Origin of the sequence: Actinomadura luzonensis, assembly GCF_022664455.2 — a bacterium.
GTDB lineage: Bacteria > Actinomycetota > Actinomycetes > Streptosporangiales > Streptosporangiaceae > Nonomuraea > Nonomuraea luzonensis.
In genome coordinates, this window is the sequence record NZ_JAKRKC020000001.1 from 3,505,249 (window position 1) to 3,615,839 (window position 110,591).

Genomic DNA, 110,591 nt, shown 5'->3' on the forward strand with positions numbered 1-110,591 from the left:
GACTACCGCCCCGAGCGGGCGCACCGCGCGGCGACGCTGCGGGCCCGGCGCGCCCCCGGACGTCCGCTTAAGGCCCGGCCCCAGGACCGCAAGGTCGCCGACGCCGAGGAAGAGGCCGTCGAGATGGCGATCGGGCTGGGCCTGCCGAAGATGATGGCGCGCGTGCTCATCGGCCTGTGGCTGAGCCAGGACGGCAGGCTCACCGCGGCCGAGCTGGCGCGCGGGCTGCAGGTCAGTCCCGCCTCGATCTCCATGGCCGTGGGCTACCTGGCCCAGCAGGGCCTGATCAGGCGCGAACGTGACCCGCAGCGGCGGCGCGACATCTACGTCGTCGACGACGACGCCTGGTACCACTCGACCGTCCTCAGCTCGCAGCGCACGCTCGCGGCGGCCGAGATCACCAAGGCGACGGGGCAGGCGCTCGGCCACGACACGCCCGTCGGGCGTCGCCTGGCCAGGTGCGGGGCGTTCCTGGAGCGGATCAGCCTCGACGCCCTGGCCTCGGCCGAGCGCTGGCGCGACCTGCTGTCGTGAGCGGACGGGCGGCTACGGGGGCCTCAGCCGCCCGTTTCCCGGGTGCGGCTGAAGTGGAAGGGGCAATGGGTGCCGCCGGTCCCGATGGTGGTGCGGCGCTCGAAGCGGAAGCCGTGCCTGCCGGGCGAGATGGCCTCGATCCAGTTCGCGTCGAACGCGCACATGATCGGGGTCAGCTCCGGCGCCGCGTGGGCGACCAGGACGTCGTGGTAGAAGCACCGGCGCACGTCGAGGTGGTAGCGGCTGTCGTCGTCGGCGGGCCGGGCGAAGACGAACGCCTTGCCGAACGCGTGCTCCTCGCGCGACCTGCACAGCTCCACCATGGCCCGGAAGGCGTCCGGCGCGTTGTCCAGCATCGCGCGGGTGCCCGCCTTCATGGTGTCGGCGAGCGGTTCGATGAAGGCGGCGCGCACGGCGGCGACGGCTTGCTCCCGGCCCAGCCCGGGCCGCAGGAGCTCGTAGGCGGCCACCAGGGCCAGGGTCATGCGCAGGTTGTGGCGGGCGGGCTCATCGACGACGAGGTGCCGGCCGGCCGCTTCGAGCTCGCCCTGGCGGGCCCGCATGGCGGCGATCATGGCGTCGATGGGGTCGCCGGGCAGGGCGTGCCGGAGCAGGGTCGCGGCGAGGTGGTCGTAGAACGCGTCGAGAAGCAGCGTCGTGTCGCGATCGGGGTCGGGGACGTAGTCGCCTTCGGCGAGCCCGAACGGGTCGGTGGACATGAAGGTCCTTTCGTGTACGGCTCGGCGCGTACACGACCGTGATCCCGCCGTCGATCCCGGGTGGGGGCGCGACCGGTCGTGCTCGCGGCGAGCGAGCACGCCAGCGCACTCCACCGACCGACCAGGCGCTGACAAGCATGGGCTGATGTTGTCGCCGCCAGTCTGGCACGCCGCCGGCGATCACGTCCAGCGAGCGCCGCTCAGCTGATGAGCAGGAACGAGGCCGCGCCCAGGGCGGCGGCGGCCAGGATGACCGCGGCGAGGGCGGCGATGATCAGGATCCGGCGCCACAGGCCAGGCCGCGGAGCCGGCGGTGCAGGTGGGCGGCGCTCCCCCGTCGTCATGTCACCGACGGTAACAAGGCCGTTGACCTGCACTTATACCCGGGGGTCAGGTGGGGGCGGGGGTGGTGCGGGTGGCGAGCCGGTCGAGGGAGATGCCGAGGACGTCGGCCAGCGCGGCGATGGTGAAGAAGGCGGGCGTCGCGATGCGGCCGGTCTCGATCTTGCGCAGGGTCTCGGCGGACATGCCGGCCGCGGCGGCGACCTCGACGATGCTGCGCTCGCCTCGGGCCTGGCGGATCATCGTGCCGAGCTGCTCGCCGCGGAGCCGCTCTTCGGGAGTCAGCGGAGGTCGCACCATGCGGCCCACTCTATACCGTGCGATACAAATACCGGTATTGTTATCGCCTTCGTTCGTGGTCTACGTACCGGAATGGGGATTGTCCCCGTACCCCGGCGAGGCCGGCTCCGCGCACGCTGGACGGGTACGCCCGACCGCCGAAGGAGACAACCGCCATGGAGACCACCTGCCCGGCCCCGCCGACGCTGCCGTGGACGTCCCGCCCGGCCGTCCGCCCCTACGGCCCCGAACGCACCGCCTGCTGGACGCTGGCCGCCCGCCCCACCGCCGCGCTCACCGCCGCCCGCCTCACCGAGGCCCGGCTGCGCGCCTGGCGCCTGCGCACTCCCGACACAGGCACCACCCCCGCAAGCCCCGCCCCCGCAAGCGCCGCCCGGCTGCTGGCCGCGCAGCTCGTCGCCGCCGCCCTCGCCACCGGCGCCGGAGCCGTGCGGCTCACCGTCACCGAGGAGGACGGGCTGCTGCGCCTGGAGGCCGAGCACGACGGACCGCGCCCCGCCACCCCCGACGCGCCCCTGCTGGACCGGCTGGCCTGCTGCTGGGGCGCCACAGGCCCGGCCACCTGGTGCGAACTGCCCGCCTGACTGCCCGCCTGACTGCCCGCCTGACCGGCTCACTCGCCGGTGCGGCCGCGCTCCCCCACCCAGCCGGCGATCTGCGCCCGCGAGACGAACCCCAGCTTCGTCAAGATGCGCTCGACATGCCCCTCGGCCGTCCGCTGCGCGATCACCAGCGACGCCGCGATCTCCTTGTTCGTCAGCCCCCGCGCCACCAGCCGCGCGATCTCCAGCTCCCGCCGCGTCAACGGCGAAGCGCAAGCCGCACTCCGCTCCTCCCCCTGCGGCTCCCCCTGCGGCTCCTCCAGCGCGTACGCCAGCGCCTCCCCGTACGGCAGCCGCGCCCCCCGCCGCCGCTCGGCCAGGAAACCCGCCTCCCCCAGCGCCTCACGCGTCACCCGCTCGCACCCCTCGTGATACCCGGCCAGGTGCCCGAACCCCGACAGCGGCGCCCCCACCGCGCTCCACACGCCATCCAGCACGCCCAGCAGCCGCGCCGCCCGCCGGAACCGTCCCGCCGACGCCGCCGTCCACGCCAGCAGCTCCACCGTCAGCCCCACCCCCGGCCGGTCGCCCAGCCGGCGGGTGAAGTCCAGGCCGCGCCGGCCCAGCTCACCCGCCCGCCCCAGCTCGCCCTGCCGCCACAGCTCCACCCCCAGCGCCGTCTCGGCGTAGGCGCGATGCCAGCCCTCCTCATGCTCCTCGCACACCCGCAGGCACTCCTCGGCGGCCTCCACCGCCTCCCGCGCCCGCCCCAGGAACGACCAGGCCAACGTCAGCCGCACCAGCGACAGCGCCAGCCCCGTCGCGTCCCCCGCCCGCCGGTGCCCCTGCCGCGCCCGCTCGTAGCAGGCGGCCGCCTCATCCGGCCGCCCCTCCCACATCGCGATCATCCCCGTGAACAGGTCCGCGTACGCGCACAGCGACACCTCGCCCAGCCGCTCACCCACCGCCCGGCAGCGCCCCAGCAGCGCGGCCGCGCCCGGCACGTCGGCCTGGATGAGCGCCAGCCAGGCCGCCGCCCACAACGCCCGCCCCCGCACCCGTTCAGGGACGCCGCCGGCCGCCAGCCCCCGCCGCAGCCACTCGCGCCCCTCACCCGGGTAATAACCGGTGATCCAGTGATACAGCAGATCCGTGGCCATGCTCAGGCCGTCCGCCGCACCGCCCGGCACGGCGAAGCAGCCGTGCAGGGCGGCGCGCAGGTTGGCGTGTTCCCGCTGCAGCCGCGCCGACCAGGCCACCTGATCGGGCCCGAACGCCCCCGCACGGAACCGGGCCGCCAGCTCGCGGTAATAACCGCGATGCCGCTCGCGCAGCTCCGGCTCCTCGCCGCGCTCGCGCAGCCGCTCCAGCCCGTACTGGCGCAGCGTCTCCAGCATCCGGTAGCGGACGCCGTCCGCGTGGTCCTCGCGAATCAGCACGGACTTGTCCACCAGGCCGATCACCAGGTCGAGGACGTCCTCGCGGCCGATCACGGTCCCGCAGCAGACCGACTCGGCCGCCTGCAGGTCCAGGCTTCCGGCGAACACCGAGGCGCGATGCCATAGCAGCCGTTCCTCCTCCGAACATAGGGCGTGACTCCACTCGATCAGGTTGCGCAACGTCCGGTGCCGGGGCGCCACCCCCGCAGCGCGGCTGTCCAGCACCCGCAGGCCGCCGTCCAGCCGGTCCAGCAACTGCCGCGGCGACAGGGCCCGCAGCCGCGCCGCGGCCAGCTCGATGCCCAGCGGCAGCCCGTCCAGGCGGGCGATGACCGCCGCCACCACCTCGCGGTTGGCGTCGGTGACGGCGAAGCCCGGCACCACCGAGCGGGCCCGCTCGGCGAACAACCGCACCGCGTCGGCCTCGTCGAACCCCTCGCCCGCGCCCTCGCCCGCGCCCTCAGCCGCGTCCTCGGCGCCGCCGGGCGCCGGCAGCGGCAGGACCGGCACCGCGCACTCGCCGGGAAACCCCAGCACGTGCCGGCTGGTGGCCAGGATCCGCAGCCCGGGCGCGGCCCGCAGCAGCGCCTCGGCCAGCTCCGCGCACTCGGCCGCCAGCTGCTCGCAGTTGTCCAGGATGATCAGGCACTGCCGGTCGCGCAGGTACTCGGCCAGCTGCCGCAGCGGCGGCGTCCCGCCCGCCTCGTGCAGCCGCAGCGCCTCGGCCACGACCCGGGCCAGCAGGCCGGGCGTCTCCAGCGCGGCCAGCTCCACCAGCCACACCCCGTCCCGGAAGGCTCGCCGCACCTCACGGCCGACCCGCAACGCCAGCCGGGTCTTGCCGACCCCGCCCACCCCGGTCAGCGTCACCGCCCTGGACGCGGACAGCAGCGACCTGACCTCGGCCACCTCCTGCCGACGCCCCACGAAGCTGGTCGTCTCGGCGGGCAGGCCGTCGAGCCGCCCGCCCGGGCTGCTGGTCGTCACCGTTGTCATGGCGCTCCGGGTGGCGAGGCCGGCGCCCGTTCCGTACGCGGCCGCCCCGCCGTCGCCCCCAGGTTATGTCCGGCCCCTTATCCAGGGCAGTTCACGCCAAAAACCCACAGGAAGTTTTTGCCTGGCACGGGTGCCCGCATGAACGTCGCATGACCCGCGCGCCGCCAGCTCGAACCACACCACCTTGCCGCCCCCGGCCTCTCCGGTGGTCTCGCACCCCCACGCCGCGGCCAGCGAGTCCACCAGCTCCAGGCCGCGCGAGCCCTCGTCCTGCGCGTTGGCCCGGCGCGGGCACGGCGGCCGGGGATCGGCGTCCGACACCGCGAACCGCACCCGGCCCTTCCCCGCCGAAACCGACAGCGTCACCGGTGCCTGTGCCGGCGAGGGGCGGCGGGCGTGCCGCACCGCGTTCGTGACCAGCTCGCTGACCAGCAGCTCCGCCACCTCACCGACGTCCCCCGGCACCCCCCAGGACCGCAGCAGGCCGCGCACCGCCCGCCGGGCACGCGGCACCGACACCGCCACGGCGGGAAACGTCCACGACGGCCACCCCGGCGGCACGGACGGCACGGACGGCACGACGGGCCTCACCGTGAGAACCGCCGCGCTCACGGCAACCGCCCGCCGCCCGCGCCCACCGGCGCCTTGCCGCCGGGCCGCGGTTCGGTGCCGTCGGGCAGCAGCTCACCGGCGTCGTCGAAACAGACCACCCCGTTGCACAGCAGGCCCCACCCCTGCTCCGGGTGGTAGGCCACCAGACGGGCGGCCTCGCGGGCGGCCGAACCGGCCGGCGGGCACGGAGGCTGGTGCTGGCACATGATGAAGACCCCCCGATCCTCACACTTCCCGCCCAACGCGGGTCACACCACCACCATGCCCGCACACCCCGCCCCAACAAGAGGTGAGAAACCCCCATACGGCTACCTACGTACGTCAAAGAGATTGACCCTCACGCCACGTCAGGTTGCATCGTGGAGAACATGAGCTTCTCGGTTGGACAGGTCGCCCGCCTGGCCCGCGTCACCGTCCGCACCCTGCACCACTACGACGAGATCGGCCTGCTCCACCCCACCGAGCGCACCCGCGCCGGCTACCGCCGCTACACCGACGCCGACCTCGTCCGCCTGCAGCAGATCCTCCTCTACCGCGAGCTGGACTTCCCCCTGGAGGAGATCGCCGTCATCCTCGACGAGCCCCACACCGACGAGCTCACCCACCTGCGCCGCCAGCACGCCCTGCTCACCTCCCGCGCCCGCCACCTCGGCCAGGTCATCACCGCCGTCGAGCACGCCATCGCCGCCCGCACCAACGGCGTCGCCCTCACCCCCGAGGAACGCTTCGAGGTCTTCGGCGACTTCCGCCCCGAGGACCACCAGGAGGAGGTCGAGCGCCGCTGGGGAGCCGACCCCCGCTACGCCGAGAGCCGCCGCCGCCTCGCCTCCTACACCAAAGCCGACTGGCTGGAGCTCAAGGCCGAGGCCGAGGCCATCGCCACCGGCCTGGCCGAGGCGCTCAAAGCCGGCCTGCCCGCCGACGGCGAGCACGCCGTGGACCTCGCCGAACGCCACCGCGGCCACATCGAGCGCTGGTTCTACGCCTGCGACCACGCCATGCACCTGTGCCTGGCCCGCCTGTACGTCACCGACGCCCGCTTCACCGCCGCCATCGACGCCACCGTGCCGGGCCTGGCCGCCTACCTCAGCGCCGCCATCGAGGCCAACGCCCGCCGCCACTAGTACATGCACTTGAAGGCATATAACCCGTCGGGTATATTCACGGGCATGCCCTTCGACGTCCTCGCCGAACCCGCCCGCCGCCACATCCTCGACCTCCTCCTCCAACGCCCCCGCAACGTCACCGAACTCACCCAGCACCTCGGCCTCACCCAGCCCGGCACCAGCAAACACCTGCGCGCCCTGCGCCAAGCCGGCCTCGTCACCGTCCGCAAGGACGCCCAGCGCCGCTTCTACGAACTCACCCCCGCCCCCCTCGCCGAGATCGACGCCTGGCTCACCCCCTACCGCGCCCTGTGGACCCACAGCCTCGACCGCCTCGAAGCCCACCTCGACACCATGCCCGACCAGCCCACCGAGCCCGAGCAGGAGCAGGAGCAGGAGCAGCCGCGATGAACGAGAACCTCACCCGCCACCCCGACGGCCGCACCACCCTGCGCATGCAACGCCGCCTCCCCCACCCGCCCGAGAAAGTCTGGCGCGCCATCACCCAGCCCCAGCACCTCACCGCCTGGTTCCCCGCCGACGTCACCCTCGACGGCGACCGCATCACCTACGGCTTCGGCCCCGACGGCCGCATCACCCACAACGACCCGCCCCGCCTGTACGCCCACACCTGGGGCGAAGACCACCTGCGCTGGGAACTCCAGCCCGACGACAACGGCGGCACCCTCCTCACCCTCACCCACACCTTCACCGACCACCACGGCGCCGCCAGCTTCACCGCCGGCTGGCACACCTGCCTCATCGCCCTGCTCCACCACCTCGACCAGCGCCCCCACAACCCGCCCCCCAGCATGGCCCGCCTGCACGAGGACTACATCCACATCCTCGGCCTCGACCCCGCCACCCGCGACGGCGACACCCTGCGCCTCGAACGCCAGCTCACCCGCCCCGCCGACCACGTCTGGCACCACCTCGACGGCGACCACGCCACCGTCGGCCAGCCCCCGCCCGCCCCCTTCACCGTCCCCGGCGTCCCGGCCGGCCCCGTCACCCGCGCCGAGACCGGCAAACTCCTGGAGTACGACACCCCGGGCGGCGGGGTCCGGTGGGAGCTGGCCGAGGGCACCGGCCACGGCGCCCGCCTGATCGTCACCCACACCGGCGACCCCTCAGCCCTGCCCGCCTGGCGCTCCCGCGTCGTCGCTTTGGCTGTTGAGCTGCTGAATGGTGGCAAATAAAGCCAGCAGCTTTACAAAGTAGATCAATCAGGCGGTGAGGCCCAGGGCGGCCGCCGTCAACGCCCGGGCCCGCCCCGCCGCCACCAGCACCTCCGTCGAGTCCGACAACTGATCCACGCACCCCGCCACCGGCAGCCCCCGGATCACCGGATCCGACACCGACGCCATCAGCGCCTCGGCGAACCGGTCCCCGCCGATCACCCGGAACGGCCGGTCATGAAACCCCCGCACCCCCTCGTCCAGCCGCTCGGCCAGCCCCACCCGGTTCTGCAGCGCCGCCACCCGCCCGTACGCGCCCGACAGGCCCTCCTCCCGCTCCCGCCACGACCGCGCCGCCACCGCCGCGCGCAGGCACTCCCCCAGCTCCGCCGACCCCGGCAGCCGCGCCAGCGCGCTGCCCAGCCACTTGCCGTACGGCGGGTAACGCCGGCGCAGCAACAACGCCAGCCGCATCACCTCACGCGCCAGCCGCGCCCCCACCACCGCCGACCCCAGCTCGTCACCCACCTCGCCGCACCGCCCCAGGAACGGCTCCTCCTGCGCGATCCGCCGCCACTGACAGGCCAGCACGTAACGCCACACGTCCTGCGGATACCAGCGCAACGCCGCCCGCGCCGCCTCCAGCGCGCCCAGCCCGTCGTGGAACACCTCGCCCTGCGTCACCTCCGCCAGCCGCTGCCACGGCACCGACAACCAGTCCAGCAGCGACATCCCGGCCCGCGGGTCGAAGCCGAGCTGCTCGCGCAGCCACCCGCCCGGCTCGCACACCCGCACCCCGGCCCCCACCCGGCCGTGATAGGAGAACACCGTCGCAAGACCCCGGAACCGGTCCGGCAGCCCCGCCAGCACCCGCGCCTCCACCTCGGCCACCTGCTCACCGGCCACGAACAGCAGCACCCGCGGCCCCCAGTCGTGGTCGGCCGAGCGGGCCGTGTCGAACTCCAGCACCTCAGAACCCGGCCCCACCAGCGCGGCGCTGTGCACCACCCGCGGCAGCAACGGCGCCACCACCTCGTGGTAGAACGCCCGCGACAACTCGATACCCGGTACGAAATCGCACATCACGCGCTCAACTGTGCACGAGCGCCAGGCGAACCACACCCGGTTTTCCCCAGCGCCGGGGGGCGAGGCTCAGCGGGTCACAGGATCGCGCCCGGCCGGTACGCCGCCGCCTCCGGACGCGCCGCCACGACCTCCTCCACCCGCCGCACGACCGCCTCCACCTGATCGGCCGCCGCCCCGGTGAACGACACCCGGTCGGCCAGCAACGCCTCCAGCCCCGCCCGGTCCAGCGGGAACCGCTCGTCGCCGCCCAGCAGCTCCAGCAGCTCGTTGCCCGCGCCCCGCGAACGCATCGCCAGCGCCGCCGCCACCGCGTGCTCCTTGATCAGCTCATGCGCCTGCTCCCGGCCCACCCCGGCCCGCACCGCCGCCATCAGCATCTTCGTCGTGGCCAGGAACGGCAGGTAGCGGTCCAGCTCGGCCGCGATCACCGCGGGGAACGCGCCGAACTCGTCCAGCACCGTCAGCATCGTCTCCACCAGCCCGTCGAAGGCGAAGAACGCGTCCGGCAGCGCCACCCGCCGCACCACCGAGCACGACACGTCGCCCTCGTTCCACTGGTCGCCCGCCAGCTCCCCCGCCATCGAGGCGTAGCCGCGCAGCACCACCGCCAGGCCGTTGACCCGCTCGCAGGAACGGGTGTTCATCTTGTGCGGCATCGCCGAGGAGCCCACCTGGCCCTCGGCGAACCCCTCCGTCACCAGTTCGTGGCCCGCCATCAGCCGGATCGTCTTGGCCAGCGACGACGGCGCCGCGGCGAGCTGCACCAGCGCCGTGACCACCTCGAAGTCGAGCGAGCGCGGATAGACCTGCCCGACGCTGGTGAACCGGTGCGCGAACCCCAGGTGCGCCGCCACCCGCCCCTCCAGCTCGGCCAGCTTGGCCCGGTCGCCGCCCAGCAGGTCCAGCATGTCCTGGGCGGTGCCCACCGGGCCCTTGACGCCGCGCAGCGGGTAGCGGGCGATCAGCTCCTCCAGCCGGCCGTAGCCGGTCAGCAGCTCGTCGGCCGCGCTGGCGAACCGTTTGCCCAGCGTCGTGGCCTGCGCCGCGACGTTGTGCGAGCGGCCCGCCATCACCGTGGCCGCGTGCTCGGCGGCCAGCCGCGCCAGCCGCGACAGCAGCGCCACCACCCGCTCGCGCACCAGCAGCAGGCTGTCGCGGATCTGCAGCTGCTCGACGTTCTCGGTCAGGTCGCGCGAGGTCATGCCCTTGTGCACCTGCTCGTGCCCGGCCAGCGCGTTGAACTCCTCGATGCGCGCCTTGACGTCGTGGCGCGTCACCCGCTCACGGGCCGCGATCGAGTCGAGGTCGACCTGCTCGACCACCTTCTCGTAGTCGGCGACCGCGCCCTCGGGCACCGCGATGCCCAGCTCGGCCTGCGCCCGCAGCACCGCCAGCCACAACCGCCGCTCAGCGACGATCTTGTACTCGGGCGACCACAGCCGGGTCAGCTCGGGCGAGGCGTAGCGGGCGGCCAGGACGTTGGGGATGCGCGGCTTGGAAGTCACGTTCGACAAGTGTAGGCACCGCCCGGAGCCCAGCGGGCCCCGCCCCGCGGCACGCCGCGAAGCGGGGCCCGCACCGGCCCATCGGCAGGTCAGGACGTGGTGGGCTCCAGCACCTTCTCGTGCCTGGCCGGCGCGGCCGGCTTGCGCCGCATCCGCTCCTTGGCCCGCTCGACCATCGTGTACAGCGTCGGCACCAGCACCAGTGTCAGCAGCGTCGAGGAGATCAGCCCGCCGATCACCACGATCGCCAGCGGCTGCGAGATGAACCCGCCCGACCCGGTCACGCCCAGCGCCATCGGCGTCAGCGCGCAGATCGTCGCCACCGCCGTCATCAGGATCGGCCGCAGCCGGCGCCGGCCGCCCTCGATGACCGCGTCCACCACGCTCATGCCCTGCTCGCGGTACTGGTTGATCAGGTCGATGAGCACGATCGCGTTGGTCACCACGATGCCGATCAGCATCAGCATGCCGATCAGCGCCGGCACGCCCATCGCCGTCCCCGTCGCCACCAGCAGCCCGATCGCGCCCGTCGCCGCGAACGGGATCGACACCAGCAGGATCAGCGGCTGCACGAAGCTGCGGAACGTCGCCACCATGATCAGGAACACGATCGCGATCGCGGCCAGCATCGCCATCCCGAGGTCGGAGAAGGCGTCCGCCTGGTCCGCCGACGCGCCGCCCAGCTCGTACTTCGCCGCGGCCGGCAGCTGCAGGGCGTCCAGCTTCTTCTGCAGGTCCTGCGACACCGCGCCCAGGTTGCCGGCGTCGACGGCCTTGGCCGTCACCGTCGCCGAACGCTCGCCGTCGATCCGCGTCACCTGCGTCGGGCCCGCCACCCGCTTGACGTCAGCCACCGACGACAGCTTGACCAGGCCGGCCGCGGTCGCCAGCTTCAGGTCCTCCACCGCCTTGACGTCCTCGGGCGCGTCGGCGCCGCGCAGCACCAGGTCGCTGCTGCGGCCGTCCAGCGTCGCCTGGCCGAGCGGCGCGCCGCGGAACGCCTGCGCCACCGACTGCCCGATCTGCGCCTCCGACAGGCCGCGCGCGGCCGCCTTCTCCCGGTCCACCACGACCTCGACCCGCGGCGCGGAGGCCTCCATGTTGGAGGAGACGTCACGCAGCCCCGGCACCTCGCCCATCGCCTTGACCACCTGATCGGAGGCGCCGCGCAGCGTCTCCAGGTCGGGGCCGCGCACGATGACGCTGATGCTGTCGGCGTTGAACCCGCCGCCGCCGGCCGCGCCGACCGTCACCTCGCCCACGCCCGACAGCTTGCCGATCTCGTCGCGCAGCCGCTGCTCCACCGCCGGGGTGTCGGCGCCGTCCTTCAGCGTCACCGAGTACGAGGCCCGGTCCGAGCCGCCGCCCCCGCCGAACCCGCCGCCGAGCGCGCCGCCGCCGCCCACGTTGACCTGGTACATCTCGACCTGGTCGGCGTCGGCCAGCACCTGCTCGACCTTCTTGGCCGCCCGGTCGGTGGTGGCCAGGTCGGTGCCCACCGGCATGCGCTGCGACAACGAGACCGTGTTCTGCCCGGAGGAGTCCAGGAAGTTCGTCTGCAACCCGCCGGCCACGCCCATCGTCGCGACGAACACCGCCACGCCGATCAGCACCGTCACCAGCTTGAACCGCGTGGCGAAGCGCAGCACCGGCAGGTAGGCCCGCTGCAGCGGCGAGCGCAGCTCCTTGGCCTCGGCCTCCTCACGCAGCTTGCGCGTCTCCTCCGGCGACAGCTGCGGCGCCTTCAGGAACCAGTACGCCAGCACCGGCACCACCGTCAGCGACACCACCAGCGAAGCCAGCAGCGCCACCGTCACCGTGATCGCGAACGGGCTGAACAGCTCGCCCACCATGCCGCCCACCACCGCGATCGGCGCGAACACCGCCACCGTGGTCAGCGTCGAGGCCGTCACCGCGCCCGACACCTCGCGCACCGCCGCCAGGATCGCCTGCAGCTTGGCCTCGCCGTAGCCGAGATGCCGCTTGATGTTCTCCAGCACCACGATCGAGTCGTCCACGACCCGGCCGACCGCGATCGTCAGCGCGCCCAGCGTCAGCATGTTGAGCGAGTAGTCGCCCGCCCACAACACGATCAGCGCGATCACCACCGACAGCGGGATCGACACCGCCGTCACCAGCGTCGAACGCACCGACAGCAGGAACACCAGGATGACCAGCACCGCGAACACCAGGCCCAGCAGGCCCTCGGTGGTCAGGCTCTCGATCGACCTCTCCACGTACGGCGCCTGGTCGAACACCACCGACACCGCCGTGTCCGAGCCGTCGCCCAGCGACTTGGTCAGCTCGGGCAGCAGGTCGGCGATGTCGTGCGAGATCGCCACCGCGTTGCCGTCGGGCGTCATCGTCACCGACACGCCGAGGCTGGAACGGCCGTTGGTGCGGGTGATCGTCGTCGCCTCGGCCAGGCCGCGCGTGATCGTCGCCACGTCGCCCAGCTTCACCGGCTTCAGCGCGCGCGGCTGCTGGGGGACGGCGCTCTGACGCGCCTGCGCCTGCCCCTGGGCCTGGGCCTGGGCCTGGGCTGTCTGGGACTGCGGGGTGCGGGCCTGCGGCTGGGACTGCTGCGGCTGCTGAGGCTGCTGCGGCTGGGCCGGGGTGAGGTAGAGGTCCTTCAGCTTCTCGATCGAGTCGACCCGGGTGCCCACCTGCACCGTCAGCGTCTTGCCGTCGTCGGTCAGCGTGCCCGCCGGGATGGGCGTGCCGTTGGCCTTCAGCGCCTCGGGGATCTGCGCGGGCGACACGCCCGCCAGCGCCATCTTCTTGGCGTCCGGCTCGATGGTGACGACCTCGTCGCGCACGCCGGTGACCGTCGCCTCCCGCACGCCCTCCACGCCCTGCAGCTCCGGCACCACCAGGCGGTTCAGCTTGTCGGCCATCGCCCGCTGGTCACCGCCGTCGCCGACCGCCAGCACCAGCACCGGGATGTCATCGGTGTTGCCCGCCGCCACCGTCGGGTCCACGCCCTCCGGCAGCGTCACCCGGTTCAGCGCCTGCTGCATCTTGTTCAGCGACGCCTCGACGTCCGTGCCGTACTCGAAGGCCACCTGAACCTGCGACATGCCCTCCCGCGAGGTGGAGGTCAGCTCCTCCATCCCCTCGAGCCCCTGGAAGGAGTCCTCGATCGGCTTGGTGACCTGTTCCTCCACGATCTCCGGCGACGCGCCCGGGTACGGCGCGATCACGAACGCGCCCGGGAACGACAACGACGGCAGCAACTGCTGCTTCAGCTGCGGGATCGTGAACGCGCCGAACGCGCTGAGCACGACCGCGATCAAGATCACAAGTGTGCGGTTGACCAAGCTCAATCTGGCGAAAGCGGTCATAGGCTCCCCTCCAAGAGTTCGGCCCAGACTAACACTTCGCATTGAACGAATATTTAGACCGATCAAGCATTCCTGATAACCTTCTCAGGAAGCGAGAGGTGATTGTGAACGACGAACGCGACGACCTGATCCACCGGATCACCGACACACAGCGCACCCTGGGCCGCCTCTTCGCCCAGCACCAATCACCCCTTTTCACCTCCAACCTCACCATGCGCCAGCTCAAGGTCGTCATGCTCCTGTCGGCCCGCGGCTCGGCCGGCGGCCAGGAGCTCGCCGCCGGCCTCGGCGTCGGCCTCGGCACCGTCACCGGCATCGTCGACCGGCTCGTCGCCCAGGGCCTGGTCAGCCGACACGAGGACCCCCACGACCGGCGCGTGCGCCGCGTCGAGCTCACCCCCGCCGGCGCCGCCTTCCTCGAAGAGGTCAACAGCTTCGGCAGCGAGCAGATGCGCCGGGTCATGGAGCACCTCGACACCGAGACCCTGCGCGCCCTCGAACAGGTGACCCGCGCCATTGTTGCCGCCGCCGAGAAGCTCGAGGAGACCTCGTCCTGAAAAATCGGGACGGCCTTTACGTTGTAGATTCGGTGGCCAGGCGGGACAGCACCGGCGGAAGCTCACCCTCGTAGGCCACCGTCAGCCGCCGCGTCGCCCGCGTCACCGCCACGTACAGGTCCCGCCCGCCCATCGGCGAGCGCCCCAGGATGCCCGCCGGGTCCACCACCACGACCGCGTCGAACTCCAGCCCCTTGGCCTGCGTCACCGTCAGCACCGCCACCGGCGCGTCCAGGTCGGCCGCCGGGAACAGCCGCCCCACCTCCTCGCGCGCCGCGTCCGAGGTCACCACCCCCACCCGGCCCTCCCCGAGCGCCGCCAGCTCCCCGGCGACCAGGTCCGGCAGCACCGAGAACGGCGCCGCGGCCGGCAGCCGCACCGCCCGCGGCGCCGCCTCGCCCGACCGCACCGACTCCGGCGGCTCCTGCGCCGGGTCGAAGGACCGCAGCACGTCCGCCGCCACGTCCATGATCTCCACCGGCGTGCGGTAGTTCACCTTCAGGTGCTCCACCCGCCAGCGGCCCTCCAGGTACGGGTCCAGCACCTCCCCCCACGAGCGCGCCCCGGCCGCCGAGCCCGTCTGCGCGATGTCGCCCACCACGGTCAACGACTTGGCCGGCACCCGCCGCATCACCATCCGCCACGCCATCGCCGACAGCTCCTGCGCCTCGTCCACGATCACGTGCCCGTAGGCCCAGCCCCGGTCCACGGCCGCCCGGTCGGCCGTGGTCAGCTCCGCCCCGTCGTCGGCGTGCCGCTCCGACAGCACGTCCGCCCGCGCGAAGACGCCCTCCTCGGCCACGCCCGTGCTCTGCAGCACCTCATCGGCGAACAGCAGCCGCTCGTCCTGCTCGGCGCGCGCGGCGCGGCCGGCCGCGCGGCGGGCGGAGTCGTCCTCGCCCAGCAGCTCGGCCGCCTCGTCCAGCAGCGGCACGTCGCCGACCGTCCACGGCGACCCGGCCGGGCGCACCAGGCTCGGCCAGTCCAGGCCGGGCGGCGCCACCGACCACAACGCGCCCGGATCGGCCAGCAGGTCCCCGACGAGCTGCTGCGGCGTCAGCTCCGGCCACAGCGCGTCGACCGCGCGGCGCACCGCCGGCTCGCCCCACAGCCGCTGCGAGGCCAGCTCCAGGTCCAGCTCGTCCAGGTCGGCCTCCAGGTCCAGCGGCTGGGCCAGCTCCTCCAGCTCCGGGTCGCCGTTGGCCAGGTCCTCGATGTGCAGCGACTCCTCAAGGGCCCGCGTCTCGGCCCGGGCCAGCTCCTTCAGCAGCTCGGTGACGAACAGCTTGCGCGCCATGTTGTGCGGCAGCCGCACCGCGCGGGCCCGCTCCCGCAGGCTCGCGCACACGGCGTGCGGCACCCGCAGCGCCAGCCCGTCGAGCTCCACCACCAGGTCGCCGTCCGGCACCCGCCGGCGCAGCTCCAGCGCGCCCGCCACGACCTCGGTCATCCGCACGTCGCCCTTGACCACGGCCGCCTGCGGCGGGTCGGCGGCCACCGCCCGCACCCCCGGGAACATCTCCCCCACCGTGGTCAGCACCACCTGCGTCTCGCCCAGCGACGGCAGGACCTGGCCGATGTAGCGCAGGAACATCGCGTTCGGGCCGACCACCAGCACGCCGCGCCGCTCCAGCGTGTCGCGGTGGGTGTAGAGCAGGTACGCCGCCCGGTGCAGCGCCGCCACCGTCTTGCCGGTGCCCGGGCCGCCCTGCACCACCAGCGCCCCCTGCAGGCCGGCCCTGATCACCCGGTCCTGCTCGGTCTGGATGGTGGCCACCACGTCACCCATCCGGCCGGTGCGTCCCCGCCGCAGCGCCGCCAGCAGCGCCGCCTCGCCCACCAGCGTGCGCCGCTCCCCCTCGCTCATCCGCTCCAGGTCGAACACCTCGTCGTCGATCGCGACCACGCGGCGGTCCTTCAGATGCAGGTGCCGGCGGCGCACCAGGCCGCCCGGATCGGTGGCCGTGGCGACGTAGAACGGCCGCGCCGCCGGCGCCCGCCAGTCGATCAGGACGCTCTCGTGCCGCTCGTCGCGCAGCCCGATCCGGCCGATGTAGGAGCTGACGCCGGAGCCGTCGTCGATGCGGCCGAAGCACAGGCCGCGCTCGACCGCGTTGAGCTGCGCCAGCCGCCGCGCCTGCTCCGAGGCCAGCGCCTCGCGCTCGACCATCGCCTGGCGGGTGCCGCCGCGCAGCGTGTACACCTGGCGCAGCGCCGTCTGCGCCCGTTCCCTGGCGAGGTCGAGCAGGCCGTACAGCCACGACACGGTGCGCTGCTCGGTGTCAAGGGCTTCGGAGAGACCATCTTGACGATTAGCCATCGGGTGGTATACTCCTAACGGGAGAGCTGTGAAGCTCAAGATCTGAGTGGAGCCTTTGAGCTTACCCCCGAGCGGCACGCCCGCGCAATCGGCGACCTCACCCTGCCGCCCTGCGGCGGCTCGACTCCGGGCGGCTGAGCTACGGGCAGGTCAGCTACGGGCAGGTCAGCTCCGCGGCGGCGCAGCGGTGGAATGGCGCGGCACCAGCGTCGGCGTCACCGAGAACCGCACCGACGACACCCGCCCCTCGATCCGCTCCAGCAGCAGCCGCCCCGCCGTGCGGCCCATCGCCGCGCCGCCCTGATCGACGCTCGTCAGCGAAATGCTCGACAACGCCGCCAGCCGCGTGTTGTCGTACCCGGCCAGCGACACGTCCTGCGGCACCGCCAGCCCCGCCTCGTGCAGCGCCCGCAACGCGCCCAGCGCCGCCAGGTCCGCCCCCGCGAAGATCGCCGTCGGCCGCGGCGAACGGGCCAGCAGCGCCCGCGCCCCCTCATAGCCGCCCTCCTCGCTGTAGGAGGTCAGCGCCACCGCGATCCCGTCCTCCAGCCCGTGCTCGCGCATCACCCGCTCGTACGTCGCCGCCCGGATCACGTGCAACGCCGCCGCCGCCCGCACCCGCCCGCCCGGCCGGTGCCCGATGTGCGCGATCCGCCGGTGCCCTAGCCCGATCAGGTGCCGCACCACCAGCTCCGCACCCAGCTCGTCGTCGTCGTGCACCGCGTCGTACACCGCCGACCGCTCGTGCTGCCCCAGCACCACCGTCGGGACCTGCGCCGCCACCTCCTCCAGCCGCGCCCGCCCCAGCTCCGGAGCGATCATCAAGATGCCGTCCACCTGCCGGTCCACCAGCGCGTCGATCGCCCGCGCCTCCGCCTCCGTGCCCGGGCCGCCCTGCACCATGATCGCCTGATAGTCGGTGCCGGCGAGCTGCTCGTTCAGCCCGTCCAGGATGTCGGGGAAGAACGGGTTGCGCAGGTCGGGCAGCAGCACCCCGATCGTGAACGTCCGGCCCCGCATCGCCCGCGCCGCCGCGTGCGGCCGGTACCCCAGCTCCTCGATCGCGGCCTTCACCCGGTCCCGCATCGCGGGACTGACCCCGTAGGCGTTGCGCAGCACCTTCGACACCGCCGTCGTCGACACCCCCGCGTGGCGCGCCACATCGGCAATCGTCACCCTCCGTGGCCGCTCGCGCGTGGCCATCCCCGACTCTCCTCCCGGACGCGCAACGTGCCGATTGTACGAGCGCCCCGCCCCCGCCCGCCCCACCCCGGCGGTGCTAGCTTGTGCCACCGTGTCGGACTATCTGCGGGAGCTGTTCTCCCTCCACGGCCGCCGGGCCCTGATCACCGGCGGCAGCTCCGGAATCGGCTACGCCATGGCCGAGGCCATCGGCCGCGCCGGCGCCGAGGTGGTGCTCGTCGCCCGCCGCCCCGCCGAGCTCGGCCAGGCCGCCGACCGGCTGCGGGAGCACGGCGTCACCGCCACCACCATCAGCGCCGACCTCGCCTCCCGCGACGACGTCCAGCGCGTCTGCCGCACCTGCGACGACACCATCGGCGACATCGACATCCTGGTCAACAACGCCGGCAACAACATCCGCAAGCCCATGGCCGAGCTGACCACCGGCGACTACGACCTCACCCTCGCCGTCAACCTCACCGCCCCCTACCTGCTCGGCCAGCACTTCGGGCCGAAGATGGCCGCCCGCGGCCGGGGCCGCATCATCAACGTCGGCTCGCAGCAGTCCGTCAGCGCCTTCGGCGACAGCGGTGCGTACGGCGCCGCCAAGGCCGGCCTGGCCGGCCTCACCCGCTCCCAGGCCGAAGCCTGGTCGCCCGCCGGCGTGTGCGTCAACACGATCATCCCCGGCTTCGTGCTGACCCCGCTCACCGCACCCGCCCAGGCCGTCCCCGGACGCGTCGAAGCCCTCGCCGCCCGCCACATGACCGGCCGCAACGGCCTGCCGGCCGACTTCGCCGGGGCCGCGGTGTTCCTGGCGGGGGACGCGTCGGCGTTCGTCACCGGCCAGATGCTGTTCGTCGACGGCGGCTTCTTCGTCCACTGACCGCCCGCCGCCGTGCGGCCTCCTCCCCCGACGGCCACCCGCCGCTCCACGGCCCCCCTCCCCCGGCTGAGTGCGTCTGTCACCGGCCGCCCGGGGCTCAGCGCGGCAGCACCCAGCCCGGCGTCCACGTCCCGGCCCCGCCGCGACCCGCCGCCGTGGCGGCGAGGTAGGCGCGCAGCGTGGCCAGCGCCGGGTGCGGGTCATCGCGCCGCCACAGCAGCGAATGCGGATAGACCGGCACCGGATCGGTCACCGGGACGCGCCGCAGCCCGTGCCCCGCGGGCCAGACCAGACGGGTCCGCCCGCCCATGAACGTCGCCAGGGCCGGGGTGTCGGCGATGGTGTCGAGCAGCGCGTCGGAGCCGAAGTTCGGACCGGTCGCCTCGATGGTCAGGCCGAACTCCGCGACGAGATCATCGTAGTAGGCGGCCCACTCGGTGCCAGGGACGAGACCGGGCATCCAGATCCGGTGCCCGGCGAGCTGCGCGAGAGTCACCGACCGGGCCCCGGCCAGCACGTGCGCCGGTCCGACGAGCAGCTCCAGCGGCTCGTCGAGCACCCGTACCGACTCGACGTCCCCGGGCAGCGGCCGGCCCGGCATGGCGACAGCGCGGAAGGACGCGTCGAGCGCACCCGACCGGACGGCGGCGACGGCCTCCCCGATGTCGAACACCATCACCACGTCGAGCTCGATCTCCGGGTACGCGGCGTGGAAGCCCCGCATCAGCCCCGACGCCGCGCTGCGTGAAGCGATCATGTCGACCCGCAGCGGACGGCGTCCGGCGCGCACCGACGACACCGCCCGCTCGGCGACCCGCAGCAGCTCCCGCGCGTGCGGCAGGAACGCCTGCCCGTCGATGGTGAGCTCGGCGCCGCGCGGCGTGCGGGTGAACAACCGCACGCCCACGCTCCGCTCCAGCGCGGCGATGCGCTTGGAGACCGCCTGCTGCGTGATCGCCAGCTCGGCGGCGGCCTCCTGGAACTGCCCCGCCTCGGCGGCGGCCACGAACGTCCGGACGGTGTCGAGATCCATGCGCCCACCCTAGAGACACAACCGTCCGTTGTAGCTGTACGGCCTCCCGGTTGTTTGATCTCGGGAGCCGACCCCCGCTTTGATGCTTCCGATCACCGATCGGTTGTACGAGCAAGCGGACGAGAGGCGTCGAACATGGGGACCGGGCACCGGCTGAGACCAACGAGCGGACACCGACTGGGACACCGGCTGGGACGGCGGCCGGGACGGCGGCTGGGACACCGGCTGGGGCAGCGGTTCGGATGGCTCTGGGCGGCGTACGCGACCAGCGCCCTCGGCACCTGGCTCGCCTTCGGCGCGTTCCCACTGATCGCGATCCAGGTGCTGCACGCCGGCCCGGCCGAGGTGGCGGCGCTGTCCTCCGTGGGCGCGCTGGCTGGCGCGGCCCTGGCGGTGCCGCTCGGCCCGTGGGTGGAGTTCCGGCGCAAGCCGCCGGTGCTGGTCGCGATGGACCTGGCGCGCTTCGCGGCACTGCTGACCATCCCCGCCGCCTTCGCGCTCGGCGTGCTCTCCTTCGTGCAGCTGCTGCTGGTCTCGATCGTCGCCGCGGCGGCCGACATCACCTTCCGCGCCGCCTCCGGCGCGTACCTGAAGACCCTGCTGCCCGCCCGGGACCTCCTCGCCGCCAACGCCCGCTTCGAGTCCACCTCCTGGACGACCACGATCATCGGCCCTCCACTGGGCGGCGCCGCCATCGGACTGCTCGGCCCGGTCGCGACGGTCGTCGCCGACGCCGTCAGCTACCTGATCTCCGCCCTCGCCATCACCACCTCCGGCCGCCCAGAACCCCACCCCACAAGCTCGCCGCCCCCACCCCGACGTCCCGAGGGCCCGGAGCAACATCTCCTGATCCCGGACCTGCCGCCGGAGCCACGCCCGGCAGTCCCGGAACCACCCGCCAGGGGCGGGCAGCTCTGCCTCGCCGGCCCGCAACCAAGCGCCACACGACCGAGTCCAGGCGCCGCAGGACCGACGCCAAGGGTCGCAGGCCCGGCATCCCACCCCGACCCCGCACCCCCGAAGCTCGGCCCGGCAGCCCCAAAGCCGCACGCCCTGGGCCAGGAGCCGCAGGCCGCAGACCTGGAGCCACACCGCGTAGACCCGGAGCCAGGTACCCCAAACCCTGGACCGCCCGCCGCAGAGCCGGCGCTCCGCCCAGCCGACCCGCAGCGCCCAGCCGACCCGCAGCGCCCAGCCGACCCGCAGCGCCCAGCCGACCCGGAGCCGCGCGCCGCAGAGTCGGCGGTACGCCTCGCTGGTCGCGAGATGCCCCGGCTGCGGGCCGGGGACCTGCTGGACGGCTGGCGGCACATCCTCTCCGACGCCGTCCTGCGCCCGCTGTTCCTCAACACCGCCGTGTTCAACGGCCTGGTGATGGCCATCGACGCGCTGCTGGCCGTCCTCATGCTCGGCCGGCTCGGCTTCGCGCCCTGGCAGTACGGCCTCGCCTTCGCCGCGCCCGCGATCGGCGGCCTGATCGGGTCGCGGCTGGCCCGCCCGCTCGCCGCCCGGCTCGGGCAGCACCGAGTCCTGGCCACCGCCGGGACGCTGCGCGCGCTCTGGCCCGTCGGGCTGGCCTTCGTGGGGCCGGGCACCGGCGGGCTGGCGCTGGTGATCACCGTCGAAGCCGGGCTCATCCTCTGCTGCGCGGTGTTCAACCCCCTCGCCGCCACCTACCGCCTGGAACGCACCGCGACCGACCGGGTGACCCGCACCCTGTCCGCCTGGACGGTGACGACCAGGGCCTCGACCGCGCTCCTGACCGCCGCCTGGGGCGTACTGGGCACCCTGCTCGGACCGCGCACGGCCATCGGCCTGGCCGGCGTCCTGCTGCTGGCGACCCCGCTGCTGCTCCCCCGGCGTGCCCGGACCCGCACCACGAAGGAGACCTCATGACCGTCGCGCCCCCGCCGCTGGACCCCAGGACGACCGCCCTGCTCGTCCTGGACTGCCAGCCGGCGATCCTGGCCTCCCTCCCCGACCCGGCGGACACCGAGGCGCTGCTGTCCCGGCTGGCCGGCACCATCACCGACCTGCGGGCACACGGCGCCAGCGTCGTCCACGTACGCCTGGCCTTCACCACGGACGACTGGACAGCGGTCCCGCCGGACAGCAAGCCCTTCGCGCCCCTCGCCCTCGGCCGCCTCATGCACGACGCCGACCCCGCCACCGGCTTCCACCCGCGCCTGTCCCCCGAGCCCGGCGACCGCAGAGGGTGTCTTCGAACCTTAGAAGTGATCTTGGAGGAGCGCTCGAAAGGGTCCTGGGCGGGCGGTCGGCGACCAACGCGTCGAACTCACAAAGGTGGATTCGCTTGCATCGGGCATCATGCCCGTCTGGCCGTGGAGTCGATGGAGCTCCGAGGGAGCCCTGCATGGCGAGCGATCATCCACATTCTATGATCTTCATAGCCCTCCTCCGATGATGGAAGGACATGAGAAATGCGGCTCAGCCTCCCTCGTAACGGCCTGCTGGCGGTGGCGGCCCTGGACTTGCTCGTCGCCTTATTGATGGTTGCGGGACGATTGACGCCCACCCCTGCGGGACTGGTGGCCGCGGCGGTGGTCGCGCCGCTGTCCGCCATGGGATATATGCACGCGTACCGGCTGTTCAGGGCCGCTTGTGAGGTCGGCGCCGCGCCATGGGACGCGCTGAGGACGGTCGCCGATGCTCTGGTGCCGCTGCAGGTTCGCATGCTCATACGAGCGGAGCACAGGAACCTGGCCAGCTTCGCTCTGTGGGTCAGGCGGCGTCAGGACGGGTTGCCGCCGGGTGGTATTGCCCTGGGGTATGCGAAGAGTCAGCGGCCGCTGCTGCTGATGTTGCTGTTCGCCGTGGTCGTGCAGGCTGTGGCCCTGGAGTGGATGCTGGCGGTCTCGAACGCTGCGGCCGGCCTGCGCATCATTGTCATGGTGGCCGATGTCTACCAGCTCCTGTTCGTGCTGGCCCTCGGGGCGGCGTCCGCCACCCGGCCGCATGTCGTGACCGCGGAGGAGTTGCGCATTCGCTATGGCGCGTACTTCGACCTGCGCGTCCCGCGCGAGCTCATCGCCTCGGTCAAGGTGAGCCGTAACTACGACGCGCGCGGTGTGATCGAAGTGGCGGACGGCCACCTCACGCTGGGAGTGGACGCGCAGACCAACCTGATCGTCAACCTGACCGGGCCGATCACCGTCACCAGGCCCCTCGGCCGTCGCGAGCGCATCACGACGATCCGCTTCTACGCCGACGACCCTGGCCTTGCGTTGAAAAGCCTGAAAGGGCGTTAGTGAACCAGTGCCGCGTCAGGCCACGTTTGCCTTCTTGACGATCCTGCGTAGCCGATCGTCGTTAGTGTTGCGGTTGCGCCAGGCGCCCCGTCGGCCGCCCAGAAGCACGCCGTGTGACGCACCTCCTTGAGACCGGCAGGGCTCCGGTGCTCAGTCCGCGTACTCGAGGCCTGTCTGGCGCTCGGCGGTGACCTCCAGGCAGACCACGCCCTCGCGCGCAGGTATGACCTTGAACACGATCCAGTCGCCGCCCACCTGATCCGCGGCCAGTGGTTCGACCGTGTACCCGCCCTCATGGACCACGACGCGGCGGAACTCCGCACTCAGGCCGTGCTTGCCGACCTCGGCCAGCACATCGTCGACGGTCCGGCCGCTCACCTTGACGCCGGCCAGCGGCTCTCCGGGACGGGTGGCCGACTGCCAGTTGTTCTCGTAGGGCTCCCCCGGCTTGGCCGGCCTGCCCAGCTCGAAGTGCACCACGTCGGGCGTACCCTTGACCGCCGCCGGGACGGTCACCACCATGAAGCAGCCGCTGTCGGCCAGATCGCAGTCCGCCGGCTCCTTGCGGGCTCCGATGGTCACGTTCACCGGGGCGTTGCCGCCACCCAGGCTCACGATCTCGCCGACCGCGCTGGGCGAGACCGGGATCACCCTGAGCTCGACGTTGAGGCCGAGGGAACGGAATGCCTCGGAGAACTTCCGCTGGTCCGCGTAGGGGTCCTTGATCCGGGCGACGTAGGTGTCGGCCTCCTCGTGGATCTCTACCGCGGAGTTGGCGTAGGAGGTCGCGACGCCGCTGAGCAGGCTTGGTCCGAGGACGACGCCGAGGGCGAGGACCGCGGAGGCGGCGAGCCCGAGCAGTGCGCGACGCCCGAGGCGATGCCCGCGCGGTCGTTGCAGGAGCGCCGCCGTCGTCGTGTCCCGCTCCTGAGCGAGGATGTCGGCGAACAGCGCCTGCGCGCGGGCGCCGCCAGCACGCCCGCCTGGTTCGTCCGGACTGATCCGGGCCAGCGGCCTCAGCAGCTCGTTGATCTCGTCGATGTCCCTCATAGTGATCTCCCTGTGGGAACGACCGCGTCGGTCGGCGTGAATCGGACGTCGGCTACTTCGAGTGCCCGGGACAGGCGTCTGCGCGCGCGGTGGAGCCGGATACGGACGGCGTTGCGGGAGAGCCCCAGCATCGTGGCGATCTCCCTGCGGTCCAGGCCCTCCCACGCGACCAGCGCGAGCAGCTCGCGGTCGTCCTCAGGAAGCGTCGCGAACGCCTGGGCGATCGCGTTCCGCTCGGCGCTGCGGTCGGCGAGATCACCGTAGAGGTCGGCCATCTCCGCATCGAGGTCCCGGTGCCGCGCCTGGCGGCGCAGCGCGCTGCGGCGGTGGTCGGCCAGCACGTTGCGGGCCACTCCGTAGACCCAGAGCCTCGCCTGCGCGCCCGGGGGCAGTTCCTCGATCTTGCGCCAGACGATGACGAAGGTCTCGGCGACCACGTCGGCCGCGTCCTGCGGCGAGTCGCAGCGGCGTCCGGCGTAGGCGGTGATCTGGTCGTAGGTCGCCCGGTAGACCGCTTCGAACCTGTGAGTGTCATCTGACACAGGCGGTTCCCATCGTGACGTCCTCCACTTCCGGAACGGGTACGAACGCTCTCTTCATGGGTGGAGGCGCCCCGATCATTTCGCTCGGAACCGGAGAATCTCGCGCGGCCTCACCGCTCTCCTGTCCAGAGTGGCTCGCGGAGAGCGGCGAGGCCGGCCTCCCGGGTCGTCGGGCGTGATCACTTCAGAATGCGGGCATGGCTGAGCGAGTTCGCGTACGCGAGATCGATGATGACGCAGGCAACCGGCTGCTACGAATCGTGCGGCGGAGTTCCGGCTCCGTGGTCACCTGGCGGCGGGCGCAGATGGTGCTGTGGTCGGCGCAGGGCATGACCGTCCAGAAGATCGCGGAGCGGGCCTTCACCAGCAAAGGGCGGGTTCGCATTGTGATCCACAACTTCAACGCCGACGGGTCCGACTCGTTGTATCCCAAATACAAGGGCGGGCGACAGCCGAAGTTCACCCTGCCCCAGCGGGTGGAGATCAAGAAGATCGCCAAGTCCAAGCCTGCCGAGCACGGTCTGCCGTTTTCCCGGTGGAGCCTGGTCAAGCTGGCCGACTTCCTGGTGGCAGAGGGGATGGTCGAGGACATCAGCCATGAGGGCCTGCGCGAGCTTCTACGTGCGGAAATGGTGTCTTTTCAAGCCATAAAGACGTGGAAGGGCTCTCGCGATCCGGATTACGCGGTCAAGAAGGCCCGCATCGAGCATCTGTACGCGATCGCTGACGGTCAGGTCATCGCCGACGACGGCGAAGCCTCGGTCATCTTCTGTGTGGACGAGTTCGGGCCGCTCAACCTGCAACCGCGCTCGGGCAAGCAGTGGACCGACGTCGGTGGAAAGTACAAGGCCCCCGAGCGCGGGGAGGCGCGGCGGTGTTGATGAGAGGAAGACCGGTCGCCGAGGCCGGGATTGTGCGGGCGGGAGCGCCTTCGACTTGGGGTGCGGGTGTCGGCGGCACCGGCGATTCCAGTTCGGGTTGGACGTTGTTCGTGGCGCGCGGCGTCGTTCGCTCGTCCGGGTCAGGGTGGGCGTTGCCAGCGCCAGCCGGTTGAGTCTCGTCGGAGACGGTTCAGCTGGGTGGTGGACGAGGGCGGTGCCGGGGTGTCGTGGCGGGCCGCGAGGAGGAAGGCCAGGCGCGGGTTGTACCTCATGGTCAGCCAGGCCGCGCCGCTCAGGCACAGCGCCACGCCCGCGATGGCGAGCAGGCCGAACAGGGCTTGCCGGCTGTCGCCGCTCATGGTCTCGGTGACGTGCGGGGACATGAGCTGCTGTGGGAGCTGGGCGGACAGCTCGTCGCTGGCCAGCGTCCCGCTGCCGCGCGACGGGTCGCCGGAGTAGGAGGGATCGGTCGTGGTTGTGGAGCCGATGCCATTGGGGCCGCTGCCATTGGGGCCGCTGCCGTTCGGGCCGGTGCCGTTCGGGGTGCTGTTGCTGTCGGGGCTTCGGGGAGCGGAGGAGTCGTCGGCGTCGGTGGCCGCGTCTGGGGTGCTTGCGGCTGGGGCGTCAGGGCCGGTGGTGGGCGAATCGTTCTTCGGGGTGAGGGCCATGTCCGGTGCGCCGTTGGCGGCGGTGGAGGGGGCGGTGGCTGAGGTGTCGGCGTCCTTCCGGGTGGTGCCGGTAGAGGTCGAGGGGCCGGTGGCCGGGGAGCGGCCGTTCGTCGCTGAGGGGGCGGCGGCGCCGGCTGGGCCGCCCTTCGCCAGGCCGGTGGGCGGGCCCGGGGTCGCGGGGCTCGTTGCGGACGGGCGGCTCGCGGTGGAACTGCCTGATGTGGTGGAGGCGCCGCCGGCGGCGGGGGCGTCGCACAGGGTGCCGTGGGCGACGCATGCGAGGGAACTGCTGGACGGGGTGCGGGCCGATTTGGTGGTGGGGGTGCTGCGGCGGGTGGGCTTGCTCGTGCTCGACGGCGTACGGCTCGTACGGGTGGCGCGCTGGGGCTGGTAGCGCGGAGCGGCGTCGTCATCGTCGTCATCGCCGCCGTCGTCGTCATCGGCGTGGGCGGCTGACGGAGGGAAGAAGGGCAAGGGCGGCGGTGCGTGCGGGCCCGGGTTCGCGGAGAAGACCGGGCAGCACACGAGGACGAACGCGACCGTGACGGCGGACAGCAGCCACCGCATCCATCGACCCATTTGGTGACCCCCAGGCTGCTCTGCGACGTGGGTCCACCTTCTCGGCGGGCGGTTAGACCATGGTGAGGGGTTCATTAGAGGGCTCTCATGATCAGGAGAGCCGCCTTCAAGGGAGGGAGCTGCCTCGGGTGCGGTGGTGGCAGGCGGGTGTCGGCGTCCGGGTGGATCAGTTGGGGTGCTGCCGGCGGGTTTCATAGGCGTGCATGATTTCGCGGGCTTGGATCGGTGGGGTGGATTCGGCCAGGAGGCGGAGGGTATGGAGTTGGCGCTGCATCATGAACAGGTCGCCCCAGGCCAGGGCGCGGCGGCGGATGTGGTGGAGGGGGCCGTCGCCGGGTTCGCCGAGGTTCAGTTTCACCACGAGGCGGCTTTCGGCGGCGGCGGCTGCGGGGGCGTCGCGGACGGCGTAGGTGAGGGTCAGGGGGCCGAAGGCGCGCAGGGCGGATGGGGAGGTCAGTCGTAAGGTGAGCTGCTCGTCGGGGGTGAAGGTGGCGAGTTCGAAGATGGTCATGAAGCGCTGGCCGACGGCGAGCCGGTCGAGGCCGGGGGTGAGGGTGCGGGGGCTGCGGCGGCCCAGGTTGTCGAGCAGGTCGTAGCTGTAGGGGGCTGCTCGGAGTTGGCACAGCCAGCGGAACACTATGGGGCGGGGGGCGCGGATCGTTACCGCGCGGAACCAGGATTCGGCGGGGTTCGGGACGAGGTCGTCGCAGGGGTAGGGGGTTGCTCGTTCGGAGGCGTTCGTGCCCCAGGTTGTGGCTGTCGGCATTGTTAGTCATCTCCGTGAATAGTCATGGAGATGACTGTAGTTGGGGTCGGGGGCGGTTGGTAGTGGGCCCCGCATTTCGGGCGGTTTCGAGGAGGGCGGGCGTGTCAGCTCGTGGGGACGGCGGGGAGCGGCGGAGGGGCCGCGTCTGCGGTGGGCTGGGGATCAGCGGGCGAGGCGGCCGAGGAGGGTGGCGGCTGCCGTGATGCCGAGGACGGCGGCCGCCGTCAGCACCGCGAAGTCCAGCCCGAGGTGGGACGGGACGCCCAGAAGCAGGCCGCGCAGCGCGTCCACCTCGTAGCTGAGCGGGTTGACCGCGCTGACGACGTGCAGCCAGGGCGGCATCGCGGTGGTCGGGTACAGGGCGTTGGAGGCGAAGAACAGCGGCATCGTGATCGCCTGGCCGATGCCCATGAGGCGGTCCCGCGTCCGCACGATGCCGGCGATCGTCACCGACAGGCACGAGAAGAACGCCGACCCGAGCACGACTGCGGCCAGCACCCCGGCCAGCCGCAGCGGGTTCCAGCTCAGGCCGACCCCGAGCAGCGCCGCGATGATCACCACGACCACCGCCTGCACGACGGCCTTCACCCCGGCCGCGAACGCCTTGCCCGTCACCAGCGCGGCCCGCGGCGTCGGCGTGACCAGCAGCTTGGTCAGCACCCCGGAGTCGCGTTCCCAGATGATGTGGATGCCGTAGAAGATGGCGATGAACATCGTGGACTGCGCGATGATGCCCGGCGCGAGGTAGTCGCGGTAGGGGATGCCGCCGGTCGGGATCACGTCGAGACGGGTGAAGGTCTCGCCGAAGATCAGCAGCCACAGGGCGGGCTGGACGGCCCGCGTGTACAGCTCGGTGCGGTCGTGGCGGAGCTTCTGCAGCTCCACCACGCACATCGCGGCGACCCTGGCGGGCACCAGCCGCCACCACGGCCGGTGCCGGGGCGGGACCAGCAGCAGGTCCAGGCCGGCCGGCGGGTCAGCCGACACGGGAGGCGGTGTTGCGGGTGCGGCGGACATCGCGGAACTCCCCTCCCTCTCCGGGGTCGTCGAGGCCGCTGCCGGCGACGTCGCGGAAGACGTCCTCCAGCGTCGGGGACGAGCCGTCGCCGCGGCGGGCGCGCAGGTCGTCGGTGAGCCGGGCGGGCGTGCCGAGCGCCCGCACCCGGCCCTTGTGCATGAGCGCCACCCGGTCGCAGTACTGGGCGGCCTCGTCCATGTAGTGCGTGGTGACCAGGACGGTCATGCCGCCGGCGGCGCGCACCGCCAGGATGTGCTCCCACACGCCGGTGCGGGCGATGGGGTCGAGCCCGATCGTGGGCTCGTCCAGGATGAGCAGGCGCGGCGCGCTGACCAGCGCCTGGGCCAGCTCCAGGCGGCGCACCATGCCGCCGGAGTAGGTGCCGGCCATGCGGTCGGCGGCGTCGGCGAGGCCGACCGCCTCCAGTGCCTGGCCGACGCGGGCGGCCCGCTCGCGCCTGGGGACGTCGAAGACGCGGGCGAACAGGGCGACGTTCTCGCGGCCGGTCAGGCCGGCGTCGGCCGAGAGCTGCTGGGGGACGTACCCGAGCAGGCGGCGCACGGCCATGCGCTCGCCGGCGGCGTCGTGCCCGAAGACGCGCACCATGCCGCGCGGGACCGGCAGCAGCGTGGTCACGCAGCGGATCGCGGTGGTCTTGCCCGCGCCGTTGGGGCCGAGCAGGCCGAACACCTCGCCGGCGCCGACCGTCAGGTCGAGCCCGTCCACGGCGCGGGTGCCGCCGAAGCAGTAGCGCAGGCCGGAGCAGGTCACCGCGTCCACGGCCGTCGCGGGCTCGCGCGGGGCGTCCGTGTCCGCCGCGGGTCCGTGCAGAGCGTCGGCAGGGGCGTCCGTGTCCGTCGCGGGCTCGCGCGGGGCGTCGGCAGGGGCGTCCGTCATGGTGCCGTCACCTCCTCCTGCAGGCCGTCGGCCAGCCTGCGCAGGGCCGGGAGGGCCGCGGCGAGCGCGGCCCTGTCCTGTTCGGGAAGCCGTTCCAGCTGCTCGCGCACCAGCGCGACGCGCCGCTCCTGCCAGGCGCGCAGGCGCGCCTCCGCCTCGGACGTGGTACGCAGGCTGGCCGAACGCCGGTCGTCCTGGCGGGCCTCGCGGCGCAGCAGCCCGGCCGAGGTGAGCTGGTTGACCAGCGTCGAGACCGAGTTGCCCGCCAGGTACAGCTCCCTGGCCGCGGCCGAGACGCTGATGCCCGGGTTCGCCGAGACCAGGCGCAGCAGCTCGACCTGCGCGCCGCGCAGCCGCGGGCCGGGCAGCTCCTGGCGCAGCCGGCGCCGGACGAGCCGGTGCACGCCGGTGAGGACGCCGACGAAGGCGTCCGGCAGATCCGCTCTGTCCATGGGCGAGATATTAGCTCTGCTTACGACCTATCTGGAAGGCGGGTCGACATTCCGCCGCCTTTACGTTGTAGATCAGAAGTCGGGTCGTTCTCCCGCGGGGGCGGCGGGGCAGGAAAGGGGGCGACGAGGTACGACCGGAAGGAAACGGATGGCGGTCAACGGCCAGCACGACACCCCACGGGACACCCCCCTCGACGACGTCCCCCGCACCACGCCACTCGGCGTCACCGTATGGAGCGAGAACTACCACGAGCCGCGCGAGGAGGAGGTGCGCCGCCGCTACCCCGACGGCATCCACGGCGCCATCGCCGCCGGGCTGCGCGAGGAGCTGGGCGAGCGGGTGCGGGTGCGCACCGCCGTCCTGGAGGAGCCCGAGCACGGGCTGAGCGACGAGGCCCTCGCCGCGACCGACGTGCTCACCTGGTGGGGGCACATGGCGCACGAGGAGGTGGACGACAAGGTCGTCGAGCGCGTACGCCGCCGCGTGCTCGGCGGCATGGGCCTGATCGTGCTGCACTCCGGCCACTACAGCAAGATCTTCCGCGCGCTGATGGGCACCACGTGCACCCTGAACTGGCGCGACGACGGCGACCGCGAGCTGGTGTGGACGGTCGCCCCCGGCCATCCGATCGCCCGCGGCGTCCCCCGCCCGCTGGTGATCGAGGCGCAGGAGACCTACGGCGAGCCGTTCGGCGTCCCCGAGCCCGACGAGCTGGTCTTCATCAGCGGCTTCGCCGGGGGCGAGGTGTTCCGCAGCGGCTGCTGCTACCGGCGCGGCCTGGGCCGGGTCTTCTACTTCAGCCCCGGCGACCAGGAGTACCCGGTCTACCACCACCCGGGCGTGCGGCGGGTGCTGGCCAACGCGGTGCTGTGGGCCGCCCCGCAGGACCGGCCGGGCGAGCCCCTGCAGAACGCCCACGCCCCGATCACCTGGTGAGGGGGACACGATGACGTTCGCGACAGTGGAGGAGGACCGGCCGCTGCGGGCGGTCGTGGTCGGCGCCGGGTTCATCGGCGGGCAGTGGGCTCCTGAGCTGCTCGCCCACCCCGAGGTCGAGCTGGCCGGCTGGGTCGACGTGGAGCCGGCGCGGGCGCGGGCCGCCGCTCGCGGGCTGGGGCTGCACGACCTGCCCACCGGCGCGTCCCTGACCGCGCTGCTGGACGGCGAGGAGCCCGACTTCATCGTCAACTGCACGGTGCCGCAGGCCCACCACGAGGTGACGGTGACGGCGCTGCGCCGCGGGGTGGCGGTGCTGAGCGAGAAGCCGATGGCGGTCACGCTGGAGGAGGCGCGCGCGATGGTGCGGGCGTCGGAGGAGTCGCGGCGGCTGTTCATGGTCAGCCAGAACCGCCGGCACATGCGCGGCCTGGCCGCCTTCCGGCGCACGGCCGGCGAGCTGGGGCCGCTCGGGCTGATGACGTCGGAGTTCTTCATGCCGTACCGGGGGGCGGCGTTCCTGGCGACGCTGGAGCACCCGCTGCTGCAGGACATGGCGATCCACCTGTTCGACGCCGCGCGGGCGGTGTCGGGGGCCGACCCGGTGTCGGTGTACTGCGAGTCGTTCCGGCCGCCGTGGACCTGGTACCCGGGTGCGTGCTCGGCCACGGCGATCTTCGAGATGACCGGCGGGCTGCGCTACACCTTCACCGGGAGCTGGTCGGCGCCCGGCCTGCCGACGTCGTGGACGGGCTCGTGGCGGGTGGCCGGCACGCGCGGCACCACCCGCTGGGACGGCGAGGGCGACCCGGTCGCCGAGCCGGCCAAGGGCGAGGTGGTGCGGGCGCACAAGCGCGAGGCCGACCCGCATCCGGAGCGGCCCCGCCGCTACACCGGGCTCGCCGAGGGGCTGGCGGAGTTCGTGGCGGGGCTGCGCACGGGGCGGGCGCCGCAGGGCGAGTGTCACGACAACATCCGCAGCCTGGCCATGGTGACGGCGGCGCTGGAGTCGGCCAGGACGGGAATGCGCACGCCCATCGTCATCTCTTGAAGTGGTCAAGAGTTGCCGATATAAAGAGTGAGTGAGCGACGAGACGGACGAGGACAGGTTCTTCCGCGAGCTGGGGGGCGTCTGCGCCGAGCTGCGGCAGGCGTTCCCCCGGCACGTGGGCCTGAGCCCGCAGCGGGTGCAGCTCCTCGTCCGGCTGCGGCGCGACGGCGAGACCAGCCACAGCGACCTGCGCCGGGCGCTCGGCCTCGACGGGGCGACGGTGACCCGGCTGGTCAAGGAGTTCGAGGCGGAGGGCCTGGCCGGCCGCCGCCTCGACCCCGCCGACAACCGCTACACCCTCGCCGCGCTGACCGCCGAGGGCGAACGCGCCGCGGCCGAGCTGGAGCGCGCCCACCAGGCGTACCAGGAGCGGCTGCTCGACGGCGTCACCGAGCGCGAGCGCGAGCTGGTGCTGGACGTGCTGCGGCGGCTGCGCGCGAACATGACATCACAGGAGGAACCATGACACAGGACGTGCGGGCGCTGGCCCGGCGCATGTACGCCGCGTTCAACGCCCGCGACCACGAGGCCGCCAGGGACATCTTCACCGCCGACTTCCGCAGCCACCCCCTGGGCACGACCGGCCCGGACGCCGTCGAGCGGTCCTGGCGGCGCTTCCACGAGACCTACCCCGAGGCGCGCGTCGTGGTGGAGGACATGCTAGTCGAGGACGACCGGGCCGCCGTGCGCACCAGCGTCCACGGCGTGCCCGGCGAGCACCCGCCCACCATGCTGGAGATCTTCCGGGTGCGCGACGGGCGCATCGCCGAGCTGTGGGGGCTGTCGGCGCTCAAGCGGGCCTGACGCCGCTCACAGGCCGTAGCGGCTCTTCAGGTGCCGCCACCAGTCGCGGAACATCCACGCGTCGAAGTCGGTGATCGAGGTGGCGCTGCCGGCCTTCATCAGGAAGCAGCACACCCCGGTCGGCGTCCAGTCGTAGAAGTCGTCCAGCCCGAACGAGTGGCCGATCTCGTGCAGCAGGATGTGCATGTTGCCGGTGGTGAGGTTGGACAGGTAGTACTCGCTGCCGACCCGCTGCCCCCAGTCGCCGCCCGCGCCCCCGGAGAACCCGGCGGTCAGCCACAACGACATGTCGTAGTGGCGGGACGCGCCGCCCGGGCAGCTGGGGTAGGTGCCGCTCTGGTTGAAGAAGCGGCCGCACGGCTCGGCGCACTGGGGCGCGTTCTCGCGGAGGTCGCCGACGTAGACGTCCACGGTGGTGTCGCTCCACTGGAGCTGGGCGCGGTCGCGCACGGCCCAGCCGACCACCTTGAGCGGCACGTTCGCGTACGGCCAGCCGTTGTGGCCGGCCATGACGTCCATCCACTTCTTGAACTGGCGGGCCAGCGCGGCGTGGATCTGGTCGCGCTGGGCGGCCGTGACCGTGGCGCTGGAGTCCCAGCGGACGCAGTAGTTGATCGAGCCGCGGTTGGCCATGATCTGGTCCCAGCCGTAGTTGCGGAAGCCGTACAGGTTGTTGTACGTCGACTCGACGTGCCGCCACACCTCGCCGAGCGGGGTGACGAGGCCGGCCGGCGGGTTCCAGGCGCTGGTGCCGCCGCCGCCGCCGGGGTCCGGCGCGAACGCGCGCACCTCCAGCAGGCCGGCCGAGCCCTGGCCACTCTGCAGCACGACCCGCAGCCGCGTGGTGCTGACCTGCGCGAACGCGGCGGTGTTGTAGGCGTTGACGGCCAGCGGGTAGGAGGCGGGGACGTCGGCGTAGGCGCTGCCGGTCCAGTACTGGAGCTTCCATGAGGCCGGGACGCGGACGCCGCCGCCGTCGTCGAAGAAGTACACCTCGGCGGAGCGCAGCGTCTGGGCGGCCGGCCAGGTCAGCTCGGCCCACTGCGTGCCGGTCCGCGGCCAGGTGCCCCAGCGGCGGTTGACGGTGTCGTTGGAGGACGGCGGGTCGATGCCGTCGTTGATCGCCGCGACGCTCTCCCACGGCGAGGTGTAGGACGCCGACGCCGTGGCCGAGCGGGCCACGTCGGTGTCGGCGGCGGCCCCGCGCAGCGGCAGGAGGAACGTGGTGAGCAGCAGGAGGGGCAGGATGGCCAGGCGACTCATACGGCTTCTCCCCTTGTGATAGCGCTAACAGGGCCTGGGCGCGCGGCTCCGGAGTCCGTGCAGGCTTTGATCGCACGCCCCGGGACGGGCGTCAACTCGCCCGCCGACGCGGGGACGAGCGACCTGGGGGTTTCCGCTGAAAGTTTCAGCACCCGGCGAGGGGGTTCCCGGTCGCGCGGCGTGAGGTCTGCCGCTGCCTGGCCACGACGTGGCGCTTCTTCCAGAACGGTGGAGGGTGATCACCGGCCGATCGCGGGGTCCGCTGGTCGGGGCTCGGCGAGCGGGTGCTCTGATCGGGCTCGCCGATCGGGGCTGACGGCCGCGAGGACCTCGGCGGGGAGGCCGAACAGGCGCAGGGCGTCCGGGACGGAGGGGCCCATCGTGGCGACGACGGCGGCGGCCTCGCGGCGGCGGGCCCGGGCGGCGGCGTGGTCACCGCGCGCGGCGGCCAGGCGGGCGAGCCCGGCCAGGACGCGCACCTGGGTGCCGAGACTCCTCACCCAGTGCGGGTCGTTGCGGTCGAGCGCGTCGGTGTAAAGGCGCTCGGCCTCGGCCGGGTCGCCGTCGCGCAGGGCCAGGTCGGCGAGGCCGCGCAGGGCGGCGGCCAGGACGGCCGAGCTGCCGGCGCGGCGCGCCAGGTCGGCGGCCCTGACGTAGTCGGCCCTGGCGTGATCGGCCCTGGCGCGGTCGGCCAGGGCGTGATCGGCCCTCGCGTTGTCGGCCGGGGCGTTATCGGCCCGCGTCCGGTCGGTGGAGCCGCCGGCCGGCGGGGCGGGGCGGGTGAGGAGGAGGTCGGCGCGGTTGACGAGGAGGTCCGCGTGGTCCTCCAGGGCGCCCAGCTCGTCGGTGAGGGTCAGGGCCTGGTCGGTGAGGTCGATCGCCTCGGCGTGGTCGCCGCGTCCGGCTGCGAGCCCCGCGAGGACGTCCAGCGTCAGCGAGGTCCCCCAGCGGTCGCCGAGCGCGCGGAAACCCGCGGCGGCCTCCCGGAGGTCCCGTTCGGCTGCCGCCGCGGCGCCCGTCCCCAGCGCGCCGAACCCCGTCACGTAACGGGCGACGGCCCGCGCCCACGCATCCGGGCAGTCGCGCTGCGCCGCGACGACCGCGTAGGAGTCCCCCGGATCGTGCTCGCCGGCGTTGCGCATCATCCACAGCAGCAGCGCCGCCGGGTAGCGGCCCGCCCGGTCGCCCGGCCACGCCGCGGCCAGCGCCTCCCCCGCCGCCGCCGCGTGCCGCCGCCACACCGCCCGCCCGCCGGGCGCGGACGCGGCCAGCAGCACGCAGGCCGCGTACTCCTCACCGAGGTCCGGGTCCGCCAGCACGGGCGGGCCGGCCGCGAGCAGGCCGGCCGCGAGAGGCGCCACCGACGCGGACGCGCCCGGATCCACAGGTACGTCGCCGCCGCCCCGGCCAGCCGCATGCCCGTCTCCCGCTCCCCCGCCCCGGCCGCCCACCGCAGGGCCGCCAGCAGGTTGCCGTGCTCGGCGGCCACGAGCGGCAGCCAGTCGAGCTGCGCGGCGCGGCGCAGGTGCGGCTCGGCACGCCGCAGCAGGCCCAGGACGTGCCGGGCGTGGGCGTGCCGGGTGGCCTCGCCCTCCCCCGCCTCCTCCAGCCGTTCGGCGGCGTAGGCGCGGACGGTCTCCAGCATGCGCAGGCGGCCGTCGCCCGTGAGCTCCAGCAGGGACTTGTCGGCCAGCGACTCAAGGGTCTCGCCGTCGGTCCCGCACACCTCCCGCGCGGCCGGGATGCTCGCGCCGCCCGCGAAGACGGCGAAGCGGCGCGCGGCCCGCTGCTCGCCGGCCGGCAGCAGCTCCCAGCTCCACGCCACGACCGAGCGGAGCGTGCGGTGCCGCTCGTCGGCGGTGCGGGCGCCCCGGGAGGCGACGCCGAGCAGGTCGTCCAGGCGGGCGGCCAGGTCGTGCACGTCGAGGGTGCGCAGCCGGGCCGCCGCCAGCTCGATCGCCAGCGGCAGGTCGTCGAGGGCCGCGCAGATCCGCCGTACGAGGGCGGGGTCGGCGGCGAAGCCGCGCCGCGCGGCGGCCGCCCGGTCGGCGAACAGGCGGGCCGCCGACGGGCCGTCGAGCGGGCGCACCTGCCAGGTGTGCTCGCCGATGACGGCGAGCGGTTCGCGGCTGGTGGCGAGGATGCGCAGCCGGGGGCAGGCCGCGAGCAGCCGGGACGCGACGGCCGCGGCGGCGTCGATGACGTGCTCGCAGTTGTCCAGGACGAGCAGCAGCGCCCGGTCCGACAGGGCCGCGACCAGCCGCTCCAGCGCGGCCTGCCCGCCGGGCGGGCCGTCGCCCGGCTGGGCGGGGGCGGGCGGGCCGCCGAGCTGGAGGCCGTTCCCGCGCAGGCCGAGCGCGGACAGCAGCGCCTGCGGCAGGCCCGCGCCGTCGCGCAGCGGGGCCAGCTCCGCGAAGCACACCTCACCGCGCGCCTCACCCGCGCCGGCGGCGGACACCCGGGCGGTCCCGGTGGCGGTCCCGGCGAGCTCGATCGAGAGGCGGGTCTTGCCGACGCCGCCCGGCCCCGTGAGCGTGACCAGCCGCGCCACCCGCAGCAGCGCCGCGACCTCGGCCACCTCCCGGTCCCGGCCGACGAACGACGTGAGCTGCGCGGGCGGCCTGGCGGGCGCCGGCGACGGGCCGGCGCTGAGCAGTTCGCGGTGCAGGGCCGCCAGCTCGGCCGAGGGGTCGGCGCCCAGCTCGTCGGCCAGCCGCCGCCGGGTCTCCTCGAACACCACCAGCGCCTCGGCCGCCCCGCCCCCCGCGTGCAGCGCCCGCATCAGCAGCGCGGCCGGCCGTTCCCGCAGCGGGTGCCGGGCGGCCAGCTCGCGCAGCTCGGCCACGGCCGCGGCGGTGCTCGCCCAGCCGGCCAGCTCCTCGATGCGGTCCTCCAGCGCGGCCAGCCGCAGCTCCTCCAGCCGGGCGGCGGCGGCCCGGCGCTCTCGCTGTCGGGCAGCTCCGGCAGCGCGGGCCCCCGCCACAGGGCCAGCGCCTCGCGCAGCAGCCGCACCCCTCCCTGGCCGGCGTCGCCGTCGCGCAGGGCCGCGCGGCCGTCGGCGGCCAGCCGTTCGAAGCGGACGGCGTCCACGTGCTCGGGCGGCACCACGAGCCGGTACCCCGCGCCGGTCCGCTCGACGGCCGCCGCCGGGCCGAGGGCGGCGCGCAGCCGCGAGACCTGGGAGTGCAGCGCGTGCCCCGCCCCGCCGGGGCCGCTCTCGCCGGCCAGCCGGTCGGCCGGCACCGCCTCGCCCGGACGCAGGAGCAGCAGCGCCAGCACCGCTCGCCGGCCCGGCCCGCCGAGCGGGACCTCGGTGCCGTCGTCGCGCCACGCCCGCGTCTCGCCGAGGATTCCGAACCGCATGCGGGTGATTATCCACCGGCACGCGGCCCGCGGCGGGCCGGGTCAGGCGGGCATGAGCGGCCCCAGCCAGGTGCCGCCGGAGACGTCGATGGTCTGCCCGGTCACCCAGCGGCCCTGCGGGCCGGCGAGGAAGGCGACGACGTCGGCCACGTCCTCGGGCTCCCCCAGCCGCCCGAGCGCGGTCATCGCCTCCAGCTGCGCCACGAACTCCGGGACGGAGGTGTAGCCGGCCGTCATGTCGGTGCGGACCGCGCCGGGCGCGACCGTGTTGACCGTGATGCCGCGCCGGCCCAGCTCGTTGGCCAGCGTGGGGGCCATGGCCTCCAGCGCGGCCTTGCTGATCGTGTACGCGAGCTGGGTGGTGACGGCGAAGCGGCTGGCCGTGGAGCCCATGTTGACGATGCGCCCGCCGTCGTTCAGCAGCGGCAGCGCCCGCTGGACGACGAAGAACGGCGCGGCCACGTTGACCGCCAGCACCCGTTCCAGCTCCTGCGGCGTCACCTGGCCGACCGGCGTCGTGGACGGGATGCCGGCGTTGTTGACCAGCACGTCCAGGCCACGCCCGGCGAGCCCGGCGGTCAGGCCCGCGAACAGCCGGTCCAGCGCGTCCGCGCCGCCGAAGCGGGCCCGCACGGCGAAGGCGTGGCCGCCCGCGCCCTCGATCCGCGCCACGGTCTCCCCCGCCGCCTCGGCGTCGGCGCCGTAGTGGACGGCCACCAGCGCGCCCTCGGCGGCCAGCCGCAGCGCGACCGCCCGGCCGATCCCCCGCGACGCGCCCGTCACCAGCGCCGTCTTCCCGGCCAGCATCCCCATCTTCCCGCTCCTTCGCGTCGGACGGCCGCTGCCCGCTCCGGCAGCGGCGACGGGTCAACGGTGGCGGAGCGGGCTTACCGGCCGCTCACCGTCGCCTCACCAGCCCGGCGCCTTTACAATGTAGATCAGGATATGTACTGCTGGATCGCCCGGCCGAGGTCGCGCACCAGCGTCCCGGCGTCGGCCTGGGCCACCGGCGGCAGCTCCAGCACGTAGCGGGTCAGCGCCAGGCCGAGGAGCTGGGTGCTGACCAGCCCCGCCCGATAGGCCGCGTCCTCCGCGCCCGTGGCCGTCCGCACGAACGTCACGATCTGCCGTTCGAAGACCTGCCGCATGCGCTCGGCGGCCATCGGGTTGGTGGAGGCCGAGCGCAGCAGCAGGATGAGCACGTCGTCGGCGAGCCCGCCCTCCCAGCGGTCCAGGAAGTGGCGCACCAGCGCCTCGCCGACCCGCCCGGACGCCGGCCGGGACATCTCCCCCAGCCGCAGGTCCACGTCCACGGCGGCGTCGAACAGCCCCGCCTTGCTGCCGTAGTAGCGCATGACCATGGACGGGTCGACGCCGACCTGCGCGGCGACCGCCCGGATGGTCATGCCCTCGTAGCCGCGGTCGATGAGGAGTTTCCTCGCGGCGGCGAGGATGGAGGCGCGGGTCGCGGCCGACCGCTCGGTGAAAGCCATGCCCACGAGTGTAGGCCAACAGTTGTGTCGACCGGACGGGACGAGTGACGTCGGTCACAACTCATGGCATCCGAAAATGGACGTTCCGCCATTTCACGAAAAGAAGGACCGCGCCATTCGACCGACCGCGATAAAGGCATTACGTGACGTTACGCTCCCCGCAAATCCGACATGCCCGCTTTTCCGTCGCGTCTGCGAAGATCGAACGCAGAGAAGGGAGGACGCGATGGCTCTGGCGAATGCCGGCTTACGACGTCTGCTCGTGGACACAGGTGAGCCCCGCGACTGGGTGACACCCCGCAGGGACCTCGTCACCGCGCTGCTCGGCGTGTGGTTCGGCGTCGGCCTGATGATCGACGCCTGGGCGCACACCAATCTCGGAGGTCAGCTGGAGACCTTCTTCACCCCCTGGCACGCGGTTTTCTATTCCGGATTCGCCGCCGTCTCGGGATGGATGATCTGGCAGGCGTGGCGCAACGTCCGCGCCGGCCGGCAGGGCGTGGCGGCGGTGCCCCGCGGATATCTGGCGGGGCTGGTCGCGATTCCGGCCTTCGCCGCCTTCGGCTTCGCCGACATGATGTGGCACACCTTTCTCGGCATCGAGACGACCGTGGACATCCTGTTCAGCCCGTCCCATCTGGGGCTGATCACGACGATGCTCCTCATCATCACCACGCCGCTGCGCTCGGCCTGGAACGCCCCCGACGTCGGCCGCCGGCCGGCGCTGCGGCGGCTGCTGCCGGCGCTGATCGGGCTGTCGTTCGCCACCACGCTCGTGTCGCTGTTCCTGTCCTACGGCGACGCCCTGCAGTGGCGGGCCGTGCGCATCGTCGAGGCGCTCTCCGACGTCACCCAAGGCGGCGCCGAGCGGCTGGCGACCGCCATGGTCATCAGCAACGTCATCCTGCTCGCCCCCGTGCTGCTGCTCCTGCGCCGCTGGGAGCTGCCGTTCGGCAGCGTCACGATCATGTACGCGGTCGCGGTGCTGATGCCGGGCGCCCAGACCGCCTTCCGCAACGTCCCGGTCCTGGCCGCGATCGTGGCCGGCGGGCTCGCGGCCGACCTGCTCATCCGGTGGCTGCGGCCGTCGGCGGCGCGGCGCCCGGCCTACTGGACGTTCGCCGCGCTGTCCGGGCTGGTCACCTGGTCCCTGTACGTCGGGGTGTCCTCGGTGGCGGGCGGCGGCCTGCCGTCGGTGCCGGAGCTGTGGACCGGCGCGCCGATCGTGGCCGGGCTGATCGGGCTGCTGCTCGGCGCGCTGTTCCTGCCCAACGCGATCGAGCCCGCGGACGACGCCGTTCCCGGGAAGGCATGAGGCTCGCCGGGCTGCTCGCGCTCGCCGCCGTCCTGGTGCTGGCGGCCGCCGCCCCGGCCGCGGCGCACACCGTCTCGGCCGGGGCCGACCTGCGCATCGCCCAGACGATCGCGGGGACGGAGCTGACGGTCGTGGTCAAGAGCACGTCGCGGGTGCCGGGGCCGCTGCGGATCGGGATCATCGCCTACCAGCCGGTCACCGGCCTGCCGGTCGCGCTGGAGGTGCGCTCGGCCGAGGACGGGCGCGCCGTGACCGGGCAGGCCGTCGCCGCCCCCGACCCCCGCTACGCCGAGCTGCGGGTGGAGCGGACCGGCCCGCACGTGCTCACGCTGCGCGCGGGCGGCGAGAGCTCCGCCGTGCCGTTCCGGGTGCTGGTGGAGCGGGGGTCCGGGGCGGAGCTGCTGATCTACGGCGGGTTCTTCGCGGCCGGTGTGCTGCTGGTCGGCGGGCTGCTCACCGGGGCGACGGCGCGGCCGGGCCGGGCGATGGCGCTCGCGGCCGGGGCTGCGGCCGGGGTGACGGTGGCGGTCATGGTGATCGTGTTCGAGCCGTTGGTGCCCGCGGGGCCGCCCGACGGGGCCGCGCCCGCGGTGACCGGGCCGGCCGGCGGGGGGCGGCCGTACGTGCAGGAACGCGTGGAGACGGTGCCGGCGCGGCCGGCCGCCGGAGAGGAGTTCACGTTGCGCGTCGATCTCGTGGACGGCTCGACCGGGCGGCCCGTGGACGACCTGACCGCGCACCACGAGGCGCTCGCCCACCTGATCGTCACCAGCCAGGACGGAAGCTACTTCCGCCACGTGCACCCGCTGCGCACCGCGCCGGGGCGGCTGGAGGTCCGCCTGCGCGCCGACCGGCCCGGCCGATACCTGACGCACACCGAGCTGGAACGCGAGGACTCCGGCGGGCAGCTCCTGGCGGCGGCCTTCGACGTCGGCGGCGCCGCGGCCGAACGCCCCGAGGACGCCACGGGCAAGCGCCCCGAGGACGCCACGGCCGGCCGCCCCGAGGACGAAGCGGGCACGCTGCCGGACGGCGCGCGGGGGACGCCGGTGCTGCGGCCCGCCGTCCCCGTCGCCGGCCGCCCCGCCACGATCGAGCTGGACGCCACCGGCCCCGTGCGGCCCTGGCTCGGCATGACCGGCCACCTGATCGTCCGCGACGGCGACGGCGGCTTCCTCGGCCACGTGCACGAGCTGGGCTCCGCCGGCGGCCGGCTGCGTTTCACCTTCAGCTTCCCCGCGCCCGGCCGCTACCTCGCCTGGGCCCAGTACGCGCTCGCCGACCGCATCTTGACCGTGCCGTTCACGGTGGAGGTCGCCGCGCCGGAGAGCCTGCGGTGAAGCGCGCCCTGATCGCCCTCGCGCTGGTCGCCGCCGCGGCGGTGGTGTTCGTCGTGGGCCGCGGCATGACCGCCGAGCCGCTGCGGGCGTCGGTGGCCGGCGCCCGGTACGCCGCCACCGTCGTCATCGACCGGCCCACGACCGGCCGCGTCACGGTCGAGGTCGAGGTGACCTCGGGCGAGGCGGACACGGCGGCGGTCTCGACCGTGATGACCGGCATGGGCCACGCCACGCCCGAGCTGCCCGCCCGCCGCACCGGCCCCGGCCGCTTCGCCGCCGAGGGCGAGCTGTTCCCGATGGCGGGCACGTGGGAGGTGTCGATCCGGCTGGGCGGCCCGGCGGGCGAGGAGACCCTGGTGGTCAACGCCCTCACCACCGGCTGACACGCTTCGCAATATGGCGAAACGTCTGGGAACCGCCGCGAGCCGCGGCTAACGTCGCCTTCCATGACGTACGGCCCCTACCCACCGCCTCCTCCCCCTGTCGTGATCGACGTCGGCGGCGACACCAAGGTGCGGCTGATCGCCGGCGGCGCGGTGGCGGCCGCGCTCGGGCTGGTCACGCTGGTCTCGGTGGCGGCCGGGCAGGTGACGGGCGGCGGGGGCGTCACGGTCGCCGCCGCCGTCCTCGGGCTCGGCTTCCTCGCCATCGGCCTGCTGCCGGTCCTGACCTGGCGGCGGACGGCCCGGCCGCGCCGGCTGATCCTCGACGCCCACGGGGTGCGCTGGGACGACCCGCGGGGCCGCCCGTGGGCCGTGGGCTGGGCCGAGCTGTCCGGGGTGGGCCTGTCCCGCACCCGGCAGCGGGCCGTCACGCTCGCCGACCACCTCGTGCGCCGCACCATGGTCCGGCTCGACCTGTTCCCCGCCGACCCGGGCTTCCGCGCCCGGCATCCGGAGATGGAGCACCTGTGGGAGTTCCACACGGTCAGGAACGGCTACCGGCTGCCGCTCGGCTCCCGGCCCGCCTACGTCCCGCTGATCGAGGAGGGGATGCGGCGCTTGCGTCCCGCGGCCTACCTGGGCGTCAAGGACGAGGGGTTCACCGTGGGCCTGGTGTGAGGCCGCCGCCGGCGAACTCGCGCGCGCCGCGCAGCCGGGTGCGCAGCCGCCGCTGGGTGGCCGCGCAGTCCAGCCGCAGCTCGGCCGGGCCGGGCACGCCGGAGTCCGCGCGGCGGCCGGCGGGCAGGCGGGCCGGGTCCAGGCCGTCGCGGCGGGCGATGAGGCGGCCCAGCTCGTAGCGGCTCAGCGCGTCCGCCCCGGCGACGTGGTGCACGCCGGACCGGCCGGGCGCGGCCAGCTCCAGCAGGGCCGCGGCCAGGTCGGCGACGTGCACCGGGCAGCGGACGTCGTCGGTGAACAACACGCCCCGCCGCCGGTCCGCGGCCAGCGCGTGCACCAGGGCCTCGTGCGGCGAGCCGCCGTCGCCGACGATCAGGGACGTGCGCGCGACCACCGCCGCGGGCACGAGCGCGCGCACCGCCACCTCGGCCGCCGCCTTGGCCGCCCCGTACGGGGTGACCGGGTCGGGGACGGCGTCCTCTGCGTAGCGGGCCGCCCGCCCGGAGAAGACCGCGTCGCTCGACACGTGCACCAGCCGCGCCCCCGACGCCGCCGCCGCGACGGCGACGTGGGCGGCGCCGTCGGCCGTCGTCCGCCAGTCGTCCTGCCGGTAGGCGGCGTTGACGACGACGTCCGGCCGCAGCTCGCCGATCAGGGCCGTCACCGCGGCCCGGTCGCGGACGTCGAGCGGCCGCCAGCCGGCCCCCGCCGCCCGCCCGGGACGGCCGAAGCAGGTGGCGGTGACCGTGTGCCCGGCCGCGACGGCCTGCCGGACCAGCTCGCCGCCGAGGAACCCGGCGCCGCCGACGACGGTGACCCGCACGCGGGCTCAGCCGAGCCCGGCGGCCGAGCCCGGCGGCCGGGCCAGCGCCAGCAGCGCGGCGTCGACGTCGGCGTACAGGGGCAGCCAGTCGGCCAGGCCGGTCAGCCACAACACCTGCATGCGCGACGGCGAGACGCCGGCCAGGGCCAGCCGGCCGCCCGCGGCGTCGGCGCGCTTGTAGTGGTCGACGATCAGGCCCAGCGAGCCTGAGTCCATGAACGTGACGCCGGACAGGTCGAGGACGACCCGCTCGTCGGGCCCGTTGAAGTAGGCGGTGAGGAACCGGTCGAGCTGCGCCTTGGTCACCGCGTCGAGCTCGCCGCCGACCTCGACCACCTCGACGCCCGCGTGCCGGCGGGCGGACAACCGCAGATCGATCATTGTGCCCTCCCGCCCGTTGCCCTCGCCGTCGTAGGCAGATTACTGTCTACCGGGGTGGCCGCGAGGGAGCAATACCTCGGTCAGGACAGTCCGCACGGCCCCGGCGACGGGCACAATGGGTGCTGTCCGTCTCGCCGCCCAGGGGGTTCTTGCGTGGACATCCAAGCGAGCACGGGTCTGGACGCGGTGCTGGCGGCCGGCGGCTCCATGGGCCGCCTCATGCGCGCCCGCGACTGGGCGGCGACCCCGCTGGGCCCGATGGACGGCTGGCCGCAGAGCCTGCGCAGCTCGCTCAGCATCTGCCTGGCCTCGGAGTTCCCCATGGTCATCTACTGGGGGCCGCGCCTGGCGACGCTCTACAACGACGCCTACCGGCCCACGCTGGGCGTCAAGCACCCCCGGTCGCTGGGGCAGCCCGCCGACGAGTGCTGGGCGGAGATCTGGCCGACGATCGGGCCGATGCTGGAGGGCGTGCTCACCCGGGGCGACGCCACCTACTCGCACGACCTGCTGCTCATCCTGCAGCGGGCCGGGTTCCGCGAGGAGGGGTACTTCTGCTTCTCCTTCAGCCCCATCCGCGACGAGTCCGGCGGCGTGGGCGGGGTGTTCTGCGCCGTGACCGAGACCACCGAGCGGGTCGTCGGCGCGCGCCGGCTGGCGCTCGTGCGCGAGCTGGGCGAGCGCAGCACCGCCGCCGCGTCCTCGGCCGCCGCGGCGTGCGCGTGGGCGGCCGGGGTGCTGGCGCGCAATCCGTACGACGTGCCGTTCGCGCTGCTCTACCTGCTCGACGGCGAGCACGCCGAGCTGAGCGGCGCGACCGGGCTGGTCCCGGGCGGCCCGCTCAGCCCGGCCAGGGTCGCCCTGTCCGGCGGCGGCCCGTGGTCGCTGGCCGCGGCCCGCACGGGCGTCGTGGAGGTCGCCCACCCCGGCGCGCCGCAGCTCACCGCGCTGGCCAGAGAGGGCTTCGACCCGCCCGAGCGGGCGCTGGTGCTGCCGATCGCGCGGCCCGGCGCCGAGCGGCCGGCGGGGCTGCTGGTCGCGGGCCTCAACAGCGGCCGGCCGGTCGACGGGTCCAGCCGCGACTTCGCCGTGCTGCTCGCCGACCACGTCTCGGCCGCCGTCGCCGACGCGACGGCGCTGCAGGCCGAGCGGCACCGCGCCGAGCAGCTGGCCGCGCTCGACCGGGCCAAGACGATGTTCTTCTCCAACATCAGCCACGAGTTCCGCACCCCGCTGACGCTGCTGCTCGGCCCCACCGAGGACCTCCTCGCCGAACGGGAGGCGCTGCGCGGGAGCGACCGCGAACGGGTCGAGATGATCCACCGCAACGCGCTGCGGCTGCTCAAGCTGGTCAACGCGCTGCTCGACTTCTCCCGCGCCGAGGCCGGGCGCATGACGCCGCGCCCGGAGCCGGTGGACCTGCCGGCGCTGACCGCGGAGCTGGCGAGCCTGTTCCAGGTGCCGGCCGAGCGGGGCGGGCTGCGGCTGGTGGTCGACTGCCGGCCGCTGCCCGGGCCGGTGGACGCCGACCCGGACATGTGGGAGAAGATCGTCCTCAACCTGCTGTCGAACGCCTTCAAGTTCACCCTCGACGGCGAGATCCGGGTGCGGGTGGAGGCCGCGGGCGAGCACGTGCGGCTGGTGGTGGCCGACACCGGCGTGGGCATCCCGCCGGGCGAGCTGCCGCGCCTGTTCGACCGGTTCCACCGGGTGGCCGGCACGGGGGCGCGCAGCGAGGAGGGCAGCGGCATCGGGCTGTCGCTGGTGCGGGAGCTGGTGCAGCTGCACGGCGGCACGGTCGAGGTGGACAGCACGCTGGGGGCCGGGTCCACGTTCACGGTGCTGATGCCGCGGCGGGCCGGCGCGGCGCGGGAGCCGGCGGCGGTCCCGGCGGTCCCGGGGGCGGCTCCGGCGGGGCGGGCGTCCGGCGCGTACGTGCAGGAGGCCATGAGCTGGGCGCCGCCCGCGCCCGCCGCCGCCGGGGAGCCCGGCCTCGCCCCCGAGGTGCTCGTCGTGGACGACAACGCCGACATGCGGGCCTACCTGCACCGCGTCCTGGCGCCGCACTGGCGGGTGCGCAGCGTCGCCGGCGGGCGGGAGGCGCTGGCGGCGTCCGCCGAGGCCGTGCCCGAGCTGGTGCTGAGCGACGTGATGATGCCCGGGCTGGACGGGTTCGGGCTGCTGCGGGCGTTGCGGGCGGACGAGGCGACCCGGCACGTGCCGGTCATCCTGATCTCGGCGCGGGCCGGGCAGGAGGCCGCCATCGAGGGGCTGGACGCCGGGGCCGACGACTACCTGATCAAGCCGTTCACCGCGGCCGAGCTGACCGCGCGGGTGCGTACGCACCTGGAGACCGCGCGGCAGCGGCGGCGGGCGGCCGAACGGGTCGCGGCCCTGGCCGAGGCCAGCCGGCGGCTCACCGCCGGCCTCGACCCCGACGAGATCAGCCGGGTGCTGTGCGAGGAGATCGTGCCCGCCTTCGCGGCGGGCTGCGCGGTGTGGCTGCACCACGACGACCCCGACGGCGACGGCGACAGCGGCGGCAGGCCGCGGCCCGCACCCGCTGCCACGCCCGGCTCGTCGCCGGCGACCTGCCGCCGGCGGCCCGCGCCGCGCTCCACACCCCGCCCGCCCGCACGCCACCGACGCCGCCCCGCGGACCACTCCCAGCACCCCCAGCACTCTCACCGGCCCCGTCGACCCTGCCGCCTCGCGGGCCGGCGGGGGCGCGGGCGGGGGCGCGGGCGGGGTGGGGACGCTGGGGTTGCGGCACCGTGGCCGGGAGATCGGCGCGGTGACCCTGGCCGCGCCGACGGGCGCCACGGCCGACCCCGCCGAGCGGGCGTTCCTGCGCGACCTGGTCGACCGCGCCGCCGTCGCCCTCGACAACGCCGCCCAGTACGAGCGCCAGCACCGCATCTCGGTGCAGCTCCAGCGCTCACTGCTGCCCGCCGCCCTGCCCCGCTTCCCGGGGATCGAGCTGGCCTGCCGCTACCGGCCGGGCGCGGCCGGCCAGTACGCCGGCGGCGACTGGTACGACGCGCTGGCCCTGCCCGGCGGCCGGCTGGCGCTGGTGATCGGCGACGTGATGGGGCGGGGCGTGCCGGCCGCCGCGCTGATGGGGCGGCTGCGCACCGCGATCCAGGCGTACACGCTGGAGGGGCTGCCCGCCGGGCCGCTGCTGGAACGGCTCAGCGTGTTCCTCGACACGGCCGGCCGCCGCCGGTACACCACCTTGTGCTACGCGGTCTACGACCCGGCCGGGCACCGGCTGGAGCTGGCCAACGCCGGGCACCTGCCGCCGCTGCTGTCGTCGCCGTCCGGGCGGGCGCGGCTGCTGCCGGTGCACCACGGCCTGCCGCTCGGCGTGGACGCGGCCTTCGCCTACGCCGGCCAGACCTTCAGCGTGCCGCCGGGGTCGAGCCTGCTGTTCTACACCGACGGCCTGGTGGAGGACCGCGGGCGCCCGCTGGCCGACCGGCTGGGCGCGCTGTGCGACGCGCTCAGCGGGTGCACCGACCCGGAGGAGCTGTGCGAGCGGGCGATGAGCGTGATGGCCCCGCCGGACGGCGGCGACGACGTGGCGTTGCTGGCTCTGCACCACCCCCGGGCGGCTCGCTAGCGGTTCATCCCCTTTCGGTAGATTCGGACCGATCATCGTGACGGCCGGCACCACCGGAGGAGCTTCGTGACCATTCCTGATCTGACCGACGTGCACCCGGCGTGGCTGCCGCCGGAGGCGTTCCGGCCGATCGGCTCGCGCCGGGTGGCGGTGCTCGGCGCGGGCGCCCTGGTGGACACGGTGCGCGCCGAGGTGGCCGCGGCCCAGGCCCGGTACGGCGGCCCCGCGACCGGCCCCGCGACCGGCCCCTCGACCGGCCCCGCGACCGGCCCCTCGACCGGCCCGGCCGGCTGCGTGCTGGCCCTGACCGGTGCGGACCTGGAGGGCGGCGGCCTGCCGGAGGCGGTGCGGGCGGTGGCGGGCGAGGCCGGGCCGACGGGGCCCGAGGGGTACGCCCTGGCCCGCCGCGACGGCGTCACCGTGGTCGTGGCCGACGCCCCCGCCGGGCTGCTGTACGGGCTGTTCCACCTGGTACGCCTGGGCGAGGCGGCCTTCGCGGCGGACCGGCCGGTCGAGCGGCACGCGCCCGCCGCCGCCCGCCGCATGCTCGACCACTGGGACAACGTCGCGGTGCACCCGGTGATGGGCCAGGTCGAGCGCGGCTACGCGGGCGGCTCGCTGTTCTGGCGGGACGGCGTGCTGCGCGAGGACCTGACCCGGGTGCGCGCCTACGCCCGGCTGCTGGCCGCCGCCGGGATCAACGCCGTCGCGATCAACAACGTCAACGTGCACGCCGCCGAGGCGCGCCTGCTGACCGACCGGCTCGGCGAGGTGGCGGCCATCGCCGCCGAGCTGCGGCCGTACGGGATCCGGGTGCACCTGTCGGTGAGCTTCGCCTCTCCCGTCGTGCTCGGCGGCCTGGACACCGCGGACCCGGTGCGGGAGGAGGTGCGCCGGTGGTGGGCGGCCGCGGCCGGCCGGGTGTACGCGGCGGTGCCGGACTTCGGCGGGTTCGTGGTGAAGGCCGACTCGGAGGGGCAGCCGGGGCCGTTCGCGTACGGGCGCAGCCACGCCGACGGCGCGGGCGCGCTGGCCGACGCGCTGGCCCCGCACGGCGGCGTGGTGCACTGGCGGGCCTTCGTCTACAACCACCGCCAGGACTGGCGCGACCGCTCCACCGACCGCGCCCGGGCCGCCTGCGACCACTTCGCGCCGCTGGACGGGCGGTTCGCGGACAACGTGATCCTCCAGGTCAAGCACGGCCCGATGGACTTCCAGCCGCGCGAGCCGGTCTCGCCGGTGATCGCCGCCATGCCGGCCACGAAGCTGGCGGTGGAGTTCCAGGTGACGCAGGAGTACACCGGCCAGCAGCGGCACGTGTGCTACCTGGCGCCGATGTGGAGCGAGATCCTGGGGTTCCAGCCCTGGGGGCCGGACGGGGGCGGGCGCACCGTCGCGGACGTCGCGGCGGGCGGCGGCGGGCTGGTCGCGGTGTCCAACGCGGGCGACGACCCGTACTGGACCGGGCACCCCCTGGCCCAGGCCAACCTGTACGCCTTCGGCCGGCTGGCCTGGGACCCGCGCCTGGACCCGGCCGCGATCCTCGACGAGTGGGCCGGGCTGACGTTCCCGGCGACGGCGGCGGAGCTGCGCGGCACGCTGCACGCCCTGATGGACGGCTCCTGGCGCACCTACGAACGGTACACGGCCCCGCTGGGCGTCGGCTTCATGGTCCGCCCCGGCCACCACTACGGCCCGGACGTGGACGGCTACGAGTACACGCCGTGGGGCACCTACCACTTCGCCGACCGCGACGGCGTGGGCGTGGACCGCACCAGGGCCACGGGCACCGGGTTCACCGGCCAGTACCCGCGGCCGTGGCGCGAGGTCTACGAGTCGGCCGCGCGGTGCCCGGACGAGCTGCTGCTGTTCTTCCACCACGTCCCGTACGGCCACGTGCTGCGGAGCGGCGCGACCGTCATCCAGCACATCTACGACACCCACTTCGCCGGGGTGGAGGAGGTGGCAGAGATGCGGGCGCACTGGGACAAGCTGGACGGCACGGGTCTGGTGGACCCGGCCCTGCACTCCCGCGTCACAGAGCTGCTGGAGGAGCAGCGGCGCTGCGCCGAGGAGTGGCGCGACCAGGTCAACGCCTACTTCTTCCGCAAGTCGGGGGTGCCGGACGCGCACGGCCGGCGCATCCCGTAGTCGTGGGCGCCGCCGGGGGCTCAGGCGGTGAACCGCTCCTCGACCTCGGCGATCAGGGGGCGGGCGTTCCGCAGCAACCCGGCGGCGAACACCGCGGCCAGCACCGCCGTCAGCAGTTCGGTGCCGGCCAGCGTGACGGCCGTGGCCACCACGAGCAGCGACACGTTGGCCAGCGCGGCCTTCGGGTGGCGCAGCAGGAGGTAGGAGGCCAGCCGGGCCACGTCCACCGCCCGGAACGCGAACAGCGAGGTGATCACCAGCGCGTTGCCGGCCCAGAGCAGGCCGCCGAGCGCGACCAGCACCAGCAGCGCCGCCCACCAGCGGGGCACGCCCGCGACGGCGAGGTTGGCGAGGTTCGTCCCGATGACGGCCATGCCGGCCAGCCAGGGCGCCCAGATCTTCAGCACCCCGGCGGCGTTGGCCCGGTAGCCGCGCCAGAACGCCGCCGCCGGGCGCAGGTCGGCCAGGCCGCGGCCGCGGTGGCGCAGGGCGTACAGGGCGGCCGACAGGGCGGGGCCGAGCGGCAGCGCGCACAGCGCCGCCAGCGGCAGGTTGCCGGCGTCGCCGCCGAGCAGCGTCAGCGCGGCCAGCCCCGGCGCGACGGCGAGCAGGAACATCGCCTCGACGGCCAGCAGGGTGTAGATCAGCGCGGCGGCCCGCGACAGCGGCCCCTCGCCGAAGGCCCGTCCCGCGCCCGCCGACGGGTCCGCGGCCGGTGCCGGGGTGCTCATGCGGGATTCTCCTCTCCCAGGCCCAGCAGCCGCCGGTCGTCCCACCACGGCGGCGTCTCGTCCACCAGCACCGGCGTGAGCTCGGCCAGCGTCACCTCGTGCGCGCCGAGCCGCAGGTCCAGCTCCACCCGGCCGTCCCGGACGGGCAGGGCGCGGTGCGAGCGGGCCGGCTCGGCCGCCTCGCGCAGCACGTCAAGCTCGCGCGCGGCGGGCGAGGCGGGGCGGCCCAGCTCGCGCCAGGCGGCCCAGGCGTTGCCGTGCTCCTCGCTCACCGACGAGCGCAGCAGGAACGCCGACCCCGCCGGGCCCACCGGCACCGACAGCCGGACCTGGTGCCCGGTGACCGGGTCCCCGCCGGTGACGTCGGCGGGCGCCCAGGCGAGGACGCTCACCCGGCCGTCGCCGTGCCGGGTGACCAGGTGGTCCGCGCCGCGCGCCAGCACCTCCTCGCCCATCCGCGCCATGAACGCGTACAGGTGGTAGGTGGGCTTCTTGATCTGCCGGTGGGTCAGCAGCCCGAAGCCGCCGTGGAAGATCGAGGCAGGGACGCCGATCTCCTCGAAGACGTCGCAGAACGTCCAGTAGGCGAAGGAGTCGCACACCTCTCCCCCGCCGGCCAGCACCGGCGCCAGGTACGCGGCGTGGAAGGCCGTGTCGTGCACCGGGTTGTCCGGCCGGTAGGAGGAGTTGAACTCGGTGACGTGCACCGGCGCGCCCGCCAGCGGCCCGCCCGCGAGCTGCCGGCGCGGCGTGGCGAACTGCTCCAGCAGCGCCTCGGCGGGCATCAGCGTCTGGTGCACGCCGAACGGGACGTGCTGGGCGGGGCCGGAGCTGTAGGCGTGGCGGCTGACGAAGTCGCACGGCACGTCCCGGGCGGCGACGAAGTCGGCGAAGCGCGGCAGCCACTCGTCCGCGCCGGGCGAGATCGCCGGGCCGCCGACCAGCAGCCCGGCGTCGACCTCCTTGACGGCGTGCGCGGTCACCTCGTACAGGCGGTGGTAGGCGGCCTCGTCGGCGTCCTGCCAGAACTCCTTGAGGTTGGGCTCGTTCCACACCTCGATCGGCCAGGTGCGCACCTCGTCGAGCCCGTAGCGGCCGACGAGGTGCCGCAGCGTGGCCCGGACCAGCTCCGCCCACTCCGCGTGGGAGGCGGGCGGGGTGACGTTGCCGTGCCACCAGAAGACGGTCTGCTCGCCGGAGGCGAGCCCGGAGGGCATGAAGCCGAGCTCCAGGAACGGCCGGATCCCGAGGTCGAGGTAGGCGTCGACGACCTGGTCCACGTAGGTGAAGACGTGGCGGACCCGCCGCTCGCCGGCGTGCTCGTAGGGCCGGTGCACGCCGGCGCCGTCGCTGAGCAGCCCGTGGCCCCGGATGTGCCGGAAGCCGATCTCCCGCTGGACCAGCGCCAGCGACTCCTGGTAGTCGCGCCGCAGGGCCAGGTCGAAGCGGCCGGTGCCGACGCAGTAGCGCCACGCCTCCGACAGCCGTCCCTGGCCGCGGTCCGGAACCACTGTCCTCATGCGATCAGCCGTGGTCCTTCTTGAAGCGCTCGTAGGCGGTGTTGACGAGGTTGACGTAGGAGGTCATGTTCTTGCCCTCCAGCTCCTTGACGTAGGCGTCCCACTCGGACAGGTCGCGCTCGCCGAGGATGAACTTGAGCGTCTGCTGGGTGACGTAGTCCTTCAGCGGCGTCTCCCAGAGGGTGGCCTGCTCGCGCTCCTCCTCGTTGAACGGGTGCGGCGGCTCGATCGGCCACGGCTTGCGCGCGTTCATCACCTTCTGGAACTCCAGCTCTTCCTGGGAGAAGGTGGAGTTGAGCAGCTTGGTGGTGCCGCCGTAGGCGAACACGCCGTTGGAGAAGCCGAAGTCCTTCTGCAGGTGCTTGGGGGCGCCCGGGTTGAGGCCGACGAAGTCGACGTCCTTGGCGAGGGTGTAGGTGCCGGAGGAGTCCTTGGTGTAGGTGACGCCCTCGACGCCCCACTTGGCGAACTCCTCGCCCTGGTCGGAGTACCAGAGCCAGTCGATGAACTGCATCATCGCGACGAAGTTCTTGTTCTCCAGCGCCTTCTTGGAGATCATGACGCCGTTCTCCAGGCGGGTGCCGATCTTGTAGTCGCCGACAGGGCCCATGGGGACGGGGATCTTGACGATCTTGGCGTCGGGGACGAGCTTGCTCAGCGTCGGCCGGTAGTCGTTGATGATCGACTGGGCGTTGGTGCTGATGACGAACGACTTGCCGGAGTTGAACTTCTGCTTGGCCTGCTCGTCCTGCTGGGTGAAGCTCTCGGGGTCGAGCAGCTTCTCCTTCACCAGCTTGGCCAGGTACTCGATCATCTGCTTGTACTGCGGCATCGCGCCGGTGTAGACGAACTTGCCGCTCGCGGTGTCGAACGTGGCGTGCTGGTACTCCCAGCCGCCCTTGGTGCCGTACGCCTGGGCGACGAGCTTGAGCAGGTTGCCGCCCGGCGTCGGGACGCCCCAGCGGTCGGTCATCGGGTAGAGGTCGGGGTACTCGGCCTTCATCGCCTTCAGCACCGTGTACAGCTCGTCCCAGGTCTTCGGAACCTCCAGCTTCAGCTTCTCCAGGATGTCGGACCTGACGGCGAGGGAGTAGTCGACCCAGACCTCCTCATGCAGGCCGGGCAGCAGGTAGATGCGGCCGTCGGCCTGGCGCAGGGTGTCCAGGTCCGGCTCCATGCGCCACTTGGCGACCTTGTCCTTGAAGTTCGGCATGAGGTCGAAGTAGTCGCTGACCGGCAGGATCGCGCCCGAGGAGACGAACGCCTCCTCCTGCGGGTGGTAGGTCTTGGGGATGATGAGAGGGGCCTGGCCGGAGCCGACGAGCAGGCCGCGCTTCTTCTCGTAGTCGCTGAGCGGCACCTCGACCGGCTTCAGCGTCACGTTGGTGCGCTTGGTGAGCTCCTGCCACAGCAGCCAGTCGCTCTTGTTGGGGTAGAACGAGTGGTTGTTGTACAACACGTCGAACGAGACCGGCTCGGTCGCCTTGAACTGCTGGTTGACGCCGTAGTTCGCCATCGCGGCGGCCTTGTTGCCGGACACGTCGGCGGCCTTCTTCGGGGCCTCGTCCTCGCCGCAGCCGGCGAGCACGAGCGTGAACGCGCCCAGTCCGATGATCGCCTGACGCCGTGAGATGTCGCGCATGGGGGGAGAATCCTTTGTGTTGCAGGGGGACAGGACGGCTCAGCCCTTGACGGCGCCGAGCATGACTCCGGAGACGAAGTACCTCTGGACGAAGGGGTAGACCGCGAGGATCGGCAGCACGGTGAGCATGATCGTGACCGCCTGGATGTTGGCCGCGGCGGCCGAGGCCTCCGCGATCCCGGCGCCGGCCGCCTCCGCGCCGGTCGCGCCGGCGATGAGGTTGCGCAGGTAGATGGTCACCGGGAACATGTCGCCCTCGTTCAGGTAGAGGAACGCGGTGAACCACGAGTTCCAGAACGAGACCGCGTAGAACAGGATCATCGTGGCGATGACCGCCTTCGACAGCGGCAGCACGATCCGCCACAGGACGCCGTAGGTGTTGAGGCCGTCGATCGCGGCGGCCTCCTCCAGGTCGCGCGGCAGGCCCTCGAAGAACGTCTTCATCACCAGCAGGTTGAAGACGCTGATCGCGTTCGGCAGCACGACCGACCAGATGGTGTTGGTCAGGCCGAGGCTGTTGATCAGCACGTAGTTGGGGATCAGACCGCCGGAGAAGATCATGGTGAAGACGGCCACCCAGATGAGGAACGTGCGGCCCCTCAGGTGCTTCTTCGACAGCACGTACGCGTAGCAGGTGGTCAGGACCATCGCGATCGCCGTGGCGAGGACGGTGTAGACCACCGTGTTGCGGTAGTTCGTCCAGAACATCGGGTCGGACACGACGAGCTTGTACGTCGCGACGTTGAACCCGCGCGGGATCAGGTTGACCTGGCCGCCGACGATGTAGCGCTCCTCGCTGAACGAGCGCGCGATGATGTTGACGAACGGGTACAGCGTCACGATCACCACGCCGGTCAGGATGACGGCGTTGATGCCCTGGAAGACGCGGTAACCGCGGGTCCGGTCCGTGCTCACCACAGGCTCGTCCCTACTGCGCGGCGGGAGATGAGGTTGGCCGAGACGATCAGCACCACGCCGACCAGCGCCTCGAACAGGCCGATCGCGGCGGCGTAGGACAGGTTGCTGGACTCCACGCCCATCCGGTACAGGAACGTGGTGATCACGTCGGCGGTCGGGTACGTCAGCGGGTTGTACAGCAGCAGCACCTTCTCGAACCCGATCGTCATGAACGTGCCGATGTTGAGGATCAGCAGCGTGATCGCGGTGGGCCGGATGCCGGGCAGCGTGACGTGCCAGATCTGCCGCCACCGGCCCGCGCCGTCCATCCGGGCGGCCTCGTAGAGCTGGTCGTCGATCGTGGTCAGGGCGGCCAGGTAGAGGATGGTGCCCCAGCCGACCGTCTGCCAGACCTCGGACGAGACGAAGATCGTGCGGAACCACTCGGGCTTCTGGATGAAGGCGGCCGGCTCGCCGCCGAGGGCCTTGACGATCTGGTTGACCGGCCCGTCGATGGCGAGGAGCTGCATGACCAGGCCGGCCACGATCACCACCGACAGGAAGTGCGGCAGGTACGACACCGACTGCAGGAACCGCTTGAGCTTGCGGTGGCGCACCTCGTTGAGCAGCAGCGCCAGCACGATCGGCAGCGGGAAGCAGAACAGCAGCGTCAGCCCGCCAAGGATGAGGGTGTTGGTGAAGACGTTCCAGAACGACGGGTCGTTGAGGAACATCCGCACGTAGCGAAGGCCCACCCAGGACTCGCCGAACAGGCTGCCGCCCGGCTCGTACCTGCGGAAGGCGATGACGTTGCCGAGCATCGGCACGTAGCGGAAGACGACGAAGAAGGCGAAGGGCAGCACGGCGAGGCTGTAGAGCTGCCAGTCGCGGCGCAGCGCGTACCGCCAGGTGCCGGGGCGGGCCCGGCGGGGCCGGTCCTGGCGCGGCCCGGCCTCGGCGAGCTCGGCGGTGTCGAGGGTGGCGCTCATCCGGCTCCCTCCGGGGTCACCTCGGCGGTGGCCAGCAGCCGCCGCGCGGGTCCGGTCTCGCGTTCCTGCCCGGTCAGGCGCAGCGGGACGGCCGCGGCGATGTCCTCGCTGGAACGGCCGAAGCGCAGCTCGACGTCGCCGGGCTCGACGATCCTGCGGCCCCGCAGCCCGGTGAAGGAGGCCAGGTCGGCGGGGACGGTGAAGGTCACGCGGGCGGCCCGGCCCGGCTCCAGCGGGACCCGGGCGTAGCCGATCAGGCGCACGACCGGCCTGGTGACCTGGGCGACCGGGTCGTGCAGGTAGAGCTGGACGACCTCGGTCCCGGGGCGCCGGCCGGTGTTGCGCACGGTGACGCCGACGCTGACCTCGCCGTCCACCGGCCACTCGGCGGGGCCCGCCGCCCCGCTCCAGTCGAAGGTGGTGTAGCCGAGGCCGTGCCCGAAGGGGTAGGCGGGGGTGGGGTCGACCGAGGAGATCTCGGTGCGGCGGCCGAGCGGCGGCGACAGGTACGTCGACGGCAGCGCCCCGGCGTCGCGCGGCACGCTGACCGGCAGCCGGCCGGACGGCTCCACCGCGCCGGTGAGCACCTCGGCCAGCGCGCGGCCGCCGAGCTGGCCGGGGAAGAAGCCGTACAGCACGGCGGCGGCCGCGTCGAGGTCCTGGCCCAGCGCGTACGGGCGGCCGGCCAGCAGCACGAGCACCACGGGCGTGCCGGTGGCCAGCACCGCCCGCGCCAGCTCGGCCTGCGCGCCGGGCAGTCCGAGGTCCACCGCGTCGCAGCCCTCGCCCGAGGTGCCGCGGCCGAACAGGCCCGCCCGGTCGCCGACGGCCAGCACGCACACGTCGGCGGCGGCCGCCGCGGCGACCGCGGCGGGGATGCCGGAGACGTCGTCGCCGGTGATGTCGCAGCCCGGCGCGTAGGCCAGGTCCGGCACGAGCGCGGCGAGGGCGTCGCGCAGCGACGGGATCTCGACGCCGAGCCCGTGCTCGGGGTGCGGCCCGACGTGCGCGGGGAAGGCGTAGCAGCCGAGCATCGCCATCGGGTCGTCGGCGACCGGGCCGACGAGCGCGACGCGGCGGCCGGGCCCGAGCGGGAGCACGCCGCCGGTGTTGCGGAGCAGCACGACGGCCTGGCGGGCGAGGCGGAGGGCCAGGTCACGGCCGGTCTCGTCGTCCAGGCAGACGTCCTCGGGAGCTCCGGGAAGCGCTTGCCAGCCGGGGTCGAGAAGACCGAGCTCGGCCTTCTGGACCAGCACCCGGTGCAGCGCGCGGTCGATGAGCGCCTCGTCCACCTCGCCGGCCTCGACCGCCTCGACGAGCGGGGCGCCGAAGGCGTCCACGGTGGGCAGCTCGACGTCGATGCCGGCGCTCAGCGCGAGCCGGGCGGCGTCCGCGGCGCCGGCCGCCACCTGGTGCAGCCGCTCCAGGAAGCGGACGGAGAAGTAGTCGCTGACCACCGTGCCGGTGAAGCCCCACTCCTCGCGCAGCAGGCCGGTGAGCAGGCGCTCGTCGGCGGCGGCGGGCAGGCCGTCCAGCTCGGTGTAGGCGTTCATGACCGAGCGGGCGCCGCCGAGGCGCAGCCCCATCTCGAACGGCGGGAGCACGGTGTCGGCCAGCTCGCGCGGGCCCATCGCGACGGGGGCGTGGTTGCGCCCGCCGCGGGAGGCGGCGTAGCCGGCGAAGTGCTTGAGCGTGGCGACGACGCCGCTGCTCTCCAGGCCGCGCACGTAGGCGGCGGCGATCGTGCCGACGAGGTAGGGGTCCTCGCCGATCGTCTCCTCGGTGCGGCCCCAGCGGTAGTCCCTGGTGACGTCCAGGACGGGGGCGAGGCCCTGGTGCACGCCGGCGGCGCGCAGCGAGCGGCCGATGTGCGCGGCCATCCGCTCGACCAGCGCGGGGTCGAACGCGGCGCCCCAGCTCAGCGGGGCCGGGTAGACGGTCGCCCGCCAGGCGGCGAAGCCGGTCAGGCACTCCTCGTGGACCTGCGCCGGGATGCCGAACCTGCCGGCGGCGACGATGCGCTCCTGGGAGGCGGCCAGCGAGCGGGCGCCGGCGACCGGGTCCACGGGGGCGGTGCCGTACGGGCGGGTGAGCTGGCCGAGCCCGTGGGCGATGACGTCGGCGAAGTCCACGCCGGCCATCTCCTCCTGGTGCGGGGCGACGCCTCCCCCTGAGGCGTCGGCGCCGACCCAGACGCCGACGAGCTGCGCGACCTTCTCCTCCAGCGTCATCAGCGGGACGAGCGCGGCGGCCCGCTCGGCCGGGGACAGCCGCGGGTCCCGCCAGGGCGGGCGGTCACCGGCCGCAGGACTGGTGTCGTCGATTGATACCTGGCCTGTCATGCCATCCTTCCGACCGAAACTACACGAACCGAAACTTTCTCGAAGATCCGTTAATATTGCGGCAACTTAGGGGGCCGGTTGAATCGTGTCAAGAGGTGAACGGCTGCCGGTTTGCTGGGCGAGTTGTTGGCGTTCGCGCGGGTCACAGCGCCAATCGGGATCTCCGATGACGACAAATTGCCGGAAACTTTCCGGAAACAAAGGGCGGCGCGGCCGATGACAAGTTGCCGACCGGGTAACGCGGCCGGCGAGCGCTTTCACCGGTGCGGGCGAGGGCCGGGGGAGCGTGGCGGGACCGCTTCCCCAGGGGGATCGGACGGCGCCGGAGGACGCGCGCGGCGGGCCCGCGAGCCGCGGTGAGATCCGTGAACCGTTCAGCGCGGGAGCCGGGACTTCCCCTCTGAGCAACCTGGGGCCGGGCTGTCCGAAATGCCGCTCGCGGGCTTCATCACGGTGCGTGACCACAACTTTCGGTCCCTGAGCCGATCGTTCGGAGCGGGGCGAGTAGGGTGGCCGCATGAGCCATGCCCAGCCGCCCGCCGGCCCTCTCACCATCGCGCGGCTCGCGGAGCTGGCCGGGGTGTCCGCGGCGACCGTGTCCAAGGTCGTCAACGGCCGCTCGGAGGTCGCCCCCGAGACCCGGGCCGTGGTGGAGAGCCTGATCCGCGAGCACGGCTACCGGCGGCGCAAGCGGCGCGTCAGCCCGTCCGCGCTGATCGAGCTGGTCTTCCGGGCGCTCGACGGCGACTACCCCATCGAGATCATCAAAGGCGTCGAGCAGGTGGCCCGCGAGCACGGCCTGGCCGTGGTGCTGTCGGAGCTGCAGCACCGCGACACCGGCGGCACCGGCTGGATCGAAGGCGTGCTGGGCCGCCGCCCGAGCGGCGTGATCGCGGTGTTCTCCGGCCTGAGCGGCGAGCAGCGCGACCAGCTCGCCGCCCGCGACATCCCGCTCGTGCTGCTCGACCCGAGCGGCGACCCCGGGCACCGGCTGCCGTCGGTCGGGGCGGGCAACTGGAGCGGCGGCCTGTCGGCCACCCGCCACCTGCTGGAGCTGGGGCACCGGCGCATCGGCGTCATCACCGGCCCGCGGTACGCGCTGTCCGGCCGGGCCCGCCTCGACGGCTACCGGGCGGCGCTCGACCAGGCCGGCGTCCCCGCCGACCCGGAGCTGGTGGGCGAGGGCGACTTCCACGTGACGGGCGGCCTGGCGGAGGGCCACCGGCTGCTGCGGCTGCCCGACCGGCCCACCGCGATCTTCGCCGGCAACGACGCCCAGGCCATGGGCGTCTACCGGGCCGCCTACGACCTGGGGCTGCGCATCCCCCACGAGCTCAGCGTGATCGGCTTCGACGACCTGCCGCAGATGCGGTGGGCGATCCCGCCGCTCACCACGGTCCGCCAGCCGCTCACCGAGATGGCGGCGACGGCCACCGGCATGCTGCTGACCTTGGCCAGCGGCGAGCCGCTCACGCAGAGCCGGGTGGAGCTGGGCACCGACCTGGTGGTGCGCGGGAGCACCGCGCCGCCGCCCGAACGATCGGCTTGAGGGCCGGAAGTTTCGGGCCGCCGGGCGCATGAGGACGTCCGCGGCCGTCACGCAGGGTGAGCCGGGCGCGGCCGGGCGGGAGAAAACGGACGGACAGCGTCCGTTGACGCACCAGGGCCCGCATCTTACGTTGAGGGTGCATGACGGGTGATTCACATCACTCCCGGCTAGCGCGGTGAGGTGCGTCCATGGCCCTTGACGAAGCGACGACCCAGTTCCTGCTGCAGATGGGCGAGAGCGGCGTCAAGCCGCTGCACGAGATGACCCCCGAGGAGGCGCGCCTCACTTTCAGCGCGCTCCGCGACCTGTACGGGACCGGGCCCGAGATGGTCCGCGTCGAGGAGGCCGTGGTCAAGGGCGAGGACGGCGGCTCGTTCGGCGCCCGCGTCCTGGTCCCGTCCGAGACCCCGCGCGGCGTGATCGTCTACTACCACGGCGGCGGCTGGGTGATCGGCGGCCTCGACGAGTTCGACACCCTGGCACGTCAGCTCGCCGCCCGCACCGGCTGCACGGTCGTCCTGGCCGACTACCGGCTGGCCCCCGAGCACCGCTACCCCACCGCGGCCCGCGACGCCTACGCCGCCCTGACCTGGGCCGCGACTGCGTTCCCCGGCCTGCCGATCGTGGTCGCGGGCGACAGCGCGGGCGGCAACCTGGCGGCGGTCGTGGCCCGGCGCGCCCGCGACGAGGACGGGCCGCCGATCCGGCTGCAGGTGCTGGTGTACCCGGTGACGGACTGCGACCTCGACAACGCCTCCTACACCGCCCCGGACAACCAGCTCATGCTGAACCGCGACTCGATGATCTGGTTCTGGGACCACTACGCGCCCGACCACGCCACGCGCGCCGACCCGGACGCCTCCCCGCTGCGCGCCGCCGACCTGTCGGGGCTGCCGCCCGCGCTCGTCCTGACCGCCGAGCACGACGTGCTGCGCGACGAGGGCGAGGCGTACGCCGAGCGGCTGCGCCAGGCCGGGGTGCCGGTCGAGCTGAAACGCTTCGAGGGCCAGATGCACGGCTTCTTCCAGATGGTCAACGTGCTGCCCGGCAGCGCGGCCGGCATGGGGACGGTGAGCGAGGCCGTGACCAGGAGCCTGTCGTGAGCGCGGCGGCCCGGTACGACGCGGTGGTGATCGGCGCCGGCTTCTCCGGCCTGTACATGCTGCACCGGCTGCGCGGCCTCGGCCTGACCGCCCGCGGGTACGAGACCGGCGACGACGTCGGCGGCACCTGGTACTGGAACCGCTATCCGGGGGCCCGCTGCGACGTCGAGAGCGTCCAGTACTCCTACTCCTTCGACGACGACCTCCAGCAGGAGTGGGAGTGGAGCGAGCGCTACCCGTCCCAGCCGGAGATCCTGCGCTACGCCCGCCACGTCGCCGACCGCTTCGACCTGCGCCGCGACATCACGTTCGAAACCCGGGTGACCGGGGCGGCCTGGGACGAGGCGGCCCGGGTGTGGCGGGTGGAGACCGACCGCGGCGACCGCGTCGCGTGCTCGTTCCTCATCACGGCGGTCGGCTGCCTGTCGGCCGCGCGGGTGCCCGGCTTCCCCGGCGCGGACTCCTTCCGGGGCGAGAGCCACCACACCGGCCGCTGGCCGCACGAGGGCGTGGAGCTCGCCGGCAAGCGGGTCGCGGTGATCGGCACCGGCTCCTCCGGCATCCAGGCGATCCCGGTGATCGCCGGGCAGGCCGCGCACGTGACGGTGTTCCAGCGCACCCCCAACTTCAGCCTGCCCGCCTGGAACCACCCGATCGACCCCGAGCACGCCCGCTGGGTGAAGGCCAACTACGCCGCGCTGCGCCACGACATGCGCACCTCGGCCGTGGGCCTGCTCGGCGTCTTCAACGACAAGCCGGTGCTGGGCACCGGCGAGGAGGAGCGCAACCTGGAGTTCGAGGCGCGCTGGGCCCAGGGCGGCTTCTCCTTCCTCGGCGCGTACGGCGACGTCGCGATCGACCCGGCGGCCAACGAGATCGCCGCCGAGTTCGTCCGCGGCAAGATCCGCGAGATCGTCCGCGACCCGGAGACCGCCGAACTGCTCTGCCCGCGCGACCACCCGATCGGCAGCAAGCGCATCTGCGTCGACACCGGCTACTACGCCACCTACAACCGCCCCGACGTCACGCTCGTGGACGTGCGGCGCGACCCCATCGAGGAGATCACCCCGACCGGCGTGCGCACCGCGGCCGGCCACCACGAGGTGGACGTCATCGTCTACGCCACCGGCTACGACGCGATGACCGGCCCGCTGCTCGCCCTCGGCCTCACCGGCAAGGGCGGCCTGTCGCTGCGGGACAAGTGGCGGGCCGGGCCGCGCGCGTACCTGGGGCTGATGACGGCGGGCTTCCCGAACCTGTTCACCATCACCGGGCCGGGCAGCCCGTCGGTGCTGAGCAACATGATGGTCTCGATCGAGCAGCACGTGGACTGGATCGCCCGCTGCCTGGAGCGGCTGCGGGCCGGCGGGATCGCCGTCATCGACGCCGACCCCGTGGCCGAGGACGCCTGGGTTGCGCACGTCAACGAGGTCGCGAGCTTCACCCTCTACCCGCGCGCCGACTCCTGGTACATGGGCGCGAACATCCCGGGCAAGCCGCGGGTGTTCATGCCGTACGTCGGCGGGGTCGGCGCGTACCGGGACAAGTGCGACCAGGTGGCGGCGGACGGCTACGAGGGGTTCGTGCTGTCCGCCTGACCACCCGGCCGCGGGCGGCGGGTCAGCCGCAGTGCTCGAACGGGCTGTCGTAGGCCGACGAGCCGGCCTTGCCGCCCCACTTGACGCACTTGCCGGCGGCGGCGGCCCGGACCGGGCCCGCGTAGTAGGCGAAGTTGCCGCTGTCGGTCACCCGGGTCTTGCCCTGGACCTCCAGGTAGGCGCTGGTCGCGCTGGCCGTGCCGAGCGAGGTGGCCTTGATCGTGGCGACGCAGTTGTAGCCCGTGCCGCTGTTGTAGAGCAGGTAGACGGTGCCGGACGTGCCGAGCGCCGCCTTGTCGATCACGCTGTAGCCGGAGCCGCAGACCTCCTCGGGGGTGTGCGGGTTGGTCGGGGTGGTGCTGCCGGTGACGTACTGCATGTACGTCGACCAGTTCCAGTTCGAGCCGGGGTCGGTGTGGGTGGCGCCGGGCACCTCGTTGTGGCCGATGATGTGCGAGCGGTCCTTCGGGATGCCGTAGCGGTCGGCGATGTTCCTGGTCAGCGCGGCGGAGGAGCGGTACATCGCGTCGGTGAACCAGGAGGCGTCGCTGACGTAGCCCTCGTGCTCGATGCCGACCGAGCGGCGGTTGTAGTCGCCGGCGTGCCAGGCGCGGTCCTTCTCCCGCACCATCTGGGTGATGGCGCCGTCGGAGGAGCGGACGACGTAGTGGGCCGAGACGCCCGCGCTGGGGTTCTGGAACCAGGAGATGGTGCCGGCGTAGGAGCCCTGCGTGACGTGGATGACGATGCGGTCGATGGCGTCGCTCGCCGGGCGGCTGGAGACCGCGTAGTTGGAGCTGCTGGCGGCCACCCACGTCGCGCCCGGGTAGTCGACCGCGGCGGCGGCGAGCGTGTTGGGCGCGTCGAGGTCCTTGGCCTTGGCGTACGGGCCGCGCCGCGGCTCGACGGCGCGGGCCGGCACGGTGACGGTCTCGCCGCCGGGCGTGGCGGCGCGCACCCCGGCGGCCAGGAGGTCGTAGACGTCGTCGGCGTACAGGCGGGCGACGTCGGCCGAGGCGGCGCCGCCGTACCTGGCGACCGCCTGGTACCACTGGGCCGGGTCCTTGCGGGCGGCGGCGCTCAGCCCCAGGTCGTCGGCGTGGGCGCGGAGCACGGCGGCGCCGCCGGCGATGTTGGCCGCGTCGTCCGTCCTCAGCTCGGCGGCGGGCCTGCCGGTCAGCGTGGCGGCCTTCTCCAGCGCGTGACCTGCGGGGTTGCCGACCAGGTGCATCACGCCGTAGCCGCCGCTGGCGCTGGGCTCGCCGTCGTGGCCGTCCAGGTGGGTCTCGGCGTAGGCGAGGGCCACGAGCAGGTCGCGGGGGACGTCGTACTGGGCGGCCGCCTTGGCGAAGGCGGCCGCCATCGGGCCCGCTGACGCGGTGGTGAACGCTGCCGCAAATGCTGTGGGTGCGGCCTGGGCGGCGCCCGGGTGTGTGGCGAGGGGGATCAGCGCGCCGGCCACCAGCACGGCGGCGCATCGGCGGAGTCGGGACTGCACGGGTGTGTCTCCTCAGGGGGGTCGGAGGGAAGGAGCGGCCGCCGCGGAGTGCGTGGAGGGGGCGGCGGCCGCTCCGGACCGGGGGGTTCGGCGGCGGCCGGTCAGCCGCAGTGCTCGAACGGGCTGTCGTAGGACGACGAGCCGGCCTTGCCGCCCCACTTGACGCACTTGCCGGACGCGGCGGCCCGGACCGGGCCCGCGTAGTAGGCGAAGCTGCCGCTGTCGCTCGCCCGGGCCTTGCCCTGGACCTCCAGGTAGGCGGTGGTGGCGGTGGCCTTGCCGAGCGAGGTCTTCTTCAGCGTGACCGCGCAGTTGGTGCCGTTGGCGGAGTTGTAGAGCAGGTACGCGGTGCCGGCCGTGCCGAGCGCGGCCTGGTCGATCACCTTGTAGCCGGAGCCGCAGAGGCCCGCCGCGGTGTACGGGTTGCCGCTGCCGCCCGAGCAGGAGTTCTTGCTGGTCAGCGTCTGGGTCGGGTAGCCGAAGGTCACGCCGCCGAAGGTGGCCTTGCGGATGTTGCCCGGGTAGCCGGTGCCCTGGCGGACCTCGTAGTGCAGGTGCGGGCTGATGTTGTTGCCCGGCTTGCTGGTGTTGCCCACCGTGCCAATCTTCTGGCCCTGCTTGACCTGGGCGCCGGCGGACACCGAGCGGGCGTTCAGGTGGGCGTAGTACGACGTCCAGCCGCCGCCGTGGTCGATCTTGACGAGGTTGCCGTAGCCGTTCGTGGAGCCCTGGTGGGCGGAGATCACGACGGTGCCGGCCGCGGCGGCCACGACGGTGTCGCCGAGGTCGGCGTTCGCGGTGCTGCCGCGGTTGAAGTCGATCTCGTACGACTGGTGGGCGCTGCTGTTGCTGGAGTTGCCGGTCCACTGCTGGCCGCACGGGAACGGGAGCTGGAAGGCGGGCGCGGCCAGCGTGGACACCTCCGGGACCCGCACCTGGTCCGGCGGGTCGTTCGGGTCCGGCGCCGCGGAGGCGGTGGCGGACGGGCTCGCGCTCGGCGACGGGGCCAGCGTGGCGGACGCGGCGCCCTGCCCTCCGACAAGCCCGGCAAGCAGGACAAACCCCACCGTAAGGGCCCTTGTGGGTCTCATACGGATCCTTTCTGGATCAACTGGTGCTGCGCTCTTGCTGGCGAACAAGATTGCGGGTCCGGCATACAGAGAACATCCAAAATCGGTATAAAGACCGAGCCGGCATGAACGACGACCCGACGAGCAGGCGCTCCGCGCCACCGGAGGAGCAGGTGCGTTCGTAGTGGTTGACCAGCCGAACTTCGGCGTCCTCGGGCCCCTGCTGGTCCGCACGGCCGACCGGCCGCTGCGCGTCGCGGGGCGCAAGCCGCGGCTGCTGCTGGCCTCGCTGCTGCTGGAGGCCGGCCAGGTCGTCGGCTCGGACGCGCTCATCGAGGTGTTGTGGCCGGAGCGCGCGCCGTCCTCGGCCGTGGCGAACCTGCGGACCTACGTCAGCGCGCTGCGCGGCCCGGTCGGCGCGGCCGGCGGCCGGATCGTCGCCCACCCGTCCGGCTACGCGATCGAGCTGGCCGCCGGGCAGCTCGACCTGTCGCTGTTCGAGGAGCTGGCCGGGCGGGCGCGGGCGGCCGGCGACCCCGGGGAGGCGGCCGGGCACCTGCGCGCGGCGCTGGCCCTGTGGCGCGGCGCGCCGCTGGCCGACCTGCCCGCCAGCCCCGTGTGGGACGAGCGGCTGCGCTCGCTCGTGCAGGCGCGGCTCGGCGCGGCCGAGGAGCTGGCGGAGGCCAAGCTGGCCCGCCAGGAGTACGCGGCGGCGGCCGACGACCTGCGCGCGCTGATCGGCGAGCACCCGTACCGGGAGGACCTGTGGCAGCGGCTCATCCTCGCGCTGCACCGCGGGGGACGGCGGGCGGAGGCGCTGCGCGCCTACACCGAGATCCGGCGGCAGCTCGTCGCCGACCTCGGCGTCGAGCCGGGACAGGACCTGCGGGACGCCCACGCCGCGGTGCTCGCCGACGAGCCGCCGTCCCCGCCGCCGTACCGGCCGCCCGTGCCGCACCAGCTCCCAGCCGACGTCCCCGACTTCACCGGCCGCGTCGCCGACGTCGCCGCCCTCACCCGCCTGCTGTCCCCCGGCCGTCAGGGAACCGGCGAGCCGGACACGGACGGGCCGCCGGTGATCGCGGTGGTGGCCGGGCCGCCCGGCGTCGGCAAGAGCGCGCTGGCCGTGCACTGCGCGCACGCCGTCCGCGACGCCTACCCCGAGGGCCAGCTCCACCTGTCGCTGAACGGCACCGCCGCGACCCCGGCCGCGCCCGCCGACCTGCTGGCCGAGGCGCTGCGCTCGCTCGGCGTGGCCGAGGCCGCGTTACCGGCCGCCACGCACGAGCGCGCCACCCTCTACCGCTCGCTCCTCGCCGGCCGCCCCATGCTGGTCTTCCTCGACGACGCCGCCGACGCCGCCCAGGTGCGCCCCCTGCTGCCCGGCAGCGGCTGCGCGGTGCTGGTGACCAGCCGCCGCCGCCTCACCGAGCTGCCCGGCGCGCGGCTGCTGGAGCTGGACGCGCTCACCCCGGCCGAGGGCGGCGAGCTGCTGGCCAGGATCGCCGGCGCCGCCCGGACGGCGGCCGAGCCGGAGGCGGCGCGCGCGATCGTGGCGGCCTGCGGCGGGCTGCCGCTGGCCGTCCGCGTCGCCGGCGCCCGGCTGGCCGCCCGCCCCGGCTGGCCGCTGGAGGAGCTGCGGCGGCGCCTCGCCGACGACGACACCCGCCTGGACGAGCTGCGCGCCGGCGACCTGGAGGTCCGCGCCACCTTCGAGCTCAGCTACCGCCGGCTGCCCGGCGAGGCCGCCCTGGCCCTGCGCGCGCTCGGCCTGCTCGGCCCCGGGAGCGTCCCCGGCTGGGTGGCCGACGCCGCGCTCGACCGGCACCGCAGCCACGCTGTCGTGGACGCGCTCGTGGACGTCAGCCTGCTCCGCCTGGCCGGCACCGACGCCCTCGGCCAGCCCCGCTACCGGCTGCCCGACCTGGTGCGCCGCACCGCGCGGGAGCTGGCGGGCGGCGAGGCCGGGCAGCGGGCCCTGACACGGGTGCTGGGCGGCTGGACCAGCGCCGCCGAGCACGCCGCCGCCCGCCTGCCGACCACGTTGTTCAGCGTCACGGCCGGGAGCGCGCCCCGCTGGAGCCCGGCGCCCGACACCCTGGGCCGGCTCACCGCCGACCCGCTGAGCTGGTTCGAGGCCGAACGCGAGTCGCTGGTGGAGGCCGTGCGGCTGGCGGCCCGCAGCGGCCCGGCGGAGGCGGCGTGGGGGCTGGCCGCCACCCTCGTCCCCTACTTCGACCTGCACTGCCGCCTGGACGAGTGGCGGCTGACCCACCGGGTCGCGCTGGACAGCGCCCGCGCCGCCGGCGACCGGCGCGGCGAGGCGGCCATGCTGCGCGGCCTCGCCCAGGTCAGCCTCTACCAGGACCGCTACGCCGAGGCGGCCGGCATGCTGCGCCGCGCCCGGGTGATCTTCCGCGAGCTGGGCGACGCCCGGGGCGAGGCGATCTCCATCTGCGGGCTGGGGGCGGTCGAGGAGTTCTCCGGCCGGCACCTGCGGGCGCTCGGCTGCTTCCGGCACGCCCTGGCCATGTTCCTGGCCGAGGGCGACGCGGGCGGCGAGGCGTACGCGCGGCAGGCGATCGGCCGCGTCCACCTGTCGCTGCAGGACCTCGGGCAGGCCTCCCGCTGGCTCGGCGACGCGCTGCGGCTGGCCGGCGAGCTGGGCGACGACCACCGCGAGGGCTGCGTGTCCGTGCAGCTCGGCCGCCTGCACGACCTGGCCGCCGAGCCCGACGAGGCGATCCGCTTCCAGGGGCGGGCGCTGGACATCTTCCAGACGCTGGGCGACCGGCACTGCGGCGCGTACGCGCTGCGCGGCCTCGGCGGCCTGCGGGCGGCGCGCGGCGGGCGTTCGGACGGCTCGGCCGAGCTGCGGCGCTCGCTGGAGATCTTCCAGCAGCTCGGCGACCGCAGCGGCGAGGCGGACGCCGTCCAGACGCTCGGCGAGCTGTACCGGGCGGCGGGGCGGCCGACGCTGGCCGCGCACTACCTGCACCGCGCCGCCGAGCTGCGCCGCCAGGTGCGCGCGGGCGCCGCCGAGCCGCGCCTCGAGGACGCCCTGCCCGCTTCCTGAGCCCGGCGGGCGGCCCGCTCCCGCGGTCGGCCAGACTGGAGGCATGGAGTACGTCGGCAGGGTGCCCGCCCCGCCACTCGACCGGTACATCGACGACATCTACTGCCTGACCGGGACTCCCCGCCACCGCCGGATGAACGTCCCGCCGATGCCGTCGGCGCACCTGTTCGTCAACCTCGGCGAGCCCGTCCGCCTGCTGGACCCCCATCCCGCCGTGCTCACCGACGGGTGGTTCATGGGGGTGTGGACCAGGCGGTTCCTGCTGGAGTACCCGGCGTCGGTGCGGATCGTCGGGGTGCACTTCAAGCCGTGGGGGCTGGCGCCGTTCACCGGCGTGCCGGCGGGCGGGCTGCGCGACCTCTGGGTGCCGGTGGACGCCGTCTGGCCGGGTGCGGCCGGCCGGGTCCGCGAGCGGGTGGGCGGCCTCGCCCCGGCCGGCGAGGCGCTGCGGGTGATGGAGGAGGAGCTGCTGTCGCGGCTCGCCGAGGTGCCGGCGCGCGGCCTCGGCCTGGTGGAGCACGCGGGCGGGCGGCTGGAGGCCTCCCACGGCGGGCTCGCGGTCAGCGCGCTGGCCGACGCCGCCGGGGTGAGCGGCAACCACCTGACCGCGCAGTTCAGGTCCCATGTCGGGATCACGCCGAAGCGGATGGCGCGGATCTACCGGTTCGCGCGGCTGATCGTGTCCGTGGACGCGCTGCGCCCGGCCGGCTGGGCGCACCTCGCGCAGGCGGCGGGCTACTTCGACCAGGCGCACTTCAGCAAGGAGTTCAAGGACTTCACCGGCCACACCCCGAAAGAGTGGCTGGCGCTGCGCCGCCGGTTCCCCGCCGAGCGGGATTTCCCGCCGGACAGCGGCCCGATGCCCGCCGAGTGATTTTTTACAAGCCCGGCTCCTCCCCCGGACGCGATGATCGGAGGCGAACGCACAAGGAGGAGAACCTGTGGGCACAGTGATCATGCACAGCGTGGCGTCGGTGGACAGCTTCATCGCCGACCCGAAGGACGACGTCGGGCCGCTGCACGACTGGTACTTCGCCGGGGACGACCCGATCATCGGCGGCGGCGACCGGGGCTACGACCACTCCGGGAGCGGCAGCGCCTTCCAGGTCTCCCGCGCCTCGGCGGACTACGTCCGCTCCACGTGGGCGGCGATCGGCGTCATCGTGATGGGCCGCACCCTGTTCGACCTGGTGAACGGCTGGGAGGGCCGGCCGCCCGCCGGTGACCACGTGGTCGTGGTGTCGCACCGGCCCAAGCCCGAGGGCTGGCACCCGGAGGCGTCGTACCATTTCGTGACGGACGTGCCGGCCGCGATCGCCAGGGCCCAGGAGCTCGCCGGGGACCGGATCGTCGCGGTGAACGCCGGCGACGTGGGCGGCCAGGCCCTCGCGGCCGGGCTCGTGGACGAGGTGGCCATCGACGTGGTGCCGGTGGTGTTCGGGGCGGGCAAGCGCTACTTCGGCTCCGTCGAGGGGCGGCTCCTGCTGGAGGACCCGCACGTGGTCATCCAGGGCGAGCGGGTGATGCACCTGCGGTACAAGGTGGCGCGCTGACGCGCTCCCCGGCGGCCGGTCCCGAACCGGTCGGCCGGCTGCTCGACCCGGCTCAGCGCCGGGCACGGGCGGCGGCACGGCTCCGTCGAGCCGGAGCTAGCGGCGGACGCCGACGGCCTCCAGGTACTCCCCCGCCGCCAGCATCGTCCCGTCGCCGCCCCGGTCGAACGTGACCGGCACCTCCGCCAGGTCGGCGGCGAAGCGTTCGCGGGCGGCCGGGTCGAGCGTGCCCGCCAGGCGGTGGATCGGCCCGTAGTAGGCCATCATCCAGTCGGTGAAGTGCCCCGGCGAGCGGAAGGCGAAGTCGAAGGTGCGCGTGGTCAGCGCCGTCCACTCGACGTCGTCGCCGAACAGCTCCGCCAGCCGTTCCCGCGTCCCCCACAACATGGGCGAGCGGACCTGCGGCGGGGGCGGGGCGTAGGCGCCGATCGTGCGGAACAGGCTGCCGATCATGCCGTCCGGGGTCCAGCTCGCCAGCGCGATGCGGCCGCCTGGCCGCGTCACCCGCAGCAGCTCGGCGGCGGCCCGCGGCTGGTCGGGCGCGAACATCACGCCGACGGTGCTGAGCACGACGTCGAACCCGGCGTCGGGGAAGGGCAGCGCCTCGGCGTCCCCCTCGGTGAACGTCACCTCCAGCCGCTCGGCCGCGGCCCGCCTGCGCCCCTGCTCCAGCAGACCGGCCACGTAGTCGACACCGGTGGCGTCGGCGAAGCGCCGGGCCCCGGCGATGGCGGCGTTGCCCTGCCCGCACGCCACGTCGAGCAGGCGCTGCCCGGCCCGTACGCCGGCCGCCTCCACCAGCCGCTCCGCCATGGCCTGCAGCATGACGCCGACGCGGGCGTAGTCGCCCGACTCCCATGCCGTCCGCTGCCGCTCCTTGACGGCCTGCAGCCCGGTGCCGGCCGCCGGTCGCGGTGTCGTCCCCATGTGTCCTCCCTGCTGTGGTGCGTCCTGACAGGAGGGCGTTCCATGGCGTTCCACGCCGGCGGGCGCGCTCACCGCCGCTCGGCGCCGAAGCGGGCGGCGTGCCCGGCGGCCCAGTCGAAGAGGGTGGCGGCGGGCCGGCCGGTGAGGTCCGCCACGGTGGTGGTGACGGCCGGGGGCGGCGCGGCGGCCATCGCGGCGTAGCCGGCCAGCAGCTCGTCCACGAAGCCGGCCGGGAAGGACGGGTCGGCCAGCAGGCGGGCGCGCTCCTCGCGCGGCGGCAGCTCGCGCCAGCGCAGCGGGCGGCCGATCGCCCGGCCGATCACCTCGACCTGCTCGGCCTGGGTCAGGACCTCGGGACCGGTGAGGGTGTGGCGGCGGCCGGCGTGGCCGGGGCCGGTCAGCGTGCGCACGGCCACGGCGGCGATGTCGTCCTCGTGGATCGGGGTCATGGCCAGCGACCCGTACGCGCCGCGCACCTCGTCGCCGGCCCTGATCTGCTCGCTCCACCACAGCGTGTTGGCCATGAAGGAGCTGGGGCTCAGCACCGTCCACTCCAGGCCGGAGCGTTCGATGAGGCGTTCCACGGTGGCGTGCCAGCGGGCCACGGGGCTGGGCTGCTCCTCGGGCGCGAGGCCGGGCAGGACGCCGCCGCCGGTCATGAAGACGACCCGCCCGGTGTGCCGCCGCAGCGCGCCGACGAGGGCGGGGGCCGGCTCCGCCGAGTGGAACGGCCACATCAGGAACGCCCCTTCGACGTCGCCGAGGTCCCGCAGGTCTGGCGTGATCACCTCGACGCCCCGGGGCAGGCCGGCCGCGTGCGGGCGGCGGCTGGTGGCGCGGACGGCGGCGCCCGCCAGGACCAGGCGCTCCACCACCCGCCGGCCGACGGTGCCGGTGGCGCCGAAAACCAGGTATGTGCTCATGCCGCAACGATCGGGCAGCCCGGCCGTCCACGGCGGCCGGCGGCCGCAGGGTGACGGAAACCGGCATGGGATGATGGATCATGACCAGAACCAGCACGCTCGACGGCCTGGACCGCGCTCTCGTGCACGCGCTCCAGCTCGACGGCCGGGCCTCCTTCCGGGTGGTGGCGGAGGTGCTGGGCACGTCCGAGCACACGGTCGCGCGCCGCTACCGGAGGCTGCGCGCGGCGGGCGTGGTGCGCGTGGTCGGCCTGCTGGACGGCGCCCGGCTCGGACGCACGTCGTGGGCGGTGCGGCTGGTGTGCGCCCCGGACGCCGCCGTCGCCGTCGCGCAGGCGCTCGCCCGCCGCGAGGACACCGCCTGGGTGCGGCTGGTGTCCGGCGGCACGGAGATCGTCTGCGGCGTCCAGGCCGGCACGGACGGCGAGGACCTGCTGCTGCGCAGGCTGCCGCGCACGCCGCGCATCGTCGCGGTGTCCGCGCACGCGACGCTGCACCTGTTCGCCGGGTGGCGCAGCCGCGTGGCGGCCCTGTCGCCGGAACAGGCCGGCCGCCTCCGCCCGCCCGCGCCAGCGTCCGCGCCCGGCCGGACGGCGCGGCAGGGCCGGACGGCGCGGCGGGGCCCCGGACGTGGTGCTGGATGCGCAGGACCAGGCGATGCTGCGGGTGCTCAGCCGCGACGGGCGGGCCGGGCACGGCGAGCTGGCGGCGGCCGCCGGCTGCTCGCCCGCCACCGCCCGCCGCCGCCTCGGCCAGCTCCGCGCCGCCGGCGTGCTCCGGTTCGACGTCGAGGTGCCGCCGCGGGCCCTCGGCCACCACGCCGAGGCGTGGCTCTGGATGAAGGTGCGCCCCGCCCGCCTGACGGCCGTGGGCGCCGCGCTGGCCGCGCACCCCGAGGCCGACGTGGTGGCCGCCGTCACCGGCCCCGCCAACCTGATGGCCGGCGTGACCTGCCGCGACACCCGCGACCTGTACCGCTACCTGACCGAGCGGGTCGCGCCGCTCGACGGCGTCCGCGAGCTGGAGACCGCGCCGGTGAGCCGCACGGTCAAGCGGGCCGGCGCCGCCGTCCCCTGATGCCGTCCCCTGATGCCGTCCCCTGAGGCCGTCCCCTGATGCCGTCCCCTGATGCCGTCCCTGCTCAGGCCTGGCGCCACTCGGCGACGGCGCCCGCGTCGTGCAGCGTGAGGTCGGGCGCGGCCTCCAGGGCCCGCTCCGCTCCCCCGGGCGTGTAGGTGACGATCAGCCGCAGCGACCGCCAGGTCGCGTTGTACGTCGAGTGCACGACACCCGCCGGGATGTGCACCGCGTCCCCCTCCCTGATCGTGAACTCCTCGCCGTCGCCCACGGTCTGGCGGCCCTCCCCGGAGATCACGTAGATGACCTCCTCCGCGTCCGGATGGTTGTGGCGGGCGTGCCCCTTGCCGGGGTTGACGATGACCTCGCCCAGCGTGGCGGCCGCGCCGGGGACGGCCGACGGGGTGACGAACCACTTGATCGCCCCCCAGTCGAAGGCCATCGTGGGCACGGCGTCAGGGCTGACGTGCATGGGGCGTCTCCTCCGGATCGCTCGCTCAGAAGCTCAGGGACTTGAAGGCGCGGACCTGCTCGGTGATGGCCCGCTCGGTCGGCAGCCGCTCCATCGACGACGCGCCGAAGAAGCCCGCCACGCCCTTGGTGCGCGACAGCACGTATGCGGCGTCGTCCGGCTCGGCGATGGGCCCGCCGTGGCAGAGCACCAGCACGTCGGGGCGCACGGCGGTGGCCGCGTCCCGCATGGCCTGGACGCGTTCGGCGGCCTCGTCCAGGCTCAGCGCGGTGCCGGCGCCGATGCTGCCCTTGGTGGTCAGCCCGACGTGCGGCACGAGCACGTCGGCGCCCGCCTCGGTCATCGCCCGCGCCTGGTCCTCGTCGAAGACGTAGGGGGCGGTGACGAGGTCGCGCTCGCGGGCCAGCCGGATCAGCTCGACCTCCAGGTCGTAGCCCATGCCGGTCTCCTCCAGGTTCTGCCGGAAGGTCCCGTCGTACAGGCCGACGGTCGGGAAGTTCTGGACGCCGGCGAAGCCCATGGCCTTGAGCTGGTCCAGGAAGTACGGCATGACCCGGAACGGGTCGGTGCCGCACACCCCGGCCAGCACCGGCGTGTCGCGGACCACCGGCAGCACCTCGCCGGCCATCTCGACGACGATCTGGTTCGCGTCGCCGTACGGCAGCAGCCCGGCCAGCGAGCCGCGCCCGGCCATGCGGTAGCGGCCGGAGTTGTAGATGATGATCAGATCGACGCCGCCGGCCTCGGCGCACTTGGCCGACAGGCCCGTGCCGGCGCCCGCGCCGACGACGGGCCGGCCGGCGGCGGCCGTGGCGCGCAGCCGGTCGAGGACGTCCTGCCTGTTCATGAGGTACCTCCGGTGATCAGGTCGTGCAGCCGGTCGGCCATGGCGCGGCCGAAGGCAGGGTCGTTGATGTGCAGGTCGAGGTCCTCGACGGCGACGGCCGAGCCGCGCAGGCCGTCCTCCATGGCCTCGAAGCAGGCGGCGTCGGCCTTGGCGTCGGCGAAGGCGCCGCCGGGCGCGTCGAGCGCGGAGACCCCCTGCCGGGGCAGGAAGAGCGCGGCCGGGCCGGTCGCCGCGCGCAGCTTGGCGGCCACGCGGCGGCCGAGCTCGCGCATCTCCTCCGGCGTGGTGCGCATGAGCGTCACCGTGGGGTTGTGCACGTACAGGAGGCGGTCGGCGAACTCGGGGGGCACGGTCTCGCGCGGCCCGAAGTTGACCATGTCGAGCGCGCCGGGCGCGACGACCTGCGGCACGCCGTGGCGGCCGGCCGCGGTGAGCCGGTCGGGGCCGGCCGACAGCACGCCGCCGACCAGGTCGTCGGCCAGCTCGGTGGTGGTCAGGTCGAGCACGCCCGCCAGCATGCCGCCGGCCGCCAGGCCCTCCAGCGCCCGGCCGCCCGAGCCGGTGGCGTGGAAGACCGACACCTCGTAGCCGAGCTCGCCGAGCCGTTCGCGGGCGGCGTCCACGGCCGGGGTGGTGACGCCGAACATCGACGCCCCGACCAGCGGCCGGTCCGGCAGCCCGGCGGTCTGCACGGCCTTGGCGAGCTGGTAGGCCCGCGCCATGCCGGCCGCGGCGGCGGCCGCGTTGCCGAGGATGGCCCGCGAGAGCCGGTTGATGCCCGCGATGTCGACGACGCTGTACATCAGCGTGACGTCCCTGGCCCCGACGTACGGCGAGACGTCCCCGGCCGCCATCGTCGAGACGATGAGCTTGGGCAGGCCGATCGGCAGGTCGCGGACGGCCCGCGCGGCGATCGACGAGCCGCCGCTGCCGCCCACCGCGAGCACCGCGTCCACCCGGCCGTCGGCGTGCAGCCCGGCGAGGACCGCCGCCGCGCCCTCGCCCATCGCGGCCACGGCCGCGCCCCGGTCGCCGCCCTCGCGCAGCGCCCGCAGATCGGCTCCCGCCGCCTCGGCGACCCGCCCGCTCGGGACGTCGGCGAGCAGGTCGTCGCCGTGCTCGCCGACGCCCGCGTCTATCACGATGACGTCGCTGCCCAGCTCGACGAGCCGGTTGCGCAGCCACGCGTACTCCTCGCCCTTGGTGTCGAGAGTGCCGATCAGTACGACGGACGGCACATGCCTCACCTCTTCGCTCGTTGACCCTGTGACGGGGCCGGGGATGTGCCCCGTCAGCCGGGGTTCCACGCCGCCCGCCCGGCGCGGCGCCGGCTTGGCTGCGCGGGCCGCCCGCCGGTGCGCGGGCGTGGGCGGGCCCCGGCACCCGCGACGACCGGGTGACGGCTCTCAGGGGGTGACGACGGCCCGGCCCACCAGTTCGCCGCTCTCCAGCAGCCGGTACGCCTCCCCCGCCCGCTCCAGCGGGATCGTCGTCACGCGCGGCGCGATCAGCCCGCGCGCGGCCAGGTCCAGCACCTCGGCCAGCTCGGGCCGGCTCCCCCAGTACGTCGTCTGCACCGACACCTCGTACGGGACGCCGAAGAACGACACGGGCAGCGTGCCGCCCGCGATGCCGACGATCGTGAGGTCGCCGAGCACGCGGGTCACGGCGACGCCGAGGGCGAGGGTGTCGCCGGAGCCGACGCAGTCGATGACGACGTCGGCGCCCCGGCCGCCGGGGGTGCCGGCGCGGATCTCGGCGGCGGCCCCCTCGCCGGGCGCGACCGCGTGGTCGGCGCCGTGCGCGAGGGCGTCGTCGCGGGCCGCCTGCCGCACGTCCACGACGACGACGCGGGCGGCCGTGGTGGCCTTGACGATCTGCACCGCCAGGTGGCCGAGCCCGCCCGCGCCGATGACGACGGCGGTGCTGCCGGGCGTCAGCTTGGGCCAGGAGCGGCGGACGGCGTGGTAGGGGGTGAGCGCGGCGTCGGTCAGCGGCGCGGCGGCCACCGGATCGAGCCCGTCGGGCAGCGGCACCAGGTGCCGGGCGTCGGGGACGAGCAGGTACTCGGCCATGCCGCCGTCCTGGCCGAGCCCGCCTCCGCCGCCGGGCCCGGGCGAGCCCGCCGGGTCCTCGCAGTAGCTCTCGACGCCGGCGCGGCAGCGGGCGCAGGCGCCGCAGCCCCAGGCGCCGTGCACGGCCACCGGCGTCCCCACCTCCGGCCCGCGCGCGCCGGGGCCGAGGGCGTGCACCCAGCCGGCGTTCTCGTGGCCGAGCGTGAACGGCGGGCCCCAGGACAGCAGCCCCGGCCCGAAGTCGCGCATGAGGTGCAGGTCGGAGTGGCAGGCGCCGGCGCCGCCGACCTTGACCACCACCTGACCCGGGCCGGGCTCGGGGTCGGGCACCTCGACGAGTTCGGGGTCGGACTTCCAGGCCGTCAAGCGCAGGGCGCGCATGCCCGTCACCTCCTGCTTCGTTCGCGGTCGTGCCGGGGATCAGCCTCCGATGCGGACGGGCAGCGCGCGCGGCCCGCGTACCTGGCCGGCGGCCCACCGCACCGCCGCCGGGTCGGCCAGCGAGAAGACCGGCACCCGCTCCAGCCACACCTCCAGCGCCACCCGCAGCTCCATCCTGGCCAGGTGCGAGCCCACGCAGCGGTGGATGCCGAGGCCGAAGGCCACGTGCCGGTTGACCTCCCGGTCGATGACCACCTCGCCCGCCCGCTCGAACTGCGCCGGGTCACGGTTGGCCGCCGGGAAGGACAGCAGCACCCAGTCGTCGGCCTTCATGTCCACACCGTGCCAGTGCATGTCCTCCTTGACCAGCCGCGCCATCGTCACCGGCGCGTACACCCGCAGGAACTCCTCCATCGCGGTCGGCAGCAGCTCCGGCTCGGCGACCAGCCGCTCGCGGTCGGCGGGCGTCTTCGCCAGGTGCCACAGGGACGCGCCGATCGCGCTCCACGTGGTGTCGATGCCGGCGATGAGCAGCAGCGCCATCGTGCCGGCCACGTGGGAGGGGTCGAGCTTGCGGCCGTACAGCTCGGCCTCGATGAGGTAGGTCGTGAGGTCGTCGCGCGGGTGGTCGAGGTGGTCGCGGATCTGGGCGAGCAGGTAGTCGAACAGCTTGCCCATGCGCTCGATGCGCTCCTCGGGCGGCCGGTTGACGCCTTCCAGGGAGTTCTCGATGAACTCACGGAAGCGCGGCCCGTCCTCCTGCGGGAAGCCGAGCATGTCGGCGATCACCCGGACCGGGATGTGCTGGGCGTAGTCGCGGGCGGCGTCCACGACGTCGCGGCCCTCGAGGGCGTCGATGAGCGAGTGGCAGAAGGCCCGGGTGGACTCCTCGCGCCGGGAGACGGCCGTCTTGGTGAAGGCCGGCAGCAGCAGCTTGCGCGCGTCGTGGTGGAAGGGCGGGTCGGAGGAGATCGGCGGCGTGCCGCCGACCGGGGCCAGCTCGCGCGGGGGGCGGAAGTTGCTCATGATGATCGACCGGGACGAGAAGCGCTCGGTGTCGTAGGCGACCGCCACGACGTCCTCGTAGCGGGTGGGCAGCCAGCCGCCGCCGAACCGGCCGGTGTGCGCGATCGGGCAGCGTTCGCGCAGCTCGTCCTGGATGGGGTACGGGTCCGCCGCCCACTCCGGCTCTAAGTGGGAGAAATCAGTCGCCCAGTCGGAGACCGGGCCGGTGATGATCTCGTTGCGCGTGCCGAGCGGCTGGTCCTCGCGGGTCTCCCGGAAATCCTGGGTGAAGCGGTCGTCGACGGTCATGGCAGGGCCTCCTAGAGGATCTCGATCGCCCGCTCGGGGCAGTTGGCCACGGCCAGGCGGGCCGTCTGCTGCTCGTTCGCGGGCACGACGCCGTCGCCGAGGACCTGGCCATAGCCCTCGTCGTCCTCGCCGAACAGGGCGGGCGCCAGGTCGTAGCAGCGGCCGTGGCCCTGGCAGCGCTCCGGGTCGATCTTGAGTTTCACTGTGGTGCTCCGCTCTGTGGTGGGGTGCCGCCGCCTCCTCCGGGGGCGAAGGCCTGGACGACCCGGGCGAGCAGCGCCGTCCACTCCGCGTCGTCGACGGCGTGCAGGTCGGGGGTGATGAGCGCGCTGCCCATGGACAGCAGCAGGCAGAAGTGCGCCAGCGCGTCCGCCGGCAGGGCGGGGTCGAGCTCCCCGGCGCGCTGCGCGGCCCGGACCAGCCCGGCCAGCCATTCGGCCCGCTCGCCGACGTAGTCGTGCATGGGGCTGGCCATGTCCGCGTCGCGGCGGGCGGCGGTGAGCGCCTCCACGACGAGGTAGCCGGGGGCGTCGCGGCGGCGGGACAGGGACCGGCCGAGCACGAGCAGCAGCTCGGTCGCCGACCGGCCCGGATCCGCGGCGACCACCGCGGCCAGCTTCTCCCGCCCGTGCGCGCGCAGCGCCGCCACGATCAGCTCGGCCTTGGAGCCGAAGTGCGCGTACAGGGCGCCGTTGCTGACGCCCGCGGCGGCGGCGATGTCGGCGACGCGCGTGCCGTCGTAGCCGCGCGCGGCGAACACCTCGGCCGCGGCGGCCAGCAGCCTCTCCCGGGTCTCGGCGGCGGTCACTCCGGCTATGCGGCCCATGTGGGAATTAAAAGAGCGTTCATTTGATGCGTCAAGAGCCCCCCGCTCCGATCGTGTGAGGCAGGAGGTCAGGCCAGGGAAATGATGGCGGTCTGACCCCGGCGGCTGGCGTTGGTGGTTCCACCGGCGTACACGGACGAGGACTACTCCCAGCCGGAAGGGCCGGAGATCATCACCGTCAGGCGAATCGAAGATTGGACGATCGCCATCGAGGACTGCAGCTGGCGAGCCTCGCACATGGACGGCCTCTGCCCTCCCCGCCTACGCCATCGACGGGGAATACCTCTCCGACATCAACCCGACCTTCCCCCACCGAAGGCAAGGCGCGGAACCTGACCGGCTCAACCGACACCTCCGTGAGCTCGGCATCGATCCAGCCGCCGACGACCATATCGAGAACGCCATCCCGGCGGCCCTGGCCATCGCCAGCCGGATCACCAACGTCGTGCTCACCCCGGAGCACCTTCGCCGCCCGATCCTCGGCGCCGCCATACCCGGCGCCTACTGATGCTCGCCTGGACCGTCCCTTCGCCATCTCGACACCATGCCCGACATGAGTGTCGGCCTGATCATCGCGATGCCTCTCCGTCAGTGAGCGCTCATCGACGCCTGCATGGACAACGACGCCAGCGTCGAGACCGTGACCAGCGAGGCTCGCGGGCCGAACTGGCCCGCAGCATGCGCAGGACCGGCTGGGATCAGCTCACCCACTGGACACCCGACGTTCCCGGCTCACACGCCCGGCTCACAGAAGCCACCCGACGCACGGGCGTGACACTTTCCAGACCTCACCGTTCATCGCGACGAGGTCGTCCGAGCAGCGCGAGCCCGGCCGCGAGCAGGGGCAGCGCCGCGGCCAACACGACGATCAGCACCCACGGAGTCTCGAACGGCACCCGTGGCGGTGCCTCCCAATCGACGGAGGCGGTGAAGGGCCAAGCCAGCAGCAGGCCGGCGACGCATCCGACGACCGCCCCCGTCACCGTCCCGGAGGCCGCCGCCAGGGCCGCGCGGCAGGCGGTCAGGGCGCGTACGGCCGATGATGAGCCGCCGACGCGGTGCAGGAGCCGGGGTGAGCGGCGGGAACAGACCGTGGCCACCAGCGCGCCGACGAGGGCGACGACGGTCAGCGTTCCCGATGCGTACAACGGCCCTGTCGGCTCCTGGAACCCCTGCTCCAGGTACGCCTCGCCGTTCTCGCCCAGCCGCTCCTGAAGGCGATCGCGCTCGGCATCCGAGACCCGGCGCAGGGAGGGATCGACGACCAGTGCCTCCGTGCCGAGCTGGACACCCAGGTCCCGCAGGACTTTCGCGGGGATGAAGACCCTGTCGAGGCCGGACGACACCGGTTCCACGACGATCGCCGGGATGCTCGTGGTGGTCTTCCGGTCGTCCAGGGACGGGTAGTAGTCGATCTCCGCGGTGCTGAACCCGTCGTCCCCGGCCGTGACCGTGACAGCCCGGCCCTCGTCGTACGGGAACACGAGGTTGCCCGTGAGGTAGCGGAGCAGCGCCTCGTCACCGATGTAGCCCCCTGAGCTCACACCGTCCTGGGCGGACACGACCAGGCGCGACGGCCAGTGCGGGGCGAGGCGTTCCGCGACCGGTACGCCGGGCAGAACCTCCTGGACGGCCGCCCGCGCGGCCGCCGCGTCCTGCGGCGAGAACGACACGATGAGCGTGCCCGGCCGCTCGTACGCGACATAGTTGGCCCTGGCCTGCGCCGTCGTGGCCCCGCCGACGATCGCCACGATGACGGCGGCGGCCGCGGCGCCCATGGTCAGCGCCACCGCCGGAGACGTACGTCTGCGCTGGTCGGCCAGGTGACGCGCGGCCAGTCGTAAAGGCACCGGCAGCCGCGTCCCGCCCCGCCCGAGCACACCCAGCAGCCAGGGGACGAAGGGCCCCAGCCCGACCACGAACACCGACGCGCCCGCCATGGCCCCCAAGATCATCACCGCGGCCTCGAAGTCGTCATAGTGACCGTCATGACGCGTCGACCAGGCCGCGAACCCCATAACCGCGAGCCCGCACAAGGCCACGAGCGCCCCCGAGACCAGGTGACCGGAACGTATCCCGCCGTGGCGCCCGGGAGGAGCGGCCACCGCCGCGAAGATCGTAATGCAGCTCGCGAAAAGCGCGGGCGCGACCATCACCAGACCGACGATGAGGAAGAGAACGTCGAACACGGCACGAGGCTAGGGGCAACCGATCATGTAGGGAACCCTGTCAGCCCCGCAGCCGCTCGACTGTGCTCACCCGGGCCGCCTCGGCCGCCGTCGCCGCCCGTACCTCCACGTGGTCGTCCTCGTTGCGCAGGATGGTGACGATCCCGGTCAGCAGACTGTTGCCGCGGATGGGGTCGCGGGCGACGATCTGCCGGTCCACCGACAGCACTTCGGCGTAGGCGTCATCGTCCTTGCCCCACACCCAGGCCCGGCCGCTGTGCCCGGGATCGGGCCCGATCAGGACGGTACGCACGTCGGACGCCTTGAGCACCATCGTGGGCGCGTCGTCCGGGTTCAGCTCCCGGCCGACGCGCCTGTCCACGCGCAGCCGGGCGGCGTAGTGCTCCAGCCTCGACCGTGACCAGGACTCCACGTGGTTCGGCAGGTTGCCGAGCAGGTCGTAGCGCAGATCGCCCAGTACCTCCTCGACGCGCCGCCACGCCTCGTCCGGCGCCTGGGATCCGGCCGGGGGAACGGGTTCGAGGTGGTCCGTCCCGGGGGCGTACCGCATCACCAGGGTGGCGGGATCGGGCCGGGGGTGCGGCCGCAGCGCGGGCCACTGCTCCGGCCGCGGCGCCTGAGCGCCGGGAGGCAGCGGTACGAGCTCGCGCATCCTGGCCGCGGCCAGCCCTCTGGCCTCCGACTCCGAGCGCAGGGCGGGAGCGGCGGCGTCGGCCAGTGGCCAGAACCGCAGCAGGAACGACTCCTCGACCGCTTCGAGCTCGCTGTCGTCCCAAGGGGCCGGCTCCATGCGCACCTGACCGGTGTAGGCCCGCAGGCCATAGGCGCAGAAAGGCGGGCCGATCAGTAACTTCTGCCCGCTCGGGCTGTATCCGATCCCGCTCACCTGCGCGATGCCGTACGAGCTCAGGTAGACGATCTGCCCGGCCTGTGTCCAAGGCTCGCCAGGCGCGTCGAGGGGTTCGGAGTCCCACGCCTCCATCCGTACGCGGGCCGTATTCGCCCCGCTCTCCAGCTCGACCCCGTCCAGCGCGAGACCACCCGGCTCGGCCAGCATCACCCCGGACTGTCCCTCCTCCTCAGGCTCGAGGGAACCGGCACCCAGGCCGAATCGTCCGTACGACACCGGCACCTCGTCCTCGACCCAGCGGATCAGCTCGGCCATCCAGCCCTCCCTCGCGATCGTCATGTACGGAGGCCGACACTGACGACCGCTCCCGACACTTGCGCCGCCCATATGCCGAGACCTGCACGGATCCGCTTTCCCGGCTGCTGTCGGCGTCGAGGATTCACGCGGCATGGTCACGCCGATCGTGGCCGGTGACATTGCGGACTTCGGCGATCAGACGCGTGATCAGAGACTGGGGGGCGCCGTCGTTCCACACGACGGCGAGGTCGAAGCGCTCGGCATCCGCGATCGGGATCCAGCGCAGGTTACCGATGGGTATCAATGCGCGCAGCGGTTGCGGGGCGAGCCAGATGCCGCGGTCTCGGCCGACTTCCAGCAGGCAGTCCTCCACGCTGGGCACGATCGGGCCGCGTGGTGCGGGGCTGCCACCGGGCCGGGGGTCGGCGAGCCAGAACCGTTCCGCCTCCGAAGAGGTGAGGACATCCGGACGTAGGACCGGGTCGTCGGCGAGGTCGGCGAGGGTCACGGCCGGGCGGTCGGCCAGGCGATGGCGGGTGGACACCACCACGGCTCGGGGATCACTGCGTACGACCGCGTGATGCAGCCCGGCACCGCCGATCGGCAGCCACATGAAGGCCGCGTCAGCACGCCCGTCGCCGAGCAGTTCGAGCTCGTGCCTCGGGGTCGGCACGCCGTGCAACGTCACTTCCAGCCCGGGAACCGCCGCCTCGAGGGCGTCGGCCACATCGGCGGCGAACATGGAGGCGGCCGCGGGACAGCAGGCCAGACGCAGGGTGCCGGCCTGGGCGGCGGCCGCCGCACGCACCCGTTCGGCCAGGTGGGCGACGTCATCGAGGACGGTTGCGCCCGATGCGGCGAGTTCCTCCCCTGCGGGGGTGAGCAGAACGCCGCGTGAGGTGCGCACCAGCAGAACGACGCCCAGGGAGCGCTCCAACTGCCGTACGTGCGTCGACACCGCCTGCTGCGTCAGGTGGAGCACCGTCCCGGCCCGGGTGATGGACCGCTCCCGCGCCACGATCAGAAACGAACGCAGGTGCCGAAGATCGATGTCCCTCATGGTGATCACACTAGCGGCCACAACAAATCGGCGGTGCCGGGCACAATGCTTCGTTGTTTCCGCAGGCGGCGGTGCCGCGTCCAGAATCGTGCCGTCGGCCGCGACGTCGTGGTGCCGGGCCCGGCCCTGCGCGAACCGTCCCGCGCCGCCGGACTCCAGGGCCCGTGTCAGGAGCCCAGGCCTTCTGTTGCGGTGCCACTGAGGTGCCAGGCGTTGCCCGGCCCGGGAGCCATCGCATCCGAGATCAACGCAATGACGAGAGAGGTTCAGTGAGTACGATCGATCACCTCGCCCTCGGGGCGGACATGCGTCACCTCCTGGAGCGCCAGGCCGTGGTCGAGGTGTGCACGCGGATGGCGTGGCACGCCGACCGGCGCGAGTGGCAGGCGCTGGAGGCCGTGTTCGCCGATGAGGTGCGGCTTGACTACACGAGCCTGAACGGCGGCGAACCGGCCGTGTTGTCGCCGCGGCAGATCGTGGACGCCTGGCGTCAGGTGCTGGGCGGGTTCGACGCCACCCAGCACCTGATCGCCAACCACCTGGTGACGCTGGAGGGCGACACCGCGGTGTGCACCGCTTCCTTCCAGGCCACCCATCGGCTGGCGGACCCGTTCGGGGCACCGCTGTGGACGCTGGGCGGCTTCTACCGGTTCGACCTGATCCGCGCCGCCGGCGGCTGGAAGATCAGCGGCGTCGTGATGACGGCGGCCTGGGCCGACGGCAACAGGGACCTGATGGCGCGGGCGGCGCGATGATCCGTCGGCACAGCGCCCCGTCGCCGCCCGTGTCGCAGCCCTCAGCGGCGTCGTGAAGAACCGGGCGGGGCCATCACCTACGCCGACCTCACCCATCCAGCTGATCATTGAGAGAGGACCGTCAGTGACGACCCAGCACAGAGTTACCTTTTCCAGCGGTACGGCCACCTTGACCGGCAACCTGTTCCTGCCCGGCTCTGCGACCCCGGCCCCGGGGATCGTGGTGGCCGGCACCTGGACCAGCGTCAAGGAGCTGATGGCCGACCGGTACGCCGAACGGCTGGCCGACCGCGGGTACGCCGCCCTGTCGTTCGACTTCACCGGCTTCGGCGAGTCCGGAGGCGAACCGCGCGACGTGGAGGACCCGGCGCGCAAGGTCCGCGACATCCAGCAGGCGGTGACGTTCCTGGCGGCCCACCCGGCGATCGACGCCGACCGGCTGGGAGCCCTGGGGGTCTGCGCCGCCGCGATGTACATGGCCGACACCGCCGCCCACGACCCCCGCATCGGCTCCCTTGCGCTTGTCGCGCCGTGGCTGCACGACGCTGCCATCTGCGCGGCCGCCTACGGGGGCGCGGACGCGGTCGCCGAGAAGATCAAGATCGCCCGGGAGGCGCACGCCCGGTTCGCGGAGACCGGCGAGATCGACTACGTCCCGGTGGTCAGCGCCACCGACCCACGCGCGGCCATGCCCTACGACATCGACTTCTACCTCAACCCGGCCCGCGGCGGCATCCCCGCCTGGCCCAACCGGTTCGCCGTCATGGCCTGGGAGGACTGGCTCACCTACGACTCCATCGCCCTGGCGCCGCAGATCACCCAGCCCACCGTGCTCGTGCACAGCCAGGACGCCGCCATCCCCGACGGCGCCCGCCGTTTCCACGCCGGGCTCGCTGGCCCCAAGGCCATCCTCTGGGCGGAGGGCACCCAGTTCGACTTCTACGACCAGGAGCCACAGGTCACGCTCGCGGCGGACACAGCGGCCGCTCACTTCGGAAGGACCCTGCGATGATCCTTGTCACCGGAGCCACCGGAAATGTCGGCGGCGAGGTCGTCCAGGCACTCCGCCGGGCCGGAGCGCCGGTCCGCGCGCTGGTGCGTGAACCCGCCGATCTCCCGGGCGAGCAGGCTGTCGGCGATCTGGACGAGCCGGACTCGCTCGCGCCCGCGCTCGACGGCGTCCGCGGGGTGTTCCTGCTGCCCGGCTACCGCGACATGCCAGGGCTGCTCGCCCGGATGCGGCGGGCGGGTGTGGAACGGGTGGTGCTGTTGTCCAGCCTGGCCACCGTCACCGCCGACACCCGCAACGCCATCTCCGCATTCATGATCCGTTCCGAGACGGCGGTCCGCGAGTCCGGTCTGGCCTGGACGTTCCTGCGTCCGAACGCCTTCATGTCCAACGCCCTGCGCTGGCTGCCCCAGCTGCGCGAGGGCGACGTCGTCAAGGACGCCTTCGGCGACGTGCCCATCGCCTCCGTCGACCCCTACGACATCGCAGCCGTTGCCGTCCGGGCCCTGCTCGACCCCGGCCACGAGGCGCGCGTCCACGAGCTGAGCGGCCCGGAACGGCTCCTGCCCGCCCAGCGCCTGGCCATCCTGGCCGAGGTGCTCCACCGCGATCTGCGCTTCCACGCCCTCACGGACGAGGAGGCCCGAGCCGACATGTCCGGACGTATGCCGGAGGAGTACATCCAGGCGTTCTTCAGCTTCTACAGCGACAGGACCCTGGACGAGTCCAAGATCTACCCCACCGTGGAGCAGGTGACCGGACATCCGCCTCGCACCTTCGAACAGTGGGCAAAGGCCCACGCGGACGACTTCCGCTGAATCTCCTGTATCCCAGCATCACGAAAGCTCCAGATGAACCAGAGACTGCGGCGCCTGCTGGCCGCGACCTCCGCCGCCGCATGCTTGACCGCCTGGGCGGCGGGCTGCTCGAACGATGACAAGCCCGAGGCGCCCGACGCGAAGACCGGGCAGCCGGGACGCTTCGCCTCCCCCGACCCGGGCTCCGTCAACACCTACTGGATCCAGGCGCCGGAAGGCCTGGTCCTCGTTGACACCCTGCGCACGCCGGCCGACGCCCGGCAGGCGATAGCGGAGATCAGGAAGACCGGCCAGCCTGTCGCCGCCATTCTGCTGACCCACGCCCATCCCGACCATGTGGGCGGCACCGGCGCCTTCCACGAGGCCTTTCCCAAGGCGCCCATCCACGCGTCCAAGGCGACCGACAAGGCGATGCGGGAGGACAAGCGCGGCTTCTACCCTCTGGCCCGTTCGGCCAACGCCGCCTTTCCCGCCGGCCTCACCTACGCCGACCGGACCTTCGAGGACGGCACGCCGGTGCGGGCCGGTGGCCTCCGCTTCGAGACCGCCGCCTTCGCCGAGGGCGAGTCCGACACCGCGACCGTCTACTACCGCCCGGACACCGGCGACCTCTTCTCCGGCGACCTGGCGACCAGCAAAGTCACACCTGCCCTGATCGAGGGCAACAGCTGCGGCTGGCTCCAGATCCTCGATCAGCTCGGCAGGCGCTTTCCCGAAGCCAGGACGATGTACCCGGGGCACGGTGCCCCGGGCGCGCCCCGGGAGATGATCGACGAGCAGCGCCGATACCTGCAGCGATTCCGTGCCCTCGTTCGCCCTGCCCTCGCCCCGGACTCGCCCGAGGGCGGAACGGTCACCCCCGACGAGCGGAAGTCGATCATCACCGAGCTGGACCGCGCCTACCCGGGCCATCCACCGGTCGCGGACCTGCCGACCATCGTGCAGGAGAACCTCAAGGCCGTCGCGCGGGAGTTGTCCGCCGAAGATCCCGCGAAGGTCCCCGCCGCCTGCTCGGACAAGCCGCAGGAAGGCACCTTGCTGGCGCCGGTGAGCGCCTATGTCGACGCGGTCAACGGCGGGAACCTTGACGCGTTAGCGGCAACGTTCGCCGCGGACGCGCAGGTCATCGACGTCGGACGGCGCATCCAGGGCCGCGCCGCGATCCGCGCCTGCGCCGCGAACGAGGTCATCGGCGGCACACTGACCGTCATCCGGGTCGCCGAGAACCGGTCCGGCCACCAGCGCCTCCTGGTGCGCTTCGCCCCTGGCGGCACGGGTGGATTCGACTTCATGCAGCCCAGGAGCCCACCTGCACCGACCGTGACCTCTTCACCTTGTACGCCGGCCAGGACGGCAGCGGACCTTCCCCGCCTGTCGGTAGTTTCGCATCATGTCCGATGCCGACTTCACCCCCCTCCGCGTCACCTACCGCTCGCCCACGCTCGGCCGCACTCAGATCCGGGACTGGGCGAGAGCGAACGGCTACCCGGTCAGTGAGCGTGGCCGGCTGGCCGCAGAGATCACCGAGGCCTTCTTCGCCGCCCATCCCGAGATCCTTGAGCAGGCCGAGACGTTCGAGATGGTCCGCGCCACCGCGAGAACCCCCGGCGTGTCACCGGAGGATTACGGGTGGCACGAGGGCAGCCCACTCGGCGACATCTACACGATCGTCTTCGTCCGCGGGCTCGACGAGCGCGAGGTGCTGCGCCGCCTCGGCGCCGCGGACGAGAACATCCGGATGATCGCCGATGGGGAGCACACGTATCCGGGGGGACCTTGGATCATCACCGTGGTGCGCCTCGGGGAGTGGACCGTCGCGATCGCGGACCGCGGCCTGCGCGGCCCGCGACAAGAGGTCTTGGGCGCCCTGTCGCGCGACGGCGGCGAGGCCGTGGCGGTGCAGCGGCATGACTACGCCCAGCACCAGGTCAGCCATGCCGTGGACGGCCGGCTCAGCACCGTCGTCAACCCTGGGTTTCCCATCGACAGGGACGGCGCGAACCCCGACGGGCTCAATCGTCACCTCCGTGAGCTGGGCATCGATCCTGCCGCCGCCGACCACATCGACAACCCAATCCCGACGGCCCTGGCGCTGGCCGGTCGCATCACCGGCGTCATGGTGAGCCCGCAACACCTTCGCCGCCCCATCCTGGGCGCCGCCCTGCCCGGCGGCTCCTGATCCGCATGAGTTTGTCGAGACAGCGGACGGCGATCGCCAGGTCGACGTGTCCGCCACCGGGCCGGAGCGCGCGTGGGCGGCCTGGACCAGGGTCCCGACGGGCGGGACGGCCAACGTGGGCGTGCGGTCGCGGGCGTCGACTCGTCAGGCCAGGCGGCCGTCCGGCAGTCGGGAAGGCCGGCCATCCCCAGCACTTCCGACCTGTGGGCCGTGGGCTCCTTCGGCTGGGGCGATGAAGAGCGGGCTTGAGCGGAGGTGGCGGGCGATGTCCTGCTCCCATGACCGCAGGAAGTCCGGGTAGCGCTCGGCGAACTCGCGCAGCGGGCCCCGCTCGTCGGGGGTGAGCGCGGTCAGCTCGTACGTGACCCGCACGGTGGTGCCGCCGTGCTCGTCCGGGTCGAGTTCGACGGTGACGGTGCCGGCGCGGGAGCCGGGCGTCACCCTGGCGTAGGAGACGCGCCGGCCGGGCTCGCGCGCGGTCACCACCCAGACGGTGCGCTCGCCGTGCGCGCTGGTCTCGAAGACGGTGCCGGGGGCGGAGTCGTCGCCGGGCGGCGCCGGGAAGCGGGGCCGCCAGCCGGGCACCCACCGCTCCTCGCCGCGCGGCGTGAACAGCGTGAACGCCTCGCCGGGCGGCAGCGGGACCGTCAGCCGTCCGGCGAGCGTGTGCTGGGCGCCGCTCATCGCTCGGTCAGCCGGTGGGCGTCGGCGGAGGTCAGGGTCAGGCCGTAGACGGCCTTGAGCTGCTCGATCCTGGCCAGCGTCTCGGGGGTGAAGGGCGCCTTGCCGTCGAAGGCGTGCAGCGCGATGCCCTCCACCAGGTCGCCGAGCGAGATGTCGAGGTACTCGGCCAGCCCTTTGAGGACCTTGAGGACGTTCTTCTCGAGCCGCAGGCCCGTCTGGACACGTTCGACTGTTACCACAGTAACATGGTAACACGCTCAAGGCGGCTCGTGGTCCCGCCCTTCCGCCCCGGCGTCGCCCCGGCCGTGTCCGGATGCGGCCATTGCCCGGGGCTTGGCGGGGAGTGAGGGCGGGCATACCGTCGCCTTCTCGGGTCCTTCCGTCATGGGCGGGGCCGGTCGGGAGCCCCCGGCTCAGTCCCGTCGTCCCATGGAGGCAGGATGCGATTCCGGCATGCTCTCGGCCTGATCGCTCCGGGCGCCCTCGTCCTGGTCAGGATTCCTCCCGCCACCGCGCAGGGGTTCTCGTACGAAGATCTCAAACCGTGGCGGCGACGTCCGGCCTCGGGGGTGCTCGGCGATGCGCTGGGCGAGCAGCCCGGCTGCGGCGGCCCCGACGGCGCCCTGTACGTGGTGTGGGCCAACCTCGACACCGCACCGGCCGGCCCGGCCGACAACCATCCGCAGGTGCTGCCGGCCAACAGCCGCAACTCCCGCGAGGCGAACGGCCGCGTTCCGGCCGGGTTCACCGGCCCGCTGGGCGACGCGCTCCGCATCGGCGTCAGGAGCGGCGGCCGCGACAACGGCGTCGTCGTCCCCGAGGTGCCGCCCCGCGCCTGCACCGCGCCCGCGCCGCCGCGTGCCGGGAGCCGACCCGGCACGCCCTCCCCCGTCCACTTGGAGGTGGACCTCATGCACCTGCTCACCCGACGCGCAGGAGCCGCCGTCACCGCGGCTGTCGCGACCCTGCTCCTGACCACCACTCCCGCGCTGGCGAACGTCCCGGTGACCGAGATCGGGGCCGACACGTTCACGAATGCCACGAGCCAGCACCGCACCCAGGTCGAGCCGGACACCTTCCAGTTCGGCACGACCATCGTCGCCGCGCAGCAGACCGGACGGTTCTTCGACGGCGGCTCCTCCGACATCGCCTTCGCCACCTCGACGGACAACGGCGCCACCTGGACCCGCGGCAACCTGCCCGGGATCACGACCTTCGCCGGGGGTTCGTTCAACCGGGTCAGCGACCCGGCGGTGGCCTTCGACTCCCTGCACAACGTCTGGATGATCTCCACACTGGGCCTGACCGACACCGGCGGCGTCGTGGGCCGGGCCGTGCTCACCAGCCGGTCCACCGATGGCGGCCTGACCTGGGGCAACCCGGTCGTCACCGCCAACGCGACCGGGTCCGCCAACCTGGACAAGAACTGGATCGCCTGCGACAACACGGCGGCCAGCCCCTTCTTCGGCCGCTGCTACACCGAGTTCGACGACAACGGCGCGGGCAACGCCGTCCGGATGGCCCGCTCCACCAACGGCGGCCTGAGCTGGACCGTGGTCAGCACCTCGGTCACCGGCCTCGGCGGGCAGCCGGTGGTCCGGCCCAACGGCACCGTGCTGGTGCCCTACCTCAGCAACAACAACCAGATCCGCTCCTTCCGCTCCATCGACGGCGGGGTGACCTGGCGGGCCAGCGTGCTCGTCTCGGCCGTCCAGCAGCACACCGTCGCGGGCGGGCTGCGCACCTCGCCGCTGCCGTCGGCCGAGATCGACTCGGCCGGCACGGCGTACGTGGCCTGGCAGGACTGCCGCTTCCAGTCCGGCTGCGCCGGCAACGACATCGTGCTGAGCAAGTCCACCAGCGAGACCACCTGGGGCGCCGTCACCCGCGTCACCAGCGACGGCGGTGACCACTTCATCCCGGGCATCGGCGTCGACCGCACCACCTCGGGCGGCGCCGCGCGGGTGGCCGTCACCTACTACCGCTACCCCGTCTCCGCCTGCACGGCCGCCACCTGCCAGCTCACCGTCGCGGCCACCTCGTCCGTCAACGGCGGCGCGAGCTGGGCGGCGCCCACCCAGATCCAGGGGCCGATGACGCTGTCCTGGACCGCCGACACCTCGCAGGGCCGCATGGTCGGCGACTACATCTCCACCTCGGTGGTGCCCGGCGGGAACGCGTTCGCCGCGTTCGCCGTGGCCACCGCGCCGACCGGCGGCACGTTCAACGAGAACACCTTCACCGTCACCGGAGGACGCCCGGTCGCCGGCGCCGCCGCCACGGCGCGCGCCGCCGACGTACCGGTGGCGACGGGCGAGGCGGTCGCGGAGACCGCGCGCACCGCACGCTGACCGCCTGGTGACGCCCCGCCCCGGGGCGTCACCCCGCGCGCGGAGGCGCCGGGGACGATCAGCCCGGCGGGTCGAGGTCGAGGTTGGCGAGCTCGGTCCGGGTGGTCACGCCGAGTTTGGGGAAGGCGCGGTACAGGTGGTGGCTGACCGTCCTGGGGCTGATGAACAGCTGGGCGGCGATCTTCCGGTTGGTGGCTCCCGTGGCGGCCAGCCGGACCACCTGGAGTTCCTGCGGGGAGAGCAGGGTGATCGCCGTGGGCGCGCCCGCGCTGACCGTCTCCCCGGCCGCGCGCAGCTCGGCGCGGGCGCGGTCCGCCCAGGGCGCGGAGCCGGCCCGTTCGAAGGTCTCCAGGGCGGCGCGCAGGCGGGTGCGGGACTCGTTCCTCCTGCGGGCGCGGCGCAGCCACTCGCCGTAGAGCAGGTCCGTGCGGGCCCGCTCGAAGGGCCTGTTCGCCTCGGCGTGCGACCGTACGGCCTGCTCCCAGTGCCACCCGGCCTCCTCGTCGGGAGCGAGAAGGGCGCGGCAGCGGTGCAGCACGGCTTCGGCCCACGGCTGACGCGCGGCCGTGGCCCAGGACTCGAAGCGGGCGAGCGGTTCCACGGCGCGCCCGGCCAGGCCGAGCCGGGCGGCGGCCTCGATCTGGTCGGGGGCGAAGTAGATGGGCATGATCTGATGCCGCAGCGGCCCGCGGACGGCGGCGTCGAAGCGTTCGAGCGCGTCCGCGAAGCGGCCCTGACCGAGATCGAGCAGGCCGAGCGCCCATTCGGCCCAGCCGACGATCGTCGCCGCCGGATGGGATTCGTGGTGCGCGATCGTGCGTCCGGCCAGCTCACGGCAGTCCAGTTCGCGGCCCTGGGCGGCGGCGACCAGGGCCATGGCGCTCTCGAAGTGCGCGACGCGGTGGGTCTGGCCGATGTCGGTGGCCAGCCGGCGGCCTTCGGCGGCGGTCGTGACGGCGTCGTGGAACCGGCCGAGGTACATCTGGTGGATGGCCAGCACCGCCAGGGCCAGCGTCAGCAGCCCGGCCATGCCGTCGGCCCGGCATTCCTCGACCACCGACTCCGCGATGGCGATCCCGTTGTCGAAGTCGCCCGAGATGCCGGCCAGCGAGCAGATGCTGATCCGCAGGGCCGTCATCCCGGCGGGGACCGCCGTGGCCAGGGCGATCAGCTCGCGGAAGGGCGGCAGCGCCCGCTCCAGGTCGCCGGCCAGGAAGTCGGCCATCGCGCGGGCGGCCCGGACGAACCCGTCCACCCCGTCCTCGGGCGTCAGCGGCAGCTCCGCGAGCCGCGCCGCGCCCTCGGCGACGAAGCCGGGCTCGCTGACGTACCAGGCGTTGCGCACCGCGTCGAGCAGGAGGAGCGCCGCCTCCTTCCGGTCCAGCCCGGCGACGGACAGGGCGCCGTCGACGAGGATCCGGTGCGCGTCGTGCACGATCCCCCGGTCGAACGCGATCCGGCCGCGCAGGCCGGCCAGCCTGGCCAGGGTCAGCGGGTCGCCGCCGAGCCGCCGCGCCTGCTCGGCCAGGACCTGCGCGTGCTCCAGCGCCCCGGCGTCGGCGGTGGCCTCGGCGGCCAGGGTCAGCCGCCGGGCGCGCTCGCCCAGGCCGGGGGTGAGCCGGGCGGCCAGCCCGGCGGCGGCGGCCGCCGCGTAGCCCGCCCTTTCGCGGGCGCGGCCGGCCGCCTGTTCGAGCGCGGCGGCGACGGGTCTCGTCGCGGCCGGTGACGGCGGCCGCCAGGTGCCAGGCGCGGCGGTCGGCGTCCTGGTCGTCATCGAGCGCCCCGGCCAGCGCGCGGTGGGCGGCCACGCGTTCGTCGTAGGCGGCCCGGCCCACCGCCGCGGTACGCATCAGCGGATGGCCGAAGGACAGCCGCCCGCCCGCGGTGGACAGGAACCCGCGCGCTCGGCCGGGCCGAGGGCGGCGGCGCCCACGCCGAGCGTCCCCGCCGCGCGGACCACGCCGTCCAGGTCGCCGGCGTCGTCCAGGCCCGCGACCAGCAGCATCGTCTGGGTGCCGGGCGGCAGCACGGCGATGCGCGCTTCGTAGGCCTCCTGGATCCGGCGGGGCAGCGGCAGCGGCTCCTGAGCGTCCGGCACCTGGGGCAGCTCGATCAGCGCCAGCGGGTTCCCGCCGCTCACCGCGAGGACCTGCGCCCGCACGGCGGGGCCGAGACCGGGCGCGTGGTCGCGCAGCAGGTCGTCGGCGGCCTGCCGGTCGAGGCCGGTGAGCCGCAGGTCGGGCACCCCCGGCGCCTCGAAGGTGTCCCTGGCCGCGAAGATCAGGGCGATGCCCTCCGCGTGCAGGCGCCTGGCCGCGAACAGCAGCGCCTCGGCCGAGGAGCGGTCCATCCACTGGGCGTCGTCGACCAGGACGAGCAGCGGGCCGTCCTCGGCCAGCTCGGTGAGCAGCGACAGCGCGGCCAGGCCGATGAGGAACCTGTCCTGCGCTCCCGTGGCGAGGCCGAACGCGCCCTCCAGCGCCCTCGCCTGCGGCTCCGGCAGCTTGCCCAGGCGGTCGAGGGCGGGACGGAGCAGCAGGTGGAGCGCCGCGAAGGGCAGCTCGGCCTCGGTCTCGATGCCGGTGCCGCGCAGTTGCCGCAGGTCTTCCGCCAACTCCGCGGCGAGGCCGAGCAGCGCGGACTTGCCGATCCCCGGTTCGCCCCGGATGATCAGGCTCCCGCTCCGGCCGTCCTTGGCCTGCGCGATCAGGGCCCTGATCGTCGCCTGTTCTCGCTCTCGTCCCCGCAGCATCAGTCAATCATCCGATACCGGACGTACAGCTTCATCCCTACCGTCATACACATGGATCACTCGATCAGGGGGGACGCCGCATGTTCATCGACGTGCCGGGAGGCCGCCTGGCCTACGACCTCCACGGGGAAGGCCCGCTCGTGGTGTGCGTACCCGGCCTCGGCGACACCCGCGACGCCTACCGGTCGCTGCGCCCGATCCTGGTGGAGGCGGGCTACCGGGTGGTGACGATGGACCTGCGCGGCCACGGCGAGTCGTCCGCGGGGTGGAGCGACTACTCCCAGCCGGCGGTCGGCGACGACATCGTGGCCCTCCTGGAGCACCTGGACGCGCCCGCGGCCGTCCTGCTCGGCAACTCCTACGCCGGAGGCGGCGTCATCCACGCCGCCGCCGACGCCCCCGAACGCGTCGCCGGCATCGTCGCGATCGACGGGTTCATCCGCACCGTCGCGGTCAGCCCCGCCGACCGCGCCCGCGTCCGGCTGCTCGTGTCGTCCCCCTGGCTGTGGGGCGCCTACTACGCCCTGTCGCACCCGAGCGCCAAGCCCGCCGACCTCGGCGAACACCGCGCCAGGCTGGTGTCCATGCTGCGCGACCCGCGGCGGCGCGCGGCGATGCGGGGCATGCTGCTCGACCACGGCCCGCAGGCCGAAGAGGCCATCCCGCAGGTCCGCTGCCTGTCCCTGGTCCTCATGGGCGCCAAGGACCCCTACTTCCCCGACCCGGCGGTGGAGGCGCGGGCCCAGGCGTCGCTGCTGCGCGGGCAGGCCGTGATGATCGACGACGCCGGCCACTACCCGATGTCGGAATTCCCCGGCCGTACGGCACAGGCCGTCCTGCCCTTCCTCAAGAACGTCTTCTGACCCGCAGAGAGAAGTCACATGAAACTCGCCCCTCACCTGCACCGCCTCGGCAACGACGTCGTGGCCTGCTACCTCGTCGACACCCCCGAGGGCATCACGCTCATCGACGCCGGGCTGCCCGGCCACTGGCAGGACCTGCAACGCGAGCTCCGCTCCCTGGGCAAGTCCGCCGACGACATCCGCGGCCTCGTCCTGACCCACGGCGACGCCGACCACCTCGGCTTCGCCGAACGCCTGCGCGGCGCGCACGGCGTACCGGTGTTCGTGCACGCCGCCGACGCGGTGCGCGCCCGCACAGGAGAGAAGCCCAAGACCGCGCTCGGCCCCCTGCGGCTCGGCCCGGCGCTCGGGTTCTTCGGTTACTCCCTCCGCAAGAACGGCCTGCGCACCCACTACGTCAGGGAGGTCACCGAGATCGCCGACGGCGACGTCCTGGACCTGCCCGGGCGTCCGGTGATCGTGGGGATGCCGGGGCACTCGCCGGGAAGCGTGGCGGTGCACGTCCCGCTCGCCGACGCGGTCTTCGTCGGCGATGCCCTGACCACGCGGCACGTCCTCACCGGACGCACGGGCCCCCAGCCGGCGCCCTTCACCGACGACCCGGCCGAGGCGCTCTCCTCCCTCGACCGCATCGCCGGGCTGTCGGCGTCCTGGGTCCTCCCTGGCCACGGCGCTCCCTGGCGCACCTCACCGGCCCAGGTGCGCCAGGCGGTCCAGACCGCCGGCCGCGCCTGAACCCACCCGGCGCGGACGGACGGCAGGGCACCTCCGGTCACCGCCGCTGCGGGCAGTCGCGCGGGCCGGCGCTCCCGCTCCCGCCGGTCACGGTGACCTGGTCGGGGCTCGCCCGCACGCCGGCGGCCGCCGTGCAGACGATCTGCCGCACGCCCAGCGCGGACAGCTCGCCGGCCGCGACGGACGGGGTCACCACCAGGCCGCCCGCCGGCTCGGCGCGGGTCACCGAGAACGGGCCGGCCCCGGACGGGACGTCGGTGGTGAGGCCGCGCCGCCGCTCCCGCGTGGTGGGGCCGGCCGCCAGCAGCGCGAGCGTGTCCGCCACGGACAGCGGGCCGGCGGTCCGCGTCACCGCGCTGAGCCGGCCGTCCTTGACCAGGTAGAGGGTGATCATCGTGGCCGGCAGGGCAGGCTCGTTCGGCGGGGCGCCGGGCGTGGCCGTCGCGACCGCCACGGCCGGCGGCCGGCCCGCGTCGATGGCGTCGCTGGGCCGCACGCCGCAGCCGCCCAGGGCGGCGAGCGACGCCAGGGCCGTGAACGCGGCGAGCAGCAGGCGGGTCGTGCTCATGCGGAGTCCCCCGTCTCCGGGTCGGGTGTCCGGCACGGCAGGCGCAGCGTGAACAGGGCGCCGCCGTCCGGGGCGTTGGCGACGGTGAGGTCGCCCCGATGCAGCCGCGCGTTCTCCCGCGCGATGGCGAGGCCGAGGCCGCTGCCCTCGGACCTGGCCCTGGCCGCGCTGGCCTTGTAAAACCGGTCGAACACGTGCGGCAGCGTCGCCTCGTCCAGCCCTGGCCCGTGGTCGCGCACCTCCAGGGCGATCCAGTGCGGGCCGGCGGACAGCCGCACCGACACCGGCGGCTCGCCGTGCCGCAGGGCGTTGCCGACCAGGTTCGCGAGGATGACGTCGACCCGGCGCGGGTCCAGCCGCGCCGTCACCGCGGGCGGCAGCTCCGTCTCGACCTGCTCCGACCAGCCCCGGGTCCGCAGGGTCGCGCGCACCAGGTCGGCCACGTCCACCTCGTTCAGCGCGAGGGCCGCGACGCCGGAGTCGAACCTGCTGATCTCGATGAGGTCGTTCACCAGGGCGGTGAGGTTGAGCGTCTCCTGGCTGACCAGCCTGGCGGCCCGGCCGGCGGGCTCGGGCAGCCGGGACGCCTCCTCCTCCAGGATGTCGGCGACCGCGGCGAGCGCGGCCAGCGGGGTGCGGAGCTCGTGCGAGACGTCGGCCACGAAGCGGCGGGCGTCGGCCTCCATCTCGCGCAGCTGCCTGACGTGCCGTTCCAGCTCGGCCGCGGTGTCGTTGAACGTGCGCGCCACGTCGGCCAGCTCGTCGGCGCCGCGCACCGCGATCCTGGTGCGCAGCTCGCCCTGGCCCAGCAGGCGGGCCGCGCGGCCCAGCTCCCGCACCGGGACGAGCACGCCGCGGGTGGCCAGCAACGCCAGGACGACCGCGAACGCCAGGGCCGCCCCGCCGGTCACCCAGGCGCGGGCGGCCAGCAGGTCGATGCTGCGCTGCTCGGCGAGCAGGCTGCGCGCGGCGTAGACCTCGGCGCCGGACGCCCGCGCCGTCCCGTCCGGGCCGCTGACCAGCAGCGGCGCGCCGAGGATCAGCCAGGGCGTGTCGTCCCGCACCACCCGCTGCCAGGCCAGCCGGCCGTCGGCCACCATCTGCCGCAAGTCGGCGGGGATCGCCCCCAGGCCCAGGGCCAGCACCCGCCCTCCCGGCCGCCAGCGCTCCGGCGGCGCGACCGGCGTGTGCCAGTCGCCCCGGACGGCGACCGCGAACTCCACGTTGGCGTCGTCGGGCAGGGCGGTGGCGACGGCGATCAGCTCGGCCGGGCCCGGCGTGGCGTCGGGCAGCGGGTCGAGCGCCTGCAGGCGGCCGCGCAACGTCTGCACCGAGGCGTCCTGGGCGCGTTGCAGGATGTCGTTGCGGGCCTGGACGTACATCGCGCCGGCCACCGCCGCCGTGGTGACCACGCACAGCAGGGCGAAGGCGGACAGCAGCCGGGCCCGCAGGCCCAGGCTCGGCCAGGGCCGCGCCGGCCGGCTCAAACCGGGCCGAACCGGTACCCGAACCCACGCACCGTCTGCACGTAGACCGGCGCGGCCGAGTCGTCCTCGATCTTGGCGCGCAGCCGCTGCACGCACGCGTCCACGAGCCGCGAGTCGCCGAAGTACCCGTGCTCCCACACCGACTCCAGCAGCTGCTGGCGGCTGTGCACCCGGCCGGGCGTGCCGGACAGTTCGAGCAGCAGGCGCAGCTCGGTCGGGGCGAGGCTGACCGGGACGCCGCGCCGGGCCACCGTCAGCGAGGCGCGGTCGATGGTGAGGTCGCCGTGCCGCTCCAGCTCGGCCTGGTCCCGGCCGATGCGCCGCAGCACGGCCCGGATGCGGGCGTCGAGCACCCGGGGCTGCACCGGCTTGACGACGTAGTCGTCGGCGCCCGCCTCCAGGCCGGCGACCACGTCCATGTCGTCGCCGCGCGCCGTCAGCATGATGATCGGCACCTCGCCGACGGCCCGGATGCGGCGGCACACCTCGAACCCGTCGATGCCGGGCAACATCAGGTCGAGCACGACGACGTCGGGCAGGTCCGCGCGCAGCCGGTCGAGCCCCTGCTCGCCGGAGCCCGCCGCGCGCACCCGGTGCCCGTGCCGGGTCAGGGCCAGCTCCAGCCCCTCCCGTACGGCCGGGTCGTCCTCGATCAACAGCACCCGGGACGTTCCGCCGAGTTTCACCACACGCTCCGTCACTGGCCCGCCGGTCTGCACATCACTCCATGGTGGGCCGGGCCTGTCCCCACCTCGTCAGCGTACTGTCATGGTCGTGTCACGGTCGCGGGCGGCCAGGCGGTCCAGGCGGGCGTACTGGCCGGCGGTCAGGGTGAGCCGCTGCGCCGCGACGTTCTCCTCCAGGTGCGCCACGGACGTCGTGCCCGGGATGGGGAGGACGGCCGGCGAGCGGTGCAGCAGCCAGGCGAGCGCGGTCTGGGCGGGGGTGGCGCCCAGCTCGGCGGCGACCTCGGCCAGCGGGCCGCCGGGCGCGGCGTGCTCGCCGACGGCGATCGGGAAGAACGGCACGAACGCCAGCCCGTGCTCGGCCGCGTGGTCGAGGACCTGCTCGTGGGTGCGGTCGGTGAGGTTGTAGAGGTTCTGCACGGCGGCGACGGGGGCGACCGCGCGGGCCTCCTCGAGCTGGGCGACGCTCACCTCGGACAGGCCGATGTGCCGGATCTTGCCCTCCTCGCGCAGCCGGGCCAGGGCGCCGACCTGGTCGGCGAGCGGCACTTGCGGGTCGACGCGGTGCAGGTAGTACAGGTCGATGACGTCGCGGCGCAGCCGGCGCAGGCTCAGCTCGGCCTGCTGGCGCAGGTACTCGGGGCGGCCGAGCGGGATCCACTCCTCGCGGCCCGGCCGGGTCACGCCGCCCTTCGTGGCGATCACGACGTCGGCGGCGTACGGGTACAGGGCCTCGGCGATGAGCTCCTCGTTGGCGCCGAGCGCGTACGCGTCGGAGCTGTCGATGAGCTGCACCCCCAGCTCCACGGCCCGGCGCAGGACGGCCACGGCGGCCGCCCGGTCGGCCGGCGGCTCCCAGACGGTGCCGTCGGCGGCCAGCCGCATCGCGCCGAATCCGATGCGGCCCGCGTCGAGGTCCCCGATGCGCATGATGACTCCTTCAAACGATTGAGCGCTCAAGTGAGCTTTCAAGTGTGGACGCTACAGCTCCTCCGTTGAGAGTTCAAGTTAGGATGGCGGGCGTGGAGACCCGATGGCTCGACGGCGACGAGCAGCGCACCTGGCGAGCGTTCCTGTGGACGACCCGGCTGCTCACCGACGCCCTCGACCGGCAGTTGCAGCGCGAGGCCGGCATGCCGTACACGTACTACATGATCATGGCGACGCTGGCGGAGGTGCCGGGACGGCGCATGACCATGACGGACCTGGCCACGCTGGTCTACTCCTCGCTCAGCCGCCTGTCGCACGCGGTGGCCAGGCTGGAGGAGCGCGGCTGGGTGCGCCGCTCCCCCAACCCGGACAACCGGCGCGTCACGTTCGCGGAGCTGACCGTCGAGGGCCTGGCCGTCCTGGAGCGGGCCGCGCCCGCGCACGTGGCCGAGGTGCGCCGGCACCTGCTGGACCCGCTCACCGGCGAGCAGGTGGCGCAGCTCCGCGAGATCATGAGCCTCCTGTGGGAACGCCTGGACCCGACGCCCGGCCGCCCCGGCCCGTACCCCGAGATCTTCGGGCCGGACGTGTGATCCCGGCCCGGCGGAGGTACGCTGGTGGCAGGTGAGCCGGGAAGCCTGGTCGGCACGTCCAGTCCGCGACGAGACGACGAGGATGTGCCCCGTGGCCCCACGCACCCCGTGCCCCATCGAGGTCGCCCACCTGAGCAAGCGCTACGGCCCCGTGCGGGCCGTCGACGACGTCACCCTGCGCGTCGAGCGGGGCGAGATCTACGCCCTGCTCGGCCTCAACGGCGCCGGCAAGACCACCCTGATCCGCATGCTGCTCGGCATGATCGCCCCCACGGGCGGCACGGCCCGCGTCCTCGGCGCGGACGTTTCCGCCGGCGACCGGTCGGCCTGGGCGCGGGTCGGCTACCTGGTGGAGGCGGCCGCCGCCTACCCGGAGCTGACCGTCCGCGAGAACCTGGACGTCGTCCGCCGCCTCCGCCGCCTGCCCGCCGGTCCCGGCGACATCATCGACCGCCTCGCGCTCGGCCCCTACGCCGACCGGCGCGCCCGCACCCTGTCGCTCGGCAACCTCCAGCGCCTGGCCCTGGCCAGGGCCCTCATCCACGCGCCCGGCCTGCTCATCCTCGACGAGCCGGTCAACGGGCTGGACCCGGCCGGCGTCGCCGAGATCCGCGCCCTGCTCGCCGGGCTGGCGGAGCGGCAGGGCACCACCGTGTTCCTGTCCAGCCACCTGCTGGCCGAGGTCGCCCGCCTGGCCACCCGCGTCGGCATCCTGCACCACGGCCGCCTGGTCGGCGAGCACGATCCCGGCCACCTGGACCGGCACCGCCGCCGCCGGCTGCGCCTGGCCACCCGCGACGACGCGGCCGCCGGGGCGGTGCTGCGCGCCCACGGCTACCGTCCCGAGCCCGCCGGGCCGGCCGGGCTGCTGCTCGCCGACGACCGCGCCCTGGCCGAGCCGGAGCGGGTGGCCGCCGTCCTGGTCCACGGCGGGGTGCCGCCCGCCGAGCTGCGCCTGGAGGAGGAGGACCTGGAGTCGTTCTTCCTGCGTACCGTCGCGGCGCGGGACGCGGAAGGCGAGCGGTGATGCGCGCGGCGTTGTGGGCCGAGCTGCTGAAGGTGCGGCGCAGCCGGCTGCCCTGGATCACCGCGCTGGCCTTCACCGTGGCCGCGCTGGTGTGCGGGATGTTCATGTTCATCCTGGTCGACCCCGCGCGGGCGCGGGCGTTCGGCCTGCTCGGCGGCAAGGCGCAGCTCTCCGGCGCGAGCGCCGACTGGCCCGGCTACCTCGCGCTGCTCGCCCAGGCCGTCGCGGTGGGCGGGCTCGGCGTGTACGGGCTGGTCGCCATCTGGCTGTTCGGCCGCGAGTTCAGCGACCGCACCGCCACCGACCTGCTGGCCCTGCCCACCTCCCGCACCGCCGTGGTGGCGGCCAAGTTCGCCGTCGCCGCGGTCTGGGCGCTGCTGCTGGCCCTGCTGCTCGCCGGTCTCGGCCTGCTGATCGGGGCGGGGCTCGGCCTGCCCGGCTGGTCCGCGCCCGCCGCGGCCGCCGGGGCCGGGCACGTCCTGGCGGCGGCCGGGCTGGCCGCGCTGACGACCACGCCGCTGGCGCTGGCCGCCAGCGCCGGGCGCGGCTACCTGGCCGCCGTCGGGGTGCTGTTCTGCGTCATCTTCGCCTCCCAGGTCATCGCCGCGCTCGGCTACGGGGCCGTCTTCCCCTGGTCGGTGCCGGGCCTGTACGCCGGGATCGCCGGGCCGGGCCAGGAGCCGCCCGGCCTGCCCGGCGTGCTCCTGGTCGTGCTCACCGGGGCGGCCGGGGCGGTCGCGACCGCGCTGTGGTGGGAACGCGCCGACCACACCCGCTGACCGCGCCGGCCACCCGCCCCGGCCGCGACGGAGCCCCGTGCCGCCGCCCGTGCCGCCGCTCGTGCCGCCGCCCGGGTGGTCAGGGCCGTGCGACGTGGGCGGCGACGGCCCGCGCGCACTCCAGCGGACCGGCGTGCGTGGTGTCCACCTCCACGTCGTAGGCCACGCCCTGGTGGACGGCGGCGGCCTGCGACGCGGCCATCCCGGCCGGCCGGTCGCCCCTGGCCGCCTCGCGGGCCGCGGCCACGGCCGGGTCGCAGCGCACGCCGACCCACAGCACGGCCAGCCCGGCCAGGGCGTCCTGCCAGCGCCGCCGGGACGCCGCCTGGCCGATGAACACGTCGTCCACGACGACCCGGGCGCCCGCGCGGGCCATCGCGGCGATCCCCGCCGTCCAGGCCCCGTCCATGACCGCGAACTCGGGGCCGACGTTCACGCTGCCGTCCGCGCCGATGACGAGGCCCGCCTCCGCGTCCCGCATCGCCGGCGGCAGCGCCTCGACCAGCGTGTCGACGGAGAAGGCGAGCCAGGGGTCGGGGAGGATCGTCTGCAGGGCCCGGGCGATCGTGGACTTGCCCGAGCTGGAGCCGCCGTTGAGGACGATCACCTGAGTCATCATCGCGCCATCCTAGGAGACCCGGTCAGGCCTCGACGTGGCCGAGCTGCCGGAGCTGCGTGAGGACGTCCACGATGCCCCACAGGTCGGTGATCCGGCCGTCGGCGAAGCGGACGATGAAGATCTCGTGGTAGGAGACGGGCCGCCCGGTCGGCGGCGCGCCCCGGTACTCGCCGGAGTTCGTGCCGGTGACCGTCTGCCGCACGACGACCTTGTCCCCGGCGGCGATCAGGTCATCCAGCGCCACGCGCAGGTCGGGGAAGGCGCGCAGCAGCACCTCCCACACGCGCCGCTGCGCCGGCACGGCCGGCACCGGCCCCTCGGCCGTGTGGAAGCGCGCGTCCGGGGCCATCAGCTCCTCGACCGTCTTGACGATCACCTCCAGGTCGCCGCTGTTGATCGCGTCGTGGAAGCGGTGGTACGTCTCCTCGTTGCGGATCTCCTGTGCCGTCGCCATGCCGGGCCTCCAAGCTCGTGTCACTGTGCCTTCGCACGTACAGACGAGACAGCGCGGCGAAATGTGATGCGTTTTCAGGATTCGTCTTCAGGATTCGTCTTCAGGATTCGTCGCAGAGCTGGGCGGCCAGCGTCGTGTACGCCCACTCCTCCCACTGCCGCGGCGGCCAGCCGCGGTCGCGCACGAGGAGCAGGTACAGCTCCGGGCTGAGCAGGCCGAACAGCAGGTCGGCGGCCAGGTCGACCGGGACGTCTGGGCGGAGGCCGGGCTTGCCGGCCAGCGCCTCGGCGGCGGCGCGCTGGACGGTGTGGCGCGGGTCGGGGCCGGCCGGCCACTGCGCGGCGATCTGCGGGTCGGTGGCCGCCGCCGCGGCGATCACCGGCATGATCGGGGCGACCCGGGCGAGCACCGCGCCGGTGCCGCGCACGTGTGCGCGCAGCTGGCCGCGCGCCGTGGGCTCGGCGCACGCGGAGCGGAACCACTCGCGGTCCATGGTCGCCACCGGCTCGCCGTCGCCGGCGATCGTGGTGTCGACGACGTCCTTGAACAGCGCCCGCTTGTTGCCGAAGACGAAGTAGACCGTCTGCACGGCGACCCCCGCCCGGTCGGCGACCTCCTGCAGGCTCGTCGCCCCGTAGCCCTGCGCCACGAACAGCTCGCGCGCCGCCTGGACGATCTTCTCCCGGGTGAGGCGCGAGCGTTCGGCCCGCTTGTCCGGCCGCTTGACGGTGTCCATGTCCCGAGTATATCTCTAGAGTCGAACACTAGAGTTTAACTCTACGAACGGAGCGAGCATGGACCAGCAGGAAGTGGCCGTCCGCAGGGAGCTGGAGGAGTACTACCGCGCAGGCCGGCCGCCGTGGGACACCGGCGTCACCCCGCCCGAGCTGATCGCCCTCGTCGAGGGCCCCGGTGCGCTGCCGCCCGGCCGCGCGCTGGAGCTGGGCTGCGGCACCGGCACCAACGCCGTCTACCTGGCCGGGCACGGCTGGGACGTCGTCGCCGTCGACCTGATCGAGCAGGCCGCCGGGCAGGCCCGCGCCAAGGCCGCGGCGGCCGGAGCCCGGGACGCGGTCCGGGTGCTGTGCGGGGACGCCACCCGCCTCGACGAGCTGGACGCCCCCGGCCCCTACGACCTGTTCTTCGACCTGAGCTGCTACTGCGGCATCCCGCCGCACCGCCGCGACGACTACGCCGGCGGCGTCACCCGGCGGGCCGCGCCCGGCGCGCGGCTGCTGATGTTCGGCTACGGGCCCGGGGCGTTCGACGCCGACCTGTTCGCCGGGGTCACCGCCGACGAGCTGCGGGCCCGGTTCGCCGGCTGGGAGCTGACCGACGTCACGCCCGGCACGAACCCGGTGCCGACCTTCTGGTTCACGCTGCGCAAGGAGTGAGGGCTTCGCAGGTGCCGTCGAGCCTGGGCGGGTTTGCCGCGCGGCGCGCGGGGCACTGCGGGATGGGCAAGTGAACGTGCGTTCGGGGAGAGAACCGACATGAGCCATGGACCGGTGGAGAAGGACCCGGACGAGTGGACGACCGGCGACGAGCCCATGACCGGCCCGCAGGAGTCCTACCTGCGCACGCTGGCCAGGGAGGCGGGCCGGGAGGTGCCGGACGGGCTCAGCAAGGCCGACGCGTCCCGGATGATCGACGAGCTGCAGCAGGACAGCGAGCGGCTGCGCTCCTCCGGCGAGGAGCGGGACGCCGGGAAGTGACCCGCGCCCCGGCCCGGAGCACGTGTCCGGGCCGGGCCGGATGGGCCGGGCCGGGCGGGGCCGGGCCGGGTGGGCGGTCAGTCCGCGAGGGCGGCGAACGCGCCGGGCTGGTAGGAGCCGCCCGGCTTGCGCACGATGACGTTGAGCCGGTTGTTGGCGTTGATCATCGCGATCAGGGAGACCAGGGCGGCGAGCTGGTCGTCGTCGTAGTGCTCGCGCGCCTTCGCCCAGGTCCCGTCCGACACGCCGGAGTGGGCGTCGGCGATGCGGGTGCCCTCCTCGGCGAGCGCCAGCGCGGCCCGCTCGGCCTCGGTGAACACGGTGGACTCACGCCAGGCGGCCACCAGGTGGAGCCGGACCGCGCTCTCGCCGGCGGCGGCGGCGTCCTTGGTGTGGTAGTCGACGCAGAAGCCGCAGCCGTTGATCTGGCTGGCGCGCAACATGACGAGGTCCTGGACGGACCGGGGCAGCGACGACTGGGTGATCGCCAGGGCGACGTTGTAGATCCGCTTGGCGATCTTCGCGCCGAGCGGGTTGGCCATCAGATCCATGCGGGGTTCCATGATGTGGTGTCCTCGTTCGGGTGGTGCGTGCCGCTCGCGGCGGCCTGACGCACACAAGATGCCGCCGGGCCCGCGCCTGTGACGGCGTCGCCCGGTGATCCACGTCACCGCCTACGATCGGAGGCATGACCGCTCCCCTCGTGTTCGGCGTTTTCCCGCTGGCGATGGCCGCCGGCCCCGACGGGCTCGCCGTGGGGCCGCCCGACGACTACGCGGCGATCGGGCGCGCCCTCGCCGAGCTGCAGGGCGACGGCCGCCCCCTGCTGCCCCGCATGTACGTGCCCTGGTACGGCCCCGCCTCCACGGCCACCGCGCACGGCCAGATCGCGCAGCTCGCCGCGATCGGCGTGCCGCTCGACCTCGTGCTCTGCTACCGCGACCAGGGCGGCGACGTGCCGGCGTGGGTGTCGTTCGTGTCGCAGGTGGTCACCCGGCACGGGCGCGACTTCGCCGCGCTGCAGATCACCGGCGAGCCGAACCTGGCCTCGGCCGGGGCCGCCGCCGACGGCGCCTTCCCCGGGGCGCTGGAGGCGCTGGTGCGCGGCGTGCCGGCCGCCGCGGCGGCCAAGCGGGAGTCGGGGGCGACGGCGGCGATCGGGTTCGCCGTGGTCCCGGTCTTCGACCCGGCCACCGACCGGTTCTGGGCGGAGGTCAGGGACACGGGCGGCGCGGAGTTCGCGGCGGCGCCCGACTACGCGGGCATCGACCTCTACCCGGACGTGTTCGGCCCGCCGCTGAGCCCCGACGAGCTGCCCGCCGCCGTCGAACGGCTGCTGCGCGACTTCCGCGAACGCGACCTCGCGACCGCGGGCGTCCCGGCCTCGGTGCCGATCCGGGTCTGCGAGAACGGCTGGCCCACCGGCCCCGGCCGGCCGGAGGAGCGGCAGGCGGTCGTCCTGGAGCGCGTCGTCCGCACCGTGCACGCCCTGCGCGCGGAGCTGAACGTCACCCACTGGGAGCTGTTCACCCTCCGCGACGCCGACAGCTCCAAGGACGACCTGTTCCACCGGTTCGGCGTGCTGCGCGACGACTACTCCCCCAAGCCCGCCTTCCACACGCTGCGCCGGCTGATCGCCGAGCTGGGCTGAGCCCGGGGGCTCAGCGTCCGCGCACCCGCCGGACGAGGTCGGCCGCGGCCTGCTGCCAGGCCGGGTACTCGAAGGCGAACCCCTCGGCCAGCAGCCGGCCGGGCACCACGCGGCGGCTCTTCAGCAGCAGCTCGGTGTCGGAGCGCAGCACGAACGCGCCCACCTCGGCCATCCACCGCGTCGCGGGCAGCCCCACCGGGACGCCCCACGCGGCCCGCAGCTCCCGCATGAACGCGCGCTGCGGCAGCGGGGCGGGCGCGGCCAGGTTGACCGGGCCGTCGAGGTCGTCGCGGGCGATCAGGAACTCCACGGCGCGCACGAGGTCGCGGTCGTGGATCCAGGAGACGTACTGCGCGCCGCCCGCGACCGGGCCGCCGAGGCCGAGCCGCGCCAGGCGCAGCAACGTCTCGAACACGCCGCCCCGGCCGGGGCTCATCACCATGGCGGCGCGCAGGCGCACCTTGCGCGTGCCGGGGGTGGCGGCCTCCTCCTGGGCCCGTTCCCACGCCTTCGCGATCTCGACGCTGCGGGCCCAGTAGGCGGGCACGCCGGGCTCGGCGCCGCCGAGCACGCCGGTCTTCTCGTCGTTGGGGGCGTCGAAGCGGTGGGCGTAGACGGTGGCGGTGCTCATCTGCAGCCAGACGCGCGGCGGCCGGGCGGCGGCCGCGATCGCCTCGCCCACGGCTCGGGTGGACCGGACCCGGGAGGTCAGCATGGCGCTCAGGTTGTCGGGGGTGTAGCGGCAGTTGACGCTGCGGCCGGCCAGGTTGATCACGACGTCGCAGCCGTCGAGCTCCTTCGCCCACGGGCCGGTGGTCGCGCCGTCCCAGTGGACGTCGCGGTCGCGGGCCGGCCGCCGGGTCAGGACCACGACGTCGTGGCCCGCGGCGGTCAGCGCGCGGTCGAGGACGGCGCCGACCTGCCCGGTTCCCCCGGGTATCACGATCTTCATCCGGCTCTCCCCCAAGGTGTCCTGGACGAGCGTAACGCAGGGCCCTGAACGTGTTCAAAGGCGGGCGGCACTCCCCGCCGGGCCTCGGTCCCACTACACTCCCGCGTATGGCCCAGGTGTTCTTCGACGCCACCGAGCGGGCCCGCCTCGCCGATCTGCTGGACGAGCTCGGCCCGGAGGCGCCGACCCTCCTCGCGCCGTGGACCACCCGCGACCTCGCCGCGCACCTCGTCCTGCGGGACGTCGATCCGCTCGCCGGGCCCGGCCTGGTGATCCCCGGCGCGTGGGGGCGCTTCGCCGAGCGGCGCAGGCGGGCGCTGGCGCGGCGCGACTTCGGCCGGCTCGTCGCGACGCTGCGGGCCGGGCCGCCGCCGGGCTTCTTCCGGCTCGGCTGGGTGCGCCGCTTCCCCAGCCTGAACGAGTTCTTCGTCCACCACGAGGACGTCCGGCGGGCCAACGGGCTCGGCCCGCGCACGTTCGGGCCCGCCATGGACGAGGCCCTGTGGCGCAACGTCCGGCTGGCCCCCTGGTTCCTCGCGCGGCGGCTGCGCGGCGCGGGGCTGGAGCTGCGGTGGGCGGGCACCGCCAGGACCGTCCTGGCCCGCCGCGGCACGCCCGTGGCCCGCCTCGCCGGGCCGCCCGGCGAGCTGCTGCTCTACCTCTTCGGCCGGCGCGAGGCGGCGCGGGCCGAGCTGAGCGGCCCCGCCGCGGCGGTCGAGGCGGTGCGCGCCGCCCCCTTCGGCATGTGACCCGCGCCGGGCGTGACGGCAGGCGCTACCGCCGGCCGCCGAACTCCCAGGCGTGCACCTCGACGGCGGCGTACCGGGCGGCGGTCAGGACGGCGCGCGCCGCGTCCTGGTCCGGCGCCCGCACCAGCGCCGCCGTGCCCAACCAGGCGCCGCCGTCGTCCGACAGCAGCGGCCCGTAGGCGATCAGCGCGTCCCGGTCCGGCGGCGGCGTCAGGTCGGCGGCCGGCCCCTCGCCGAGGCCCAGCACCAGGAACCGGGTGCCGCCCGCCCGGCCGCCGGGGAAGTCCCACATGGTGCGGCCCAGCAGGTTGCGCCAGCGGCGCAGCAGCACGTCCCGGTAGCCGCCGGCCTGGTAGAGGGGCTCGTCGAAGGCGAACGCCCGCGCGGCGGCGGCGTCGGGCAGGTCGACGATGTGCACGCTGCCGGTCGCGGTGTCGCCGTCGAGCGTCGGGCCGCGGGCGATCAGCTCGGCCTCGAACCGGTCCATGTAGGACCAGTGCTCCTCCACCAGCTCGGCGCGCAGGGCGGCCGAGCCGGGCCGGTCGCGGTGGTAGCAGAAGAACTCCATGCCGACACTCCCTATCACGCGGCCCGCGCCGGGCCGTCACCCGCCGGCGGCGGCCCGGGCGCCGGTGAGCAGCGAGCGGGTGCGGGCGGGCGCGCCCGGCGGCAGGTCGGCGAGGACGTCGGCGAGCGTGACCCCGGCCAGGCTGCCGCGCCACGCCCGGTGCGCCTCGGCCATCCGCACCGCGAGCACGCAGGCCTTGCGGCAGTCCTCCTCGGGCAGCGCGCCGCGTCCCTGGCGGCGGATCTCGCGGCACTCGTACGGCGAGGACGCGCCGTCCACCGCCTCCACGACCTGCAGCAACGTGATCTCCGCCGGTGCGCGGGCGAGCCGGAACCCGCCGCGCGGCCCCGTCGTCGCCGCCAGCACGCCCGCCTTGACCAGCGACTGGAGCTGCTTGGCGAGGTAGGGCCCCGGCAGGTCGTAGTACTCGGCGAGCTGGGCCGCCGACGCGGTGACGCCGGGTTCGAGCTGCGCCAGCGAGGCGGCGCAGTGCAACAGCCATTCGGTGCTCACGGGCAGCTTCACGTCCGCCAGCATATCGCGGATATTGCGGACCTGTTTAGTCCGAGATATGGTCCTGACTGACCGAACGTGACGAAGGAGTGATCATCATGCGGATCGCCGTCGCCGGCGCCACCGGCAACATCGGCTCCCTGACCGTGGCCGCCCTCGAACGGGACGGGCACGACGTCGTGCGCGTCAGCCGCTCCCTGGGCGTGGACCTGGTGACCGGCGACGGCCTCGACGACGCCCTCACCGGCGTCGAGGCCGTCGTGGACGCCACCAACGGGCCCACCGGCGACCGGGACGAGACCGTCGCCTACTTCGCCAGGGCCACCGGCAACCTGCTGGCCGCCGAGCGGCGGGCCGGCGTGCGCCACCACGTGCTGCTGTCGATCGCCGGGGTGCACCGGATCGAGGGCAACGCGCACTACGCGGGCAAGCGCGAGCAGGAGCGCCTGGTGGAGGCCGGGCCGGTGCCGTGGACGATCGTCCCGGCCACGCAGTTCCACGACTTCGCCGAGATGGTGGCCGGCTGGACCGAGCGGGACGGCGTGGCGGCCGTCCCGCCGCTGCTGATGCAGCCGATCGCGCCCGCCGACGTGGCCGCGGTCCTGGCCGAGCTGGTGACGGGCGAGCCGCGCGGGCGCTACGCCGACGTCGCCGGGCCCGGCACGCAGGACCTCGTCGACATGGCCCGGCGCACCCTCCAGGCGCGCGGCCGGGAGGTCACGCTCGTGCCGACCTGGGAGGGGCTGTTCGGCCCCGCGATGGCCGGCAACGTGCTGCTGCCGGCCGAGGGCGCGCGGATCGCGCCGACCACGTTCGAGGAGTGGCTGCGCGAGCAGAAGTAGGTCCCGCCCGCGGCCTCAGCCGGGGCGGCGCAGGGTGCGGCGGACGGCCAGCCCGCCGAGGGCCGCCGAGGCGAGCGTGAGGATCCCCGCCTCGGTCCACTGGAAGCGCCAGAACCGGGACGGCGGGTGGTAGTACACCGCGTACCGGTAGCCCTTGCCGAACAGGCAGGCCCGCCACGCCTCGGCGTTGCGGTCGCTCTGCCCCGCGTCCACCCGGCGGGGGCAGCCGGTGCCTGACGGCTCGGCCACCTCCCGCCCGGACGGCTCCACCCAGGCGGCGCGCACCAGCCGGGCGTCCTGGTCGTCCAGCAGCACGGTGCCGGACAGCTCGGCGCGCGCCGGCTCGGCGTAGTGGTCGCTCAGCCGGAACAGCACGAACATCGTCACCGCCACCCCGGCCACGACCAGCGCCATCGCCGGCAGCGTGCGCCGGAACAGCGCGCCGGCCAGCGTGCCCAGCGCGAACGCGTACAGCCACCACGCCGCCGGAGCCACCCCGACCATGTTGAACACCCCGAGGTTGCCGAACGTGGAGTCGACCCCCTCCCGGAACACCGGCCGCCACAGGCTCACCATGAGCGACAGCAGCAGCCCGCCCGCCACGACCGCCCCGCCGAGCACCGACAGCTTGACCGCCAGCCACCGCCACACGGGCACGGACTGCGTCCAGGCCAGGCGGTGGGTGCCGCGCTCGAACTCGCGGCCGAGCAGCGGCGCGCCCCAGAACGCCCCGATCAGCGCCGGCGCCACCAGCGGCATCCAGCCGAACACCGAGTAGACCGCGTCGTAGCGCAGCGCGAGCGCCACCGCCACCTCGCCGCAGGCCGGCGCGGGGCCCGGGCAGCCGGGCGGGGCGTGCTCGGCGACGTACCCGCGCGCCTCCAGCGCCGAGCCGAGCAGCAGCGCGCCGAGCAGCGCGAGCAGGCCCGCGGTCAGCAGGATCTGCGCCCGGTGCTGGCGCCACGTCACCCAGATCACGCGCCCACCTCCGTCAGGTGCGGCAGCGCCGCGGACCCGGGGCTGCGCAGGTAGCCCATGACGAGCTCGGCGAGGCCGGGCCGCCGCGCCCGCCAGCGGGGGTCGGCCGGCGGCGGCCCCTTGACCAGCATGCTGACCTGCCTGCCGGTACGGCTCGCGGCCACCACCCGGGTGCCCGCCGCGGAGGCGCCGTCCGGGCCGGTGAGCACGAGATGGCCGTCGAGCAGTTCCTCGATGTCGCCGCTGACCTGCAGCCGGCCGCCGTTCAGCACGACCAGCCAGTCGCAGGTGTCCTCCAGGTCGGCGACGACGTGCGAGGACAGCAGCACGGTCAGCTCCCGCCCCGCCACCTCGGCCATGACCGAGCGCATCACGTCGTGGCGGGCGAGCGGGTCGAGGTTGGCCAGCGGCTCGTCCAGCACGAGCAGGTCGGGCCGCCTGGCCAGCGCCAGCGTGACCGCCACCTGGGCCTGCTGCCCGCCGGACAGCCGGCCGGCCTTGCGCGTCAGGGGGATGCCCAGCCGGTCGAGCCGGGCCACGGCGGCGGCTCCGTCCCAGTGGCGGTTCATGCGGCGGCCGAAGGCGAGCATCTCGGCGACGGTGAAGCCGTCGTAGAGCGGCTTGTCCTGGGCCACGAACGCGGCCTCGCCGGTCACCCGCACGCTTCCGCGCGCGGGCCGCAGCAGGCCGACGGCCGTGTGCATGAGCGTGGTCTTGCCCGCGCCGTTGGGCCCGACGAGCGCCGCCACGCGCCCCGCGGGCACCGACAGCGAGCAGTCGCGCAGCGCCCACGTGCGGCGGTGGCGGACGCCGAGGCCGGTCGCCTCCAGTGCGGGACTCACGCCACGCCCTCCTTCGCCGTGCCGGCCAGGACCACGGCGAACAGGGCCCGCAGGTCCTCCTGGTCGAGCCCGGCCGCGCGGGCCTCGCGCACCCACGCCTCCAGGCCGCGCCGCAGCCGCGTGTGCTCGGCGAGCGTCGCGCCCGCGACGCCCTGCCGGACGAACGTCCCCATGCCCGGCCGCCCCTCGACCAGCCCCTCGCGCTCCAGCTCCCGGTACGCCTTGAGCACGGTGTTGGGGTTGATGGCCAGGCTCTCGACCACCTCGCGGGCGGTCGGC

Annotated in this window: 110 protein-coding genes and 3 pseudogenes (2 of these 113 only partly in view); 48 read left to right on the top strand and 65 right to left on the bottom strand. The window is 74.0% G+C overall.

Going from position 1 to position 110,591, the window contains the following annotated elements:
• Positions 1-534, top strand: partial view of a GbsR/MarR family transcriptional regulator gene (locus MF672_RS17165; RefSeq protein ID WP_242376012.1) — the 3' portion only. The gene continues 147 nt to the left of window position 1, outside the view; 534 of the gene's 681 nt are visible here — the last part of the coding sequence; its start codon lies beyond the left edge, outside the window; its stop codon occupies positions 532-534.
• A gap of 23 nt (positions 535-557) precedes the next feature.
• On the opposite strand, the gene MF672_RS17170 is transcribed toward MF672_RS17165, so the two are convergent.
• The 3 genes from MF672_RS17170 to MF672_RS17180 all read right to left on the bottom strand — a co-directional run bounded on the left by MF672_RS17170 (position 558) and on the right by MF672_RS17180 (position 1,895).
• A complete protein-coding gene (locus MF672_RS17170) occupies positions 558-1,253 on the bottom strand; it encodes an L-2-amino-thiazoline-4-carboxylic acid hydrolase (protein ID WP_242376013.1) in 696 nt (231 codons plus the stop codon).
• A gap of 200 nt (positions 1,254-1,453) precedes the next feature.
• Positions 1,454-1,597: a hypothetical protein gene (locus tag MF672_RS17175; protein WP_242376014.1), complete on the bottom strand. Its 144-nt coding sequence runs from the start codon at positions 1,595-1,597 to the stop codon at positions 1,454-1,456.
• 46 nt (positions 1,598-1,643) lie between these two features.
• Positions 1,644-1,895 carry a helix-turn-helix domain-containing protein gene (locus MF672_RS17180; protein WP_242376016.1) on the bottom strand — a complete coding sequence of 84 codons (252 nt, stop codon included), beginning with the start codon at positions 1,893-1,895 and terminating at the stop codon, positions 1,644-1,646.
• A gap of 155 nt (positions 1,896-2,050) precedes the next feature.
• On the opposite strand from MF672_RS17180, the gene MF672_RS17185 reads away from it, so the two are divergent.
• Positions 2,051-2,479 (top strand): hypothetical protein, encoded by a 429-nt coding sequence (locus MF672_RS17185; RefSeq protein ID WP_242376018.1) that lies wholly within the window; start codon positions 2,051-2,053, stop codon positions 2,477-2,479.
• A gap of 29 nt (positions 2,480-2,508) precedes the next feature.
• Here the strand turns inward: MF672_RS17185 and MF672_RS17200 are convergent, their stop codons facing one another.
• The 3 genes from MF672_RS17200 to MF672_RS17210 form a co-directional block, all read right to left on the bottom strand.
• The gene (locus MF672_RS17200) at positions 2,509-4,863 is read right to left on the bottom strand and encodes an ATP-binding protein (RefSeq protein WP_407654729.1); all 2,355 of its coding nucleotides are present in this window, start codon (positions 4,861-4,863) and stop codon (positions 2,509-2,511) included.
• Between the two features lie 72 nt (positions 4,864-4,935).
• Positions 4,936-5,463 (bottom strand): ATP-binding protein, encoded by a 528-nt coding sequence (locus MF672_RS17205; protein WP_242376019.1) that lies wholly within the window; start codon positions 5,461-5,463, stop codon positions 4,936-4,938.
• A 17-nt stretch (positions 5,464-5,480) separates the two neighbouring features.
• Entirely contained in the window at positions 5,481-5,690 is a 210-nt protein-coding gene (locus MF672_RS17210) for a DUF5999 family protein (RefSeq protein WP_242376020.1), read from the bottom strand.
• Between the two features lie 162 nt (positions 5,691-5,852).
• On the opposite strand from MF672_RS17210, the gene MF672_RS17215 reads away from it, so the two are divergent.
• From MF672_RS17215 to MF672_RS17225, 3 genes are read left to right on the top strand one after another with little or no spacing between them, the layout of a single operon-like run.
• A complete protein-coding gene (locus MF672_RS17215; RefSeq protein ID WP_242376021.1) occupies positions 5,853-6,608 on the top strand; it encodes a MerR family transcriptional regulator in 756 nt (251 codons plus the stop codon).
• A 45-nt stretch (positions 6,609-6,653) separates the two neighbouring features.
• A complete protein-coding gene (locus MF672_RS17220) occupies positions 6,654-7,001 on the top strand; it encodes an ArsR/SmtB family transcription factor (protein ID WP_242376023.1) in 348 nt (115 codons plus the stop codon).
• Positions 6,998-7,789 (top strand): SRPBCC domain-containing protein, encoded by a 792-nt coding sequence (locus MF672_RS17225; RefSeq protein WP_242376024.1) that lies wholly within the window; start codon positions 6,998-7,000, stop codon positions 7,787-7,789. Before MF672_RS17220 ends, MF672_RS17225 begins: the two co-directional genes overlap by 4 nt.
• Before the next feature lie 27 nt (positions 7,790-7,816).
• Here MF672_RS17225 and MF672_RS17230 read toward each other — a convergent pair whose 3' ends face one another.
• The 3 genes from MF672_RS17230 to MF672_RS17240 form a co-directional block, all read right to left on the bottom strand.
• Complete coding sequence (locus MF672_RS17230) at positions 7,817-8,851, bottom strand: DUF4037 domain-containing protein (RefSeq protein WP_242376026.1); 1,035 nt, start codon at positions 8,849-8,851, stop codon at positions 7,817-7,819.
• Positions 8,852-8,928: 77 nt separating this feature from the next.
• Complete coding sequence (gene purB / locus MF672_RS17235) at positions 8,929-10,359, bottom strand: adenylosuccinate lyase (protein ID WP_242376027.1); 1,431 nt, start codon at positions 10,357-10,359, stop codon at positions 8,929-8,931.
• Between the two features lie 89 nt (positions 10,360-10,448).
• Positions 10,449-13,703: an efflux RND transporter permease subunit gene (locus MF672_RS17240; RefSeq protein WP_302893225.1), complete on the bottom strand. Its 3,255-nt coding sequence runs from the start codon at positions 13,701-13,703 to the stop codon at positions 10,449-10,451.
• Between the two features lie 98 nt (positions 13,704-13,801).
• On the opposite strand from MF672_RS17240, the gene MF672_RS17245 reads away from it, so the two are divergent.
• Positions 13,802-14,260 (top strand): MarR family winged helix-turn-helix transcriptional regulator, encoded by a 459-nt coding sequence (locus MF672_RS17245; RefSeq protein WP_242376029.1) that lies wholly within the window; start codon positions 13,802-13,804, stop codon positions 14,258-14,260.
• A gap of 16 nt (positions 14,261-14,276) precedes the next feature.
• On the opposite strand, the gene MF672_RS17250 is transcribed toward MF672_RS17245, so the two are convergent.
• Both MF672_RS17250 and MF672_RS17255 read right to left on the bottom strand, forming a co-directional pair.
• Positions 14,277-16,580 carry a HelD family protein gene (locus MF672_RS17250; protein WP_242376031.1) on the bottom strand — a complete coding sequence of 768 codons (2,304 nt, stop codon included), beginning with the start codon at positions 16,578-16,580 and terminating at the stop codon, positions 14,277-14,279.
• 165 nt (positions 16,581-16,745) lie between these two features.
• The gene (locus MF672_RS17255; protein ID WP_242376032.1) at positions 16,746-17,741 is read right to left on the bottom strand and encodes a LacI family DNA-binding transcriptional regulator; all 996 of its coding nucleotides are present in this window, start codon (positions 17,739-17,741) and stop codon (positions 16,746-16,748) included.
• Between the two features lie 133 nt (positions 17,742-17,874).
• On the opposite strand from MF672_RS17255, the gene MF672_RS17260 reads away from it, so the two are divergent.
• A complete protein-coding gene (locus MF672_RS17260; protein ID WP_242376033.1) occupies positions 17,875-18,648 on the top strand; it encodes an SDR family NAD(P)-dependent oxidoreductase in 774 nt (257 codons plus the stop codon).
• Between the two features lie 97 nt (positions 18,649-18,745).
• On the opposite strand, the gene MF672_RS17265 is transcribed toward MF672_RS17260, so the two are convergent.
• Positions 18,746-19,681: a LysR family transcriptional regulator gene (locus MF672_RS17265; protein WP_242376035.1), complete on the bottom strand. Its 936-nt coding sequence runs from the start codon at positions 19,679-19,681 to the stop codon at positions 18,746-18,748.
• A 135-nt stretch (positions 19,682-19,816) separates the two neighbouring features.
• Here MF672_RS17265 and MF672_RS17270 point away from each other — a divergent pair, with 135 nt between their 5' ends.
• Genes MF672_RS17270 through MF672_RS17280 form a run of 3 tightly spaced genes read left to right on the top strand, consistent with a single transcriptional unit; the run spans position 19,817 to position 22,950 of the window.
• Complete coding sequence (locus tag MF672_RS17270; protein WP_242376036.1) at positions 19,817-21,577, top strand: MFS transporter; 1,761 nt, start codon at positions 19,817-19,819, stop codon at positions 21,575-21,577.
• A complete protein-coding gene (locus MF672_RS17275) occupies positions 21,574-22,083 on the top strand; it encodes an isochorismatase family protein (protein ID WP_242376038.1) in 510 nt (169 codons plus the stop codon). Before MF672_RS17270 ends, MF672_RS17275 begins: the two co-directional genes overlap by 4 nt.
• Positions 22,084-22,122: 39 nt before the next feature.
• Positions 22,123-22,950, top strand: a complete 828-nt coding sequence (locus MF672_RS17280; RefSeq protein ID WP_242376039.1) for a hypothetical protein — start codon at positions 22,123-22,125, stop codon at positions 22,948-22,950.
• Positions 22,951-23,100: 150 nt separating this feature from the next.
• On the opposite strand, the gene MF672_RS17285 is transcribed toward MF672_RS17280, so the two are convergent.
• Both MF672_RS17285 and MF672_RS17290 read right to left on the bottom strand, forming a co-directional pair.
• On the bottom strand, positions 23,101-24,000 hold the full coding sequence (locus tag MF672_RS17285; RefSeq protein WP_242376040.1) for a hypothetical protein: 900 nt from the start codon (positions 23,998-24,000) through the stop codon (positions 23,101-23,103).
• A complete protein-coding gene (locus MF672_RS17290; RefSeq protein WP_242376041.1) occupies positions 23,997-24,542 on the bottom strand; it encodes an RNA polymerase sigma factor in 546 nt (181 codons plus the stop codon). The genes MF672_RS17285 and MF672_RS17290 overlap by 4 nt, the downstream gene beginning before the upstream one ends.
• A gap of 197 nt (positions 24,543-24,739) precedes the next feature.
• On the opposite strand from MF672_RS17290, the gene MF672_RS17295 reads away from it, so the two are divergent.
• Entirely contained in the window at positions 24,740-25,423 is a 684-nt protein-coding gene (locus MF672_RS17295; protein WP_242376043.1) for a helix-turn-helix domain-containing protein, read from the top strand.
• A 140-nt stretch (positions 25,424-25,563) separates the two neighbouring features.
• Here the strand turns inward: MF672_RS17295 and MF672_RS17300 are convergent, their stop codons facing one another.
• Positions 25,564-26,091, bottom strand: a complete 528-nt coding sequence (locus MF672_RS17300) for a hypothetical protein (RefSeq protein ID WP_242376044.1) — start codon at positions 26,089-26,091, stop codon at positions 25,564-25,566.
• A gap of 34 nt (positions 26,092-26,125) precedes the next feature.
• Between MF672_RS17300 and MF672_RS17305 the strand changes: the two genes are divergently transcribed.
• On the top strand, positions 26,126-26,485 hold the full coding sequence (locus MF672_RS17305; RefSeq protein ID WP_242376045.1) for a hypothetical protein: 360 nt from the start codon (positions 26,126-26,128) through the stop codon (positions 26,483-26,485).
• A 351-nt stretch (positions 26,486-26,836) separates the two neighbouring features.
• On the opposite strand, the gene MF672_RS17310 is transcribed toward MF672_RS17305, so the two are convergent.
• The 4 genes from MF672_RS17310 to MF672_RS17325 form a co-directional block, all read right to left on the bottom strand.
• Entirely contained in the window at positions 26,837-27,436 is a 600-nt protein-coding gene (locus tag MF672_RS17310) for a hypothetical protein (RefSeq protein ID WP_242376046.1), read from the bottom strand.
• A 162-nt stretch (positions 27,437-27,598) separates the two neighbouring features.
• Positions 27,599-28,423 carry an ABC transporter permease gene (locus MF672_RS17315; protein ID WP_242376048.1) on the bottom strand — a complete coding sequence of 275 codons (825 nt, stop codon included), beginning with the start codon at positions 28,421-28,423 and terminating at the stop codon, positions 27,599-27,601.
• Positions 28,413-29,351: an ABC transporter ATP-binding protein gene (locus MF672_RS17320; protein WP_247815268.1), complete on the bottom strand. Its 939-nt coding sequence runs from the start codon at positions 29,349-29,351 to the stop codon at positions 28,413-28,415. Before MF672_RS17320 ends, MF672_RS17315 begins: the two co-directional genes overlap by 11 nt.
• Positions 29,348-29,803, bottom strand: coding sequence for a MarR family winged helix-turn-helix transcriptional regulator (locus MF672_RS17325; RefSeq protein ID WP_242376050.1), 456 nt, complete (start codon positions 29,801-29,803; stop codon positions 29,348-29,350). The genes MF672_RS17320 and MF672_RS17325 overlap by 4 nt, the downstream gene beginning before the upstream one ends.
• A 148-nt stretch (positions 29,804-29,951) precedes the next feature.
• Here MF672_RS17325 and MF672_RS17330 point away from each other — a divergent pair, with 148 nt between their 5' ends.
• Genes MF672_RS17330 through MF672_RS17345 form a run of 4 tightly spaced genes read left to right on the top strand, consistent with a single transcriptional unit; the run spans position 29,952 to position 32,595 of the window.
• Positions 29,952-30,740 (top strand): ThuA domain-containing protein, encoded by a 789-nt coding sequence (locus tag MF672_RS17330; protein ID WP_242376052.1) that lies wholly within the window; start codon positions 29,952-29,954, stop codon positions 30,738-30,740.
• 10 nt (positions 30,741-30,750) lie between these two features.
• Positions 30,751-31,791: a Gfo/Idh/MocA family protein gene (locus MF672_RS17335; protein ID WP_242376053.1), complete on the top strand. Its 1,041-nt coding sequence runs from the start codon at positions 30,751-30,753 to the stop codon at positions 31,789-31,791.
• A 31-nt stretch (positions 31,792-31,822) separates the two neighbouring features.
• Entirely contained in the window at positions 31,823-32,257 is a 435-nt protein-coding gene (locus MF672_RS17340) for a MarR family winged helix-turn-helix transcriptional regulator (RefSeq protein ID WP_242376054.1), read from the top strand.
• Positions 32,254-32,595, top strand: a complete 342-nt coding sequence (locus MF672_RS17345; protein ID WP_242376055.1) for an ester cyclase — start codon at positions 32,254-32,256, stop codon at positions 32,593-32,595. The genes MF672_RS17340 and MF672_RS17345 overlap by 4 nt, the downstream gene beginning before the upstream one ends.
• A gap of 6 nt (positions 32,596-32,601) precedes the next feature.
• Here MF672_RS17345 and MF672_RS17350 read toward each other — a convergent pair whose 3' ends face one another.
• The 5 genes and pseudogenes from MF672_RS17350 to MF672_RS17370 form a co-directional block, all read right to left on the bottom strand.
• Positions 32,602-33,858, bottom strand: a complete 1,257-nt coding sequence (locus MF672_RS17350; protein ID WP_242376056.1) for a metallopeptidase family protein — start codon at positions 33,856-33,858, stop codon at positions 32,602-32,604.
• Positions 33,859-34,097: 239 nt separating this feature from the next.
• Positions 34,098-35,135 (bottom strand): hypothetical protein, encoded by a 1,038-nt coding sequence (locus MF672_RS52145; protein WP_407654730.1) that lies wholly within the window; start codon positions 35,133-35,135, stop codon positions 34,098-34,100.
• Between the two features lie 1,433 nt (positions 35,136-36,568).
• Positions 36,569-37,221 (bottom strand): annotated as a pseudogene (locus MF672_RS52150) (AfsR/SARP family transcriptional regulator); the annotation flags it as partial.
• Positions 37,222-37,263: 42 nt separating this feature from the next.
• A complete protein-coding gene (locus MF672_RS17365) occupies positions 37,264-38,034 on the bottom strand; it encodes an SDR family NAD(P)-dependent oxidoreductase (RefSeq protein WP_242383877.1) in 771 nt (256 codons plus the stop codon).
• A gap of 125 nt (positions 38,035-38,159) precedes the next feature.
• Entirely contained in the window at positions 38,160-38,714 is a 555-nt protein-coding gene (locus MF672_RS17370; RefSeq protein WP_242383876.1) for a TetR/AcrR family transcriptional regulator, read from the bottom strand.
• Between the two features lie 226 nt (positions 38,715-38,940).
• Between MF672_RS17370 and MF672_RS17375 the strand changes: the two genes are divergently transcribed.
• The 4 genes from MF672_RS17375 to MF672_RS17390 all read left to right on the top strand — a co-directional run bounded on the left by MF672_RS17375 (position 38,941) and on the right by MF672_RS17390 (position 42,430).
• Entirely contained in the window at positions 38,941-40,029 is a 1,089-nt protein-coding gene (locus tag MF672_RS17375) for a hypothetical protein (RefSeq protein ID WP_242383875.1), read from the top strand.
• Positions 40,026-41,369, top strand: a complete 1,344-nt coding sequence (locus tag MF672_RS17380; protein WP_242383874.1) for a DUF8832 domain-containing protein — start codon at positions 40,026-40,028, stop codon at positions 41,367-41,369. Before MF672_RS17375 ends, MF672_RS17380 begins: the two co-directional genes overlap by 4 nt.
• Complete coding sequence (locus MF672_RS17385) at positions 41,366-41,752, top strand: FixH family protein (protein ID WP_242383873.1); 387 nt, start codon at positions 41,366-41,368, stop codon at positions 41,750-41,752. Before MF672_RS17380 ends, MF672_RS17385 begins: the two co-directional genes overlap by 4 nt.
• A gap of 63 nt (positions 41,753-41,815) precedes the next feature.
• Entirely contained in the window at positions 41,816-42,430 is a 615-nt protein-coding gene (locus MF672_RS17390) for a hypothetical protein (RefSeq protein WP_242383872.1), read from the top strand.
• Here MF672_RS17390 and MF672_RS17395 read toward each other — a convergent pair.
• Positions 42,411-43,253 carry a sugar nucleotide-binding protein gene (locus MF672_RS17395; RefSeq protein ID WP_247815270.1) on the bottom strand — a complete coding sequence of 281 codons (843 nt, stop codon included), beginning with the start codon at positions 43,251-43,253 and terminating at the stop codon, positions 42,411-42,413. The genes MF672_RS17390 and MF672_RS17395 overlap by 20 nt on opposite strands.
• A 6-nt stretch (positions 43,254-43,259) precedes the next feature.
• Positions 43,260-43,634 (bottom strand): STAS domain-containing protein, encoded by a 375-nt coding sequence (locus MF672_RS17400; protein WP_242384008.1) that lies wholly within the window; start codon positions 43,632-43,634, stop codon positions 43,260-43,262.
• A 1,194-nt stretch (positions 43,635-44,828) separates the two neighbouring features.
• On the opposite strand from MF672_RS17400, the pseudogene MF672_RS52155 reads away from it, so the two are divergent.
• The 3 genes and pseudogenes from MF672_RS52155 to MF672_RS17410 form a co-directional block, all read left to right on the top strand.
• Positions 44,829-45,962 (top strand): annotated as a pseudogene (locus MF672_RS52155) (ATP-binding response regulator); the annotation flags it as partial.
• A gap of 760 nt (positions 45,963-46,722) precedes the next feature.
• Entirely contained in the window at positions 46,723-47,256 is a 534-nt protein-coding gene (locus MF672_RS52160; protein WP_407654774.1) for a PP2C family protein-serine/threonine phosphatase, read from the top strand.
• Positions 47,257-47,322: 66 nt separating this feature from the next.
• The gene (locus tag MF672_RS17410) at positions 47,323-49,407 is read left to right on the top strand and encodes an alpha-glucuronidase (RefSeq protein ID WP_302893226.1); all 2,085 of its coding nucleotides are present in this window, start codon (positions 47,323-47,325) and stop codon (positions 49,405-49,407) included.
• A gap of 20 nt (positions 49,408-49,427) precedes the next feature.
• Here MF672_RS17410 and MF672_RS17415 read toward each other — a convergent pair whose 3' ends face one another.
• Genes MF672_RS17415 through MF672_RS17440 form a run of 6 tightly spaced genes read right to left on the bottom strand, consistent with a single transcriptional unit; the run spans position 49,428 to position 57,528 of the window.
• Entirely contained in the window at positions 49,428-50,138 is a 711-nt protein-coding gene (locus MF672_RS17415) for a YesL family protein (RefSeq protein WP_242382094.1), read from the bottom strand.
• Positions 50,135-51,658: a GH39 family glycosyl hydrolase gene (locus tag MF672_RS17420; protein ID WP_242382093.1), complete on the bottom strand. Its 1,524-nt coding sequence runs from the start codon at positions 51,656-51,658 to the stop codon at positions 50,135-50,137. The genes MF672_RS17415 and MF672_RS17420 overlap by 4 nt, the downstream gene beginning before the upstream one ends.
• Before the next feature lie 4 nt (positions 51,659-51,662).
• Positions 51,663-53,300, bottom strand: a complete 1,638-nt coding sequence (locus tag MF672_RS17425) for an ABC transporter substrate-binding protein (protein WP_242382092.1) — start codon at positions 53,298-53,300, stop codon at positions 51,663-51,665.
• A gap of 39 nt (positions 53,301-53,339) precedes the next feature.
• Positions 53,340-54,215, bottom strand: coding sequence for a carbohydrate ABC transporter permease (locus MF672_RS17430; RefSeq protein WP_242382091.1), 876 nt, complete (start codon positions 54,213-54,215; stop codon positions 53,340-53,342).
• Positions 54,212-55,186: an ABC transporter permease gene (locus MF672_RS17435; RefSeq protein WP_242382090.1), complete on the bottom strand. Its 975-nt coding sequence runs from the start codon at positions 55,184-55,186 to the stop codon at positions 54,212-54,214. The genes MF672_RS17430 and MF672_RS17435 overlap by 4 nt, the downstream gene beginning before the upstream one ends.
• Positions 55,183-57,528 carry a beta-xylosidase/alpha-l-arabinosidase gene (locus MF672_RS17440; RefSeq protein ID WP_242382089.1) on the bottom strand — a complete coding sequence of 782 codons (2,346 nt, stop codon included), beginning with the start codon at positions 57,526-57,528 and terminating at the stop codon, positions 55,183-55,185. The genes MF672_RS17435 and MF672_RS17440 overlap by 4 nt, the downstream gene beginning before the upstream one ends.
• Before the next feature lie 517 nt (positions 57,529-58,045).
• Here MF672_RS17440 and MF672_RS17445 point away from each other — a divergent pair.
• From MF672_RS17445 to MF672_RS17455, 3 genes are all read left to right on the top strand, one after another.
• Positions 58,046-59,077: a LacI family DNA-binding transcriptional regulator gene (locus MF672_RS17445; RefSeq protein WP_242382088.1), complete on the top strand. Its 1,032-nt coding sequence runs from the start codon at positions 58,046-58,048 to the stop codon at positions 59,075-59,077.
• Positions 59,078-59,265: 188 nt separating this feature from the next.
• The gene (locus MF672_RS17450) at positions 59,266-60,180 is read left to right on the top strand and encodes an alpha/beta hydrolase (RefSeq protein ID WP_242382087.1); all 915 of its coding nucleotides are present in this window, start codon (positions 59,266-59,268) and stop codon (positions 60,178-60,180) included.
• A complete protein-coding gene (locus tag MF672_RS17455; RefSeq protein ID WP_302893227.1) occupies positions 60,177-61,778 on the top strand; it encodes a flavin-containing monooxygenase in 1,602 nt (533 codons plus the stop codon). The genes MF672_RS17450 and MF672_RS17455 overlap by 4 nt, the downstream gene beginning before the upstream one ends.
• Positions 61,779-61,800: 22 nt before the next feature.
• On the opposite strand, the gene MF672_RS17460 is transcribed toward MF672_RS17455, so the two are convergent.
• Together MF672_RS17460 and MF672_RS17465 are read right to left on the bottom strand one after the other, a co-directional pair.
• On the bottom strand, positions 61,801-63,276 hold the full coding sequence (locus MF672_RS17460; RefSeq protein ID WP_242382086.1) for an N-acetylmuramoyl-L-alanine amidase: 1,476 nt from the start codon (positions 63,274-63,276) through the stop codon (positions 61,801-61,803).
• A 101-nt stretch (positions 63,277-63,377) separates the two neighbouring features.
• On the bottom strand, positions 63,378-64,343 hold the full coding sequence (locus MF672_RS17465) for a M23 family metallopeptidase (protein ID WP_242382085.1): 966 nt from the start codon (positions 64,341-64,343) through the stop codon (positions 63,378-63,380).
• 187 nt (positions 64,344-64,530) lie between these two features.
• Between MF672_RS17465 and MF672_RS17470 the strand changes: the two genes are divergently transcribed.
• From MF672_RS17470 to MF672_RS17480, 3 genes are all read left to right on the top strand, one after another.
• Entirely contained in the window at positions 64,531-67,422 is a 2,892-nt protein-coding gene (locus tag MF672_RS17470; protein WP_247815272.1) for an AfsR/SARP family transcriptional regulator, read from the top strand.
• Between the two features lie 43 nt (positions 67,423-67,465).
• The gene (locus MF672_RS17475) at positions 67,466-68,296 is read left to right on the top strand and encodes a helix-turn-helix domain-containing protein (protein ID WP_247815273.1); all 831 of its coding nucleotides are present in this window, start codon (positions 67,466-67,468) and stop codon (positions 68,294-68,296) included.
• 67 nt (positions 68,297-68,363) lie between these two features.
• A complete protein-coding gene (locus MF672_RS17480; protein ID WP_242383880.1) occupies positions 68,364-68,975 on the top strand; it encodes a dihydrofolate reductase family protein in 612 nt (203 codons plus the stop codon).
• Positions 68,976-69,071: 96 nt separating this feature from the next.
• Here the strand turns inward: MF672_RS17480 and MF672_RS17485 are convergent, their stop codons facing one another.
• A complete protein-coding gene (locus tag MF672_RS17485; RefSeq protein WP_242383881.1) occupies positions 69,072-69,902 on the bottom strand; it encodes a class I SAM-dependent methyltransferase in 831 nt (276 codons plus the stop codon).
• A 68-nt stretch (positions 69,903-69,970) separates the two neighbouring features.
• Complete coding sequence (locus MF672_RS17490; RefSeq protein WP_242383882.1) at positions 69,971-70,825, bottom strand: SDR family oxidoreductase; 855 nt, start codon at positions 70,823-70,825, stop codon at positions 69,971-69,973.
• 80 nt (positions 70,826-70,905) lie between these two features.
• Here MF672_RS17490 and MF672_RS52165 point away from each other — a divergent pair.
• Positions 70,906-71,007 (top strand): annotated as a pseudogene (locus tag MF672_RS52165) (Lrp/AsnC family transcriptional regulator); the annotation flags it as partial.
• Between the two features lie 26 nt (positions 71,008-71,033).
• Here the strand turns inward: MF672_RS52165 and MF672_RS17495 are convergent.
• A complete protein-coding gene (locus MF672_RS17495) occupies positions 71,034-71,282 on the bottom strand; it encodes a hypothetical protein (RefSeq protein WP_247815274.1) in 249 nt (82 codons plus the stop codon).
• A gap of 173 nt (positions 71,283-71,455) precedes the next feature.
• Between MF672_RS17495 and MF672_RS17500 the strand changes: the two genes are divergently transcribed.
• Complete coding sequence (locus tag MF672_RS17500; RefSeq protein WP_247815275.1) at positions 71,456-71,902, top strand: Lrp/AsnC family transcriptional regulator; 447 nt, start codon at positions 71,456-71,458, stop codon at positions 71,900-71,902.
• A gap of 64 nt (positions 71,903-71,966) precedes the next feature.
• On the opposite strand, the gene MF672_RS17505 is transcribed toward MF672_RS17500, so the two are convergent.
• The 7 genes from MF672_RS17505 to MF672_RS17535 form a co-directional block, all read right to left on the bottom strand.
• Positions 71,967-72,374, bottom strand: a complete 408-nt coding sequence (locus MF672_RS17505; protein ID WP_242381943.1) for a cupin domain-containing protein — start codon at positions 72,372-72,374, stop codon at positions 71,967-71,969.
• 25 nt (positions 72,375-72,399) lie between these two features.
• A complete protein-coding gene (locus MF672_RS17510) occupies positions 72,400-73,221 on the bottom strand; it encodes a phosphoenolpyruvate hydrolase family protein (RefSeq protein ID WP_242381944.1) in 822 nt (273 codons plus the stop codon).
• Positions 73,218-74,459: a Tm-1-like ATP-binding domain-containing protein gene (locus MF672_RS17515; RefSeq protein ID WP_242381945.1), complete on the bottom strand. Its 1,242-nt coding sequence runs from the start codon at positions 74,457-74,459 to the stop codon at positions 73,218-73,220. The genes MF672_RS17510 and MF672_RS17515 overlap by 4 nt, the downstream gene beginning before the upstream one ends.
• A gap of 168 nt (positions 74,460-74,627) precedes the next feature.
• Entirely contained in the window at positions 74,628-75,677 is a 1,050-nt protein-coding gene (locus tag MF672_RS17520; RefSeq protein WP_242381946.1) for an NAD(P)-dependent alcohol dehydrogenase, read from the bottom strand.
• 39 nt (positions 75,678-75,716) lie between these two features.
• On the bottom strand, positions 75,717-76,991 hold the full coding sequence (locus MF672_RS17525) for a cytochrome P450 (RefSeq protein ID WP_242381947.1): 1,275 nt from the start codon (positions 76,989-76,991) through the stop codon (positions 75,717-75,719).
• An 11-nt stretch (positions 76,992-77,002) separates the two neighbouring features.
• On the bottom strand, positions 77,003-77,194 hold the full coding sequence (locus MF672_RS17530; protein WP_242381948.1) for a ferredoxin: 192 nt from the start codon (positions 77,192-77,194) through the stop codon (positions 77,003-77,005).
• Entirely contained in the window at positions 77,191-77,817 is a 627-nt protein-coding gene (locus MF672_RS17535) for a TetR/AcrR family transcriptional regulator (RefSeq protein WP_242381949.1), read from the bottom strand. Before MF672_RS17535 ends, MF672_RS17530 begins: the two co-directional genes overlap by 4 nt.
• Before the next feature lie 268 nt (positions 77,818-78,085).
• Between MF672_RS17535 and MF672_RS52170 the strand changes: the two genes are divergently transcribed.
• Positions 78,086-78,325, top strand: coding sequence for a DUF6461 domain-containing protein (locus tag MF672_RS52170; protein WP_407654775.1), 240 nt, complete (start codon positions 78,086-78,088; stop codon positions 78,323-78,325).
• Between the two features lie 280 nt (positions 78,326-78,605).
• On the opposite strand, the gene MF672_RS17540 is transcribed toward MF672_RS52170, so the two are convergent.
• The 3 genes from MF672_RS17540 to MF672_RS17550 form a co-directional block, all read right to left on the bottom strand.
• The gene (locus MF672_RS17540) at positions 78,606-80,006 is read right to left on the bottom strand and encodes a hypothetical protein (protein WP_242381950.1); all 1,401 of its coding nucleotides are present in this window, start codon (positions 80,004-80,006) and stop codon (positions 78,606-78,608) included.
• A gap of 40 nt (positions 80,007-80,046) precedes the next feature.
• Positions 80,047-81,195: a hypothetical protein gene (locus MF672_RS17545; RefSeq protein WP_242381951.1), complete on the bottom strand. Its 1,149-nt coding sequence runs from the start codon at positions 81,193-81,195 to the stop codon at positions 80,047-80,049.
• A 100-nt stretch (positions 81,196-81,295) separates the two neighbouring features.
• Positions 81,296-82,213 carry a LysR family transcriptional regulator gene (locus MF672_RS17550; protein WP_242381952.1) on the bottom strand — a complete coding sequence of 306 codons (918 nt, stop codon included), beginning with the start codon at positions 82,211-82,213 and terminating at the stop codon, positions 81,296-81,298.
• A gap of 269 nt (positions 82,214-82,482) precedes the next feature.
• Between MF672_RS17550 and MF672_RS17555 the strand changes: the two genes are divergently transcribed.
• From MF672_RS17555 to MF672_RS17575, 5 genes are all read left to right on the top strand, one after another.
• Positions 82,483-82,968 (top strand): nuclear transport factor 2 family protein, encoded by a 486-nt coding sequence (locus MF672_RS17555; protein WP_242381953.1) that lies wholly within the window; start codon positions 82,483-82,485, stop codon positions 82,966-82,968.
• A 124-nt stretch (positions 82,969-83,092) separates the two neighbouring features.
• Positions 83,093-83,980, top strand: coding sequence for an alpha/beta hydrolase (locus MF672_RS17560; protein ID WP_302893228.1), 888 nt, complete (start codon positions 83,093-83,095; stop codon positions 83,978-83,980).
• Positions 83,977-84,795, top strand: coding sequence for an NAD(P)H-binding protein (locus MF672_RS17565; protein WP_242381955.1), 819 nt, complete (start codon positions 83,977-83,979; stop codon positions 84,793-84,795). The genes MF672_RS17560 and MF672_RS17565 overlap by 4 nt, the downstream gene beginning before the upstream one ends.
• A 33-nt stretch (positions 84,796-84,828) precedes the next feature.
• Positions 84,829-86,292: an MBL fold metallo-hydrolase gene (locus tag MF672_RS17570; RefSeq protein ID WP_242381956.1), complete on the top strand. Its 1,464-nt coding sequence runs from the start codon at positions 84,829-84,831 to the stop codon at positions 86,290-86,292.
• Positions 86,186-86,974, top strand: coding sequence for a DUF6461 domain-containing protein (locus MF672_RS17575; RefSeq protein ID WP_242381957.1), 789 nt, complete (start codon positions 86,186-86,188; stop codon positions 86,972-86,974). Before MF672_RS17570 ends, MF672_RS17575 begins: the two co-directional genes overlap by 107 nt.
• 144 nt (positions 86,975-87,118) lie before the next feature.
• Here MF672_RS17575 and MF672_RS17580 read toward each other — a convergent pair whose 3' ends face one another.
• Positions 87,119-87,658 carry an SRPBCC family protein gene (locus MF672_RS17580; protein WP_242381958.1) on the bottom strand — a complete coding sequence of 180 codons (540 nt, stop codon included), beginning with the start codon at positions 87,656-87,658 and terminating at the stop codon, positions 87,119-87,121.
• Positions 87,655-87,897 carry a hypothetical protein gene (locus MF672_RS17585; RefSeq protein ID WP_242381959.1) on the bottom strand — a complete coding sequence of 81 codons (243 nt, stop codon included), beginning with the start codon at positions 87,895-87,897 and terminating at the stop codon, positions 87,655-87,657. Before MF672_RS17585 ends, MF672_RS17580 begins: the two co-directional genes overlap by 4 nt.
• 201 nt (positions 87,898-88,098) lie before the next feature.
• On the opposite strand from MF672_RS17585, the gene MF672_RS17590 reads away from it, so the two are divergent.
• On the top strand, positions 88,099-90,009 hold the full coding sequence (locus MF672_RS17590; RefSeq protein WP_242381960.1) for a sialidase family protein: 1,911 nt from the start codon (positions 88,099-88,101) through the stop codon (positions 90,007-90,009).
• A 58-nt stretch (positions 90,010-90,067) separates the two neighbouring features.
• On the opposite strand, the gene MF672_RS17595 is transcribed toward MF672_RS17590, so the two are convergent.
• Together MF672_RS17595 and MF672_RS17600 are read right to left on the bottom strand one after the other, a co-directional pair.
• On the bottom strand, positions 90,068-91,783 hold the full coding sequence (locus MF672_RS17595; protein ID WP_247815276.1) for a helix-turn-helix domain-containing protein: 1,716 nt from the start codon (positions 91,781-91,783) through the stop codon (positions 90,068-90,070).
• Positions 91,784-91,858: 75 nt separating this feature from the next.
• Positions 91,859-92,761: an AAA family ATPase gene (locus MF672_RS17600; RefSeq protein ID WP_247815277.1), complete on the bottom strand. Its 903-nt coding sequence runs from the start codon at positions 92,759-92,761 to the stop codon at positions 91,859-91,861.
• 80 nt (positions 92,762-92,841) lie between these two features.
• Here MF672_RS17600 and MF672_RS17605 point away from each other — a divergent pair, with 80 nt between their 5' ends.
• The gene (locus tag MF672_RS17605) at positions 92,842-93,624 is read left to right on the top strand and encodes an alpha/beta fold hydrolase (protein ID WP_242383511.1); all 783 of its coding nucleotides are present in this window, start codon (positions 92,842-92,844) and stop codon (positions 93,622-93,624) included.
• Positions 93,625-93,642: 18 nt separating this feature from the next.
• The gene (locus MF672_RS17610; RefSeq protein ID WP_242383512.1) at positions 93,643-94,359 is read left to right on the top strand and encodes an MBL fold metallo-hydrolase; all 717 of its coding nucleotides are present in this window, start codon (positions 93,643-93,645) and stop codon (positions 94,357-94,359) included.
• Positions 94,360-94,396: 37 nt separating this feature from the next.
• Here MF672_RS17610 and MF672_RS17615 read toward each other — a convergent pair whose 3' ends face one another.
• The 4 genes from MF672_RS17615 to MF672_RS17630 all read right to left on the bottom strand — a co-directional run bounded on the left by MF672_RS17615 (position 94,397) and on the right by MF672_RS17630 (position 98,030).
• A complete protein-coding gene (locus MF672_RS17615) occupies positions 94,397-94,927 on the bottom strand; it encodes a hypothetical protein (protein ID WP_242383513.1) in 531 nt (176 codons plus the stop codon).
• Positions 94,924-96,414 (bottom strand): ATP-binding protein, encoded by a 1,491-nt coding sequence (locus MF672_RS17620; protein ID WP_242383514.1) that lies wholly within the window; start codon positions 96,412-96,414, stop codon positions 94,924-94,926. Before MF672_RS17620 ends, MF672_RS17615 begins: the two co-directional genes overlap by 4 nt.
• On the bottom strand, positions 96,411-97,100 hold the full coding sequence (locus MF672_RS17625) for a response regulator (RefSeq protein WP_242383515.1): 690 nt from the start codon (positions 97,098-97,100) through the stop codon (positions 96,411-96,413). The genes MF672_RS17620 and MF672_RS17625 overlap by 4 nt, the downstream gene beginning before the upstream one ends.
• A 69-nt stretch (positions 97,101-97,169) precedes the next feature.
• The gene (locus tag MF672_RS17630; protein ID WP_242383516.1) at positions 97,170-98,030 is read right to left on the bottom strand and encodes an aldo/keto reductase; all 861 of its coding nucleotides are present in this window, start codon (positions 98,028-98,030) and stop codon (positions 97,170-97,172) included.
• A gap of 92 nt (positions 98,031-98,122) precedes the next feature.
• Here MF672_RS17630 and MF672_RS17635 point away from each other — a divergent pair, with 92 nt between their 5' ends.
• The 3 genes from MF672_RS17635 to MF672_RS17645 all read left to right on the top strand — a co-directional run bounded on the left by MF672_RS17635 (position 98,123) and on the right by MF672_RS17645 (position 100,429).
• Positions 98,123-98,623, top strand: a complete 501-nt coding sequence (locus tag MF672_RS17635) for a MarR family winged helix-turn-helix transcriptional regulator (protein WP_242383517.1) — start codon at positions 98,123-98,125, stop codon at positions 98,621-98,623.
• Between the two features lie 91 nt (positions 98,624-98,714).
• Complete coding sequence (locus MF672_RS17640) at positions 98,715-99,650, top strand: ABC transporter ATP-binding protein (RefSeq protein WP_242383518.1); 936 nt, start codon at positions 98,715-98,717, stop codon at positions 99,648-99,650.
• Positions 99,650-100,429 carry an ABC transporter permease gene (locus tag MF672_RS17645; protein WP_242383519.1) on the top strand — a complete coding sequence of 260 codons (780 nt, stop codon included), beginning with the start codon at positions 99,650-99,652 and terminating at the stop codon, positions 100,427-100,429. The genes MF672_RS17640 and MF672_RS17645 overlap by 1 nt, the downstream gene beginning before the upstream one ends.
• 79 nt (positions 100,430-100,508) lie before the next feature.
• Here MF672_RS17645 and cpt read toward each other — a convergent pair whose 3' ends face one another.
• The 3 genes from cpt to MF672_RS17660 all read right to left on the bottom strand — a co-directional run bounded on the left by cpt (position 100,509) and on the right by MF672_RS17660 (position 102,238).
• Positions 100,509-101,048, bottom strand: coding sequence for a chloramphenicol phosphotransferase CPT (gene cpt, locus MF672_RS17650; RefSeq protein ID WP_247815278.1), 540 nt, complete (start codon positions 101,046-101,048; stop codon positions 100,509-100,511).
• A 22-nt stretch (positions 101,049-101,070) separates the two neighbouring features.
• Positions 101,071-101,502: an ester cyclase gene (locus MF672_RS17655; protein ID WP_242383836.1), complete on the bottom strand. Its 432-nt coding sequence runs from the start codon at positions 101,500-101,502 to the stop codon at positions 101,071-101,073.
• A 100-nt stretch (positions 101,503-101,602) separates the two neighbouring features.
• Positions 101,603-102,238, bottom strand: a complete 636-nt coding sequence (locus MF672_RS17660; RefSeq protein ID WP_242383835.1) for a TetR/AcrR family transcriptional regulator — start codon at positions 102,236-102,238, stop codon at positions 101,603-101,605.
• Positions 102,239-102,296: 58 nt separating this feature from the next.
• On the opposite strand from MF672_RS17660, the gene MF672_RS17665 reads away from it, so the two are divergent.
• Both MF672_RS17665 and MF672_RS17670 read left to right on the top strand, forming a co-directional pair.
• On the top strand, positions 102,297-102,896 hold the full coding sequence (locus MF672_RS17665) for a methyltransferase domain-containing protein (protein ID WP_242383834.1): 600 nt from the start codon (positions 102,297-102,299) through the stop codon (positions 102,894-102,896).
• A gap of 99 nt (positions 102,897-102,995) precedes the next feature.
• Positions 102,996-103,217 carry a DUF3072 domain-containing protein gene (locus MF672_RS17670; RefSeq protein WP_242383833.1) on the top strand — a complete coding sequence of 74 codons (222 nt, stop codon included), beginning with the start codon at positions 102,996-102,998 and terminating at the stop codon, positions 103,215-103,217.
• A 77-nt stretch (positions 103,218-103,294) separates the two neighbouring features.
• Here MF672_RS17670 and MF672_RS17675 read toward each other — a convergent pair whose 3' ends face one another.
• Positions 103,295-103,780: a carboxymuconolactone decarboxylase family protein gene (locus MF672_RS17675; RefSeq protein WP_247815279.1), complete on the bottom strand. Its 486-nt coding sequence runs from the start codon at positions 103,778-103,780 to the stop codon at positions 103,295-103,297.
• 125 nt (positions 103,781-103,905) lie between these two features.
• Here MF672_RS17675 and MF672_RS17680 point away from each other — a divergent pair, with 125 nt between their 5' ends.
• Positions 103,906-104,868, top strand: a complete 963-nt coding sequence (locus MF672_RS17680) for a hypothetical protein (protein WP_242383831.1) — start codon at positions 103,906-103,908, stop codon at positions 104,866-104,868.
• A 10-nt stretch (positions 104,869-104,878) separates the two neighbouring features.
• Here the strand turns inward: MF672_RS17680 and MF672_RS17685 are convergent, their stop codons facing one another.
• The gene (locus tag MF672_RS17685; RefSeq protein WP_242383830.1) at positions 104,879-105,820 is read right to left on the bottom strand and encodes a TIGR01777 family oxidoreductase; all 942 of its coding nucleotides are present in this window, start codon (positions 105,818-105,820) and stop codon (positions 104,879-104,881) included.
• 107 nt (positions 105,821-105,927) lie between these two features.
• On the opposite strand from MF672_RS17685, the gene MF672_RS17690 reads away from it, so the two are divergent.
• A complete protein-coding gene (locus MF672_RS17690) occupies positions 105,928-106,569 on the top strand; it encodes a TIGR03085 family metal-binding protein (protein WP_247815280.1) in 642 nt (213 codons plus the stop codon).
• A gap of 25 nt (positions 106,570-106,594) precedes the next feature.
• On the opposite strand, the gene MF672_RS17695 is transcribed toward MF672_RS17690, so the two are convergent.
• Both MF672_RS17695 and MF672_RS17700 read right to left on the bottom strand, forming a co-directional pair.
• Positions 106,595-107,137, bottom strand: a complete 543-nt coding sequence (locus MF672_RS17695) for a YciI family protein (RefSeq protein ID WP_242383315.1) — start codon at positions 107,135-107,137, stop codon at positions 106,595-106,597.
• Between the two features lie 36 nt (positions 107,138-107,173).
• On the bottom strand, positions 107,174-107,662 hold the full coding sequence (locus tag MF672_RS17700; RefSeq protein ID WP_242383316.1) for an RrF2 family transcriptional regulator: 489 nt from the start codon (positions 107,660-107,662) through the stop codon (positions 107,174-107,176).
• An 86-nt stretch (positions 107,663-107,748) separates the two neighbouring features.
• Between MF672_RS17700 and MF672_RS17705 the strand changes: the two genes are divergently transcribed.
• A complete protein-coding gene (locus tag MF672_RS17705) occupies positions 107,749-108,492 on the top strand; it encodes an SDR family oxidoreductase (protein WP_242383317.1) in 744 nt (247 codons plus the stop codon).
• A 15-nt stretch (positions 108,493-108,507) separates the two neighbouring features.
• Here MF672_RS17705 and MF672_RS17710 read toward each other — a convergent pair whose 3' ends face one another.
• The 3 genes in view from MF672_RS17710 to MF672_RS17720 are tightly spaced (each overlapping or abutting the next) and all read right to left on the bottom strand, a layout consistent with a single transcriptional unit that may run on beyond the window.
• Positions 108,508-109,470: an ABC transporter permease gene (locus tag MF672_RS17710; RefSeq protein WP_242383318.1), complete on the bottom strand. Its 963-nt coding sequence runs from the start codon at positions 109,468-109,470 to the stop codon at positions 108,508-108,510.
• Positions 109,467-110,312, bottom strand: a complete 846-nt coding sequence (locus MF672_RS17715) for an ABC transporter ATP-binding protein (protein WP_242383319.1) — start codon at positions 110,310-110,312, stop codon at positions 109,467-109,469. The genes MF672_RS17710 and MF672_RS17715 overlap by 4 nt, the downstream gene beginning before the upstream one ends.
• On the bottom strand, positions 110,309-110,591 hold the 3' portion of the coding sequence (locus tag MF672_RS17720; RefSeq protein WP_242383320.1) for a GntR family transcriptional regulator. The gene runs 110 nt beyond the window's last position; the window shows 283 of its 393 coding nt (coding positions 111-393); the start codon falls outside the window, past its right edge; its stop codon occupies positions 110,309-110,311. The genes MF672_RS17715 and MF672_RS17720 overlap by 4 nt, the downstream gene beginning before the upstream one ends.

What these genes read in the sequence shown, in the direction of transcription:
- MF672_RS17170 (WP_242376013.1), bottom strand. Translation starts at nt 1,253, where the DNA reads ATGTCCACCGACCCGTTCGGGCTCGCCGAAGGCGACTACGTCCCCGAC.
- MF672_RS17175 (WP_242376014.1), bottom strand. Translation starts at nt 1,597, where the DNA reads ATGACGACGGGGGAGCGCCGCCCACCTGCACCGCCGGCTCCGCGGCCT.
- MF672_RS17180 (WP_242376016.1), bottom strand. Translation starts at nt 1,895, where the DNA reads ATGGTGCGACCTCCGCTGACTCCCGAAGAGCGGCTCCGCGGCGAGCAG.
- MF672_RS17185 (WP_242376018.1), top strand. Translation starts at nt 2,051, where the DNA reads ATGGAGACCACCTGCCCGGCCCCGCCGACGCTGCCGTGGACGTCCCGC.
- MF672_RS17210 (WP_242376020.1), bottom strand. Translation starts at nt 5,690, where the DNA reads ATGTGCCAGCACCAGCCTCCGTGCCCGCCGGCCGGTTCGGCCGCCCGC.
- MF672_RS17215 (WP_242376021.1), top strand. Translation starts at nt 5,853, where the DNA reads ATGAGCTTCTCGGTTGGACAGGTCGCCCGCCTGGCCCGCGTCACCGTC.
- MF672_RS17220 (WP_242376023.1), top strand. Translation starts at nt 6,654, where the DNA reads ATGCCCTTCGACGTCCTCGCCGAACCCGCCCGCCGCCACATCCTCGAC.
- MF672_RS17225 (WP_242376024.1), top strand. Translation starts at nt 6,998, where the DNA reads ATGAACGAGAACCTCACCCGCCACCCCGACGGCCGCACCACCCTGCGC.
- MF672_RS17230 (WP_242376026.1), bottom strand. Translation starts at nt 8,851, where the DNA reads ATGTGCGATTTCGTACCGGGTATCGAGTTGTCGCGGGCGTTCTACCAC.
- MF672_RS17240 (WP_302893225.1), bottom strand. Translation starts at nt 13,703, where the DNA reads ATGACCGCTTTCGCCAGATTGAGCTTGGTCAACCGCACACTTGTGATC.
- MF672_RS17250 (WP_242376031.1), bottom strand. Translation starts at nt 16,580, where the DNA reads ATGGCTAATCGTCAAGATGGTCTCTCCGAAGCCCTTGACACCGAGCAG.
- MF672_RS17265 (WP_242376035.1), bottom strand. Translation starts at nt 19,681, where the DNA reads ATGGATCTCGACACCGTCCGGACGTTCGTGGCCGCCGCCGAGGCGGGG.
- MF672_RS17270 (WP_242376036.1), top strand. Translation starts at nt 19,817, where the DNA reads ATGGGGACCGGGCACCGGCTGAGACCAACGAGCGGACACCGACTGGGA.
- MF672_RS17275 (WP_242376038.1), top strand. Translation starts at nt 21,574, where the DNA reads ATGACCGTCGCGCCCCCGCCGCTGGACCCCAGGACGACCGCCCTGCTC.
- MF672_RS17280 (WP_242376039.1), top strand. Translation starts at nt 22,123, where the DNA reads ATGCGGCTCAGCCTCCCTCGTAACGGCCTGCTGGCGGTGGCGGCCCTG.
- MF672_RS17285 (WP_242376040.1), bottom strand. Translation starts at nt 24,000, where the DNA reads ATGAGGGACATCGACGAGATCAACGAGCTGCTGAGGCCGCTGGCCCGG.
- MF672_RS17295 (WP_242376043.1), top strand. Translation starts at nt 24,740, where the DNA reads ATGGCTGAGCGAGTTCGCGTACGCGAGATCGATGATGACGCAGGCAAC.
- MF672_RS17300 (WP_242376044.1), bottom strand. Translation starts at nt 26,091, where the DNA reads ATGGCCCTCACCCCGAAGAACGATTCGCCCACCACCGGCCCTGACGCC.
- MF672_RS17310 (WP_242376046.1), bottom strand. Translation starts at nt 27,436, where the DNA reads ATGCCGACAGCCACAACCTGGGGCACGAACGCCTCCGAACGAGCAACC.
- MF672_RS17320 (WP_247815268.1), bottom strand. Translation starts at nt 29,351, where the DNA reads ATGACGGACGCCCCTGCCGACGCCCCGCGCGAGCCCGCGACGGACACG.
- MF672_RS17325 (WP_242376050.1), bottom strand. Translation starts at nt 29,803, where the DNA reads ATGGACAGAGCGGATCTGCCGGACGCCTTCGTCGGCGTCCTCACCGGC.
- MF672_RS17330 (WP_242376052.1), top strand. Translation starts at nt 29,952, where the DNA reads ATGGCGGTCAACGGCCAGCACGACACCCCACGGGACACCCCCCTCGAC.
- MF672_RS17335 (WP_242376053.1), top strand. Translation starts at nt 30,751, where the DNA reads ATGACGTTCGCGACAGTGGAGGAGGACCGGCCGCTGCGGGCGGTCGTG.
- MF672_RS17345 (WP_242376055.1), top strand. Translation starts at nt 32,254, where the DNA reads ATGACACAGGACGTGCGGGCGCTGGCCCGGCGCATGTACGCCGCGTTC.
- MF672_RS17350 (WP_242376056.1), bottom strand. Translation starts at nt 33,858, where the DNA reads ATGAGTCGCCTGGCCATCCTGCCCCTCCTGCTGCTCACCACGTTCCTC.
- MF672_RS17365 (WP_242383877.1), bottom strand. Translation starts at nt 38,034, where the DNA reads ATGGGGATGCTGGCCGGGAAGACGGCGCTGGTGACGGGCGCGTCGCGG.
- MF672_RS17370 (WP_242383876.1), bottom strand. Translation starts at nt 38,714, where the DNA reads ATGGCTTTCACCGAGCGGTCGGCCGCGACCCGCGCCTCCATCCTCGCC.
- MF672_RS17375 (WP_242383875.1), top strand. Translation starts at nt 38,941, where the DNA reads ATGGCTCTGGCGAATGCCGGCTTACGACGTCTGCTCGTGGACACAGGT.
- MF672_RS17380 (WP_242383874.1), top strand. Translation starts at nt 40,026, where the DNA reads ATGAGGCTCGCCGGGCTGCTCGCGCTCGCCGCCGTCCTGGTGCTGGCG.
- MF672_RS17390 (WP_242383872.1), top strand. Translation starts at nt 41,816, where the DNA reads ATGACGTACGGCCCCTACCCACCGCCTCCTCCCCCTGTCGTGATCGAC.
- MF672_RS17400 (WP_242384008.1), bottom strand. Translation starts at nt 43,634, where the DNA reads ATGATCGATCTGCGGTTGTCCGCCCGCCGGCACGCGGGCGTCGAGGTG.
- MF672_RS52160 (WP_407654774.1), top strand. Translation starts at nt 46,723, where the DNA reads ATGGGGCGGGGCGTGCCGGCCGCCGCGCTGATGGGGCGGCTGCGCACC.
- MF672_RS17415 (WP_242382094.1), bottom strand. Translation starts at nt 50,138, where the DNA reads ATGAGCACCCCGGCACCGGCCGCGGACCCGTCGGCGGGCGCGGGACGG.
- MF672_RS17420 (WP_242382093.1), bottom strand. Translation starts at nt 51,658, where the DNA reads ATGAGGACAGTGGTTCCGGACCGCGGCCAGGGACGGCTGTCGGAGGCG.
- MF672_RS17425 (WP_242382092.1), bottom strand. Translation starts at nt 53,300, where the DNA reads ATGCGCGACATCTCACGGCGTCAGGCGATCATCGGACTGGGCGCGTTC.
- MF672_RS17435 (WP_242382090.1), bottom strand. Translation starts at nt 55,186, where the DNA reads ATGAGCGCCACCCTCGACACCGCCGAGCTCGCCGAGGCCGGGCCGCGC.
- MF672_RS17440 (WP_242382089.1), bottom strand. Translation starts at nt 57,528, where the DNA reads ATGACAGGCCAGGTATCAATCGACGACACCAGTCCTGCGGCCGGTGAC.
- MF672_RS17445 (WP_242382088.1), top strand. Translation starts at nt 58,046, where the DNA reads ATGAGCCATGCCCAGCCGCCCGCCGGCCCTCTCACCATCGCGCGGCTC.
- MF672_RS17450 (WP_242382087.1), top strand. Translation starts at nt 59,266, where the DNA reads ATGGCCCTTGACGAAGCGACGACCCAGTTCCTGCTGCAGATGGGCGAG.
- MF672_RS17475 (WP_247815273.1), top strand. Translation starts at nt 67,466, where the DNA reads ATGGAGTACGTCGGCAGGGTGCCCGCCCCGCCACTCGACCGGTACATC.
- MF672_RS17485 (WP_242383881.1), bottom strand. Translation starts at nt 69,902, where the DNA reads ATGGGGACGACACCGCGACCGGCGGCCGGCACCGGGCTGCAGGCCGTC.
- MF672_RS17490 (WP_242383882.1), bottom strand. Translation starts at nt 70,825, where the DNA reads ATGAGCACATACCTGGTTTTCGGCGCCACCGGCACCGTCGGCCGGCGG.
- MF672_RS17505 (WP_242381943.1), bottom strand. Translation starts at nt 72,374, where the DNA reads ATGCACGTCAGCCCTGACGCCGTGCCCACGATGGCCTTCGACTGGGGG.
- MF672_RS17510 (WP_242381944.1), bottom strand. Translation starts at nt 73,221, where the DNA reads ATGAACAGGCAGGACGTCCTCGACCGGCTGCGCGCCACGGCCGCCGCC.
- MF672_RS17520 (WP_242381946.1), bottom strand. Translation starts at nt 75,677, where the DNA reads ATGCGCGCCCTGCGCTTGACGGCCTGGAAGTCCGACCCCGAACTCGTC.
- MF672_RS17525 (WP_242381947.1), bottom strand. Translation starts at nt 76,991, where the DNA reads ATGACCGTCGACGACCGCTTCACCCAGGATTTCCGGGAGACCCGCGAG.
- MF672_RS17535 (WP_242381949.1), bottom strand. Translation starts at nt 77,817, where the DNA reads ATGGGCCGCATAGCCGGAGTGACCGCCGCCGAGACCCGGGAGAGGCTG.
- MF672_RS17545 (WP_242381951.1), bottom strand. Translation starts at nt 81,195, where the DNA reads ATGACGATCGCGAGGGAGGGCTGGATGGCCGAGCTGATCCGCTGGGTC.
- MF672_RS17550 (WP_242381952.1), bottom strand. Translation starts at nt 82,213, where the DNA reads ATGAGGGACATCGATCTTCGGCACCTGCGTTCGTTTCTGATCGTGGCG.
- MF672_RS17565 (WP_242381955.1), top strand. Translation starts at nt 83,977, where the DNA reads ATGATCCTTGTCACCGGAGCCACCGGAAATGTCGGCGGCGAGGTCGTC.
- MF672_RS17570 (WP_242381956.1), top strand. Translation starts at nt 84,829, where the DNA reads ATGAACCAGAGACTGCGGCGCCTGCTGGCCGCGACCTCCGCCGCCGCA.
- MF672_RS17575 (WP_242381957.1), top strand. Translation starts at nt 86,186, where the DNA reads ATGTCCGATGCCGACTTCACCCCCCTCCGCGTCACCTACCGCTCGCCC.
- MF672_RS17580 (WP_242381958.1), bottom strand. Translation starts at nt 87,658, where the DNA reads ATGAGCGGCGCCCAGCACACGCTCGCCGGACGGCTGACGGTCCCGCTG.
- MF672_RS17590 (WP_242381960.1), top strand. Translation starts at nt 88,099, where the DNA reads ATGCGATTCCGGCATGCTCTCGGCCTGATCGCTCCGGGCGCCCTCGTC.
- MF672_RS17595 (WP_247815276.1), bottom strand. Translation starts at nt 91,783, where the DNA reads ATGACGACCAGGACGCCGACCGCCGCGCCTGGCACCTGGCGGCCGCCG.
- MF672_RS17600 (WP_247815277.1), bottom strand. Translation starts at nt 92,761, where the DNA reads ATGCTGCGGGGACGAGAGCGAGAACAGGCGACGATCAGGGCCCTGATC.
- MF672_RS17605 (WP_242383511.1), top strand. Translation starts at nt 92,842, where the DNA reads ATGTTCATCGACGTGCCGGGAGGCCGCCTGGCCTACGACCTCCACGGG.
- MF672_RS17610 (WP_242383512.1), top strand. Translation starts at nt 93,643, where the DNA reads ATGAAACTCGCCCCTCACCTGCACCGCCTCGGCAACGACGTCGTGGCC.
- MF672_RS17615 (WP_242383513.1), bottom strand. Translation starts at nt 94,927, where the DNA reads ATGAGCACGACCCGCCTGCTGCTCGCCGCGTTCACGGCCCTGGCGTCG.
- MF672_RS17630 (WP_242383516.1), bottom strand. Translation starts at nt 98,030, where the DNA reads ATGCGCATCGGGGACCTCGACGCGGGCCGCATCGGATTCGGCGCGATG.
- MF672_RS17645 (WP_242383519.1), top strand. Translation starts at nt 99,650, where the DNA reads ATGCGCGCGGCGTTGTGGGCCGAGCTGCTGAAGGTGCGGCGCAGCCGG.
- cpt (WP_247815278.1), bottom strand. Translation starts at nt 101,048, where the DNA reads ATGATGACTCAGGTGATCGTCCTCAACGGCGGCTCCAGCTCGGGCAAG.
- MF672_RS17655 (WP_242383836.1), bottom strand. Translation starts at nt 101,502, where the DNA reads ATGGCGACGGCACAGGAGATCCGCAACGAGGAGACGTACCACCGCTTC.
- MF672_RS17660 (WP_242383835.1), bottom strand. Translation starts at nt 102,238, where the DNA reads ATGGACACCGTCAAGCGGCCGGACAAGCGGGCCGAACGCTCGCGCCTC.
- MF672_RS17665 (WP_242383834.1), top strand. Translation starts at nt 102,297, where the DNA reads ATGGACCAGCAGGAAGTGGCCGTCCGCAGGGAGCTGGAGGAGTACTAC.
- MF672_RS17670 (WP_242383833.1), top strand. Translation starts at nt 102,996, where the DNA reads ATGAGCCATGGACCGGTGGAGAAGGACCCGGACGAGTGGACGACCGGC.
- MF672_RS17675 (WP_247815279.1), bottom strand. Translation starts at nt 103,780, where the DNA reads ATGGAACCCCGCATGGATCTGATGGCCAACCCGCTCGGCGCGAAGATC.
- MF672_RS17680 (WP_242383831.1), top strand. Translation starts at nt 103,906, where the DNA reads ATGACCGCTCCCCTCGTGTTCGGCGTTTTCCCGCTGGCGATGGCCGCC.
- MF672_RS17685 (WP_242383830.1), bottom strand. Translation starts at nt 105,820, where the DNA reads ATGAAGATCGTGATACCCGGGGGAACCGGGCAGGTCGGCGCCGTCCTC.
- MF672_RS17690 (WP_247815280.1), top strand. Translation starts at nt 105,928, where the DNA reads ATGGCCCAGGTGTTCTTCGACGCCACCGAGCGGGCCCGCCTCGCCGAT.
- MF672_RS17695 (WP_242383315.1), bottom strand. Translation starts at nt 107,137, where the DNA reads ATGGAGTTCTTCTGCTACCACCGCGACCGGCCCGGCTCGGCCGCCCTG.
- MF672_RS17705 (WP_242383317.1), top strand. Translation starts at nt 107,749, where the DNA reads ATGCGGATCGCCGTCGCCGGCGCCACCGGCAACATCGGCTCCCTGACC.